The 114,454-nt window shown below is 69.5% G+C and carries 106 protein-coding genes and 5 tRNA genes (2 of these 111 running past the window's edge); 24 read left to right on the forward strand and 87 right to left on the reverse strand.

The features are described 5' to 3' along the window. The 9 genes from ASF96_RS13915 to ASF96_RS13955 all read right to left on the reverse strand — a co-directional run. Positions 1-8 carry the beginning of an HdeD family acid-resistance protein gene (locus ASF96_RS13915; protein WP_055837520.1) on the reverse strand. The gene continues 544 nt to the left of window position 1, outside the view, so only the first 8 of its 552 coding nucleotides appear in the window; its start codon is at positions 6-8; the stop codon falls past the left edge of the window. A 441-nt stretch (positions 9-449) separates the two neighbouring features. Then, positions 450-737 (reverse strand): WXG100 family type VII secretion target, encoded by a 288-nt coding sequence (locus ASF96_RS13920; RefSeq protein WP_055940152.1) that lies wholly within the window; start codon positions 735-737, stop codon positions 450-452. A 12-nt stretch (positions 738-749) separates the two neighbouring features. Continuing rightward, positions 750-1,253: a hypothetical protein gene (locus tag ASF96_RS17030; protein WP_156458873.1), complete on the reverse strand. Its 504-nt coding sequence runs from the start codon at positions 1,251-1,253 to the stop codon at positions 750-752. After that, on the reverse strand, positions 1,250-3,007 hold the full coding sequence (locus ASF96_RS13930) for a putative T7SS-secreted protein (protein WP_055940155.1): 1,758 nt from the start codon (positions 3,005-3,007) through the stop codon (positions 1,250-1,252). Before ASF96_RS13930 ends, ASF96_RS17030 begins: the two co-directional genes overlap by 4 nt. Then, a complete protein-coding gene (locus tag ASF96_RS13935; RefSeq protein ID WP_055940157.1) occupies positions 3,000-3,269 on the reverse strand; it encodes a hypothetical protein in 270 nt (89 codons plus the stop codon). Before ASF96_RS13935 ends, ASF96_RS13930 begins: the two co-directional genes overlap by 8 nt. A 122-nt stretch (positions 3,270-3,391) precedes the next feature. After that, a complete protein-coding gene (locus ASF96_RS13940) occupies positions 3,392-4,309 on the reverse strand; it encodes an AEC family transporter (protein ID WP_055940159.1) in 918 nt (305 codons plus the stop codon). Positions 4,310-4,481: 172 nt separating this feature from the next. Further along, the gene (locus ASF96_RS13945) at positions 4,482-5,129 is read right to left on the reverse strand and encodes a DsbA family protein (protein ID WP_055940160.1); all 648 of its coding nucleotides are present in this window, start codon (positions 5,127-5,129) and stop codon (positions 4,482-4,484) included. A 3-nt stretch (positions 5,130-5,132) separates the two neighbouring features. Beyond that, positions 5,133-5,828 carry a cation diffusion facilitator family transporter gene (locus tag ASF96_RS13950; protein WP_055940443.1) on the reverse strand — a complete coding sequence of 232 codons (696 nt, stop codon included), beginning with the start codon at positions 5,826-5,828 and terminating at the stop codon, positions 5,133-5,135. After that, the gene (locus tag ASF96_RS13955) at positions 5,825-6,169 is read right to left on the reverse strand and encodes an ArsR/SmtB family transcription factor (RefSeq protein ID WP_055837498.1); all 345 of its coding nucleotides are present in this window, start codon (positions 6,167-6,169) and stop codon (positions 5,825-5,827) included. The genes ASF96_RS13950 and ASF96_RS13955 overlap by 4 nt, the downstream gene beginning before the upstream one ends. A gap of 498 nt (positions 6,170-6,667) precedes the next feature. Between ASF96_RS13955 and ASF96_RS13960 the strand changes: the two genes are divergently transcribed. Both ASF96_RS13960 and ASF96_RS13965 read left to right on the forward strand, forming a co-directional pair. Next, positions 6,668-7,429, forward strand: coding sequence for a DUF4839 domain-containing protein (locus tag ASF96_RS13960; protein WP_055940161.1), 762 nt, complete (start codon positions 6,668-6,670; stop codon positions 7,427-7,429). A gap of 165 nt (positions 7,430-7,594) precedes the next feature. Continuing rightward, entirely contained in the window at positions 7,595-8,320 is a 726-nt protein-coding gene (locus ASF96_RS13965) for a hypothetical protein (protein ID WP_156458874.1), read from the forward strand. A gap of 237 nt (positions 8,321-8,557) precedes the next feature. Here ASF96_RS13965 and ASF96_RS17280 read toward each other — a convergent pair whose 3' ends face one another. Next, a complete protein-coding gene (locus tag ASF96_RS17280; protein ID WP_200934107.1) occupies positions 8,558-9,301 on the reverse strand; it encodes a hypothetical protein in 744 nt (247 codons plus the stop codon). Between the two features lie 187 nt (positions 9,302-9,488). Between ASF96_RS17280 and ASF96_RS17555 the strand changes: the two genes are divergently transcribed. Then, positions 9,489-9,821: a recombinase family protein gene (locus ASF96_RS17555; protein ID WP_268768496.1), complete on the forward strand. Its 333-nt coding sequence runs from the start codon at positions 9,489-9,491 to the stop codon at positions 9,819-9,821. A gap of 8 nt (positions 9,822-9,829) precedes the next feature. Beyond that, positions 9,830-10,069, forward strand: a complete 240-nt coding sequence (locus ASF96_RS17560; RefSeq protein ID WP_268768501.1) for a helix-turn-helix domain-containing protein — start codon at positions 9,830-9,832, stop codon at positions 10,067-10,069. Between the two features lie 94 nt (positions 10,070-10,163). Here ASF96_RS17560 and ASF96_RS13975 read toward each other — a convergent pair whose 3' ends face one another. Then, entirely contained in the window at positions 10,164-11,501 is a 1,338-nt protein-coding gene (locus tag ASF96_RS13975) for an SMODS domain-containing nucleotidyltransferase (protein ID WP_162239429.1), read from the reverse strand. Between the two features lie 5 nt (positions 11,502-11,506). After that, on the reverse strand, positions 11,507-12,499 hold the full coding sequence (locus ASF96_RS13980) for a CBASS cGAMP-activated phospholipase (protein WP_055940167.1): 993 nt from the start codon (positions 12,497-12,499) through the stop codon (positions 11,507-11,509). A gap of 146 nt (positions 12,500-12,645) precedes the next feature. On the opposite strand from ASF96_RS13980, the gene ASF96_RS13985 reads away from it, so the two are divergent. Genes ASF96_RS13985 through ASF96_RS14000 form a run of 4 tightly spaced genes read left to right on the forward strand, consistent with a single transcriptional unit; the run spans position 12,646 to position 18,984 of the window. Further along, complete coding sequence (locus ASF96_RS13985; RefSeq protein WP_055940169.1) at positions 12,646-14,478, forward strand: N-6 DNA methylase; 1,833 nt, start codon at positions 12,646-12,648, stop codon at positions 14,476-14,478. Further along, entirely contained in the window at positions 14,475-15,713 is a 1,239-nt protein-coding gene (locus ASF96_RS13990) for a restriction endonuclease subunit S (protein ID WP_055940171.1), read from the forward strand. Before ASF96_RS13985 ends, ASF96_RS13990 begins: the two co-directional genes overlap by 4 nt. Beyond that, positions 15,710-18,655: a type I restriction endonuclease subunit R gene (locus ASF96_RS13995; protein WP_055940173.1), complete on the forward strand. Its 2,946-nt coding sequence runs from the start codon at positions 15,710-15,712 to the stop codon at positions 18,653-18,655. The genes ASF96_RS13990 and ASF96_RS13995 overlap by 4 nt, the downstream gene beginning before the upstream one ends. Beyond that, positions 18,655-18,984 (forward strand): M48 metallopeptidase family protein, encoded by a 330-nt coding sequence (locus tag ASF96_RS14000; protein WP_055940175.1) that lies wholly within the window; start codon positions 18,655-18,657, stop codon positions 18,982-18,984. Before ASF96_RS13995 ends, ASF96_RS14000 begins: the two co-directional genes overlap by 1 nt. A gap of 435 nt (positions 18,985-19,419) precedes the next feature. Here ASF96_RS14000 and ASF96_RS17035 read toward each other — a convergent pair whose 3' ends face one another. Further along, the gene (locus ASF96_RS17035) at positions 19,420-19,791 is read right to left on the reverse strand and encodes a hypothetical protein (RefSeq protein ID WP_162239430.1); all 372 of its coding nucleotides are present in this window, start codon (positions 19,789-19,791) and stop codon (positions 19,420-19,422) included. 45 nt (positions 19,792-19,836) lie between these two features. Between ASF96_RS17035 and ASF96_RS14010 the strand changes: the two genes are divergently transcribed. After that, a complete protein-coding gene (locus ASF96_RS14010; RefSeq protein ID WP_055940179.1) occupies positions 19,837-20,778 on the forward strand; it encodes a linear amide C-N hydrolase in 942 nt (313 codons plus the stop codon). Here ASF96_RS14010 and ASF96_RS17655 read toward each other — a convergent pair. Both ASF96_RS17655 and ASF96_RS14015 read right to left on the reverse strand, forming a co-directional pair. After that, entirely contained in the window at positions 20,723-21,358 is a 636-nt protein-coding gene (locus ASF96_RS17655; protein ID WP_442922515.1) for a DUF6578 domain-containing protein, read from the reverse strand. The genes ASF96_RS14010 and ASF96_RS17655 overlap by 56 nt on opposite strands. Positions 21,359-21,416: 58 nt before the next feature. Beyond that, positions 21,417-22,220: an SDR family NAD(P)-dependent oxidoreductase gene (locus ASF96_RS14015; RefSeq protein ID WP_082509732.1), complete on the reverse strand. Its 804-nt coding sequence runs from the start codon at positions 22,218-22,220 to the stop codon at positions 21,417-21,419. A gap of 74 nt (positions 22,221-22,294) precedes the next feature. Here ASF96_RS14015 and ASF96_RS14020 point away from each other — a divergent pair, with 74 nt between their 5' ends. Beyond that, positions 22,295-23,356 (forward strand): hypothetical protein, encoded by a 1,062-nt coding sequence (locus ASF96_RS14020; RefSeq protein WP_156458876.1) that lies wholly within the window; start codon positions 22,295-22,297, stop codon positions 23,354-23,356. Between the two features lie 27 nt (positions 23,357-23,383). Here the strand turns inward: ASF96_RS14020 and ASF96_RS14025 are convergent, their stop codons facing one another. The 6 genes from ASF96_RS14025 to polA form a co-directional block, all read right to left on the reverse strand. Next, positions 23,384-23,893, reverse strand: a complete 510-nt coding sequence (locus ASF96_RS14025) for a hypothetical protein (RefSeq protein WP_055940184.1) — start codon at positions 23,891-23,893, stop codon at positions 23,384-23,386. A 71-nt stretch (positions 23,894-23,964) separates the two neighbouring features. Further along, positions 23,965-24,729 (reverse strand): SGNH/GDSL hydrolase family protein, encoded by a 765-nt coding sequence (locus ASF96_RS14030; RefSeq protein WP_055940187.1) that lies wholly within the window; start codon positions 24,727-24,729, stop codon positions 23,965-23,967. 167 nt (positions 24,730-24,896) lie between these two features. Continuing rightward, positions 24,897-26,231, reverse strand: a complete 1,335-nt coding sequence (locus ASF96_RS14035; RefSeq protein WP_055837478.1) for an MFS transporter — start codon at positions 26,229-26,231, stop codon at positions 24,897-24,899. After that, a complete protein-coding gene (locus ASF96_RS14040) occupies positions 26,228-27,304 on the reverse strand; it encodes an LLM class flavin-dependent oxidoreductase (RefSeq protein ID WP_055837474.1) in 1,077 nt (358 codons plus the stop codon). The genes ASF96_RS14035 and ASF96_RS14040 overlap by 4 nt, the downstream gene beginning before the upstream one ends. A gap of 96 nt (positions 27,305-27,400) precedes the next feature. Further along, a complete protein-coding gene (locus ASF96_RS14045) occupies positions 27,401-29,077 on the reverse strand; it encodes a DUF885 domain-containing protein (RefSeq protein ID WP_055940189.1) in 1,677 nt (558 codons plus the stop codon). Between the two features lie 210 nt (positions 29,078-29,287). Further along, positions 29,288-31,927, reverse strand: a complete 2,640-nt coding sequence (gene polA, locus ASF96_RS14050) for a DNA polymerase I (protein ID WP_055940191.1) — start codon at positions 31,925-31,927, stop codon at positions 29,288-29,290. Between the two features lie 59 nt (positions 31,928-31,986). Here polA and ASF96_RS14055 point away from each other — a divergent pair, with 59 nt between their 5' ends. Then, the gene (locus ASF96_RS14055; RefSeq protein WP_055837944.1) at positions 31,987-32,418 is read left to right on the forward strand and encodes a hotdog fold thioesterase; all 432 of its coding nucleotides are present in this window, start codon (positions 31,987-31,989) and stop codon (positions 32,416-32,418) included. Positions 32,419-32,539: 121 nt separating this feature from the next. Here the strand turns inward: ASF96_RS14055 and ASF96_RS14060 are convergent, their stop codons facing one another. The 35 genes from ASF96_RS14060 to ASF96_RS14235 all read right to left on the reverse strand — a co-directional run bounded on the left by ASF96_RS14060 (position 32,540) and on the right by ASF96_RS14235 (position 73,614). Continuing rightward, the gene (locus ASF96_RS14060) at positions 32,540-33,160 is read right to left on the reverse strand and encodes an ANTAR domain-containing response regulator (RefSeq protein WP_055940193.1); all 621 of its coding nucleotides are present in this window, start codon (positions 33,158-33,160) and stop codon (positions 32,540-32,542) included. Positions 33,161-33,233: 73 nt separating this feature from the next. Then, positions 33,234-33,314: transfer RNA gene (locus ASF96_RS14065), tRNA-Leu, on the reverse strand. Positions 33,315-33,391: 77 nt separating this feature from the next. Further along, positions 33,392-34,837: a pyruvate kinase gene (pyk, locus tag ASF96_RS14070; RefSeq protein WP_055837460.1), complete on the reverse strand. Its 1,446-nt coding sequence runs from the start codon at positions 34,835-34,837 to the stop codon at positions 33,392-33,394. Positions 34,838-34,891: 54 nt separating this feature from the next. Further along, a complete protein-coding gene (locus ASF96_RS14075; RefSeq protein ID WP_055837457.1) occupies positions 34,892-36,358 on the reverse strand; it encodes a glutamate synthase subunit beta in 1,467 nt (488 codons plus the stop codon). Beyond that, positions 36,351-40,928 (reverse strand): glutamate synthase large subunit, encoded by a 4,578-nt coding sequence (gene gltB / locus ASF96_RS14080; RefSeq protein WP_055940195.1) that lies wholly within the window; start codon positions 40,926-40,928, stop codon positions 36,351-36,353. Before gltB ends, ASF96_RS14075 begins: the two co-directional genes overlap by 8 nt. A gap of 52 nt (positions 40,929-40,980) precedes the next feature. Next, a complete protein-coding gene (lgt, locus tag ASF96_RS14085) occupies positions 40,981-41,985 on the reverse strand; it encodes a prolipoprotein diacylglyceryl transferase (protein WP_055940197.1) in 1,005 nt (334 codons plus the stop codon). Between the two features lie 10 nt (positions 41,986-41,995). Then, positions 41,996-42,787, reverse strand: a complete 792-nt coding sequence (gene trpA / locus ASF96_RS14090) for a tryptophan synthase subunit alpha (protein ID WP_055940199.1) — start codon at positions 42,785-42,787, stop codon at positions 41,996-41,998. Then, positions 42,784-44,127 (reverse strand): tryptophan synthase subunit beta, encoded by a 1,344-nt coding sequence (gene trpB, locus ASF96_RS14095; RefSeq protein WP_055837444.1) that lies wholly within the window; start codon positions 44,125-44,127, stop codon positions 42,784-42,786. Before trpB ends, trpA begins: the two co-directional genes overlap by 4 nt. Then, positions 44,124-44,900 carry an indole-3-glycerol phosphate synthase TrpC gene (gene trpC / locus ASF96_RS14100; RefSeq protein WP_055940201.1) on the reverse strand — a complete coding sequence of 259 codons (777 nt, stop codon included), beginning with the start codon at positions 44,898-44,900 and terminating at the stop codon, positions 44,124-44,126. The genes trpB and trpC overlap by 4 nt, the downstream gene beginning before the upstream one ends. A 2-nt stretch (positions 44,901-44,902) precedes the next feature. Further along, positions 44,903-45,133 (reverse strand): DUF6704 family protein, encoded by a 231-nt coding sequence (locus ASF96_RS14105; RefSeq protein WP_055837438.1) that lies wholly within the window; start codon positions 45,131-45,133, stop codon positions 44,903-44,905. Between the two features lie 129 nt (positions 45,134-45,262). Further along, positions 45,263-45,850, reverse strand: coding sequence for a Trp biosynthesis-associated membrane protein (locus tag ASF96_RS14110; protein ID WP_055940203.1), 588 nt, complete (start codon positions 45,848-45,850; stop codon positions 45,263-45,265). Further along, positions 45,850-46,188, reverse strand: coding sequence for a phosphoribosyl-AMP cyclohydrolase (gene hisI / locus ASF96_RS14115; protein ID WP_055837432.1), 339 nt, complete (start codon positions 46,186-46,188; stop codon positions 45,850-45,852). The genes ASF96_RS14110 and hisI overlap by 1 nt, the downstream gene beginning before the upstream one ends. Next, the gene (gene hisF, locus ASF96_RS14120; RefSeq protein WP_055940204.1) at positions 46,185-46,949 is read right to left on the reverse strand and encodes an imidazole glycerol phosphate synthase subunit HisF; all 765 of its coding nucleotides are present in this window, start codon (positions 46,947-46,949) and stop codon (positions 46,185-46,187) included. Before hisF ends, hisI begins: the two co-directional genes overlap by 4 nt. Further along, positions 46,949-47,791 (reverse strand): ATP phosphoribosyltransferase, encoded by an 843-nt coding sequence (gene hisG, locus ASF96_RS14125; RefSeq protein ID WP_055837425.1) that lies wholly within the window; start codon positions 47,789-47,791, stop codon positions 46,949-46,951. Before hisG ends, hisF begins: the two co-directional genes overlap by 1 nt. A gap of 46 nt (positions 47,792-47,837) precedes the next feature. Further along, on the reverse strand, positions 47,838-48,101 hold the full coding sequence (locus tag ASF96_RS14130) for a phosphoribosyl-ATP diphosphatase (RefSeq protein ID WP_055940206.1): 264 nt from the start codon (positions 48,099-48,101) through the stop codon (positions 47,838-47,840). Positions 48,102-48,492: 391 nt separating this feature from the next. Further along, a complete protein-coding gene (rpe, locus tag ASF96_RS14135) occupies positions 48,493-49,164 on the reverse strand; it encodes a ribulose-phosphate 3-epimerase (protein WP_082509713.1) in 672 nt (223 codons plus the stop codon). Positions 49,165-49,286: 122 nt separating this feature from the next. Further along, complete coding sequence (locus ASF96_RS14140) at positions 49,287-50,657, reverse strand: RsmB/NOP family class I SAM-dependent RNA methyltransferase (protein WP_055940208.1); 1,371 nt, start codon at positions 50,655-50,657, stop codon at positions 49,287-49,289. Beyond that, entirely contained in the window at positions 50,654-51,571 is a 918-nt protein-coding gene (gene fmt, locus ASF96_RS14145; RefSeq protein ID WP_055940210.1) for a methionyl-tRNA formyltransferase, read from the reverse strand. The genes ASF96_RS14140 and fmt overlap by 4 nt, the downstream gene beginning before the upstream one ends. A 61-nt stretch (positions 51,572-51,632) precedes the next feature. Beyond that, complete coding sequence (locus tag ASF96_RS14150) at positions 51,633-53,615, reverse strand: hypothetical protein (protein WP_055940212.1); 1,983 nt, start codon at positions 53,613-53,615, stop codon at positions 51,633-51,635. 244 nt (positions 53,616-53,859) lie between these two features. Further along, positions 53,860-55,053 carry a methionine adenosyltransferase gene (gene metK / locus ASF96_RS14160; RefSeq protein ID WP_055940216.1) on the reverse strand — a complete coding sequence of 398 codons (1,194 nt, stop codon included), beginning with the start codon at positions 55,051-55,053 and terminating at the stop codon, positions 53,860-53,862. Between the two features lie 121 nt (positions 55,054-55,174). Further along, positions 55,175-55,429 (reverse strand): DNA-directed RNA polymerase subunit omega, encoded by a 255-nt coding sequence (gene rpoZ, locus ASF96_RS14165; protein ID WP_055837405.1) that lies wholly within the window; start codon positions 55,427-55,429, stop codon positions 55,175-55,177. 358 nt (positions 55,430-55,787) lie between these two features. Next, positions 55,788-56,693: a guanylate kinase gene (gene gmk, locus ASF96_RS14170; RefSeq protein WP_055940218.1), complete on the reverse strand. Its 906-nt coding sequence runs from the start codon at positions 56,691-56,693 to the stop codon at positions 55,788-55,790. Continuing rightward, a complete protein-coding gene (gene pyrF / locus ASF96_RS14175; RefSeq protein WP_055940220.1) occupies positions 56,686-57,546 on the reverse strand; it encodes an orotidine-5'-phosphate decarboxylase in 861 nt (286 codons plus the stop codon). The genes gmk and pyrF overlap by 8 nt, the downstream gene beginning before the upstream one ends. Next, the gene (gene carB / locus ASF96_RS14180) at positions 57,543-60,830 is read right to left on the reverse strand and encodes a carbamoyl-phosphate synthase large subunit (protein WP_055940221.1); all 3,288 of its coding nucleotides are present in this window, start codon (positions 60,828-60,830) and stop codon (positions 57,543-57,545) included. The genes pyrF and carB overlap by 4 nt, the downstream gene beginning before the upstream one ends. Further along, positions 60,823-61,992 (reverse strand): glutamine-hydrolyzing carbamoyl-phosphate synthase small subunit, encoded by a 1,170-nt coding sequence (gene carA / locus ASF96_RS14185; RefSeq protein ID WP_055837389.1) that lies wholly within the window; start codon positions 61,990-61,992, stop codon positions 60,823-60,825. Before carA ends, carB begins: the two co-directional genes overlap by 8 nt. After that, complete coding sequence (locus ASF96_RS14190) at positions 61,989-62,492, reverse strand: PH-like domain-containing protein (protein WP_055837386.1); 504 nt, start codon at positions 62,490-62,492, stop codon at positions 61,989-61,991. The genes carA and ASF96_RS14190 overlap by 4 nt, the downstream gene beginning before the upstream one ends. After that, a complete protein-coding gene (locus tag ASF96_RS14195; RefSeq protein WP_055940223.1) occupies positions 62,489-63,811 on the reverse strand; it encodes a dihydroorotase in 1,323 nt (440 codons plus the stop codon). The genes ASF96_RS14190 and ASF96_RS14195 overlap by 4 nt, the downstream gene beginning before the upstream one ends. Further along, positions 63,808-64,776 carry an aspartate carbamoyltransferase catalytic subunit gene (locus tag ASF96_RS14200; protein ID WP_055940225.1) on the reverse strand — a complete coding sequence of 323 codons (969 nt, stop codon included), beginning with the start codon at positions 64,774-64,776 and terminating at the stop codon, positions 63,808-63,810. The genes ASF96_RS14195 and ASF96_RS14200 overlap by 4 nt, the downstream gene beginning before the upstream one ends. Continuing rightward, the gene (gene pyrR, locus ASF96_RS14205) at positions 64,773-65,303 is read right to left on the reverse strand and encodes a bifunctional pyr operon transcriptional regulator/uracil phosphoribosyltransferase PyrR (protein ID WP_055837376.1); all 531 of its coding nucleotides are present in this window, start codon (positions 65,301-65,303) and stop codon (positions 64,773-64,775) included. Before pyrR ends, ASF96_RS14200 begins: the two co-directional genes overlap by 4 nt. 143 nt (positions 65,304-65,446) lie before the next feature. Beyond that, positions 65,447-67,009, reverse strand: a complete 1,563-nt coding sequence (locus ASF96_RS14210) for a Rieske 2Fe-2S domain-containing protein (RefSeq protein WP_055940228.1) — start codon at positions 67,007-67,009, stop codon at positions 65,447-65,449. A gap of 120 nt (positions 67,010-67,129) precedes the next feature. Beyond that, a complete protein-coding gene (locus ASF96_RS14215) occupies positions 67,130-70,078 on the reverse strand; it encodes a DEAD/DEAH box helicase (RefSeq protein WP_055940230.1) in 2,949 nt (982 codons plus the stop codon). A gap of 142 nt (positions 70,079-70,220) precedes the next feature. Beyond that, entirely contained in the window at positions 70,221-70,631 is a 411-nt protein-coding gene (gene nusB, locus ASF96_RS14220; RefSeq protein ID WP_055837367.1) for a transcription antitermination factor NusB, read from the reverse strand. A gap of 18 nt (positions 70,632-70,649) precedes the next feature. Then, positions 70,650-71,210 carry an elongation factor P gene (gene efp, locus ASF96_RS14225; protein WP_055837365.1) on the reverse strand — a complete coding sequence of 187 codons (561 nt, stop codon included), beginning with the start codon at positions 71,208-71,210 and terminating at the stop codon, positions 70,650-70,652. A gap of 111 nt (positions 71,211-71,321) precedes the next feature. Beyond that, positions 71,322-71,780: a type II 3-dehydroquinate dehydratase gene (locus ASF96_RS14230; RefSeq protein ID WP_055940449.1), complete on the reverse strand. Its 459-nt coding sequence runs from the start codon at positions 71,778-71,780 to the stop codon at positions 71,322-71,324. Between the two features lie 13 nt (positions 71,781-71,793). Further along, complete coding sequence (locus ASF96_RS14235) at positions 71,794-73,614, reverse strand: bifunctional sugar phosphate isomerase/epimerase/4-hydroxyphenylpyruvate dioxygenase family protein (RefSeq protein WP_055940232.1); 1,821 nt, start codon at positions 73,612-73,614, stop codon at positions 71,794-71,796. A gap of 50 nt (positions 73,615-73,664) precedes the next feature. On the opposite strand from ASF96_RS14235, the gene ASF96_RS14240 reads away from it, so the two are divergent. The 3 genes from ASF96_RS14240 to ASF96_RS14250 all read left to right on the forward strand — a co-directional run bounded on the left by ASF96_RS14240 (position 73,665) and on the right by ASF96_RS14250 (position 76,856). Next, on the forward strand, positions 73,665-74,297 hold the full coding sequence (locus ASF96_RS14240; protein ID WP_055837357.1) for a TetR/AcrR family transcriptional regulator: 633 nt from the start codon (positions 73,665-73,667) through the stop codon (positions 74,295-74,297). Positions 74,298-74,617: 320 nt separating this feature from the next. Beyond that, positions 74,618-75,523, forward strand: coding sequence for a shikimate dehydrogenase (locus tag ASF96_RS14245; RefSeq protein ID WP_055940234.1), 906 nt, complete (start codon positions 74,618-74,620; stop codon positions 75,521-75,523). A 13-nt stretch (positions 75,524-75,536) separates the two neighbouring features. Beyond that, on the forward strand, positions 75,537-76,856 hold the full coding sequence (locus ASF96_RS14250) for an MFS transporter (protein WP_055837349.1): 1,320 nt from the start codon (positions 75,537-75,539) through the stop codon (positions 76,854-76,856). A gap of 106 nt (positions 76,857-76,962) precedes the next feature. On the opposite strand, the gene ASF96_RS14255 is transcribed toward ASF96_RS14250, so the two are convergent. The 11 genes from ASF96_RS14255 to ASF96_RS14305 form a co-directional block, all read right to left on the reverse strand. Beyond that, entirely contained in the window at positions 76,963-77,499 is a 537-nt protein-coding gene (locus tag ASF96_RS14255; protein ID WP_055940236.1) for a GNAT family N-acetyltransferase, read from the reverse strand. After that, on the reverse strand, positions 77,496-78,572 hold the full coding sequence (aroB, locus tag ASF96_RS14260; protein WP_055940238.1) for a 3-dehydroquinate synthase: 1,077 nt from the start codon (positions 78,570-78,572) through the stop codon (positions 77,496-77,498). Before aroB ends, ASF96_RS14255 begins: the two co-directional genes overlap by 4 nt. Further along, positions 78,569-79,057: a shikimate kinase gene (locus tag ASF96_RS14265; protein ID WP_055837939.1), complete on the reverse strand. Its 489-nt coding sequence runs from the start codon at positions 79,055-79,057 to the stop codon at positions 78,569-78,571. Before ASF96_RS14265 ends, aroB begins: the two co-directional genes overlap by 4 nt. A gap of 79 nt (positions 79,058-79,136) precedes the next feature. Then, on the reverse strand, positions 79,137-80,363 hold the full coding sequence (aroC, locus tag ASF96_RS14270; protein ID WP_055837339.1) for a chorismate synthase: 1,227 nt from the start codon (positions 80,361-80,363) through the stop codon (positions 79,137-79,139). A gap of 4 nt (positions 80,364-80,367) precedes the next feature. Beyond that, positions 80,368-81,210 carry a shikimate dehydrogenase family protein gene (locus ASF96_RS14275; protein ID WP_055940453.1) on the reverse strand — a complete coding sequence of 281 codons (843 nt, stop codon included), beginning with the start codon at positions 81,208-81,210 and terminating at the stop codon, positions 80,368-80,370. Beyond that, on the reverse strand, positions 81,204-83,054 hold the full coding sequence (mltG, locus tag ASF96_RS14280) for an endolytic transglycosylase MltG (protein WP_200934108.1): 1,851 nt from the start codon (positions 83,052-83,054) through the stop codon (positions 81,204-81,206). Before mltG ends, ASF96_RS14275 begins: the two co-directional genes overlap by 7 nt. A gap of 1 nt (position 83,055) precedes the next feature. Then, complete coding sequence (ruvX, locus tag ASF96_RS14285; RefSeq protein ID WP_055940239.1) at positions 83,056-83,529, reverse strand: Holliday junction resolvase RuvX; 474 nt, start codon at positions 83,527-83,529, stop codon at positions 83,056-83,058. Next, on the reverse strand, positions 83,526-86,195 hold the full coding sequence (alaS, locus tag ASF96_RS14290) for an alanine--tRNA ligase (RefSeq protein WP_055940241.1): 2,670 nt from the start codon (positions 86,193-86,195) through the stop codon (positions 83,526-83,528). The genes ruvX and alaS overlap by 4 nt, the downstream gene beginning before the upstream one ends. A 62-nt stretch (positions 86,196-86,257) precedes the next feature. Next, on the reverse strand, positions 86,258-86,539 hold the full coding sequence (locus ASF96_RS14295; RefSeq protein WP_055837932.1) for a hypothetical protein: 282 nt from the start codon (positions 86,537-86,539) through the stop codon (positions 86,258-86,260). Between the two features lie 198 nt (positions 86,540-86,737). Continuing rightward, positions 86,738-87,367, reverse strand: a complete 630-nt coding sequence (gene rpsD / locus ASF96_RS14300; protein ID WP_055837326.1) for a 30S ribosomal protein S4 — start codon at positions 87,365-87,367, stop codon at positions 86,738-86,740. Between the two features lie 187 nt (positions 87,368-87,554). After that, positions 87,555-88,991 (reverse strand): replication-associated recombination protein A, encoded by a 1,437-nt coding sequence (locus tag ASF96_RS14305; RefSeq protein ID WP_156458878.1) that lies wholly within the window; start codon positions 88,989-88,991, stop codon positions 87,555-87,557. A gap of 143 nt (positions 88,992-89,134) precedes the next feature. On the opposite strand from ASF96_RS14305, the gene ASF96_RS14310 reads away from it, so the two are divergent. The 3 genes from ASF96_RS14310 to ASF96_RS14320 all read left to right on the forward strand — a co-directional run bounded on the left by ASF96_RS14310 (position 89,135) and on the right by ASF96_RS14320 (position 91,985). Beyond that, a complete protein-coding gene (locus ASF96_RS14310; protein ID WP_055940458.1) occupies positions 89,135-89,416 on the forward strand; it encodes a hypothetical protein in 282 nt (93 codons plus the stop codon). 93 nt (positions 89,417-89,509) lie between these two features. Next, positions 89,510-91,243, forward strand: a complete 1,734-nt coding sequence (locus tag ASF96_RS14315; RefSeq protein WP_442922517.1) for a DUF349 domain-containing protein — start codon at positions 89,510-89,512, stop codon at positions 91,241-91,243. A 64-nt stretch (positions 91,244-91,307) separates the two neighbouring features. Next, positions 91,308-91,985 carry a hypothetical protein gene (locus ASF96_RS14320; RefSeq protein ID WP_055940243.1) on the forward strand — a complete coding sequence of 226 codons (678 nt, stop codon included), beginning with the start codon at positions 91,308-91,310 and terminating at the stop codon, positions 91,983-91,985. Here ASF96_RS14320 and ASF96_RS14325 read toward each other — a convergent pair. From ASF96_RS14325 to pdxS, 10 genes are all read right to left on the reverse strand, one after another. Next, positions 91,964-94,213, reverse strand: coding sequence for a RelA/SpoT family protein (locus ASF96_RS14325; RefSeq protein WP_055837319.1), 2,250 nt, complete (start codon positions 94,211-94,213; stop codon positions 91,964-91,966). The genes ASF96_RS14320 and ASF96_RS14325 overlap by 22 nt on opposite strands. Positions 94,214-94,274: 61 nt before the next feature. Continuing rightward, entirely contained in the window at positions 94,275-95,261 is a 987-nt protein-coding gene (secF, locus tag ASF96_RS14330; protein ID WP_055837316.1) for a protein translocase subunit SecF, read from the reverse strand. Continuing rightward, complete coding sequence (gene secD, locus ASF96_RS14335; RefSeq protein ID WP_055837311.1) at positions 95,261-96,967, reverse strand: protein translocase subunit SecD; 1,707 nt, start codon at positions 96,965-96,967, stop codon at positions 95,261-95,263. The genes secF and secD overlap by 1 nt, the downstream gene beginning before the upstream one ends. Positions 96,968-97,017: 50 nt before the next feature. Beyond that, positions 97,018-97,494, reverse strand: a complete 477-nt coding sequence (locus tag ASF96_RS14340) for a preprotein translocase subunit YajC (RefSeq protein ID WP_055940246.1) — start codon at positions 97,492-97,494, stop codon at positions 97,018-97,020. A gap of 80 nt (positions 97,495-97,574) precedes the next feature. After that, on the reverse strand, positions 97,575-98,621 hold the full coding sequence (gene ruvB, locus ASF96_RS14345; protein WP_055837305.1) for a Holliday junction branch migration DNA helicase RuvB: 1,047 nt from the start codon (positions 98,619-98,621) through the stop codon (positions 97,575-97,577). Then, the gene (gene ruvA / locus ASF96_RS14350) at positions 98,614-99,234 is read right to left on the reverse strand and encodes a Holliday junction branch migration protein RuvA (RefSeq protein WP_055837302.1); all 621 of its coding nucleotides are present in this window, start codon (positions 99,232-99,234) and stop codon (positions 98,614-98,616) included. The genes ruvB and ruvA overlap by 8 nt, the downstream gene beginning before the upstream one ends. Positions 99,235-99,243: 9 nt before the next feature. Next, a complete protein-coding gene (gene ruvC, locus ASF96_RS14355) occupies positions 99,244-99,846 on the reverse strand; it encodes a crossover junction endodeoxyribonuclease RuvC (RefSeq protein WP_055940465.1) in 603 nt (200 codons plus the stop codon). 48 nt (positions 99,847-99,894) lie between these two features. Further along, on the reverse strand, positions 99,895-100,653 hold the full coding sequence (locus ASF96_RS14360) for a YebC/PmpR family DNA-binding transcriptional regulator (RefSeq protein WP_055837296.1): 759 nt from the start codon (positions 100,651-100,653) through the stop codon (positions 99,895-99,897). A 10-nt stretch (positions 100,654-100,663) separates the two neighbouring features. Continuing rightward, positions 100,664-101,281 carry a pyridoxal 5'-phosphate synthase glutaminase subunit PdxT gene (gene pdxT / locus ASF96_RS14365; RefSeq protein ID WP_055940248.1) on the reverse strand — a complete coding sequence of 206 codons (618 nt, stop codon included), beginning with the start codon at positions 101,279-101,281 and terminating at the stop codon, positions 100,664-100,666. Further along, the gene (gene pdxS / locus ASF96_RS14370; RefSeq protein WP_055837293.1) at positions 101,271-102,155 is read right to left on the reverse strand and encodes a pyridoxal 5'-phosphate synthase lyase subunit PdxS; all 885 of its coding nucleotides are present in this window, start codon (positions 102,153-102,155) and stop codon (positions 101,271-101,273) included. The genes pdxT and pdxS overlap by 11 nt, the downstream gene beginning before the upstream one ends. A gap of 96 nt (positions 102,156-102,251) precedes the next feature. Between pdxS and ASF96_RS14375 the strand changes: the two genes are divergently transcribed. Continuing rightward, on the forward strand, positions 102,252-103,607 hold the full coding sequence (locus ASF96_RS14375) for an aminotransferase class I/II-fold pyridoxal phosphate-dependent enzyme (RefSeq protein ID WP_055940249.1): 1,356 nt from the start codon (positions 102,252-102,254) through the stop codon (positions 103,605-103,607). After that, positions 103,604-104,458 (forward strand): pyridoxal kinase PdxY, encoded by an 855-nt coding sequence (gene pdxY / locus ASF96_RS14380; protein ID WP_055837287.1) that lies wholly within the window; start codon positions 103,604-103,606, stop codon positions 104,456-104,458. The genes ASF96_RS14375 and pdxY overlap by 4 nt, the downstream gene beginning before the upstream one ends. 62 nt (positions 104,459-104,520) lie before the next feature. Here the strand turns inward: pdxY and ASF96_RS14385 are convergent, their stop codons facing one another. Genes ASF96_RS14385 through thrS form a run of 3 tightly spaced genes read right to left on the reverse strand, consistent with a single transcriptional unit; the run spans position 104,521 to position 107,737 of the window. After that, the gene (locus ASF96_RS14385; RefSeq protein WP_055940251.1) at positions 104,521-105,132 is read right to left on the reverse strand and encodes a hypothetical protein; all 612 of its coding nucleotides are present in this window, start codon (positions 105,130-105,132) and stop codon (positions 104,521-104,523) included. 56 nt (positions 105,133-105,188) lie between these two features. Beyond that, entirely contained in the window at positions 105,189-105,755 is a 567-nt protein-coding gene (locus ASF96_RS14390) for an HIT family protein (RefSeq protein ID WP_055940253.1), read from the reverse strand. Next, a complete protein-coding gene (gene thrS / locus ASF96_RS14395) occupies positions 105,752-107,737 on the reverse strand; it encodes a threonine--tRNA ligase (protein WP_055940254.1) in 1,986 nt (661 codons plus the stop codon). Before thrS ends, ASF96_RS14390 begins: the two co-directional genes overlap by 4 nt. 82 nt (positions 107,738-107,819) lie before the next feature. On the opposite strand from thrS, the gene ASF96_RS14400 reads away from it, so the two are divergent. Continuing rightward, positions 107,820-108,971: an SLC13 family permease gene (locus ASF96_RS14400; protein ID WP_082509717.1), complete on the forward strand. Its 1,152-nt coding sequence runs from the start codon at positions 107,820-107,822 to the stop codon at positions 108,969-108,971. Between the two features lie 3 nt (positions 108,972-108,974). Here ASF96_RS14400 and ASF96_RS14405 read toward each other — a convergent pair whose 3' ends face one another. The 3 genes from ASF96_RS14405 to ASF96_RS14415 all read right to left on the reverse strand — a co-directional run bounded on the left by ASF96_RS14405 (position 108,975) and on the right by ASF96_RS14415 (position 110,399). Further along, complete coding sequence (locus ASF96_RS14405; RefSeq protein ID WP_055940256.1) at positions 108,975-109,367, reverse strand: TIGR03618 family F420-dependent PPOX class oxidoreductase; 393 nt, start codon at positions 109,365-109,367, stop codon at positions 108,975-108,977. Positions 109,368-109,406: 39 nt separating this feature from the next. Next, positions 109,407-109,790 carry a DUF7882 family protein gene (locus tag ASF96_RS14410; RefSeq protein WP_055940258.1) on the reverse strand — a complete coding sequence of 128 codons (384 nt, stop codon included), beginning with the start codon at positions 109,788-109,790 and terminating at the stop codon, positions 109,407-109,409. A 201-nt stretch (positions 109,791-109,991) separates the two neighbouring features. Continuing rightward, the gene (locus tag ASF96_RS14415) at positions 109,992-110,399 is read right to left on the reverse strand and encodes a PPOX class F420-dependent oxidoreductase (protein WP_055940471.1); all 408 of its coding nucleotides are present in this window, start codon (positions 110,397-110,399) and stop codon (positions 109,992-109,994) included. Positions 110,400-110,549: 150 nt separating this feature from the next. Between ASF96_RS14415 and ASF96_RS17040 the strand changes: the two genes are divergently transcribed. After that, the gene (locus tag ASF96_RS17040; protein WP_156458880.1) at positions 110,550-110,732 is read left to right on the forward strand and encodes a hypothetical protein; all 183 of its coding nucleotides are present in this window, start codon (positions 110,550-110,552) and stop codon (positions 110,730-110,732) included. A 423-nt stretch (positions 110,733-111,155) separates the two neighbouring features. Further along, complete coding sequence (locus tag ASF96_RS14420; protein ID WP_055940262.1) at positions 111,156-111,365, forward strand: hypothetical protein; 210 nt, start codon at positions 111,156-111,158, stop codon at positions 111,363-111,365. Positions 111,366-111,515: 150 nt separating this feature from the next. Here the strand turns inward: ASF96_RS14420 and ASF96_RS14425 are convergent. From ASF96_RS14425 to ASF96_RS14435, 3 genes are all read right to left on the reverse strand, one after another. Further along, a tRNA-Val gene (locus tag ASF96_RS14425) sits at positions 111,516-111,587 on the reverse strand. Between the two features lie 26 nt (positions 111,588-111,613). After that, positions 111,614-111,684, reverse strand: a tRNA-Cys gene (locus tag ASF96_RS14430). 65 nt (positions 111,685-111,749) lie between these two features. Beyond that, a tRNA-Gly gene (locus ASF96_RS14435) sits at positions 111,750-111,821 on the reverse strand. 163 nt (positions 111,822-111,984) lie between these two features. Between ASF96_RS14435 and ASF96_RS14440 the strand changes: the two genes are divergently transcribed. Both ASF96_RS14440 and ASF96_RS14445 read left to right on the forward strand, forming a co-directional pair. Further along, positions 111,985-112,057: transfer RNA gene (locus ASF96_RS14440), tRNA-Val, on the forward strand. Between the two features lie 265 nt (positions 112,058-112,322). Then, positions 112,323-114,404, forward strand: a complete 2,082-nt coding sequence (locus tag ASF96_RS14445) for an acyltransferase family protein (RefSeq protein ID WP_162239431.1) — start codon at positions 112,323-112,325, stop codon at positions 114,402-114,404. Positions 114,405-114,407: 3 nt separating this feature from the next. On the opposite strand, the gene ASF96_RS14450 is transcribed toward ASF96_RS14445, so the two are convergent. Next, positions 114,408-114,454: the 3' portion of a type II toxin-antitoxin system PemK/MazF family toxin gene (locus ASF96_RS14450; protein ID WP_082509720.1), read on the reverse strand. The gene runs 472 nt beyond the window's last position; the window shows 47 of its 519 coding nt (coding positions 473-519); its start codon lies beyond the right edge, outside the window — the gene reads right to left on this strand; the stop codon is at positions 114,408-114,410.

The raw sequence follows: 114,454 nt of genomic DNA on the forward strand, positions 1-114,454 counted from the left end.
GGCGACATTGCGTGCCTTTCTGGATGAACGCTGTGAACAGTGCTCACCTTAGACCGCACGACGAAACCGGCGCGACCTGGGCGTACGCGCCGCGTGGAGCGGAGTCATGAGGGGCCGTTGGGTGGCGGCGCCGGCTGCGCCCGGACTGCCGGTCGTGCGGGGATCGGGGGTTGCGCCCAATCGTTGAGTGTCCCGGACATGCCGCTCCGACCCGGCTACGCGCGGCGTGTCGTGGACACTCAACCGTTCTGCGGTCCTCGCTTCGTCGTGCGCGCGGTTGAGTGTCCCGGACACGCCGCACCCGCACCGCCGTGCGCGGCGTTTCGCGGACGCTGAACCTCTCTGCGGGTCGCGCGCGGGCCGACCCGCGTGTGCACGCCGCCTCGGTCGTGCCGGGACCGCTGCGTTGGTGGGCGGCAGCGCGGAGGGTCGCGAGGTGGCGCGGCCGCTCACCGGCGCCACAGGGCGCGGACCGCGCGCTCGGTCGCGACGAATCGTTCCGCCGTCGCCGAGGCGAAGTCGCGGGCACCCCGCAGCCCGCGCTCCAGCTCATCGAGCAACGCCGCCCCCGCGGTGTGGGTCCGGTCGTAGGCTTCGCGCGCCGAGCCGTGCCAATCCCCGCGAAGGCGAGTGGCCTCCCGGTCGAGCAGGTCGATCTCCATCGCGATGCCGGAGAGGGCCTGGTCGAGGTGCGCGACGAGCTCGCCGTGGCGCGCGCTGTCGAACCGGATGTACACGGTGCGGTCCCGTCAGTAGGTGTCGCGCGGGTGGAGGCCGTCGGCCAGGCGGAAGCAGGGGGAGAAGGAGAGGATCTCGATGCGCGTGCGGTCGACGCTGAGCGCCATGGAGTAGCTCGATCCGTGTGGACCTCGGACCCGCACTCGAGGCACGCCGTCGCGGGTCGTGTCCCGTTCGGTCCAGAAACCTGGCTCCTCGGAGTAGTGAGCGGCGACCTCGTCGACAAGAGGCTCCGTATCGATGTCTGTTACGAGATCCATGTAGAGGTGTCCAGTCCACCGGAAGGAGCGGTCACCTTCGCAGGAGAGCAGGACGCCCGAATCGATCTGTTCCACAGACGACGTTGCCTCCTTGGGCACGAACGCCGACAGTGCTCGTTCCATGCGTTGTGCGATGTCTTTCGCTCCGTAGACGTCCAGACTGTCGTCCGTGATTCTGTGTTCGGGCGCGGAGCAACCCGTCAGCGAACCGGCGACGACAACAAGAATCGCTCCCCACAGCAGTGATCTCTTCATTCGCGGACCCTTCTTCGGATGTCTTCGAGCACGTTGAGGTTGGCAAGTTCGTCGCTCGCGATGAGTTGGTGATTCTCGAGCGCGCGAAACGACACCCGGAAGCTGGGCGTGGGCTGCGGCTCGATTCCGGGTAGGCCGATCGCCGGGGGAGCGGGGAGCGGGATCTCGACGTCTCCGTCTCGCGCGTAGACGTGGCTCTCGAAGGCCGGCTCGTGAGCGGGGACGCGTCCTTCCCAGACGACTCCCGTCTCCTGCGCCATGGTGAGCACGTCGGTGTACGCCCAGTGGGCGTACGTCGTTCGCGGATCGGGTGCCCACCCCACCGGCATCCCGGCCCCCGCAAGCGAGTGAACCTGGTCGTACTGAGCGCCGGCGACCTCCGAGGCGGTGATGGGTGCGAGACCCCAGGAGTGCCCCATCGCCACGCTCTCGCTGTCGGCGACGGCGTCGCTCGCGCCGCGGATCTCGGCGGCGAAGTCGGCGAGACGGTCTCCCATGGCGCGCGCGAGATCCGGATCGTTCGCCTGCGACAGCCCCGTCGCCAGCGGGAGCTCCGCGAGGGCGACGGAAGGCGGGGCCCCGGCCTCATCGCCCGGGAACATCCCGTCTTTCCAGACGAAGCCGAGCACACCGGCATCCTGCTGGTTCATCCACTCCACGACCTCTTGCGGACCCCCTCCGTAGAAGCTCTGCATGCTCGTGAAGGTGCCCGGCACGTAGGTGACGGTCGTCGTCGTGGACGCCGAGGGAGTCCCGATCATCTCGACGATGCGATGCGCGGGGGCGTCGTACAGGTAGAGCTGGACGTCGCCGTCGACCGCGCGCTGCAGGTACTGCTTCTCTGCCGTGATCGCCGCGCGCTCCTCGGGGGCGAGGTGGGGGTCGTCGAGGGAACGTTCGAGTGCTGCCATGCGCTCCGCGGCGTTCTCGCGGTTGGCGGCCACCCGAACGAGCGGGGGCAGCCCACCGAGGGTGCCCAGGACGGCCGGGATCGCGGCGAGCAAGACGGAGCGGGCCGCCGGGTCGTCGATGCCGTCCCACCACGCCCGGACCTCGTCGTCGTCGGGTGGGAACTGCTCGAGAAGCGTCATCCAGTCGGGGTGGAGGGCGAGCAGCTCACCGATGTGCTGCTCCGCGTCGGCCCGAGACAGGCGCTCCAGGATCGAGATCCCCAGGCGGCGGGTCGCCGCCCGCGGGGCGAGCGCGTCGATCGACGGTGCGGGGGCGAAGAGCAGAGCGGCGCTCCATCGCCCGTTCTCGCTCATCCCACGGGCGGCGGCCTCGATCGCCGCCGCGCACTCCTCGCCGCGGTTGCGCACGACCTCGCGGGCCTCGGACAGGAGCTCCTCGGCGCGGACGCGGAGCGCCGCTCCGGTATCGGCGGCGCCCTGGGAAGGGTTTTGAGCGGCCGTCTCGAGCGTGTCGGTGAGACCCCGTCGGTGCAGGTCGACGGCATCTGAGGCGCGGCCCTGCGCCCAGGCGAGGGTCTCGGCGTACCGGTGCAGGCTGGCCGCGCACTCGACCAGCACCTGGGCGACGACCGACCAGTCGTCGGCGGCGGAGGTGCGGCGGAGCGAGAAATCGTCTGCGGCCTCACCCTGCCAGGCGTCGTGCACGGAGACGGCGAACAGCCGGTCGGCGAGCCCCACCGCCGCGTCGGACAGCTGGGTCCAGGCGCGGGCAGCGGAGAAGATCTGGTCGGGGCGACCGGGGATCAGGACGAGGGGGTCGGCGACGGAGGCGAGATCACCCATGCGCTGCTGCCGCCGCCTCGTCGGCCTCGTCATAGGCGTCCGCGGAAGCACGCAGGCGCGCGGCGATCTGCTCCGTCTCGACGAGGTGGCTCCGCCACGCACGCAAAAGAAGCACGGAGAACGATGCGGTCGCCGCGGCCAGCCCGCCGTGACCGAACTCGACGCGGGGGAGTGGGGCGGCGAGCGGCGCTTCGTCGCGTATGCCCTGTACCCGGGCGGCGATCTCGCGCACCGCTTCGGTGTCGATGGAGAACGACGTCATGAGGGCTCCCGCGGTGGGTCGGCGAAGGGGACGCGAGCATCGTAGGCTCACCGCGCCCGGCCGCCGTCAGAACTCTCCACAGGGTGAAGAGGGGGTGATGCCGTCGACGTGTGAGGGTGAGGTCACCCGAGCAGCAGGGCCACCGCGAACAGCACGGGAAGGCACCCGACGGTGGAGAGGAACACCACATCGCGCGACAGGATCTCGCCGACGCCGTACCGCTGCGCGAAGTTGAACACGTTCTGCGCCGTCGGGAGCGCGGCGAGAACGACGACCACGAACACCTGGTCGTCGGGCAGACCGAACCACAGGGCGACGAGCCACGCCAGCGCGGGCATGGCCACGAGCTTCAAGACCGACGCGATGACGACGTCGAGGCGACGGCCGGGTTCGGTCAGCACCCGCTGGCCGTACAGCGACATGCCGTACGACATCAGCAGAACCGGCACGCACGCCCCCGCGATGAGGTGCAGCGGATTGAAGACGATCGGCGGCAGGTCGATACCGAGCACCGCGACGAGCACACCCAGCGCCGAGCCGATGAGCATCGGGTTCTTGGCCGTCTGCGTCACGATTCGCTTGACGGAGCGGGAGCCCGAGGTGACGGCATCCAGGATCGACAGCGCGATCGGCATGAGCACGAGCAGCTGGAACAGGATGACGGGAGCCGAGAACGCCGCGTTGCCGAGCATGTAGAGCGAGATCGGGATGCCGATGTTGTTGCTGTTGACCTGGCCCGCCGACAGCGCGCCGATGACCGTCTCGCCGACCGGGCGACGCAGGATCAGCGCCGAGACGAGGGTGTACAGGCCGATGATCACGGCCGCGGTGATCATCGACACCGGCAGGAGCGCCGAGAACAGCGTCGCCACGTCGGCGCGGGCGAGCACCGTGAACAGAAGGAAGGGTGAGAGCACGTAGAACGTCAGGCGACTCAGAACGTGGCGCGCGTGCGGCCCGAGCAGATCGATGCGGGCGATCACGTAGCCCACCACCACGGCGAGGCCCACGACCGCGAAGCCGGTGAGGACGCCGGTCACGCGAGGACCCGGCGGTGCAGAGGAGCGGGGGTGGGAGGCATCGATTCGAGCGTAACGGGGGCGGAGACGGTCGCGATGCACGGTCGGCTCTTGCAGCGAGGAGGCAGACGAGGCTTGAGGGGGTGGCGCCTCGGAGGGCCTCACCCTCGACGATCGCCGACGGCTGAGCGGATCAGCGCTCGATGGCCGCCTTCACCGCGTTCTCGAGGTCGTTCACGCTCTGGAGGACGAGCGGGGCGCCGTCGACGAAGAACGTGGGAGTGCTGCGCACGCCGAGCGCGCGTGCATCGTCGAAGTCCGATTTCACCCGGGCGGCGGTCGCCGGGTCTGCGACCGCCGCGTCGTACGCCACCATGTCGAGTCCCATCTCGGCGGCGTATCGGCGGAACATGTCGGCCTGAGACTCTTGCGCCTCGCCCCAGCTGCTCTGCGTCTGGAAGAGGCGGTGGTACATGTCCTCGAACCGGCCCTGCTGGGCGGCGGCTTCGGCCGCGACGGCAGCAGTGGTGGAGTTCGCGTGGCCCGGGAGGGGGAAGTAGCGGACGGCGTACGTGATGCGCCCCGCGTACTTCTCACGCAGCTCCTCGACCACGGGGTACGTGGCGCCGCACGCTTCGCATTCGAAATCCAGGAACTCCACGACCGTCACCGCGTCTTCGCCGCCGTCGTCCAAGACGTGGGTGTCGTCTCGAATGATCGCGGGGTTCGCTGACGGGCCGGGGGACTGGGCTCGGTCGACGAGGAAGGCGACCAGCCCGGCGACGATGAGGATCGCGAGCGCCGCGGCGGTCACGGTGAAGGGCGTGAAGAGGGATTTCATGGCTCAGTGATGGTTCTCGTGCGCGTGGTCATGCGCGGTGGTGTCGTGGTCGGCGCGGTCATGGTCGGCCTCGAGGATCATCCCGACGGAGGTGGCGCAGGCGTCGCCGCGCCAGGCTTCCCGCCCCTCGCGTAGGGCGAAAGCGGCGATGACGAGGCCCGCGACGGCGTCGGCCCACCACCAGCCGAACACCCCGTTCAGGACGAGGCCGGCGAGCGCCGCAGCCGACAAGTAGGTGCAGATCAGCGTCTGCCTCGAGTCGGCGAGGGCGGTCGCCGACCCGAGCTCGCGGCCCGCGCGTCGCTCGGCCAGCGAGAGGAAGGGCATGATGACGACGCTGAGCGCCGTGAGGGCGATGCCGACGGGGGAGTGTTCGACCTCGACGCGGCCCACGAGGGCGAGACCGGAACTGACCGTGACGTAGGCGGCGAGGGCGAAGAACGCGACCGCGATGACGCGAAGAGTGCCCTTCTCCCATCGCTCGGGTTCGCGTCGAGTGAACTGCCACGCGACGGCGGCCGCCGAAATCACCTCGATGGTCGAGTCCAGGCCGAAACCGATGAGGGCTGACGATGAGGCGATCGTTCCCGCCGTGAGGGCGATGACGGCCTCGACGACGTTGTAGACGATCGTGGCGGCGACGATCCACCGGATGCGGCGCTGCAGGACGCTCCGCCTATCGGTCGCGGCATCGCTCATGCGCAGGTGCACGTCTCACCCGCGCAGCAGTCGGGCTCGACGTGGAGGACGACGCGCAGCAGCTCATCCAGCGCCGGCGCGAGGTGCGCGTCGGCGAGCCGGTACCAGGTGCGGCGCCCGTCCGGCACGGCCTCGACGAGCCCGCAGCCGCGCAGACACGCCAGCTGATTCGACATCACCTGACGCGACACCCCGAGCGTGTCCGCCAGGTCGGACGGATACGCCGGAGCTTCCCGCAGAGCGAGGAGCACCCCCGCGCGCGTTCCGTCGGACAGAGCGTGCCCCAGGCGTGCCAGTGCGGCGGTGTGGGTCGCGGTGGCGCTCGGTGCGATCGTCGACATGCGGCCAGAATACAGAAAATCGTGAATTAAGCACAACGTGTATCAAGACGTTCTCCGTCGCGAGCGCGTTTCCGGCAACGGCACCTGGCCGCGGGTGAGGCCGTCGACGTGCGAGGCGCCGGCCGTGGGTGCTCGCGCGGTCGGCACGCCGTGCGCGGATGCGGATCTCGTCAGAGCGCACGTGCTCGGCATTTGCTGCGTGCTCTGCAGCACGTCGGGGGTTCTTTCGCTCGATGCAGCCAAACCAGAGCGTACGCCGATAATGCACATTATGTCAGCTTGAAGAGGAACGACCCTTCCCCGGCACCCACACGGCTGCCCGTTGACATCAGACATGTCACTCCTGCCATCAAACATGTCAATCTCCGGACTTGAGCTCGTCGCTTAGCTCTGTGACACGAGACGTGTCAGTCGCCCATACGAGCGATGCCGTGCCTCGCAGCGTCGATAAGATCGCGTGTACGGGTCGATTTGCCGGCACGAGCCTGGGGGTGGCAAATGATGACGACAGACGCCGACGTCGAGTACGAGACGAAGACGGTCCGAGCGGTTCGCGGGACGGAGTCTCGCACCATCAAGAAGTGGGAAGGCGACGGCTGGGAATTCGTCACCCAGACTCCCGGCAAGCTGCAGACTGAGCTCACCTTCCGACGACCGAAACCGAAGTCGCGCCTCTTGCTCTGGATCATCGGTGGCGGGGTGCTCGCGCTCATCCTTGCAACGGTCATCACAATAGATGTCGTCAGCGAGCGGAACGCTGGCACAGCTGAGACCGCCGCTCCCTCACCGAGCGAAACGATAAGCGAGCCCAGCAGCGACCCCTCTCCGGTCCCGACCGAGACCGCCGCGTCGCCCGAGCCCGAGCCTGAAGAAGTGGTGCTCACCCCCGAGACCAGTCCTGAACTCGCTGCGCTCCTGGTGCTGACCGACTACTGCTCCCCCGACGTCGCCGCTTTCGCAGCCGCTCATCGTGGCGACACGATCGCCTTCCCTGGATACGTCGGTGCGATGGCGCCACATAACGGGGCGACTACCAGGTACGACTTCCTGATCGGCGCCGGCGACTTCAGCGAGACCTCTGCGCCTGGTCCCGCGTTCCAGTTCCGTGACGTGAACGCAACGAACGACCTTCGCTGGGTAGGCGCCGCACCGGACTCTATCGGTGTCGGGACGAACCTCACCATCACAGCGTCGGTCGGTGAGTACGAGCAGAGCTCATGCCTTTTCCTCCTCGACCCCGTCGCCACCGCAGCACGTTAATTCTCTGTCTATCCACGCACATGACCGCACGTAAACTCCCTGATTAGATAGCAAAACACCCCAATTCGCAGACAATCGCCGCGAATCTACGGCCACCCCTTGCCCGCCTAGTCCGCGTTCGCCATGCTTCTGCCATTGAACATGTCGCGAAGCGAGGTGATTGGCATGAACTCTCTCAGGAACCTTCTCCCCGAAGCACGTTTTGTGTGCCGGCTCGACGACAGCAAACACGCGCGGAACCTCGACGTGGACCAGTTCACGAAACTTGAGGTGTCTTCGATACGTCCCATCTCGAGCATCCCCGCGTGGGTAGGCAAACGGGCATACGAAGGACGCTGGTGGTTCTCGCGCACGCGGGGCCACGTCGCCTTCGCGTCCGCGCGAGAAAAGGATGTACTGACCTTTCTCGACTTCAGCGGAGACATCGCGCAGATCGCGCGGGATCCCGTGATCGTCATCCCGGCACGTTCGGATGCCACTCCTCTCATCCGCCCATGGCTCCTCATCGAGGACATGACCGGTGCAAGATCACTCCTACTCCCCCACGAAGACGTGCTCAGATCCGCGGAGCTTGCTGCGATCCTCAGAGGCCACACCGTCGGCGTGGCAGAGATCTACTTGCCGGACGCTGGCGAAATGCGACTCGTACGGTGGCTCGCGGGTTACCGCTTCACTCGATTCACGCTGCCGCCGCAAGACGAGCAGCAAGTCAGAGACGTCAGCTCCGATGCCAGCAGTGTCTCGGCGACGGTCACGTCTGCCGCGCGCATGCTCCCCTATAGCGAATCTGCTGTGCGCGCGAACCTCTACTCGCAGATCTGGCGGCGCACGATCACCCTTCTCGATCCGCGAGCAGGTCTGTCGGATCTGTCGAAGGTGGTCGCAGCGTGAAAGCGAAGGACGATTCTCGCGAGCACGAACTCGACATCGCGACCGTAGCCGAACTCGAGCGCTACTCCCCCGAAGTTCGCGCGCAATGCTCGTCGATCGCCGACTCGATCGCGGCCGTCGACGCGGGTGAGCGAGTCGAAGGAGCGACGCGAGCAGAGTCATCGCAGCCGTCTCGCCCGGTGACGACAGCCACTCATCACGGCAGCTTGGCGACTGAGGTCTGGAGATCGGTATAGGTCAACGTGCACGTCGGACGTACGCGGCTTGAGCTGCAGAGAGAGGGTCCCAGGGGGCACCCTTCTGATGTTCCGGAAATCCCGCTCGGAGCAAACGCCGTACCGCTCGGCCGCCATCGGCGAGGCCGAACTCGTGAGTAAGGGCGTCGACAGTTACAACTCCATCGACCATGTGCTCGGCGTCGCCTGAAACGTGTGCGGCGGAGCTACTGGAAACCTTGCGCGGCCCTTGAGCCGAGTGGGCCGGTTCATCGTGAAGATCGGGCCGCTCAAGTCGTGCGGCGACTCGGTTCCAGATGGCATGAGCACCGAGCAACTTGACCACAAGATGCTCGAGCGCAAGCGCCTCGGTTCGCGTTGCACACTCGGCCCATCGCACTTCGACATCGAGCCAGCTGATCGCATCCTTCGCCCACTGAGCAGTGCGCGCGGGCCTGCCAAGACGCGCCGCCGCAAGATGGTCCTCTATGAAAGCGGCATCGGCAAGCGCGCGGTCGAGTGCTGCCTCGCCAAAACCACTCACCGCTCCTTTGCCGCGGCGGTAGATGGAAAGCCGCCCTCGGATGCCCTGGCCTTTGCGCTCCCCCGCCATCCCCACGTAGACGATCGTGCCGTCGCTGCTACGCATCTGATAGACGCCGGGCGTCACGGGAGCGCGCGGAGCCGCATCAATGAACGGCTCCCAGTTCGACCAGGATGCGAGCCGGTCGACAGAGTGATAGGCGTCGTCGCGATCCGCAGTCATCTGGACATCATTCCTGGTGTGGTGGGAGAAGGTCAGCGCGACCCCTGCATCGCCGCCCGGAAGATCACCTCCCCGCGAGGCGTTGCGTTGGGGTATACCCCAACACCACGCGACGTTAGCCGGCGTACGAGCGCGTCGATAGAGTCCTCGTGGCAGCAGTGCAACGGAACTGGGCAGGGGTCTAGAGATGCCGCAACGCACACAGATGGTTGGATACGTCCGCGTCAGCAGCGACGACCAGAACCTCGCCCGCCAGCTCGAAGCGATCGGCGAGGTCGACCGGATCTTCTCCGACAAGGTCAGCGGAGGCAGTCGAGACAGCCGCACTGCCCTGGACGAGTGCATCAAGTACATCCACGACGGCGACACCGTTCGCGTCGCATCGATGGACCGGCTTGCGCGATCGCTCCGCGACATGCGCGACATCGTCGACGAGATCGTCGCAAAGGGCGCGGCGGTGCAATTCGTCAAGAGGGGCAGACCTACTCCCCTGACACCAACGACGCTCTCCCGCAGTTGATGCTGCACATGCTGGCTGCGTTCGCAGAGTTCGAACGCGCGCTTATCCGGGAGCGGCAGGCCGAAGGCATCCGCATTGCCAAAGCGGAAGGCCCATACCGCGGAAGGGCTCGAAAGCTCACCCCCGTTCTACTCGACGAAGCGCGCCAGCTCATCTCTGCTGGTATTCCTAAAGCCGAAGTTGCGCGACGATACGGAGTTGACAGGAGCACGCTACACCGCGCTCTCGTTCGCTCCGCAGCAGAGTAGATCCCGGCCGCCAGCTTGTCGAGCCCACGCACCGAGAGTCTCCGTCGCTACGTACGAGCGGTTCCCAGAACTGTGCGACCAAGGAGAGACGCCGTTACTTGATGCGGACTTCCTGCCTGCTGATGCCTACGCAGACGCCGTCCTTCACGACATACGCCTCTACGTAGTGCCGTCCGCGATATGAGGTCGGCTCGGTCCGAGTCAGCGTACCGTTGTCCCTCACGACCTCCCCGCGGATGCAATCGGCACGGATCGCTTCCTCGCCGGTGTTTCGCACCTTCCAATACACCTCGATTGGTCCTGGCACGTTGTGCTGGACGCGGAACTTGATGACGGACTTGACGGGCACCACGTTGCCGTACTTGCTGAGCTCGTAGTCCCGGAAGCCCCGACGTTTTGCGACGCGACCAGTCAGGTTCACGCGGTAGCGCGTATCGAGGCGGATCGGGATGCCCCACCGATCACCGATCGTCTCATCGGTGTTGCGGACTCCCTCGACGCCGATGTGCGCTTCGGAGGCCTTCTTGACGGTCGTGTCGTAGGTGCCGAACTTGTCGCCAAAGAGCCGACGCCACTTGACCTTGGACTCCTCAGCATCTTCTTCCAGATACGCCTCATCAATCCAGCCGCGGTAGACGTGGATCCTGGTGCGGAAGTTGGCGTACTCGTCCTGATCCCAGCGATGGTTGTAGTTCTCGGTCGGCTCGCTCGGGTCATCGATGCTGGGCATCAGTTCGTTGTCCTGCAGGTAGTCGTCGAGCGCACCGACGATGCTCCTCAGCGCGGTCGGTACATCGGAGTACTGCGAGTCGTCGCCCCACGCAGCCGCATCGCTGACGCTGTTGCCGAGCAGGATGGACAGGATCACGGACTTGCAGCTGAACGTGTCCTTGAAGTCGCGTAGGTACTTGACGAGCCGTATGACCTTCACGAGACGGCCGCTCGCGAGACGGTTCTGCTCGTCGAGCCACTTGTTGTAGCCCTCCGGGTTCGTCAACTCGAACTGGTTCTCGGCCCGGTTGGTGATGTAGCGGGCGCTGTGCCGTTCCATGTAAGGCACCAGGTCGATGTGAAACTCGTTGGCGTAGTCGATCCGGATGCAGCGATCGTGACGGCTGACCATGTCGCGGTACGTCGAGCTGCCACGGAAGACTGTGTACAGCTCCTGGACGTAGTCCTCGGCTTCCCACTCGTCAACCTCGTCCATCTCGAGCAGGAGGTCGGCGTCGAACTCGTCGTTGGCGCGCACCGGGTTGATGATGGTGCGGTGGGCGTAGCTACCCTGCGGGAGGATGTCGATGAAGTTCGTCGCAAAGGCATCGTCCCCCGCCTGGACGAAGTTCGTGATGGCAGTGACGCGCTGGTCGAGCTGCTTGATGCGCCCGTCGCCCAGATTGACCTTGTTGACGAGGAACGCGTCGAAGTGCTTCATCAGCTTCATCGTGCCGCCGCCTCGCTCGTCAGTGCCCGAACCGGGACGAAGGGGGCTGCTGCCGTCGAGAAGAACCGTGGGCGAAGGAGAGGCAATTGTGTGCGTGCCTGATCAGCACCGAGCGCGCGAAGCTCCGGAATTCCTTCTACGCCGTCCAGCTTGTACTGCCGTTCGTCGACGACGGGTGAGACACGCACGACATGGGTGTGACCGAGCAGCAGCATGGTTGATCCGATCGAGGACGATGACTGTCCCGACATGAAGACCTTCACAATGCGCTTTGCCCAGTAATTCGCAAACCCGTGGCGGCGATCGCGACTTGCATGGAAGTCGGCAGGCGCCTCCGTGCAGCCGACACCAAGGAGCTCGACCTCCCCTCTCTCCCACTCGAGGAGTCCAATCGCTTCCACTGCCGCCGTGCCCATGGGGTTGTTGGCCCACGTGCCGCCATCCACGAGCGGGACTCCGTTGGTGAGGCGGTGGGTCGGGAAGTAGGTCGGTGCAGCGGCCGTCGCCATCGCAACGTCGACGGCTCGCAGCTTGTAGTCGCGCTCAAACCTCTCGTGATGGGCAGTCTTGAAGACGTTGACCTCACCTGTCGAAAGGTTGAGGGCCGGGATGACCAACCGAGTCGTGCTCTCGCCGACCCGCCGTTCGCCGAAAACCTCCGTGAGCGCTGCCTTCAGCGGAGCCGGGTCGTACTTGGCTGTGACCAACTGACGAAGCGGCCCGAGCCGCTTGCTGCCCTTGAAGATTTCCGGACCCTTTTCCTCGTAGAAGCGGAGGACGTCCGACGCCGGGATGCCGAGACCTAGCGCCAGCGCGATGATGCCGCCGGTGGAGGTTCCCGCGATCAGGTCGAAGTAGGACGCTAACGGCTGGTCGAGTTCGCTTTCCAGGTCGGCAAGAAATGCCGCGGGGAACACACCCTTGATACCTCCGCCGTCGATGGTGAGAACTCGTCGGGGCTCCCCCGGACTGCCATGATCTGTGCTCATTCGTGCCCCGTCCATCCGACCTAGATTGAAGCCTTGCAAGCGCTACCGCCATAGCGACAATCCCTGAGGTCGTGCCCGAACGCTTCAAAATCGGTGGATTCACGCCTCGGTTGTATTTGTTATATCATTATGCAAGCATAACAGACATGACAGAAACTGCCGGCATACCGCGACTACTCCAGGCGATTCGTGCCGCGCTCGACCTGACCCAGGCCGAGCTGGCCGAGCGTCTCGGCGTCTCGTTCGCCACCGTCAACAGGTGGGAGGGCGGAGCCAACAAGCCGCAGAGGGCCCAACTGACCAAGATCAGTGAATTGGCCGAGGAGGCCGGCGTCGACCTTGGCGAAGCCCCGGGCACGAGCGACGCGGTTGTGACCCGGCGGCGCGGCCGCCAGGTGAAGTCGGCGACGCGGACCACCAAGCCGATGGAGCAGATGCTCTGGGACGCGGCCTGCTCGATCCGAGGCGAGAAGGATGCGCCAAAGTTCAAGGACTACCTGCTGCCTCTGCTCTTCCTGAAGCGGCTCTCAGACGTCTTCGACGACGAAGTCGATCGTCTCGCGGAGGAGTATGGCGACAGGGACGTCGCCTTGGAGATCACCGACAACGATCACGACCTGCTTCGCTTCTACCTCCCGCCAGAGTCTCGGTGGGCAGTCATCAGTGGCCGTGCCGAATACGACTGGCCGGACGACGAGCGCGGTCGCTCGACCCGCCCCCGCGATATCGGCGAGCACCTGACGAAGGCGGTGCGTGGCGTCGTCCGTTACAACCCCACGTTGGCCGGCGTCATCGACATCGTCGACTTCGCGGCCGAGCGCAACGGTGAGCGAGATATCAACCCCGCGAAACTCAACGGTGTCGTCGAGACCTTCTCGGATCCGCGCTACCGGCTCGGCCTTGCCGATGTGCAACCCGACTTCCTAGGTCGTGCCTACGAGTACCTCCTCCGCAAGTTCGCCGAGGGTTCCGGCCAGAGCGCCGGCGAGTTCTTCACGCCGACCGAGGTCGGCTTCCTCATGGCCCGGATCCTGCGCCCGAAACCCGGGCAGACCTGCCACGACTATGCCTGTGGCTCTGCCGGGCTCCTCGTCAAGCTCCAGCTTGTTGCCAACGAGCTCGATCCGACCGCAAGGGTGCCTCTGAAGCTGTACGGACAGGAGCTCCAGGCCGAGAGCTACGCGGTTGCGCGAATGAACGCGATCATCCACGACATGGACGTCGACCTCCGGCGGGGCGACACGATGATCAATCCGAAATTCCGTACGTCATCGGGTTCCCTCGACCAGTTCGATCTCGTTGTCGCCAATCCGATGTGGAACCAGCCCTTTGGTGCCAACATCTTCGAGGACGATCCCTACGACCGGTTCATTAGGAGCGGCGGAGCGACTTCGGGCAAGGGCGATTGGGCTTGGCTCCAGCACACGGTGTCAGTCCTCAAAGATGGAGGTCGTGCTGCGGTGGTTCTCGACACCGGCGCGGTCACTCGCGGATCCGGCTCGAAGAACGAGGACAAGGAACGCAACATTCGCAAGTGGTTCGTCGACCAGGACCTCATCGAAGGCGTCATCCTCATGCCGGACAACCTCTTCTACAACACCACCGCCGCGGGCGTGATCGTGGTGCTCAATAGGCGCAAGCCTGAGCCCAAGCGGGGCAAGATCACGCTCATCGATGCCAGCAAGCGCTTCACGAAGGGGAAGCCCAAGAACCACCTCGCCGACGAGGACGTCACCGACCTCGCGAGGCTCTTCAACGCGCACGAGCCCGTCGAAGGCGAGGTCGCCGTTCTAGACATCTCCCAAGTCGCGGAGGCGGATTACAACCTCAGTCCGAGTAGGTGGGTAGTTCCGGTCGGGTCTGACGACACCGGCGATCTGGGGATGTTGGTGACGGAGTTGGAGAAGTGCCTGGCCGATGAAGCAGTGCTTGAGGTGCAACTCCAAGAAGCGCTTGCCAGCCTGAGGAAACTTGCATGAGCCGTCCGGTAATCCGACTGGGGGACCTTTGCGATCTCGTCAACGTCCAGGTCAAGCCTGCTGACATGCCCGATGCGCCGTACCTTGGTCTCGAACATCTGGAGCCTGGGCGCCTTCGCCCAACTGGATTTGGCGGTGCAGACGAGGTCGCGAGTCAGAAGGCGGTCTTCAGGCCGCGGGACGTGCTCTACGGGAAGCTGCGCCCGTATCTCGACAAGGCGGTCCTGGCGGACCGCGATGGTATCGCCACGACAGAACTGCTGGTGCTGCGTGCAAAGCGTGAGGTCTGTCCCGAGTATCTTGCCTGTGTCGTTCACTCGCCTGCTTTTATCGAATTCGCGATGCAGGGTGTAACGGGTGCACAGCACCCGCGAACCTCTTGGGCCCATGTCCGCAACTTCGAGGTCCCTGATTGGGATGCCCGCGTTCAGGAGTCAGTCGCAGGACTCTTGTGGAGCTTGTACAAGCTACGGATGGCGACTGAAAAGGCAATTGAGTCGGCCGCGGGCTTGAAGCGGTTGGCCCTGCAGCAGCTGTTTTCGAGAGGGCTGCGGAGCGCGGCCCAAAAGGAGACCGAGATCGGCCGCATCCCCGAGGGTTGGGATTTGGCCTCTATAGACAAGCACTTTTCGGTTGTATCTGGCGGGACACCATCGCGTGGCAACGCCTCCTATTGGACCGATGGCACAATCCCCTGGGTAAAGACGACTGAGGTAAATTACCGCGTCATCACCGAGACGGCGGAACACATCACGCAGCTCGGTCTCGACAGATCTGCCGCGAAGATCCTCGGCCCAGGCACGTTGCTGATGGCCATGTATGGGCAAGGCGTAACGCGCGGAAGGGTCGGGATTCTGGGTATCGAGGCATCCTGCAACCAGGCATGCGCGGCGATGACCCCGACGGATGACGATGTCCTTCCGCAGTACCTCTACTACTTCCTAACGTCAAGGTACGAAGGTATCCGCGCCCTCGCCCACGGTGGACAACAGCAGAACCTGAACCTTGACATTGTCCGCAAGATCAACGTGCCGGTGCCGCCCACCACCAACGAGCAGCAGGAGATCGTCGACGTGCTTGAGGCCCTCGACCGCAAGATTAAACTGCAGAGTCGCAAGCGCGAGGTACTCGACTCGCTCTTCAAGTCACTGCTGCACAAGCTGATGACCGGCGAGCTGTCGGTCGACGACCTCGCCCTGAGCGCGCTTCCGAAGCTCGAAGGGAGCCCCGCATGAGTCAGATCAAGATCTCCGAGGCCAAGTCGGTGCAGTTTCCGATGGTGAAGCACGCTTCGGCTGTCGGATGGGAGCAACTGACGCCCGAAGAAGCAGAGGGGATGCGTCGCGGCCGGGCGAACATGCTGTTCCCCGAGGTGCTGGAGGACAAGCTGCGCGATTTTAACTCGTGGCTCACTGAGGATCAGGCGCGTGCGATCGTCGAGAGCATTGAGGCTCTCCCGGCCACGATCGAGGGCAACCGCGAGGTGCTGCGATGGCTGCGCGGGGAGCGACAGTGGAACGACGAGAAAGAGCAGCGGCAGAGACCGGTTCAGGTCGTTGACTTTGCCTTCCCGGACCAGAACGCTCTGCAGGTCACGTGGGAGTGGAAGATCGAGCCGCCGGCGCGGGCCAAAGGCAACCGCGCCGATGTCATGTTCGTCGTCAACGGCATCCCGGTGACCATCGTCGAGCACAAGAACCCGAAAGATCGCGATGCTTTGACAAAGGCTGTTACCCAGCTTCGTCGCTACGAGAAGGAAACACCCGAGCTCCTCACGCAGGTGCAACTGCACAACGAGACTCACCTGATCGACTATTGGTACGGCGTTACGTGGAACGTCAACCGCCGCATGCTCTTCAAGTGGAAGCACACGAGCGATGAGTCCTATCGCGACGCGGTGCAGGCGTTCTTCGAGCCGCATGAGTTCCTGCGCACGCTTCGTGAGTGGGTGCTCTTTTACGTAGAGGACGGCGAGACCCGGAAATCCGTTCTCCGCGAGCATCAGCGGGGGGCCGTCGACGCCGTTGTCGAACGCTGCGCTGACTCGACGAAGAACCGCGGTCTGATCTGGCACACACAGGGCTCGGGCAAGACCTTCACTTTGCTGACCGCGGCTCAGTTGATTCTGAGTCAGAAGGACCGCTTCAAGAACGCGACTGTCATCCTTGTCGTCGACCGCACTGAGCTGGAGGGTCAGCTCAAGGAGTGGGTCGACAGGCTCCTCGGTGAGATGCAGGCCAATGACATCCCAGTTCGACGGGCCAACAGCAGGGACGACCTACAGGACATCTTCGACTCAGACTTCCGTGGCCTCGTCATCTCGATGATCCACAAGTTCGAGGCGATCCGGAAGGACAGCTCTGACCGGGACAACATCTACGTGTTTATCGACGAAGCGCACCGCTCGGTCGCTGCCGACCTTGGCTCCTACTTGATGGCTGCCGTGCCGAACTCCACGCTGATCGGCTTCACTGGAACTCCAGTCACGGGGACGCACGGTGGGGGGTCGGGATCGTTCCAAATCTTCGGCGCTACTGACGAGAAGGGCTATCTGCACAAGTACTCGATTATTGAGTCCATCGAGGACGAGACGACATTGCCCATCAAGTACATGCTTGCGCCGTCAACGATGTCGATGCAGCCCCAGGATCTCGATGAGCAGTTCTACGCACTAGCCGGTGACGAGGACGTCACTGACATCGAGGAGCTCAACAAGGTGCTCCATCGGGCCGTCGGCCTGCGCACGTTCCTCGGGGCAGACAGTCGTGTGAAGCAGGTGGCGGAATTCGTTGCCAACCACTTCAAGGAGAACGTCGAGCCGCTGGGCTACAAGGCGTTCGTCGTTGCCGTCGACCGGGAAACGTGCGCCAAGTACAAGCGTGCGCTCGACGAGCTGCTTCCACCTGAGTGGTCCGAGGTTGTCTACAGCAAGAACCCGAACGACGTGGTCCAGCGTCGTGACGTCTTCGACCTGCAACTCTCTGGCGATCGTGAGAAGGAGGTGCGGCGCCAGTTCAAGAAGGCTGACCAGGAGCCCAAGATCCTGATCGTCACCGACAAGTTGCTCACGGGATACGACGCGCCTGTGCTGTACGCGATGTACCTCGACAAGCCGATGCGCGATCACGTGCTGCTCCAGGCGCTCGCCCGCGTCAACCGCCCCTACGTCGACCGTGACGGTGTGCAGAAGAAGGTCGGACTCGTCGTCGACTTCGTCGGCATCCTCAAGGAACTGCACAAGGCGTTGCGCTTCGACTCGACCGACGTCGAAGGCGCGTTGGAAGACCTCGACGTGCTGATGGCCGACCTGCTGGTCAAGATCGCCACCACCTCGAACGAGTACCTCCAGGTGGACAGCGGTCAAGGTGCAGATGAGCAGTTGGAAAGTCTGGTCTACGGCAAGTTCCTCACGGAGGATGCGCGCAAGAAGTTCTTCGACGTTTACCGCGACATCGAGTCGCTTTGGGAGATTCTGTCCCCGTCAGCAGAGCTGCGCGACCAAATCGCGACGTACAAGCGACTCTCCGTGCTTTACGCGGCCGTGCGCAACGCCTACTCGGACGCCGGTGGATTCACTGCCGACCTGGAGCACAAGACGAAGCGGCTGATCGAGGAGAGCGCCACCCAGGAGGGCCTCGGGCGATTCACCAAGCTCGCCGCCTTCGACGTCGCCACCTTGGAGGCGCTCGGCACGGACGACGGCCCGCCGGAGGAGAAGGTCTACAACCTCCTGCGCGGCCTGCGGAAGGAGATGGAAGACAACCCCGCTGCTGCCGTCGTGCTCCAGAGCATCAGGGAGAAGGCGGAGCGCGTCATTGAGAATCTCGAAGAACGCAAGGTCACCGGCCTCGCCGCCCTCGACGAGCTCAAGGCCGTCGCGGAAGAGAAGGATCGGCTTCGTGAGTTCGCGAAGAACGCTGGCCTATCTGATCGAGCTTTTGGCGTGTATTCGGCTTTAAGCGCAGAACCCGCATTGAACGGGCTCAAGATCGACATCCAGTACGTCGCAACGACCATCGAGATCGCGGTCGACCAGTTCCCGCACTGGAAGCAGAACCCGGATGAGCGCCGCCGACTCCGCAGCGGTCTCTACAAGCCTTTGCTGGACAATAAGGTTCCACCGAAGGCGTGCAACGAGATCATCGAGAACGTCATGAACGTGCTGGAGAAGGTCTGATGGCTCGGCCGAAGATGATCCTTACCGCCGACCAGGTGCTCACGCGAAAAGCAATGGCCTGGGCGACGAAGATCCGCGTGAATCCCACCAGAGTCGTGATCACTGAGCTGGAGACCAAGTGGGGCTCATGCGCGCGAGACGGTGTCATCAGCCTGGCTGGAGACCTCGTCGATATGCCTGAGGAGTTCCAGGACTACGTAATTGTCCATGAGCTTCTTCATCTGCGCTATCGTTCCCACGGCAAGACGTTCGCCGCGATGATGACCGCGCTCGTCCCCACCTGGCGAGAGCTTGAGGCGTCGAGCACAGTCAGAGAGAGGCGACACTAAGCTCACCCGCTTCGGCGGTCAAGTGGCTCGCTTTCTGGCATGAAGCACACCACCGCTGCGAGCTTCCAGCGCCGATCTCGCTTGCGTTCACTCGCCCCGAAAGGAATCTCGAGAGCCGCCCCTCCGCCAGTGATCGCGACGCACGCCAAAGACGACGTCTGCAATCCGCGGTGATTGCAGATGGTTTGCCACGACCTCACGGTCGCTGATCGCGCGGCCCTACTCAGCAGCCAGAAGCTGAACTTGCGGGACCTGCGACTTGATACGCGTGTTTGGAAGTTGCCGCGCGGACGCGTCGCCGGAAGTGACACGTCGGATGACACCGCCTCGGGTGGAGCTCGTGTCATCCGACATGACAAGCCCCAGGTCAGCGACTTTCGCGAATGACATGTCTAATGGCACCGGGCAACGGCCGGCGGCGATCCCTCAACCCGATCAGGTCAAGAACACGTCCGACACGACTCCGGCGGCGATGGCACCCGCCGCGAGCAGCAGAAAAGCTGCGAGCGCGATGCGCGCCCCGACGCCCCGCCCCGCCCGCCGGCGCGATCGCGCGCCGCTCAGGAGCGCGACGCTGCCCGCGACGAGGCTCCCGCAGGCGAAGACACCGAGACCGAGAAGAAGGCCCGCGCCGATCTCGGGCGTGTGCAGGTAGCCGAGCAGCAGCGCCCCCGCGTAGACGATCGCCGCCGTGACGACACCCGCCAGCACTCGTGCGCCGATATCGCGCCAGAACTTCTCTTCGCGTACCCACACTCCGACCCAGCCCCAGGGGCCGGTCGACGGGGTGTCACTTTCCACAGGCACGTGTGCACCCTAGCGTCCCCGCCGCGAAGGGATACGCTGCACCTCGTGTGCACGCGAATCTTCTGGAACACCAACGACGTCGCCAAGACCGTCAGCCGCTGTATGGATTGGGCCGTCAGCGACGAGCCCGAGCTGTGGTTCCTCCCCCGCGGCACGGCCCGCGACGGCCGGGCCGACGACCATTCGCTGACCTGGACGTCTGCCTACGCGAGCGTCGTGACCAGCATGTGGGGCATGGGGACCGTCGATGGCCTCAACGAGAAGGGGCTCGGCGCCCACGCCCTGTACCTCGACCCTACCGACGTCGAGTTCCCCGAGCCCGACGGGCGGCCGTCGGTCGCCAACGCGCTGTGGGTGCAGTACCTGCTCGACAACTTCGCCACGGTGGCCGATGCCGTCGCCCACATCGACCGCGTGCGCATCACCTCGCCGCTGTTCCGCGGCATCCAACTCGGGGTGCACATCGCCCTCGAAGACGCCTCCGGAGACTCCGCGATCATCGAGCCTCTGGGGGGCGAGCTGGTCGTGCACCACGGCTCGGAGTACACGGTGATGGCCAACTCCCCCACGCTCGACAAGCAGCTCGAGAACCTCGCCCGGTATCGGCCCTTCGGCGGCGAGCTCCCCCCGCCCGGTGACATCACGTCGGCTGACCGGTTCGTGCGCTCGGCGTACTTCCTGCACTACCTGCCCGAGCCCGAGAACACCGAGGAGGCCGTGGCGGGAGTGTTCCAGCTCATCGCCAACGTCTCGGTCCCCTACGGCGCGCCGTACTCGACGGGCGACGTGTACCCCACCTGGTGGCGTGCCGGAGCCGACCTCACGAACCGGGTCTACTACTTCGGCTCGACGCGGAGCCCCAACATCTTCAGGGTCACCCTCGACGATCTGGCCGACACCACCGAGGTGCGAAAGATCGACCCGCGGGAGCTCACGCTCGTCGGAGACCAGACCGCCCATCTCGAGCCTGCGGCGCTGCTGTACTGACGGGCGCCGTTATCGGCGGTGTCTGCTCGTCGACGTCGACCAGCCATCCGATCTGCGCGACGACGGTGCGCTCAGCAGGCTCCGATCCGTCGAGCTCATCGCTCCCCACGGCCGGGGCGGAGTCACCACGGCCCTCGGGTACGCGGACGCACGGGGTGAGGGTCACCGCACCCGGCAGGGCCTCGCTCGTCACCATCCACCTCGTGGGACGTGACCCGACGAACAGACCGTTCCCGAGGTCGCGACCGGCGAGAGGCCAAGGCTCCCCCTCGGCAGGCATCTGCGCGCCGGCGGGCGCGCCGTGGCCGGGGCGACGTAGCGTGAAACGCAGCACGTGCTGCTGGGACACTGTGTGGACCTCACGCACCCGCCCGCGCACGATGTCATCGGTCGGCCTCTGCGGATGCCGTTCCTCAAGGGCGTCGATGGTCGCCGCGCACTCGGAGCCGAGCTGCCGGGCAAGAAGCGGGGGCACGTTCCGCGATCCGATGAGGAACTCGACGGTGTCCCCCACCACGAAGGGGTCCCCACAGCACGCCCACTCTGTCGCGCTCAGCCACACCCGCGTCACGAGGCCCACGCTACGCGACGGCGCCGCAGGAGGTCAGAAGCCTGATCGGCGCCGCGAGAGGACGGCCTCAGCGCACCCAGCTCGACGTCACGTCGAGCACGCGTGCTCCTGACAGGTCGCTGATCGATAGACCGGCGAAGCGCACGGCGGCCTCCGACGTCTGCCAGCGGAAGCGCGGGTCATCGGTCAGCGCCGCTTCGATCACGGTCTCAGCGGCCTCGTCGGCGGGCTGCGCGTTCGCGAAAGACGTCGCGGCCCGGTCGAGGTAGGCCTGCTGCTGGGCGGCGTACGGGCCCGGCGCCGCGCGGTGCACCGAGTCGACGAACGACGAGGTGACGGCGGCGGGCTCGACGATCGACACGTCGATGCCGAAGGGGGCGACGACCGGGGCGAGCGACTGCATGAGTCCCTCCACGGCGAACTTCGCCGCGCAGTACGCGTCGGAGAACGGCTGGCCCACCACTCCCCCGACGCTCGTCACCGTGACGATGCGGCCGCTCCCCTGTTCGCGCATACCGGGGAGCACGAGACGCGTCAGTCGCGCAACCGAGAGGTAGTTCGTCTCCAGCTGCTCCTGCAGCTGCGCGTCGGTGAGCTGCTCGAGCGTGCCGACGGCGCCGCGCCCGGCGTTGTTGACGAGGATGTCCACCGGGCCGACCGCGTCGACGAGGGCCTGGGCGGCCGCGGCATCCGTCACATCCAGCGCGCGGATGTCGAGTTCGACACCGGCGTCGGATGCCGCGGCGCGCAGTGCGTCGGCGCGCCCGGTGTCGCGCACGGTGGCGACGACCCGGGCGCCGCGCTGAGCGAGGCCGATGGCCGTGTGCAGGCCGATTCCGCTGGTGGTTCCGGTGACGATCGCGAGAGTCATGAGGACATCGTCGCGCATGAATCCATGGACCGGGTGTGCGGTTAGCGCTCAGTCAAGCCTGCGATGCTCACGCGATGTCGCGCGATATCTGGGACGCACCCGTTCGCCTGCCACGACGAGCTCTGAGCGTGCTCTGCGGGTCGCTTTTCGTCGTTGCCGTCGCGGTCTTCGCCGCGGTGATGGCCGTGAGTGCGCGCGACGACGGGCGCACGCAGGTGCTCATCGCGACGATGGATGCCGAATCGCTCGCCGCGGCAAGTGCCGCGGCATCCGCGGTTCTGTTCTTCTTGCTCGTCTGCGCCATCCCCGCACCGCGCTGGTGGTTGCTGCTCTTCGTCCCGCTGCGGTTGGCGGCGTTCGGGGCGATGCTCGTCGTCGGGCTGATCGGCGTGGTGACGGGCGGGGGCACGGTGGTGCCTCTGGTGGCCCAGGGTTGCGAGACCGGCTACGTCGTGAGCGAGCGTCCGTTTCTCCGATCGGCGCGGATCGAGGTCCTGCGTCCCGAGGGAATTCTCGCAACTTCGGTCGCGAACGTGTCGACCGACGATGGGCACACGCCCTTCTCGCAAGGCTCGTACATGGTCGTCGTCGACGGTGATCTCCTGCGCGTGTGGCACACGTTCGACAGCGCGACCGAGCCGCTGGGCGCTGTCGGCGAGCCTCGGTTCGTGCTCCCCCGCATCGTCGATCCGGGCGACGTGCGGTGCGGCCTGGCGGGAGGGCCCGAGCCGGTCACTTCGCTCCCATCGCCTACGGTCGCCCCCGATCCTGACGGTGGCCCTCGACCAACCGCCGCGGGTGACCCTCGGGTCGAGGTCGTGCGGCTGGCCGCCCTCGTCGTGAACTCCGCGATAGGTCCGGTTACGGATGCCGCGGGCGCACCCGTCGCGATCCCCTCGGCCGCCGAGCTGCCCTGCGATGGAGCGACGGGCATCGATCTCGCCCTTTCCACAGGCGACAATGCTCGCTCCTACTCGGCGATCCTGGCCGCCTTCGACGCAGCCGGATTCGCGACGGACCGCGCGATGCAGGAGGACCTCCGGTATGACGGCGTCGTGCGTGTGTCGGCCCGCGATCGCTCGACGATCGACGGGATGCTGCACTTCGTTCTTGGTGCGGAGTGCCGCACGTCCTGACCCGCCGATCCCCTCCCCCGCAGCCTCTTACCCCCGGGCACTCACCCGGATGAGGAACGCCCCTGGCTCGCGGTCGCTGTCGAGCTCGACGAGCAGACCACGCTCGGGCAGATCGATCTGCACCTGCGTCGATGCCTGGCACGGCAGCACCAGCGGCTCGCCGATGGCCGTCCCCGCCGAGGTCGAGATGCGCCCGGTCACCGCGTCAGGTCCGGCGCAATCGATCGTGACCGCGTAGGCGCCGGGGTCGATCGTCTGGTTGTCGCTGCGGAACGGAGCGACGCCGCCCGGGTCGCCGAACGTGCCCCAGGACTGCCAGAGGAAGTCGCCGGGTGCGGCGGCGGCCACCTCATCGTCGAAGTACCCCGCCCACGGGTCGGGGGTCACGGACGGCGACGCGGAGGGCGACGGCGTCGTCTCGCTCGCGACGGCGCCGGGTGAGGGCGCCGCGTCCTCGTCTCCGGTGCATCCGTTGAGTGCGATGGCCGCTACGGCGACGGTCGCGAGGGAACAGAACGTCCTGGTCGAGGGGGACATCCTGCGATCCTAGGCGCCCGTGGCCGCCCGGGCCAGGGTGTGGACGATTCCGGATGCCGAGCCCCGGCCCGTCATCCGCGCGGCGTCAGCTCCACCCACTGCCCGCCGAACTTCGGCGCGCGGCCGTCGCCCGACGAGGTACCGGCGAGGCGACGACGCACCCAGGGCGCGACGTGCTCGCGGTAGTAGGCCGAGCCTTTCAGCCGCTCGATCTCGGGGATCTCGCGCAGGCGCCACCACTCCTCCGGTGCCGTCAGGCCGACCGACTCCAGCACCCGCGCGGCGACGCGGTGATGTCCACGGGTGTTCATGTGCAGTCGGTCGATCGACCAGAACTCCCCGCCGGCGAGCTCGCGGTCGAACCAGTTGTACGCCGTGATGACGTCGGTGCGAGACGCGAGGCGTTCCTCGACGGCTTTCGACAGCCGGTCGCCGCGCACCTGCAGCACGCGCCCGAGGGGAAGTCCCGCCGAGGGGTTGGCCCCCGAGAGCACGATCAGCTGCACCCCCTCGTCGTCGCACCGGCGCAGCACATGCTCGAACAGGCCGACGATGCGCTCGAGGTCGGCGCGCGGACGCAGCATGTCGTTGCCCCCGCCGTTGAACGACAGGTGCGTCGGCTTCAGCGCCAGCGCCGGTTCGAGCTGCTGTTCGACGATCGGCTCGATGAGCTTGCCGCGGATCGCGAGGTTCGTGTACTCGATCGGTTCGCCGGTGGCATCCGCCCATCCCTGAGCGGCGAGGTCGGCCCACCCCCGCACGGTTCCGTCGGGCAGTTCGTCGCCGACTCCTTCGGTGAACGAGTCGCCGATCGCGACGTAGCGGACGGATGCCATGGGTCGAGCCTACGCGCGAGATCCACCTCGTCGAGTGTCCACGACACGCCGCGTCCGTCGGGGCGAGCACGGCGTGTCCTGGACACTCGACGGTGTGTGGCGACGGGTCACGCCAACGCGCGACCCCGCTGCTCGCGCGAGAACAGCGCGGCGAGCACGGCGACGGGTCACGCCAGCGCGCGTCCCCGCTGCTCGCGCAAGAACAGGGCCGCGACCACGGCGACGGCGAAGAACGCCGCGAAGACGATGAACAGCACCGGGGCGCCGCCCAGGGCGAGCAGCGGCGGCACCGCCAGCGGGGCGAGGATCGAGGCGATCCGTCCCACACCGGCCGCCCACCCGGCACCCGTTGCGCGCAGCGCCGTCGGGTACGTCTCGGGCGTGGCGGCGTACAGGGCGCCCCAGGCGCCCAGGTTGAAGAACGACAGCATCATGCCCGTGGCGATCAGCGACACCTCGCCCGACGCGGTGCCGAACAGCACCGCAGCGACGGCCGAACCCGCGAGGAAGGTGGCGAGCGTCGCGCGCCGGCCCCACGCCTCGATGAGCCACGCGGCGACCGCGTACCCGGGCAGCTGCGCGAGAGTGATGATGAGCGTGAAGCCGAACGAGCGCACGAGGTCGTAGCCCTGGGCGACGAGGATCGTCGGGATCCAGATGAAGGCGCCGTAGTACGAGAAGTTGACGCAGAACCACAGCACCCACAGGCTCGCGGTGCGCGCGCGGAGCGACCGCGACCACAGGGCGCCCACGCGAGCGCGCGGGGCGGGAGCGGATGCCGCGACTCCCTCGGACGAGGGCTCGAGCGAGATGCGCCCGGCGGCGGCCTCGAGATCGCGCACGATCGCGACCGCCTCGCTGTTGCGGCCGCGTGAGGCCAACCAGCGCGGCGACTCGGGGAGCCCCCACCGCACGATCAAGGCGTACACGGCGGGGATCGCGCCGAGCGCGAACGCCCACCGCCACCCGTCGGCCGACGCGGGGACGACGAAGTACCCGATGAGTGCGGCGGCGGTCCACCCGACGGCCCAGAACGCTTCGAGGAACACGATCAGGCGCCCGCGGATACGCGCCGGCGCGAACTCGCTCACGTAGGTCGAGGCCACGGGCAGCTCCGCACCGAGGCCCAGCCCCACCACGAAGCGCAACACCAGCAGGGCGCCGAGGCCCCCGACCAGGGCGCTCGCCCCGGTTGCCACGCCGTAGACCAGCAGCGTCAGGGCGAACACCTGGCGTCGACCGAAACGGTCGGCCAGCAGCCCGCCGAGGCTCGCCCCGATCGCCATCCCGGCGAAGCCCGCCGAGGCGATCCACGACGCCTGCGTGGGCGCGAGCTGCCACTGCACCGCCAGTGCGGCGATGACGAACGAGATGAGCCCGACGTCCATGGCATCCAGAGCCCAGCCCAGACCCGACCCCGTGAGGATCTTGCCGTGACGGCGGGTGAACGGCAGCGCGTCGAGGCGTTCGGACACCCGCACGGTGTCGGTCGTGGTGGTCACCGGATGCCGGGCAGGTCGGCGTCGACGGAGAGATCGGTGTCGGCGAGCATCTCGCGCACCAGCGGGAGCACGCGGGTGCCGTACAGCTCGATGCCCGACATGAGTCGGTCGTGCGAGATGGAACCGCTGGCGAACTTCATCTGGAAGCGCGAGGCGCCGAGCACGCGCACGGTGGCGGCGATCTTGGTGGCCACGGTCTCGGGCGAACCGATGTACATCGAGCCCTCGGGGCCGACGTCCTGCTGGAAGCGCAGGCGGTTGTAGGCGGGCCAACCGCGTTCGCGACCGATCGTCGTGTTCAGCTCGGCGACGCCCTCGTACGCTTCGTCCCACGCCTGCTGGTCGGTCTCGGCGACGTGGCCGGGCGAGTGCACCGAGATCGGCATGGCGGGCTTGCCGAGTTCCTGCAGCGAGCGGCGGTACAGATCGGCGAAGGGGCGGAACCGGGCCGACGATCCGCCGATGATGGCGAGCACGAGGCCGTAGCCGTAGCGTGCGGCGCGCACGACCGACTCCGGCGAACCGCCGACGCCGACCCACGCCTTCAGGCCGTTCTCGGTCTTGGGGTACACGTCGGCATCCTGGAGCCCGGCCCGCGTGCGTCCCGACCAGGTGACGGGCTTCTCGTCGAGCAGCAGCGAGAACAGCTCGAGCTTCTCTTCGAACAGCTGCTCATAGTCGCTGAGGTCGTAGCCGAAGAGCGGGAACGACTCGATGAACGACCCGCGCCCGAGGATGACCTCGGCGCGACCGTTCGAGACGGCGTCGAGCGTGGCGAACCGCTCGTACACGCGCACCGGGTCGTCGGACGACAGCACGGTCACCGCGGTGCCGAGATGGATGTTCGAGGTACGGGCAGCGGCGGCGGCGAGCACGATCTCGGGGCTCGTGACCGCGAAGTCCTTGCGGTGGTGCTCCCCCACGCCGAAGAACGACAGGCCCACCTGATCGGCGAGCACGGCCTGCTCGACGACGTTGCGGATGGTCTGTGCGTCGGACTGGAGCGACCCGTCGGGGCCGCGCGAGATGTCTCCGAAGGTATCGAGGCCGAGCTCGACGGGGGTGGCGTCCATGGGGTCTCCTTGCATTCGGATGAATGAACTTTACGCGAGGACGAAACATTCCCCGCATCGGCGGAGGGGCGCCGCGATCGCGACGCCCCCCCTCGCTCAGCCGGAGGCCAGAGCCGCCCGCAGCGTGTCGAGACCGACGCCGCCGATGTCGAGCGCACGCGTGTGGAACTGCTTCATCGAGAAGTCGGCGCCGCGGCGCTCCTGCTCCTCGTCGCGCACCTGCTCCCAGATGCGCTGGCCGACCTTGTAGGCCGGCGCCTGCCCGGGCCAGCCGAGGTAGCGGTTGACCTCGAAACGCACGAACTCCTCGCTCATGTTGACGTTCTTCAGCATGAACGCCAGGGCGTAGTCGTGGTCCCACGTGCCAGTTCCGTCGAGGCGCGGCTTGCCGAGGTGCACGCCGATGTCGAGCACCACGCGCGCCGCGCGCATGCGCTGACCGTCGAGCATGCCGAGGCGGTCGGCCGGGTCGTCGAGGTAGCCCAGCTGCTCCATCAGACGCTCGGCGTACAGCGCCCAGCCCTCGGCGTGACCGCTCGTGCCGGCCAGCAGTCGCCGCCACGAGTTGAGCTCGGCGCGGTTGTAGACGGCCTGCGCGATCTGCAGGTGGTGCCCCGGAATACCCTCGTGGTAGACCGTGGTCAGCTCGCGCCAGGTGTCGAAGGTGTCGACGCCCTCGGGCACCGACCACCACATGCGCCCCGGGCGCGAGAAGTCGTCGGTCGGACCGGTGTAGTAGATGCCGCCCTCGTTGGTGGGGGCGATCATGCACTCGAGCGTGCGGATGGGCTCCGCGATGTCGAAGTGGGTGCGACCGAGCTCGGCGACGGCGTGGTCGCTCGTGCGCTGCATCCATTCCTGCAGGGCCTTCGTGCCGTGCAGCTTGCGCGACTCGTCCTTCTCGAGGAAGGCCACGGCCTCTTCGACGCTCGCACCGGGGAGGATCTCGTTCGCGATCGCCTCTTGCTCGGCGACCATGCGGGCGAGCTCTTCGACGCCCCAATCGTAGGTCTCGTCGAGGTCGATCTCGGCGCCGAGGAACTGTCGGGAGTGCAGCGCGTACATCTCGCGTCCCACACCGTCGACGTCCCCTGCGACCGGGGCGAGCTCCGAGGACAGGAACGAGGCCAACGCGTCGTACGCCACGCGCGCGGCTCCCGCGTTCTGGTCGAGATCGCGGGCGAGCGAGGCGGGGAGCTGTCCCTCGGCCGGAGCGGCGTTGCCGACGAACTCGGCGAAGAAGCCCGTGTCGGCGGTGTAGCGGCCGATCTGCGTCACCACCTCGGTCACCTGCCGGCGCGCGGGGACGACGCCCTCGGCGATGCCCCGACGCAGGGTCTCGACGTAGCCGTCGATCGCGGCGGGCAGGGCGCGCAGGCGCTGCGAGATCGTCGCCCAGTCGTCGGTGGTGGCGGTGGGCATGAGGTCGAAGGTCGCGCGGATGTCCTGCGCGGGCGAGGCGATGACGTTCAGGTCGCGCAGGTGCGTGCGCGCCGCGTGCTGCTCGATCATCAGATCGAGTTCGCGCACGAGGTCCATCTGCGTGACGGTGTCGATCGCATCGACGGGCTGGGCCGCCTCGAGGGCGGCCTTAGCCGCGCGTGCCTCGGCCACGAGGGCATCGGTGCCCTCGGGGCTGTAGTCGCCGAAGCGGCCGTTGTGCTCGTCGCGTCCGATGTACGTCGCCAGGGTGGGTACGCGCTCGGCCAGGGTGTCGACCCACGCGTCGGCGATCGTGTCGATCGGCGTGGGGGTGCGTTGTGCGTCAGTCATCTTTCGAGCCTAGGCAAGCCGGGGCGCAGATGCACCTCGGCCCCGGATCGCGCCGGATGCCGATACGGCAGATGACGCGGGGTCGAGGGCGCCGGGGTGTGCGAACGCGGCCGGAGCAAGCGGCCCGCGGCGCCGGTGCGGCAGCGTGGTCCGTACGCCGAGGCGTGCGGCCCCCTACCCCGGCGCGGAAGCGCAGCCCGTGCCCCCGCGTCAGTGCCCGGCTTCGTCCCAGTCCGCCCCGCGGCCGATCTGCACGTCGAGCGGCACGGTGAGCTGTGCGGCGTCGGCCATGCGCGCACGCACGATCTGCTCCACGGCATCCCACTCCCCCGTCGCCACCTCGACGACGAGCTCGTCGTGGATCTGCAGCAGCACACGCGAGCGCAGACCCGCGGATGCCAGCTCGTCGCTGATGCGGAACAGCGCGACCTTCATGATGTCGGCGGCGCTGCCCTGGATGGGGGCGTTGAGGGCTGCGCGCTCGGCGTTCTCGCGCAGCACGCGGTTCATGCTGGTGAGGTCGGGGAACGGGCGGCGGCGGCCGAAGATCGTCTCGGTGTAGCCGTCTTGGCGGGCCTGCTCCACCGACCCCCGCAGGTAGTCGCGGACGGCGCCGAAGCGGGCGAAGTACTCGAGCATGAGCTTCTTCGCCTCGGACTGCTCGATGCGCAGCTGCTTCGACAGGCCGAACGCCGACAGGCCGTACACGAGGCCGTACGACATCGCCTTGACCTTGGTGCGCATGGCCGGGGTGACCTCGGCGGGCTCGACGCCGAAGACGCGCGCGCCGACGAAGCGGTGCAGGTCTTCGCCCGAGTTGAACGCCTCGATCAGTCCGGGGTCGCCCGACAGGTGCGCCATGATGCGCATCTCGATCTGCGAGTAGTCAGCGGTGAGCAGGGTCTCGTACCCCTCGCCGACCTCGAAGGCCGCGCGGATGCGGCGGCTCTCTTCGGTGCGGATCGGGATGTTCTGCAGGTTGGGGTCGGTGCTCGACAGGCGCCCCGTCTGGCTGCCGGTCTGCACGTAGGTGGTGTGGATGCGCCCGTCGGCGCCGGTGGCCGCGTCGAGTGCGTCGATGATCTGCTTGAGCTTGGTCGCCTCGCGGTGCTTGAGCAGCAGGTCGAGGAACGGGTGCGGCGCGCTCTCTTGCAGGTCGGCGAGGGCGGCGGCGTCGGTCGTGTAGCCGCTTTTCGTCTTGCGCGTCTTCGGCAGCTGCAGCTCGTCGAACAGCACCTCTTGCAGCTGCTTGGGGGAACCGAGGTTCACCTCGTGGCCGATCGCCGCGTAGGCGTCACGGGCGAGCGCGTCGGCTCGCGCGCCGAGCTCGACCGAGAAGCTCGACAGCTTCTCGTGCGAGACCGCGACACCGGCGAGCTCCATGTCGGCCAGGGCGGTGAGCGAGGGCAGCTCGATGTCGTCGAGCACCTCGGCGACGCGCGCGGGCATGTCGGCGCGCTGCGCCTCGGCCACGCGGCGGATGAACCACGCGAGCTGGCCGGGCGTGGCGCCCTCGGTCTCGGGGACGAGCTGCGTGGGGTCGGCCTCGGGGAGCTTCTCGTCGAGGAAGCGCTCGACGAGGTCGCCCAGCGTCTTGTCGGGGAAGCTGGGGCGCACGAGCCAACCGGCCAGGATGACGTCGGAGGCGATGCCGCGCAAGGTCACGTCTTCGCGGGCGAGCGCCTTGATCTGGGGCTTGGCATCGGCCAGGACCTTGGGCGCTTCGGAGGCCAACCACTCGGCGAGGGAGTCACGGACCGCGGGGGTCCACGCGGCCTCGACCGCGGCGTCGGCGGTCGCCAGACCGAGGTGCGCCGGTCGGCCGCCCTCGAGGGTGAGGGACAGTCCCACGGGTCCCGTGACGCCCGTCGCCCACTCGACGAGAGCCGTGGCGTCGAGGGTGGCGGGAGTCGGCGCGGTCGCCGTGGGCCGAGCCTCGTCGACGGCATCGCCCGGGTCGCCGCCGAGGGCGTCGAACACGCGCGGCAGAAGCGTGCGGAATTCGAGACGCGCGAAGATGTCGCGCACGGCCTGCGCGTCGAGCGGCTGCATCGCGAGGTCGCCGGGGGCCTTGTCGAGCTCGACGTCGCGCAGCAGACGGTTGAGGGTGCGGTTGCGCCGCACGCCGTCGATGTGCTCGCGCAGGTTGCCGCCGACGACGCCGGTGATCTTGTCGGCGTTGTCGAGCAGGGCATCGAGCGAGCCCCACTGGGTCAGCCATTTCACGGCCGTCTTCTCGCCGACCTTGGGCACACCCGGCAGGTTGTCGCTGGTCTCGCCGACCAGGGCGGCGATCTCGGGGTACTGCGCCGGCGGCAGGCCGTACTTCTCGATGACGGCGGCGGTGTCGTAGCGCTTCAGCTGCGACACGCCCTGCACGTTCGGGTACAGCAGCGTGACGTCGTCGGTGACGAGCTGGATGGTGTCGCGGTCGCCCGAGCACACGAGCACGGTGAAACCCTCGGCCTCACCCTGCGTGGCGAGGGTGGCGAGGATGTCGTCGGCCTCGAAGTCCTCTTTCGCGAGCACGGGGACGCCCATCGCCCGCAGGCAGTCCTGCAGCAGCGGGATCTGGCCCTTGAACTCGGCGGGAGACTCGCTGCGGTTCGCCTTGTACTCGGCGTACTCGCGCGTGCGGAACGACTGCCGCGAGGTGTCGAACGCCACGGCCAGGTGCGTCGGCTTCTCGGCCTTCACGAGGTTGACGAACATCGACAGGAAGCCGTAGATGCCGTTGGTGTGCTGTCCGTCCTTCGTGGAGAAGTTGTCGACGGGCAGCGCGTAGAACGCGCGGTAGGCCAACGAGTGGCCGTCGACGACGAGGAGAGTAGGCTTTTCGGCATCCGTCACTCCTCCAGCGTAACGAGTGCCACGGACACTCCCCCGGTCCCGGCCCGACGAAGGCGATGATGACGTCCACACCCTCCGACTCCGTGTCCGGCCTCGACTGGGCGAAGCTGCGCGGAATGGGCGCCCTCGCCGAGAAGATGGGCCTCGAGTGGGTCGAGTTCACCGTCGACCGGTGCGTGGCCACCATGCCCGTCGAGGGCAACACCCAGCCCGTCGGCCTGCTGCACGGGGGCGCCTACGTCGTGCTCGGCGAGTCGCTGGGATCGATGGCCGCCAACCTGCACGCGGGTCCGGGGCGCCTGGCCGTCGGCATCGACATCAACGCCACGCACACGCGCTCCGCCACCTCGGGCCATGTCACCGGCGTCTGCACACCGATCCACCTGGGCCGTTCGCTGACGGTGCACGAGATCGCGATCTCCGACGAGCAGGGCCGCCGTTGCTCGACGGTGCGCATCACGAACATGATCAAGGACGCCCCCGCGCGCTGATCGTGGTCGCGCGCGCGGCCCTTGCCGTCGCGCTGACCGGCTCTGCTCCTGCGCCGACCCCCTCCCCCGGGAACGAAAAATGGATGCCACCGAAGTGGCATCCATTTCGCGAGAGGTCTCGTCAGCCCTTCTTGGGTGCCAGCTGCTCGATGATCGCCTTGGCGACGTCCTGCATGGTCAGGCGGCGGTCCATCGACGCCTTCTGGATCCAGCGGAAGGCCTCGGGCTCGCTGAGGCCCATCTTCTCGTTGAGCAGGCCCTTGGCCCGGTCGACGAGCTTGCGGGTCTCGAAGCGCTCGACCATGTCGGCGACCTCGGCTTCGAGCGTGATGATCTGCTCGTAGCGGGCGAGGGCGATCTCGATCGCGGGAAGCAGGTCGTTCGGAGTGAAGGGCTTCACCACGTACGCCAGGGCGCCGGCCTCGCTGGCACGCTCGACGAGCTCCTTCTGGCTGAAGGCGGTGAGCAGCACCACGGGGGCGATGTGGTTCTTGCTGAGCTTCTCGGCGGCGCTGATGCCGTCGAGCTGCGGCATCTTGACATCCATGATCACGAGATCGGGACGCAGTTCGGTGGCGAGCTGCACGGCGGTCTCGCCGTCGCCCGCTTCGCCCACGACGTCATAGCCGTTGTCGCGCAGGATCTCGACGATGTCGAGGCGGATGAGCGACTCGTCTTCGGCCACGACGACGCGTCGAGGTGCGTTCGGAGCGCTGGCCGGAACGGCTTCTTGATCAGTCACGGAACCATCCTAAGTCTGGGAGGGGACAATCCCCCGGATCGCAGCCCCCGATCGCACGGGATGCTGTCGCGGGTACCGGTGGTGGGACTCGAACCCACACGTCTTTCGACAGAGCATTTTGAGTGCCCCGCGTCTGCCATTCCGCCACACCGGCAGGTGTTGCGTTCCCAATCTACCGGGCGGGAACGAAGGCGACGCGCGCCGGAATGAACCGGCGCGCGTCGTCGGGACTCAGACGTCCTGGTAACCGGGAGCCGCACCGTGCACGGCGTCGCCGACGCGGTGCACGCGCAGGTCGTTGGTCGAGCCCGCGATTCCGGGAGGGGAACCCGAGATGACCACGACCTTGTCGCCGACCTTGGCCAGGTCGTTCGACAGCAGGTAGTCGTCGACCTGCAGGAACATCTTGTCGGTGTGCGACACGTGCTCCACCAGCGTGGAGCGCACGCCCCACGTCAGCGCCAGGCGGCGGCGGATGCCGGGCTCGGGCGTGAACGCGATCATGGGGATGGTCGCACGCAGGCGCGACATGCGACGCGCCGAGTCACCGGACTCGGTGAAGACGCAGAGGTACTTCGCCTCGACGAAGTCGGCGACCTCGACGGCGGCGAGGGTGATCGCGCCGCCCTGGGTGCGCGGCTTGTTGGTCAGCGGCGCGATGCGATCGAGACCGTGCTCCTCGGTGGACTCCACGATGCGCGCCATGGTCTCGACGACCACGACCGGGTAGTCGCCGACGCTGGTCTCGCCCGAGAGCATGACAGCGTCCGCACCGTCGAGGACGGCGTTGGCGACGTCGCTGGTCTCGGCGCGGGTGGGCACCGGGCTGGTGATCATCGATTCGAGCATCTGCGTCGCGACGATGACGGGCTTCGCCATGCGGCGGGCCAGCTCGACGGCGCGCTTCTGCACGATCGGCACGGCCTCGAGCGGCAGCTCGACGCCCAGGTCGCCACGGGCGACCATGATGCCGTCGAACGCGTCGATGATCTCTTCGAGGTTGTCGACCGCCTGCGGCTTCTCGATCTTGGCGATGACGGGGACGTAGCGTCCCTCTTCGGCCATGATCTCGTGCACGCGGGTGATGTCGCTGGCGTCGCGGACGAACGACAGCGCGATCAGATCGGCGCCGGCGTTGAGGCCCCAGCGCAGATCGGCTTCGTCCTTCTCGCTCAGCGCGGGCACGTTGACGGCCACGCCGGGCAGGTTGATGCCCTTGTTGTTCGAGACCGGACCGCCGACGATGACCTTGGTGGTCACGACGGTGCCGTCGGTCTCGACGACCTCGACGCGGACCTTGCCGTCGTCGATGAGCAGGAAGTCGCCGGGGCGGACGTCCTGCGGAAGGCCCTTGAACGTGGTGCCGACGATCTCTTTGGTGCCGAGGATGTCTTCGATGGTGATCTTGAAGATGTCACCGGGCAGCAGGTCGTGGGGGCCGTTCTCGAACTTGCCGAGGCGGATCTTCGGACCCTGGAGGTCGACGAGGGCGGCGACCGGGCGACCGGCGTCTTCTGCCGCCTTGCGCACGTTGGCGAAGTTGGCATCGTGCACGGAGTAATCTCCGTGGCTCAGGTTGAGGCGGGCGACATCCACACCGGCGTCGATGATGGCGCGAACCATCTCATACGACGACGTGGCGGGCCCGAGTGTTGCGACGATCTTGGCGCGTCTCATCCGGTTTCAAGCTCCGTGAAATTTTCGGGAAGTGGCCGATCGGCCCTTGCCAGCTTAGGTGGGCAGAAGGCCGATGGCGACATCGGTCGGGCGCACCGGTGCGGGCAGCACCGTCTCGCCCATGAGGAACGTGTCGACCTCGGCGGCGGCCGCACGGCCCTCGGCGATGGCCCACACGATGAGGGACTGGCCGCGACCCGCATCGCCGGCGACGAACACGCCCGGCGTCGAGGTCGCGTACGTGGCATCGCGTTCGACGTTGCCGCGATCGGTGAACCGCGTGCCCAGCTGGTCGCTGAGGTGCGCGCTCTCGGGGCCGGTGAAGCCCATGGCGATCAGCACGAGGTCGGCGGGGATCTCGCGCTCGGTGCCGCTCTTGGGCACACGGCGGCCGTCGAGGTACTCGGTCTCGGCCACCCGCAGGGCCCGGACCTCGCCCGCGGCGTTGCCGAGGAACTCGACGGTCGACGCGAGGAAGGAGCGCTCCCCGCCCTCTTCGTGGGCCGAGGCCATCTCGAAGAGGTTCGGCATCATCGGCCACGGCTGATTCTCGGGGCGCTCCGACGGCGGCTGCTTGCCGATGGCGAGGTTCGTCACGCTCAGCGCGCCCTGACGGTGCGCGGTGCCGATGCAGTCGGCGCCCGTGTCTCCACCGCCGATGACGACGACGTGCTTGCCCTCCGCCGAGATCTGCTGCGGCACCTGGTCGCCGGCGACGGCCTTGTTGCCCTCGATGAGGTACTCCATGGCGTAGTGCACGCCGTCGAGGTCGCGGCCAGGGATCGCCAGGTCGCGCGGCAGGGTCGAACCGGTGGCCACCACGACGGCGTCGTAGCGCGCCCGCAGGTCGCTCCACGAGATGTCTTTGCCGATCTCGACGCCCGCGCGGAAACGCGTGCCCTCGGCCTGCATCTGGCGCAGTCGCAGCTCGAGGTGGCGCTTCTCCATCTTGAAGTCGGGAATGCCGTAGCGCATGAGGCCGCCGATGCGGTCGTCGCGCTCGAACACGGCGACCGTGTGACCCGCACGCGTCAACTGCTGTGCCGCGGCGAGGCCGGCGGGACCGGAGCCCACGACGGCGACGGTCTTGCCGGTGAGTCGCTCGGGCGGCTCGGGCTCGACCCAGCCGTTCGAGAACGCCTCGTCGATGATCGAGACCTCGACCTGCTTGATCGTCACGGCGGGCTGGTTGATGCCCAGCACGCACGAGCTCTCGCAGGGCGCCGGGCAGAGCCGACCGGTGAACTCGGGGAAGTTGTTCGTCGCGTGCAGGCGCTCGATGGCGGCACGGCCCTCGCCCCGCCACGTGAGGTCGTTCCACTCGGGGATCAGGTTGCCGAGCGGGCAGCCCTTGTGGCAGAACGGGATGCCGCAGTCCATGCAGCGTCCGGCCTGGCGTTTGATGACGGCCGAATCCCCCGGCTCGTACACCTCTTTCCAGTCCATGATGCGCACGGGCACCGGTCGACGCTTGGGGAGCTCGCGCTCCGTCGTCTTGAGAAAGCCCTTCGGGTCAGCCACCCGTCACCTCCAGAATGCGCTTCCAGACGACGTCGCCGTCGGGGTCGAGCCCCTCGGCAACCGCCTCCTGGCGGGTCTGCAGCACGGCGGCGTAGTCGCGTGGCAGCACCCGGACGAAATTGTCCACCTCGGTCTCGAAGTCGTCGAGCAGACGACGGGCGAGGGTGGAATCGGTCTCTGCGACGTGCTTCTCGAGCAGGTCGCGCAGGATCTCGGCATCCCCGGATCCGAGGGCGCCCAGAACGAGCTCGCCGGATGCCAGGGCCTCGCGGTTCACGAGGTCGCTGTCGAGTCGGTAGACGTAGGCCTGGCCGCCCGACATACCCGCGCCGAGGTTGCGGCCCGTGGCGCCGAGGATGACCGCGAGTCCACCGGTCATGTACTCGAGCGCGTGGTCGCCCACGCCCTCGACGACCGCCGTCGCGCCGGAGTTGCGCACGAGGAACCGCTCGCCCACCACGCCGTTGAGGAACATCTGCCCCTGCGTGGCGCCGTAGCCGATGACGTTTCCGGCGATGACGTTCTCGGAGGCCGCGAACGACGAGCCGCGCGGCGGCCGCACGACGATCGTCCCGCCCGACAGACCCTTGCCGACGTAGTCGTTCGAGTCGCCCTCGAGGCGCAGCGTGATGCCGGCGGGCATGAACGCACCGAACGACTGTCCGGCCGAGCCGGTCAGACGCACGTCGATCGAGTTCTCGGGCAGACCGTGCTCGCCGCGCGCCTTGGTGACGTGGTGGCCGAGCATGGTCCCGACCGCGCGGGCCGTGTTGCGGATGGGCAGGTCGATCGTGAGCTGACCGCCGTGCGCGATGACGTCCTGCGCGCGCTCGATGAGCTGCACGTCGAAGTGCTCCTCGAGCTCGTGGTTCTGGTTGCGCGCGTGTCGACGCGGTTCGTCGTCGGCGAAGCGGGGTCCCTCGAGGATCGGCGCGAGGTTGAGCCCGCGCGCCTTCCAGTGCTGGATCGCCTCGTTCACGTCGAGCAGGTCGGTGCGCCCGACGATCTCGTCGATCGAGCGGTAGCCGAGGGCGGCGAGGTACTCCCGCACCTCCTGGGCGATGAACTCCATGAAGGTGACGATGTACTCGGCCTTGCCGGTGAAGCGCGAGCGCAGCACGGGGTTCTGCGTCGCGACACCCACGGGGCACGTGTCGAGGTGGCAGACGCGCATCATGATGCAGCCCGAGACGACGAGGGGGGCGGTCGCGAAACCGAACTCCTCGGCGCCCAGCAGCGCGCCGATCACGACGTCGCGGCCGGTCTTCATCTGCCCGTCGACCTGCACGACCACGCGGTCGCGCATGCCGTTGAGCATGAGCGTCTGCTGCGTCTCGGCCAGGCCGAGCTCCCAGGGCGTACCCGCGTGCTTGAGCGAGTTCATGGGGCTCGCACCCGTGCCGCCGTCTTGGCCCGAGACCAGGATGACGTCGCTGAGCGCCTTGGCGACGCCGGCGGCGACCGCACCGATGCCCGACTGGCTCACGAGCTTGGTGTGGATGCGGGCCGACGGGTTGGCGCGCTTGAGGTCGAAGATCAGCTGCTTGAGGTCTTCGATCGAGTAGATGTCGTGGTGCGGCGGGGGCGAGATGAGGCCCACGCCCGCGGTCGCGTGACGCGTCCGCGCCACCCACGGGTACACCTTGGTCGGAGGCAGCTGACCGCCCTCGCCGGGCTTCGCGCCCTGGGCGAGCTTGATCTGGATGTCCTCGGCCTGGGTGAGGTACAGGCTCGTCACACCGAACCGACCGGATGCTACCTGCTTGATGGCGCTGCGACGCTCGGGGTCGAGCAGGCGGTCGACGTCTTCTCCGCCCTCGCCGGTGTTCGACTTGCCGCCGATCCGGTTCATGGCGACCGCCAGGACCTCGTGCGCCTCTTTCGAGATCGAGCCGTAGCTCATCGCACCGGTCGAGAAGCGTTTCACGATGGCCGAGACCGGTTCGACCTGGTCGATCGGCACGGGCGGACGCACGTCGGTGCGCAACGCAAACAGGCCGCGGAGCGTCTTGAGCTCGTGCGCCTGGTCGTCGATGAGATGCGTGTACTCGCGGAAGATGTCGTAGCGGCGCTCGCGCGTGGCGTGCTGCAGGCGGAACACCGTGTCGGGGTTGAACAGGTGCGGGGCACCGTCGCGACGCCACTGGTACTCGCCGCCGGTCCACAGACGCTCGTGCGCGCGGGCCGCGGCGTCTTGGGGGTAGGCGTACTCGTGGCGCGAGGCGTTCTCGGCGGCGATGACGTCGAGTCCGACACCACCGAGCTTGGACTCGGTGCCGGTGAAGTACGCGTCGACGAAGTCGCGCGACAGGCCCACGGCCTCGAAGACCTGGGCGCCGGCGTACGACGACACCGTCGAGATGCCCATCTTCGACATGATCTTCAGCACACCCTTGCCGAGCGCGTAGATCAGGTTCTTGACGGCCTTCTGCGGCGTGACGCCCGTGATGAAGCCCGCCCGCACGAGGTACTCGACGGTCTCCATCGCCAGGTAGGGGTTCACCGCCGACGCGCCGTACCCGATGAGGGTCGCCACGTGGTGCACCTCGCGCACGTCGCCGGCCTCGACGACCAGCCCGACCTTCATGCGCGTCTCTTTGCGGATGAGGTGGTGGTGCACGGCGGCCAGCATGAGCAGCGACGGGATCGGAGCGAGGTCCTTGTTCGAGTCGCGGTCGCTGAGCACGATGAACTCGGCACCGTCTTCGATCGCCTGGTCGACCTCGCTGCACATCTGCGTCAGACGCTTCTGCAGCCCCTTGTGACCGGCCTCGACGCGGTACAGACCGCGGATCGTCACCGACGACCGTCCGCGCAGGGCGGTGTCGATGTGCTGGATCTTGGCGAGCTCGTCGTTGTCGATCACGGGGAAGTCGAGCGTGACCGTGCGGGTGTGGTCGGGTCCCCAGTCGAGCAGGTTGCGCTCGGGACCGAGACCCAGCGACAGCGAGGTGACGACTTCTTCGCGGATCGAGTCGAGCGGCGGGTTGGTGACCTGCGCGAACTGCTGCGAGAAGTAGTCGAACAGCATGCGCGGACGGTCGCTCAGCACGGCAACGGGCGCGTCGCTGCCCATGGCGCCGAGGGGCTCGGCGCCACCCTGACCCATGGGGGTGAGCAGGATGCGCACCTCTTCTTCGGTGTAGCCGAAGGTGCGCTGGCGGCGGGTGATCGAGGCGATGGGGTGCACGATGTGCTCGCGCTCGGGCAGCTCGCTGAGCTTGACGCGGCCCTTGTCGACCCATTCGCCCCACGGCTGCAGAGCCGCGAGCTCGGCCTTGATCTCTTCGTCTTCGACGATGCGGCGCTGGGCCGTGTCGACGAGGAACATGCGCCCGGGCTGCAGCCGGCCGCGACGCTTGATGCGCTCGGGTGCGAAATCGAGTACGCCGGTTTCGGAGCCGATGACGACGAGGCCGTCGGTGGTCTCGGTCCAGCGCCCGGGGCGCAGGCCGTTGCGGTCGAGCGTGGCGCCGACGACCGTGCCGTCGGTGAAGATGAGGGCGGCGGGGCCGTCCCAGGGCTCCATCTGCATGGAGTGGTAGTCGTAGAAGGCGCGCAGATCGGGGTCGATCGTGGCCTGCTTCTCGTACGCCTCGGGGACCATCATCATGATCGCGTGCGGGAGGCTGCGCCCGGTGAGCGTGAGCAGCTCGAGCACCTCGTCGAACGAGGCCGAGTCGCTGGCACCCTCGGTGCAGATCGGCAGCAGCGGACGCACGTCGCCGATGAGCTCGGACTCGAGCTGCGACTGGCGCGCGCGCATCCAGTTGCGGTTGCCCTTGACCGTGTTGATCTCGCCGTTGTGCGCGAGCATGCGCAGCGGCTGCGCGAGCGGCCACGACGGGAAGGTGTTGGTGGAGTACCGCGAGTGCACGACGGCGAGCTCCGAGACGAAGCGCTCGTCCGACAGGTCGGGGTAGAACGGCTCGAGCTGCAGGGTCGTGACCATGCCCTTGTAGCCGAGCGTCCGGCTCGACAGCGACACGAAGTACGCGTCGATCTCGTGGCGTGCGCGCTTGCGCAGGCGGTACACGCGGCGGTCGAGCTCGATCCCCGAGAGGGCGGGCTGATCGCCGACGGCCGGGCGCGCGATGAACAGCTGCTCGAAGGCGGGTCGGGCCTCGTAGGCGAGCTTGCCGAGGTTCTCGTGCTCGACGGGCACCTCGCGCCAGCCGAGGACCTCGAGGTTCTCGTGGCGGGCGATCTCTTCGATCCCCGCCTTCATCGCCGCGCGCTCGTCGTGGCCGAGCGGCAGGAAGACCATGCCGGCGGCGTACTCCCCCACCGGCGGCAGGTCGAAGTCGACGACAGCGCGCAGGAAGGCGTCGGGCATCTGGGTGAGGATGCCGGCACCGTCGCCCGTGCCCGCGTCGGAGCCGATCGCCCCACGGTGCTCGAGGTTGCGCAGCGCCGTCAGCGCCAGATCGATGATGTCGTGGCCGGCCACGCCGCGGAGAGTGGCGACCATGGCGAGGCCACAGGCGTCTTTCTCGAACGACGGGTCGTACATTCCCTGGCGGACCGGGAACGTTCCTCCGACGGTGTCGGAACGCAGGCTGGAAGCCATATCAACCGTCCTCACGTTGATGCTTCGAATGGGACGACGTCGGCCCGGAGAATTAGTTCGTGGCGGGGCTGCTTGTGGCGCTGGTGCCGACGGTGTCGCTCGTCGCGGGCGGCTCGCTCACGTCGACGAAGTCAGAGGGGTCGCCTGAGTCTACAGCCCCGGGAGCCTTGCTCTCGCGACCGGGGACGTAGGGCGACGGCTCCAGACCGAGGTGACGACGCGACTGCACGGCGAAGATCACGATGCCCAGGACGACGCCGAAGATGGCCGCCCAGACGTTCGTGCGCAGGCCCAGGATGATCTCGCTGGGGTCGATTCGGATGGATTCCCAGACGATGCGGCCCGCGGAGTACCAGACGAGGTAGATCGCGAACTGCTTGCCCCACTGCAGGGTGAAGCGCTTTCCCGCCCACAGGATGACGGCGGCGCCGAGCAGGTTCCAGATGACTTCGTAGAGGAAGGTCGGCTGGAAAAGCGTGCCGGTTGGCAGTCCGACGGGGATGGCCGGGTTGCCCGAGGCGATTTCGAGGCCCCAGGGAAGGTCGGTGGGCTGACCGAAGAGCTCCTGGTTGAACCAGTTGCCGAAGCGTCCCATGGCCTGCGCGATGATGAGCCCGGGAGCAAGTGCGTCGGCGAAGGTCCAGAACCGGATGCCGGTCCACTTGCAGCCGAGGAACGCGCCGATGGCGCCACCGATCAGTGCGCCGTAGATGGCGATGCCACCCTCCCAGATGGCCCACACGGAGCCCGGCTCGGTGATGTTCCACGGGTTGGAGCCCGGGCCGAAGTAGAAGCCCGGGTGCGTGACGACGTGATAGATGCGCGCGACCACGATCGCGAGCGGGACCGCCAGCAGGCAGATGTCGATGACGACCCACTTCTCGGCGCCACGACGCGTCAGGCGCGCGTTCGTGAGGAAGATCGCGACGATGATTCCCGCGACGATGCACAGGGCATAGAAACGGATGGGAATTGGACCGATATTGAACGACGAGATGGTCGGGCTCGGGATGCTGGCGAGCACGCCGGAGGCGGCGCTCGAGAGGGCGAACGTCATGCTGACGAGTCTAAGCGCGCTGCACGGCACCCGCGGACAGCTCGCGAGCAAGGGTGGACAACCCTTCGACGCCGCCGTCGCGGAGCGCCTTGACCAGGGCCGTGCCCACGATCGCGCCATCGGCGTACTCGACCACGCCCGCCACCTGGGCGGCGTTGGAGATGCCGATGCCGACGCACGCGTGCGTGGCGCCGAACGCGCGGAGCCGCGCGACCAGGTCACGGGCCGCGGCGTCGAGCTGGGTGCGCTCGCCCGTGATCCCCATGGTCGAGACGGTGTAGACGAAGCCCGTGGAGGCCTCGACGATCATTCTCAGGCGGTCGTCGGACGACGTCGGGGCGGCGAGGAACACCCGGTCGAGGCCGGTGCGCTCGCTCGCGGCGATCCACTCGGCCGCGGCATCCGGGGTGATGTCGGGGGTGATGAGCCCCGCTCCCCCGGCGGCGACGAGGTCGTCGGCGTAGCGGTCGACGCCGTACTGCTCGACGAGGTTCCAGTACGTCATGACGAGCACCGGCACGTCGGTGCGGGCGGTGACCTCGCGGATGATCGTGAACAGGTCGCGCATGCGGAACCCGTTCGCCAGCGCCGTCTGGGTGGCCTCCTGGATGACGAGGCCGTCCATGACGGGGTCGCTGTAGGGCGGGCCGAGCTCGATGACGTCGGCGCCGGCTTCGGCCAGCGCCACAGCGGCCTCGATGCTCGTGGCGACGTCGGGGAAGCCCGCGGGCAGGTAGCCGACGAAGGCGCCCCGGCCCACGGCGTGGGCGGCCTCGATGGCCGCGGCGACACGAGAGGTCACAGCTCCACTCCCGCACCGCTCGCGGCATCCGGAGCCGGCGTCACCTCGACGGGCGAACCCGGGGCCGCGGCCACCGTCTCTGCGGCGTGCGTCTGCGCGCCACCCTCGGGGCCCTCGGTCGCGTGCTCGGCGTCGTACAGGTCGAAGTAGCGCGCGGCGGTGTCCATGTCTTTGTCGCCGCGCCCCGAGAGGTTGATCGCGATGATGGCGTCGGGGCCCAGCTCGCGCCCCACGCGCAGCGCCCCGGCGAGGGCGTGCGCCGACTCGATGGCGGGGATGATGCCCTCGGTGCGCGACAGCAGACGCAGGGCCTGCATGGCCTCGTCGTCGGTGGCGGGGATGTACTGCGCCCGACCGATGTCGGCGAGCCACGCGTGCTCGGGGCCGACGCCCGGGTAGTCGAGACCCGCCGAGATCGAGTGCGACTCGGTGGTCTGCCCGTCTTCGTCCTGCAGCACGTAGGTGCGCGCGCCGTGCAGCACGCCGGGGCGGCCCCGGCCGATGGATGCCGCGTGCTTGGGCGTGTCGACGCCGTCACCGGCGGCTTCGACGCCGTAGAGCGCGACGCCCTCGTCGTCGAGGAACGCGTCGAACATGCCGATCGCGTTGGAACCGCCGCCGACGCAGGCGAAGACGGCGTCGGGGAGGCGGCCGAGGCGCTCGAGGAACTCCGCTCGCGTCTCTTCACCGATGATTTTCTGGAAGTCGCGCACCATCGCGGGGAACGGGTGCGGGCCCGCGGCGGTGCCGAAGATGTAGTTGGTCGTCTCGACCGAGGCCACCCAGTCGCGGTACGCCTCGTTGATGGCGTCCTTCAGCGTGCGCGATCCGGTCGTGACGGGCACGACCTCGGCGCCGAGCAGTCGCATGCGTGCGACGTTCAAGGCCTGACGCTCGGTGTCGACCTCGCCCATGTACACGACGCACTCGAGGCCGAACAGGGCCGCGGCGGTCGCGGTGGCGACGCCGTGCTGGCCGGCGCCGGTCTCGGCGATCACGCGCGTCTTACCCAGGCGCTTGGTGAGCAGAGCCTGGCCGAGCACGTTGTTGATCTTGTGCGAGCCGGTGTGGTTGAGGTCTTCGCGCTTGAGGAAGATCCGCGCGCCGCCGGCGTGCTCGGCGAAGCGCGGCACCTCGGTGAGAACCGAGGGGCGGCCCGCGTAGTCGTGCAGCAGCGCGGTCAGCTCGGTGTGGAAGGCCGGGTCGGCCATCGCCGACTCGTAGACCGCGGTGAGCTCGTCGATCGCGGCGATGAGCGATTCGGGCATGTAGCGGCCGCCGAAGTCGCCGAAGAACGGCCCCTTCTGATCGCGCAGCTTCTGATCGCGCACGGTGGTCATGAGGTCTCCTGGAGGAACGCGCGGAGCGTGGCGACGGGGTCGCCGGTGACGAGGGCCTCGCCCACGAGCACGACGTCCGCACCCGCGGCGCGGTAGTGGGCCACATCGGCGGGGGTGAGCACGGCCGATTCGGCGATCTTGGTCGCGTCGGCCGGGAAGCGATCGGCGAGGGAGCCGAACAGGTCGCGGTCGAGCTCGAAGGTCGAGAGGTTGCGGGCGTTGACGCCGATGAGCCTGGCTCCGATGTCGGCGGCGCGCTCCAGCTCGTCGGCCGAGTGCGTCTCGACGAGGGCGGTCATCCCGAGCTCGTTCGTCAGCGTGTACAGCTCGCCCAGCGTCTTCTGGTCGAGCGCGGCGACGATCAGCAGCACCAGGTCGGCGCCCGATGCGCGGGCCTCGAGCACCTGGTACGGCGTGGCGATGAAGTCCTTGCGCAGGACCGGCACGTCGACCGCCGCGCGGACGGCTTCGAGGTCGGCGAGGCTTCCCTTGAACTTGCGGCCCTCGGTGAGCACGGAGATCGCCGAGGCGCCGCCCTGCTCGTACAGCCGGGCCTGGAGCGCGGGGTCGGGGATGTCGGCGAGATCGCCGCGCGAGGGGCTCGCGCGCTTGACCTCGGCGATGATCTTCACCCGGTCGGCGGGGGCGAGCAGCGCCAGCGCGTCACGCGCCGGCGACTGCGCGAGCGCGTCGCGCTCGACCGACGCCAGCGAGCGCGTGCTTTCGCGCTTCTGCGCGTCTTCGACTGCCCCGGCCGTGAGATCGGCCAGCACGGTCAGTGCGCCTTCGGGTTGGACTTCGCGCCGTTCGCGCCGTAGCCGGCCTTGGACATGGCCCAGCCCACGATGGCGCCGACGACGAGCAGACCCACCGAGGCCCACACGAGCACGGGCAAGTCGAGCCAGAAGAACAGCGTGCCGAACGCGAAGGCGGCGAGCATGATGATCACGGCCGTCCAGGCGGCGGGCGAGTGTCCGTGGCCGGGATCGCCGATGGGGTTGCTCATGGGGCTCCTTACAGTCGCGCGCGGGCGCGGGGGAAAGCGTGGACCAAGTCTATCGAAGCGCGAGGGTCTCCCCGGTCCCGACGTCTCGATTTCGCGAGGTCGGTCTCGACCCGGCCGCCGCGCGGCGGATCAGGCCGTGGGGTCGTCGCCGCGCGACAGATCGTCCCACGAGTCGATCGCGTCGTGGGGGCGGCCGCTGTCGGCGCCCGCCTCGGTGGCGGTGCGGTACTTGCGGCTCGCGCCCGACGTCCAGCCGCGCGCGGTGACGAGGGTGAAGACGGCGGCCGCGGCCAGCACGACCTGTGCGAGCAGCGTCACCGCGGGCCACGGGGTGAGCGACAGGTTCGACACGAGCGCGGCCACGGCATCCGTTCCCGAGATGCCGGTGGCGTCGGTGACCGTGGCGGCGGTCGCCGAGACGGGCGTGGCCACGAGCATCTGAACGGTGCCGAACCCGACGAGCGCGGCGATCGCGAGACCCAGGGCACCGAAGACATAGCGCAGGACGGGGCCGACGATCGAGAGAGCCGCTCCCAGCGCGAGGGCGGCGAGGCTCAGGGGAGTGAGCACCGGGAGCGCCTCGGCGCCGGGCACCGCGAGCGTCTGCTGAGCGCCGTCGTCGAGGGTGACATCGATCCACGTCTGCGTCGACGAGATGACGCCGATGGCTCCGGCCAGCAGCATCGCGAGCACCGACATCGATCGGGCGCGACGCATCACCGCTCCCCCACGACCGGCTGCAGGTCGTCGGCGTCGAAGCAGGTGTGGTCGCCCGTGTGGCACGCGGCGCCGATCTGGTCCACCTCGATGAGCAGGGTGTCGCCGTCGCAGTCGAGGCGCGCCCCCTTCACGAGCTGGATGTGGCCCGACGTGTCGCCCTTGCGCCAGTACTCCTGACGCGAGCGCGACCAGAAGGTCACCCGGCCCGTGGTCAGCGTGCGGCTCAGGGCCTCGGCATCCATCCACCCGACCATCAGCACCTCGCGCGAGTCGAACTGCTGGATGACAGCGGCGACGAGACCGTCGGCGTCGTACTTCACGCGGTCGACGCTCACCGGCGCACCTCGATCCCCTCGGACGCCATCGCGTCTTTGACCTGACCCACGGTCAGCTGACCGGAGTGGAAGACGGATGCCGCGAGCACGGCGTCTGCACCGGCCTGCACCGCCGGGGCGAAGTGCTCCAGTGCTCCCGCGCCGCCCGAGGCGATGACGGGCACGGCGGCCACCTGACGCATCAGGCGGACGAGTTCGAGGTCGAAGCCCTGTTTCGTGCCGTCGGCGTCGATCGAGTTGACCAACAGCTCGCCGGCCCCGCGTTCGACGGCCTCGCGTGCCCACTCCAGGGCGTCGAGGGTCGTCTCGGTGCGCCCACCGTGGGTGGTCACGACGAAACCCGAGGGGGTGGATGCCGCCCGCTTGACGTCGAGCGAGAGCACGATCACCTGAGCGCCGAAGCGGTCGGCGATCTCGTCGATGAGGGCGGGGCGCGCGATCGCGGCGGAGTTCACGCCGATCTTGTCGGCGCCGACCGACAGCAGCCGGGCGACATCGTCGGCAGAGCGCACTCCCCCGCCGACGGTGAGGGGGATGAACACCTGCTCGGCGGTGCGGCGGACGACGTCGTAGGTCGTCGAGCGCTCGTCGACCGTGGCGGTCACGTCGAGGAACGTGACCTCGTCGGCGCCCTGGTCGAAGTAGAGCTTCGCGAGTTCGACGGGGTCGCCCATGTCGCGCAGGTCGAGGAAGTTGACGCCCTTCACGACGCGGCCGCCCGCGACGTCGAGGCACGGGATGACGCGACGCGCGAGGGTCATCAGAGCCTCGCGGCGAGGATCTCGGTGACGAGGATCGCGCGGGCGCCGATCGCGTACAGCGCGTCCATGACCTGGTTCACGTCGCGGCGCGGGCTCATCACCCGCACGGCCACCCACTCGGGGTCGCGCAACGGCGAGATCGTCGGCGACTCCAGGCCCGGGGCCACGGCGACGGCCTGCTCGACGAGCGCCGCCGGCAGGTCGTAGTCGATCAGCACGTACTTGCGGGCCGCGAGCACGCCGCGCAGGCGCCGCAGCAGCGTCTCGGTGCCGGGGGCCTCTTCGGGGCCGGCGATCAGCACGGCGTCGGACTGCAGCAGTACGGGCCCGAAGATCTCGAGCCCCGCCTGACGGAGCGTCGTGCCGGTGGAGACGACGTCGGCCACGGCATCCGCCACTCCGAGCTGCACGGCGGACTCGACTGCGCCGTCGAGCGGCACGATGTCGACGGCGATGCCGCGCTCGTCGAGGAACGCATCGACGAGGCCCGGGTAGGCGGTCGCCACGCGCAGGCCCTCGAGGTCGGCGATCTCGGTGAAACGTCCGGGGCGGCCGGCGAAGCGGAACGTGGAACCGGCGAAGCCGAGCGACTCGACCTCGCGGGCGCCGGGCATGCGCGCATCGAGCAGCAGGTCGCGGCCGGTGATGCCGACGTCGAGCGCGCCGGAGCCGACGTAGGTCGCGATGTCACGGGGGCGGAGGTAGAAGAACTCGACCTCGTTGACGGGGTCGACGGTGTAGAGGTCTTTGGAATCGCGTCGTCCGGTGTACCCGGCCTCCGAGAGCATCTCGGCGGCGGTTTCGGCGAGCGACCCCTTGTTCGGCACGGCGATTCGCAGCATGACGGGGGCTTTCGTGTGGGGTGAGCTGTGGGAGGAGGAGCGGGGCTCAGAGATGTCGGTAGACGTCCTCGAGCGACAATCCCTTGGCCAGCATGAGCGTCTGCAGGTGGTAGAGGAGCTGCGAGATCTCTTCGGCGGCGGCGTCGTCGGACTCGTACTCGGCGGCCATCCATACCTCGGCGGCCTCTTCGACGATCTTCTTGCCGATGGCGTGCACGCCCGCGTCGAGCTGAGCGACGGTGCCGGACCCCTCGGGTCGCTCGACGGCCTTGGCGCTGAGTTCCGCGAACAGGTCGTCGAAGGTCTTCACGGTTCCAGGGTATCGGGTCGGCGGGGGTGGGGATGCCCGCAGGGGTGCGGTCGGCGGTCGGGGGCGGCGCGGTCGGGTGGGTGGCGCGCGGCGGCGGCAGGTGCGGTGGGGTGGGCGGCGGGCGGCGGCGGTCCCGGCTGCGGGTGCGGCGGGGTGGGTGGCGCCCGCGGCGGGCGGGGCGACGCGCCGCGGAAAGGCCGTCAGCGCTCACGCGGCCCCGATGACGGCATCCGGGTGCCCCCGTCACCTCGCATAAACGCTGATCCTGCGCGCAAACGGTACGGCAGCGCGTTTATGCGCAGGAAGAGCGTTTATGCGTGAGGGCGACACGCGATGGGCCGAGACGCGGCGCCGGGCGGTGGCGCTGTGCCGGGCGTGGCGCGGGCGCGGCTCAGTGGTGGTGGCGGGCGGCGGAGGCGCGGAGGGACTGGATGGCGCGGTCGGGGTCGTCGGCGCCGAAGACGGCGGATCCGGCGACGAAGGTGTCGGCCCCGGCCTCGGCGGCCTGGGCGATCGTCGATTCGCCGATGCCGCCGTCGACCTGCAGCCAGACGGCCGAGCCGCGGCGCTTCGCCTCGTCGGCGAGCGAGCGGAGCTTGGGCATCGTCTCGGGCATGAACGACTGGCCCCCGAAACCCGGTTCGACGGTCATCACGAGGATCTGGTCGAACTCGTTCAGCACGTCGAACAGGTTCTCGACGGGGGTGCCGGGCTTCACCGCCACTCCGGCGCGCGCGCCCATCGCGCGCAACTGCCGGGCCAGGGCCACGGGTGACGCCGCGGCCTCGAGGTGGAAGGTGACCGACGCCGCACCCAGCTCGGCGTAGGCGGGAGCCCAGCGGTCGGGGTCGTCGATCATGAGGTGCACGTCGAGGGGCACCGGGCTCGTCTGCTGGATGCGGCCCACCATCTGCGGCCCGAACGTGAGGTTCGGCACGAAGTGGTTGTCCATCACGTCGACGTGCACGAAGTCGGCGCCCGCGATGCGTGCGAGCTCGGCCTCCATGTTCACGAAGTCGGCGGCGAGGATGCTCGGGTTGATGCGCGGGGCGTCGGTAGGCACTCGACCATTATGGGCGCGCCGGTCGGCGGCCCCCGGTGCAGGGATGCGTGAGGTGCCACGATTTGTCGCCGCAGGCGGCGTGGGAGCGACAAATCGTGGCGACTCACGCGGTGGTGAGCGTGTCAGCGCTTGCGCAGGAGGGCGATCGACATGGCATCCGTGCCGTGGCGGTGGGGCCACAGCTGCGCGCGGAGCGAACCGTCGGCCTGGTCGGGCAGATCGATCGGCTCACCGACGATGTCGCGCACGACGGCGCGGGCATCGAGCTCCTCCACCGCATCGCCCAGGGCGCGCTTGACCTCGGCCACGACGCCCGCGGTCTCGGCCAGGTGCGGCGAGCACGTGACGTAGGCGACGACTCCCCCGGGCTTCAGCGCCTCGAAAGCCGCGAGCACGAGGTCCTGCTGCAGAGCGGTGAGGTCGGGAACGTCGCTCGGAGTCTTGCGCCACCGCGCCTCGGGACGGCGTCGCAACGCCCCGATCCCCGTGCACGGGGCATCGACGAGGATGCGGTCGTACTCCCCCGGCGTGCGGGTCGCGCGTTCGCGGCCGTCTTCTTCGCTCACCTCGATGTCGAGGGGGACGGATGCCACGGCCTGGCGCACGAGCCCCGCGCGCGCCGGGGCGATCTCGTTGGCGTCGAGGTGCGCACCGTGGGCGAGGGCCTCGGCACCGAGCAGGGCGGTCTTGCCGCCGGGACCCGCACACAGGTCGAGCCAGCGCTCTCCCTCGCGCACGGGGAACGCGCGGCTCAGGGCGAGGGCCGCGAGCTGGGATCCCTCGTCTTGCACACGGATGCGGCCACCGGAAGAACGGATGAGCGCCTCGGGGTCTCCGCCGCGCGTGAGGAACGCCGTGGGGGCGTACGGCGTGTGGGTGGCGTCGTCGGGAACCTCGGCGAGGCCGGGGAGGGCGACCATCGCGACCCGCGGGGCGACGTTGTCGGCCGCGAGCAGTGCGTCGAGCTCGTCGGCCCGGCCCTCGGCGGTCAGGGCGCGGCGGAGCGCCCGCACGATCCACACCGGGTGTGAGGTCGTCAGCCCGAGGCGCTCGTCGTCGCTGCGGGCTTCGGCGGCGATGCGGTCCATCCACTGGCCGGGGGTGTCGCGCGAGACTCGGCGCAGCACCGCGTTCGCGAAGCCCGCGGCGCCCTTGCCACCGCCGTGGCGACGCGCCAGCTCGACGGACTCGTTGACCGCGGCGTGCGAGGCCACGCGGGTCGACAGCAACTGGTGCACGCCGAGCCGCAGGGCGTCGAGCACCGCCGGGTCGATTCGGTCGATCGTCCGGTCGGCGGCGGCGGCGATGATCGCGTCGTACGTGCCACGACGGCGCAGGGTGCCGTACGTGAGCTCGGTGGCCAGACCGGCGTCTTTCGCGTCGAGTTTCGCCCGCACGATCGCGTGCGGGAGCAGCAGGTTGGCGTAGGCCTCGTCACCCGAGACCGCACGCAGGACGTCGTACGCGACCGAACGCGCTCCCTGCACGATCATGCGCCCAGCACCGGATCGCTCGTGCGCAGACCACGGAACCAGTCCCCCGCGTCCATGGCGCCCTTACCGGCGGGCTGCACGCTCTCGAGGCGCAGGGGCGTCGTGCCGGTGCCGACGATGACGTCTCTTCCGGATGCCGCGACCCTCCCGGGCGGCAGCGGCGGCGCGTCGGCGGGGGTCGCCCGCAGCACCTTGAACCGGGCGCCGTCGAGCGTGGTGTGGGCGCCGGGCTCGGGCGTGACCCCGGCGATCTGGTGCAGGAGGGCCTCGGCGTCGCGGGTGAGATCGAGCGCACCGTCGGCGAGCACGAGCTTGGGCGCGACGGTCGCTTCGCCCGCCTGCGGGGTGGCGACGGCCGTTCCGGCGGCGATGTCGTCGACCACGCGGGCCAGCAGGGGCGAGCCGAGCTCCGCGAGGGCGTCGAGCACGTCGGACGACGTCGCACCGGAGGGAACGGCGTAGCGCTCCTCGGCGAACACGTCGCCCGCGTCGAGAGCGGCGACCAGCTGGAAGACGCTGGCCCCGGTCACCGCGTCGCCCGCGATGAGCGCCCGCTGCACGGGGGCGGCGCCGCGCCAGCGCGGCAGCAGGGAGAAGTGCAGGTTGATCCACCCGTGCGAGGGCGTCGACAGCAGCGGTTCGCGCACAAGCCCGCCGTAGGCGACGATCACGCCGAGCTGCGGCTCGAGCGCCGCGATGCGGGCGGTGACGTCGGCGTCGAGGCGGTCGGCCTTGATCACCGGCAGGCCCAGCTCGTCGGCGGCCTGCGCCACCGGCGAGGGCGTGAGCACGCGCTTGCGGCCCCATGGTGCATCACTGCGCGTGACGACGGCGGCGATTTCGTGCGGACCGGATGCCAGGGCACGGAGCGAGGGGACGGCGACGGCGGGGGTGCCGGCGAAGACGAGGCGCATGGTTCTCCTCAGACGGTTCGAAGCGGGCTGTGCGGAGCGGGTGGTCGGGATCGCCGCACGCTCACAGGTCGGGCTCGGGGATGTCGAGACGAACTCTGAGCGTACTGCGCGGCTGGGGACCGCGATTCTTCCGCGACTTGCGCGCGCGCAGAGCGTCGGCGATCACTCCGGCCCGCAGGGCCTCGGCCACCGCGCGTCCCTGTGCGTAGTCGAAGCGCACCAGCGCCCGGGAGGTGGCGACGTCGGGGGTCTCGGAGGTGTCGACCGGGCCCAGGACGGCCAGCGGGTCGAGCTCGGGCACCGTCTCGCGCAGTGACGCCAGCAGCGCGTCGACGCTGCGAGTGTGCCCGTCGACGCTGGCCACCCGCACGGCGGGCGGCATGCGCAGCGGTGCACGCTCGATGAGCTCGCCGCGCGCGTAGGCCGGCTGAGTCCAGGTCGCCAGCGCCCGGGCGACGGGACCGGCGACCCCGACCAGATGCACCGGAGCGCCGGGGGCGGCGAGGGCGGCGGCGTTCGACCACCAGCGCAGGCAGCTCTCGGCGATGCGCAGGGCCTCGCTCTGCAGCATGCGGTCACCGTCGAGCAGGATGACGGCACGGTAGCCCTTACGTGCCAGGGGCTCGGCCCCGCGAGTGGCGATGATCAGGGCGGGCTGGTCGTCGACCTCGGCCACCGGATGCGCACCGTCGGCGACGATCACCCGCGTGTTCGGGAACGCACGACCGAGCTCGTCGGCGGTGCGCTCGCTGCCCGACGACGCCATGCGCAGCTTGGCCGACCCGCAGTGCCCGCACGTCCAGGCGTGGGCACTGCGCCCGCACCAGGAGCACACCGGGGTCGCCCCCGGCCGCGCGGCACGCAAGGGCCCCGCGCAGTGCGCGCAGCGGGCCGGGCGACGGCAGTCGGCGCAGACGAGCGACGGCGCGTACCCGGGACGTGCGACCTGCACGAGCACGGGACCGCTCTTCAGCGCCTCACGGGCCGCCGCGAACGCCGACGACGGGACGCGCGACATGCGCTGCTCGCCCTCGCGGGTGGCGCTGAGCACGATGCGCGGGCTGGGGCGACGGGTCTGCACGATCTCACGGACGTACCCCACCTCGACCAGGCGCTGCACGTCGGTCGTCCGGGTGTGCCCGGCGAACATCAGGGCGGAGCCCTCGAGCTCCTGCCGCACCAGGGCGGCGTCGCGCGCGTGCACCCCCGGGGCCAGGGGCTCGGCGAGCAGGGAGTCACCGTCGTCCCAGATGGCCACGAGACCCGTATCGTGCGCCGGGGCGTACACACCCGATCGACGACCCACCACGATGCACGGCACCGGGGCGAGGGCACGCAGATACTGCGCGTAGCGGGCGGGGCCGGACTGATCGGAATCGTCGCGCACGATGGCATCCGGGGTCACCAGCTCGGCCAGAGCCGCCAGCAGCTGCGCCTGATCGCGGTAGTCGGGAACGACGAGCACGGCGCTGCGTCCCCGGGCCAACGTGTGCACGGCGGCGGCGGCCAGAAGATCGGCCCACGCGCCGCGCGGCAGGTCGGCACTCGGATGCGGAGGGGCATCGACGGCGATGCGCTCGCCGCCGTCGATCGCCGCGGCGAGGTCGGCGTAGGGGGCGAGCAGCTCGTGGGCGCGCTCGAGGGCGGCGGGAACGACCTCGGGCGGTTCGGGGGCGGGGGCGGCCGCCCAGGCCTTCTCGGCACGCACCATGCGCTTGGGGACGGCCAGGCGCAGCACGTCGCTCACCGATCCCGCCGCGCGGTCGGCGACCCGCCGCGCGAGCGTGTAGAGCCGCTCGGGCAGCACCGGCATCGGCGAGACGACTGTCTCGATCGACGACAGGGGACGCTCGCTGCCGTCATCGGCCACGACCTCGACGACGAAGGCGTCCATCATGCGGCCGGCCGAGCGCAACGGCACCTTCACCCGCACACCCGGTGCGACGTCGCCGACAAGCGGGTGCGGCACGGCGTAGTCGAACAGGCGATCGAGCTGCGGTACGGGCGACTCGAGCTGCACGCGCGCCACGCGGCGCTCGCTCACGAGCTACTCCCGCGGGCGCGATCATGCGCGCTGCCGAGGCCCGCGGTGCCCAGGCCCGCGGTGCAGAGGTCCGCGGCGCCGACGCGCGTGCTGCCGAGACCTGCAGCGCTGACGCCCGGAACGCCGACCATGCTGGCGCCCGCCTCGCCGGCTCGCGCGCCGCCAAGACCCGCGACACCGATGCCCACAACTCCGAGACGCGCAACGCCGACGGAGCCGCGTGGCCCGCGGCCGTGCTGCACGCTCAGATCCCGGAGGCGGCGCGCAGCTCGTCGACGCGGTCGGTGCGCTCCCAGGTGAAGTCGGGCAGTTCGCGGCCGAAGTGGCCGTAGGTCGCGGTCTGCGCGTAGATCGGGCGCAGCAGATCGAGCTGGTCGACGATGGCCTTGGGCCGCAGGTCGAACACCTCGCGGATCGCGCGCACGATCACGTCGTCGGCCACGTGCGCCGTTCCGAACGACTCCACGTACAACCCGACGGGGTTGGCCTTGCCGATGGCGTAGGCCACCTGCACCTCGAGGCGGTCGGCGAGGCCCGCGGCGACGGCGTTCTTCGCCACCCACCGCATGGCGTAGGCGGCCGAGCGATCGACCTTCGACGGGTCTTTTCCGCTGAAAGCGCCGCCGCCGTGACGGGAGGCCCCGCCGTAGGTGTCGATGATGATCTTGCGACCGGTGAGACCGGCGTCGCCCTTGGGGCCGCCGATGACGAACGGGCCGGCCGGGTTGATGTAGTACTTGACGTCGGGCAGCTCGAGACCCGTCTCGGCCAGCACGGGGTCGATGACAGCGGCCTGTACCTCGGCGCGCAGGTCTTCTTGCGAGATGTCGGGGTGGTGCTGCGTCGAGAGCACGACGGAGTCGACGGTGCGTGGAACGAGGCCCTCGTAGCCGAGGGTGACCTGCGTCTTGCCGTCGGGGCGCAGGAAGGGGAGCGTGCCGTCTTTGCGGACGGATGCCAGGCGCTCGGCGATGCGATGGGCGGTCCAGATCGCCATCGGCATGAGCTGCGGGGTCTCGTTCGTGGCGAAGCCGAACATGATGCCCTGGTCGCCCGCGCCCTGCAGGTCGCGGGGATCGACCGAGCCTCGCTCGCGCTGCTCGAACGCCTTGTTGACGCCCGCGGCGATGTCGGACGACTGTGCGCCGATCGAGATCGAGACGCCGCACGATTCGCCGTCGAAGCCGGTGTCGCTGGAGGTGTAGCCGATGCGGTTGACCACGTCGCGCACGATCGCCGGGATCTCGACGTAGGCGCTGGTCGACACCTCGCCGGCGACGTGTACGAGACCGGTCGTGACGAGGGTCTCGACGGCGACGCGACCGGTGGGGTCGTCGGTGAGGATGGCGTCGAGGATGCTGTCGGAGATCTGGTCGCAGATCTTGTCGGGGTGTCCTTCGGTGACGGACTCGGACGTGAACAGGCGCAGGTCGGTCAAGGCGACTCCGGGAGGGTAGCGAGGTGGGGACGGGCACAAGTATGCCCCGGGCGGCGCACGGCCGTCCGGGGCATCGTCACATCTGTGAACAGTTCACGTGTGAGCGGGTCTCGCCGGGAGATTACTCCGCAGCGCGCAGACGCAGCTTGTCTTCGTGGATCTCGTGCAGCGCGATCGTCAGCGGCTTGTCTTCGACGGTCGAGTCGACGAGCGGCCCGACGTTGTCGAAGAGGTTGCCCTCGTGCAGGTCGGAGTAGTAGTCGTTGATCTGACGCGCACGCTTGGACGCGTAGATGACCAGCTGGTACTTCGAGTCGACCTTGTCGAGCAGTGCGTCGATGGGCGGGTCGATGATGCCCTTGTCACGTCCGGCCATGGGGAACCTCCTGGTTCGGCGGGATGGGGTGGATGCGGCGCCGGAAGCGCCGAAGCATCCTCGTATTCTAGCCGACGCGGGCTCGGACTGTGCCGAGGGCCCGCCGCGGCGTGTGCCGCGGCGCCCGGCGGGGCAGCCACGGCAGTGTCGGCCACGCCGAAGGCGCGACATCGGGGCGTGTTCGGTGCACCGGGGCGCGCCGTGTCCGCCCCGTTGCACCATTCGCGCCCCAAATCGGCCCGCGCCCCGAGCCGGCCCGCGCCCCGAGCCGGCCCGCGCCCCGAGCCAGCCCGCGCGCCGAGCCAACCCGAGCCAACCCGAGCCCGGCCGAACCACGCCGCAACGGGGCGGCGACGCGTCAGTGCTGCGCGGCGGCCAGGGCGACGACGTCGGCGGCGGCCGACGCGACGTCCTCGTTCACGACGCGGTAGTCGAACTCGTTCTGGGCCGCGAGTTCCACGCGGGCGGTGCGCAGGCGTCGGGCGCGCTCCTCGGCGTCTTCGGTTCCGCGTCCGACCAGACGCTGGACGAGTTCGTCCCAGCTGGGCGGGAGCAGGAACACCAGGGTCGCCGAGGGATCGGCCGCCCGCACCTGGCGCGCGCCCTGCAGGTCGATCTCGAGCAGGGCGGTGCCGCCGTCGGCGAGCACCCGCTCGATGGGCTCGCGGGGCGTGCCGTACCGGTTCTTGTTGTGCACGACCGCCCACTCCAGCAGCGCACCGGTGGCGACCAGGCGGTCGAACTCGGCGTCGTCGACGAAGTAGTAGTGCTCGCCCTCGACCTCGCCGGGACGGGGCGCGCGCGTCGTCGCCGAGACCGAGAGGTGGATCTCGGGGTAGTGCTCCTTGATGTGCGCCGCCACCGTCCCCTTGCCGACCGCGGTGGGACCGGCCAGCACGATGAGGCGGCTGCGTCCGTCACGCGGCCCCGGCTCGGGCCACCGGCCGTCGAGGAAGGCGCGCAATGCGTCGCGCTGACGGGTGCCGAGGCCCCCCAGGCGCTTGACCGGCGAAATGCCGAGCGAGGCGAGGATGCGGTCGCGCTTGCTCTCGCCGATCGCGGGGATGGCGGTGAGGAACTCGGTGACGCGCATGGCCCCGGCCGCCGACAGCGGGTCGGCGAGTCCCCGCCGCAGGAGCTCCTGCGGCGAGATCACGCGCGTCGACACGTCGCGCTTGAGCGCGGCGCGCTCGCGACGCGCCTCGACGGCGCGGCGCGAGGCGGCGGCGCGGTCGACCTCGGGCGGGCGACGGGTCTCAGCCATGCAGGGTCTCCCGGTAGAGCGCGGCGCGCTGGTCGATGCGGGCGGCCAGACGATCGGGTCCGACCGCGAGGATGCTCCGGCTCTCGTTGGCCACGACCGCCTTCGCGACGTAGCCGAAGAGGCGGCCCAGGTCGGCGGGCTCGGCACCCTGCGCGCCGAAGCCGGGAGCGAGGATCGGCATGCCCGCGAGCGCCACGTCGCCGAGGCCGAAGGCGGCGCGGTCGACCGTGGCGCCCACCACCACGCCGATCGGGCCCAGGGCTCCGGGCGCTCCGAGGTTGGCCTCGTTGATGTCGTGCGCGACGCGCGCGGCGACGTGCTCGTGGTCGCCGACGGCGAGGGCGTCGTCGACGATCGCGCTCTGCACGGCCCGTGCCTCGGGGTTGCTCGTCGCGGTGAGGACGAAGGCGCCCTTGCGGTGATGCACCGCCAAGGAGAGCGTGGCGCGCAGCGAATCGGCGCCCAGGTACGGCGTCAGGGTCACGGCGTCGGCTTCGAGCGGCGAGCCGGGCTCGAGCCAGGCGTGGGCGTATCCCTCCATCGTCGTGCCGATGTCGCCGCGCTTGGCGTCGGCGATCACCAGCAGACCCGCCGCGCGGGCCTCGGCCATCACGTCTTCGAGCGCGGCGAAGCCCTTCGAGCCGTACCGCTCGAAGAACGCCACCTGCGGCTTGACCACCCCGACCCGGCCGACGGCGGCCTCGACCACCCGCAGACCGAACTCCCGGGCGCCCTGGGCCGTGGCATCCAGCCCCCACGCCGACAGGAGTGCGGCGTGGGGGTCGATGCCGACGCACAGGGCGCCGTGGGTGTCGAGGGCGGCGCTGAGCCGCTGGCCGAACGTTTCGCTCACAGACGCCCCGCGCGATCGATGGCGTACTCCTGCAGGCTCCGCACCTCGAAGCCGTCCTTCATGGCGCCGAGGGCGCTCACGGCGGCACCCAGGACGGCCATCGTGGTGAACAGTGCCTTGTCGGCGGCCACGGCCGCCGCGCGGATCTCGTAGCCGTCGGCGCGGGCCGTGCCGCCGCTGGGCGTGTTGACGATCATGTCGATCTCGCCCGCGTTGATGAGGTCGACGACGTTCTGCTGACCCGACCCCTGCGTCTCGGAGTACTTCTCGACGACCTGCACCTTGATGCCGTTGCGGGCCAGGATCTCGGCCGTGCCCTCGGTGGCCATCAGCTCGAAGCCGAGCTCCTGCAGACGGTGGGCCGGCAGGATGACGGCGCGCTTGTCGGCGTCGGCGACCGAGATGAACACGGTGCCCGAGGTGGGCATGCCGCCGTACGCGGCCTCCTGCGACTTCGCGAACGCCGTCGGGAAGTCGCGGTCGATGCCCATGACCTCACCGGTCGAGCGCATCTCGGGTCCGAGCACCGAGTCGACGGTGTGACCGTCGGCGGTGCGGAACCGCTTGAACGGCAGCACGGCCTCTTTCACGGCGACGGGGGCGTCGAGTGGCACGCGGGAACCGTCGCCCTCGGGCAGCAGCCCCTCGGCGATGAGCTCGGCGATGGTGTCGCCGACCATGATGCGGCTGGCGGCCTTCGCGAGCGGGATGCCGAGGGCCTTCGACACGAACGGCACGGTGCGGCTGGCGCGGGGGTTGGCCTCGATCACGTAGAGCACGCCGGCCGAGATCGCGAACTGCACGTTGAGCAGACCCCGGACGCCGACGCCCTTCGCGATCGCGAGGGTGGCCTCGCGCACGCGGTCGACCTCGGTGCGACCGAGGCTCACCGGCGGAAGGGTGCACGAGGAGTCACCGGAGTGGATGCCGGCTTCTTCGAGGTGCTCCATGACGCCGCCGATGTACAGGTCGGTGCCGTCGTACAGTGCGTCGACGTCGAGCTCGATCGCATCGTCGAGGAAGCGGTCGACCAGCAGCGGCAGGCCGGGTCCGATGATCGCCTGGTCGGCGACGCGCACGAAGTAGTCGCGCAGGGCGTCGGTCGAGTAGACGATCTCCATGCCGCGGCCGCCGAGCACGAAGCTGGGGCGCACGAGCACGGGGTAGCCGATCTCCTCGGCGATCGCCACGGCGCCGTCGACGTCGATCGCGGTGCCGCTGCGGGGGGCCACGAGACCCGCCTCGTCGAGCAGACGCGAGAACAGTTCGCGCTCCTCGGCGAGGTCGATCGCCTCGGGGCTGGTGCCGAGGATCGTGTAGCCGGCGGCCTCGATGCCCTTCGCCAGGCCCAGCGGAGTCTGGCCGCCCAGCTGGCAGACGACACCGAGGATCGTGCCCGACTGCGCCTCGGCGTGCAGCACCTCGAGCACGTCCTCGAGCGTCAGCGGCTCGAAGTACAGGCGGTCACTGGTGTCGTAGTCGGTCGAGACGGTCTCGGGGTTGCAGTTGACCATGACGGTCTCGTACCCGGCATCCGACAGCGCGAACGACGCGTGCACGCACGAGTAGTCGAACTCGACGCCCTGGCCGATGCGGTTGGGGCCCGAGCCGATGATGACGACCTTCGTGCGGTCCGAGGGCGTGACCTCGGTCTCGACGTCGTAGCTGGAGTAGTGGTACGGCGTGAGGGCCGGGAACTCCCCCGCGCAGGTGTCGACCGTCTTGTAGACCGGGCGCACGTCGAGCGCGTACCGGATGCCGCGCACCTCGGCCTCGTCGAGACCGCGGATCTGGGCGATCTGCACGTCGCTGAAGCCGTGGTCCTTCGCGAGACGGAGGGTGTCGGCGTCGAGGGTCTCGGCCTGTGCGATGAAGCCGGCGACCTCGTTGATGAGCACGATCTGGTCGATGAACCACGGGTCGATCGCCGTCGCGTCGAACGCCTGCTGGGCGGTCGCGCCCAGGCGCAGCGCCTGCTGCAGCACGACGATGCGGCCGTCGGTCGGCTTCTTCGACACCTCGAGCAGCTCGTCGACCGAACGCGACTCCTCGCCCCAGTGGAAGCTGGATCCGCGCTTCTCGAGCGAGCGGAGCGCCTTCTGCAGGGCGGTCGTGTAGTTGCGGCCGATGGCCATGGCCTCGCCGACCGACTTCATGGTCGTGGTGAGCGTGGTGTCGGCGGCGGGGAACTTCTCGAAGTTGAACCGCGGCACCTTGACCACGACGTAGTCGAGCGTGGGCTCGAAGCTCGCCGGGGTCACCTTGGTGATGTCGTTGGGGATCTCGTCGAGGCGGTAGCCGATCGCGAGCTTGGCGGCGATCTTGGCGATCGGGAAGCCGGTGGCCTTGGACGCCAGGGCCGAGGAGCGCGAGACGCGCGGGTTCATCTCGATGACGATGATGCGGCCGGTCGCGGGGTCGACCGCGAACTGGATGTTGCAGCCGCCGGTGTCGACGCCCACGGCGCGGATGATGTCGATGCCGATGTCGCGGAGCTTCTGGTACTCGCGGTCGGTGAGCGTCAGCGCCGGGGCCACGGTGATCGAGTCCCCCGTGTGCACGCCGACCGGGTCGACGTTCTCGATCGAGCAGACGACCACCGTGTTGTCGGCGGTGTCGCGCATGAGCTCGAGCTCGTACTCCTTCCACCCGAGGATCGACTCCTCGAGCAGCACCTCGCTGGTGGGCGAGTCGTGCAGGCCCGCGCCGCCGATGCGGCGGAGGTCGTTCTCGTCGTAGGCGAAGCCCGAGCCGAGGCCGCCCATGGTGAAGCTGGGTCGGACCACCAGCGGGTACCCGAGCTTCTCGGCGCCGGCGATCAGTTCGTCCATCGAGTGGCAGATGACGGATGCCGCGACATCGGCGCCCGCCTCGAGCACGAGCTCCTTGAAGATCTGACGGTCCTCGCCCTTGTTGATCGCCTCGAAGTCGGCGCCGATGAGCTCGACGTCGTACTTCTCGAGGATGCCGAGCTTGTGCAGCGCGATCGCCGCGTTCAGCGCCGTCTGTCCACCCAGGGTGGGGAGGATGGCATCCGGCTTCTCTTTGGCGATGATCGTCTCGATCACCTCGGGGGTGATCGGCTCGATGTAGGTCGCGTCGGCGAAGTCGGGGTCGGTCATGATCGTCGCCGGGTTGGAGTTGACGAGGATGACGCGCACCCCCTCTTCGCGGAGCACGCGGCACGCCTGGGTGCCGGAGTAGTCGAACTCGCAGGCCTGACCGATGACGATCGGGCCGGAGCCGATGACGAGGACGGAGTGGATGTCGTCGCGCTTAGGCATTCTTCTTCTCCTGGGTGGCGATAACCATGTCGCGGAAGCGGTCGAACAGGTAGTTGGCGTCGTGCGGGCCGGCAGCGGCCTCGGGGTGGTACTGCACGCTGAACGCGGGGATGTCGAGGGCGCGGAGGCCCTCGACCACGTTGTCGTTGAGACCGATGTGGCTCACCTCGACGCGGCCGAAGCCGGCGGGGCTGTCGACCACGGCGTCCAGCGGAGCGTCGACCGCGAAGCCGTGGTTCTGCGAGGTGATCTCGACGCGCCCGGTGGTCTTGTCGAGCACGGGCTGGTTGATGCCGCGGTGGCCGAAGGGCAGCTTGTAGGTGCCGAAGCCCAGGGCGCGCCCCAGCAGCTGGTTGCCGAAGCAGATGCCGAAGAACGGCAGTCCGTCGCCGAGGACGGCGCGCAGCAGCTCGACGTGCTGGTCGGAGGCCGCGGGGTCGCCGGGGCCGTTGGAGTAGAACGCGGCGACCGGCTCGATCGCGCGGATCTCGTCGATCGTCGCGGACTGCGGGAAGACGTGCACGTCGAAGCCGCGGGCGGCGAGGTTGTCGATCGTCGAGGTCTTCACGCCCAGGTCGAGCACGGCGAGGTTGCCGATGCGCTCCGCGGTGGCGGCGGTCACCTCGACCTCGGTGACGGACACCTCGGCGCTCAGGTTGCGCCCGGCCATGCCGGGAGCCTCGCGGACGCGGCGCAGCTGCTCGTCGGCATCGAGGTTCGCGAGCTCGCCCGAGAAGACGCCGCCGCGCATGCTGCCCGAGGAGCGGATGCGACGGGTGACGGCGCGGGTGTCGATACCCGAGATGCCGACGATGCCGTCTTCGACGAGCGCGTCGTCGAGCGAGCGGTCGGCGCGCCAGTTCGACACCATGCGCGAGGGGTCGCGCACGACGTAGCCGGCGACCCAGATGCGGCGCGATTCGGGGTCCTCGTCGTTCACCCCGGTGTTGCCGATGTGCGGGGCGGTCTGCAGCACGATCTGGCCCGCGTACGAGGGGTCGGTGATCGTCTCCTGGTAGCCGGTCATGCCGGTGGCGAAGACGACCTCGCCGAGGGTCTCGCCGCGCTGGCCGTACGCGCGGCCGGTGTAGCGGGTGCCGTCTTCGAGGACCAGGACGGCGGGGTCTCGCGAGATGAGTGAGGAAAGGGTCACGGCGGTCATGCGTCGCTTCCTGTCGTGAGGATGAGGGGACGGATGGCGTCGGCGAGGGCTTTCGCCGAGGCATCCTGGGGTCGGAGGTAGGTGTCGACGACGGTGTCGTCGTCGATGCGCCAGCTGATGCGCGTCAGGCCGTCGCGCTCGACCACGCGGTCGATGGCGACGGTGGCCTGAGCGGCATCCACCAGGCGGTCGCGGGTGAGCGCGATGCGGGGCTGGCCGGGCAGGTCGAGGGCGACACCGAGGGTCGTGACCGTGATGTCGACGCGGGAGCGGAAACCGAGACCCTTGATGGCGAGGCGCTCGAGCGGCTCGTCGTGACGGGTCGTGGCGACGTAGAGCCCCGGGAACATCGCCGTTTCGACGGCGTTCTCGGGCAGCTCCCCCACCGGGGCCGTGTAGCGCGCATCGCGCCGCGTTCGTCGCACCCAGGCCCAGGCCAGCAGCGCCAGCAGCACGACGGCGACGCCGGCCATGACCAGCAGGGCGCCTTCGCGGCTCACGCGAGCACCCCGGGGGCGTCGAGCAGGGCGCCGTCGACGACCGTGGGGATGCCACGACGCACGGTCCAGCGCACCTCGCCCGGCAGCTCTCGGCCGAGGTACGGCGAGTTCTTGCTGCGGCCGCGCAGGTCGCCCACCCCGAAGGGGCGCGAGGGGCGCGGGTCGTACAGCGTGAACGACGCGGCCTGTCCCGCGGTCAGCGGGGTGCCGTGCCCGTCGAGACGGCCGATGCGCGCGGGGGCGGCCGACATGACCCGGGCGACGTCGGCCCAGTCGAGCAGGCCCGTGTCGACCATGGCCAGCTGCACGACGCGCAGCGCGCTCTCGAGGCCGACCATGCCGTTCGCCGCGGCGGCCCACTCGCAGGCCTTCGCCTCGGCGGGGTGCGGGGCGTGGTCGGTGGCGACGATGTCGATCGTGCCGTCGGCCAGGCCCTCGCGCACGGCCAGGACGTCTTCTTCGCGGCGCAGCGGCGGGTTGACCTTGAACCGCGCGTCGTAGTCGCGCACGAGTTCGTCGGTCAGCAGCAGGTGGTGCGGAGTGACCTCGGCGGTCACGTTCACTCCGCGCTTCTTGGCCCAGCGGATGATGTCGACCGACCCGGCGGTGCTGAGGTGGCAGACGTGCAGGCGCGAGCCCACGTGCTCGGCCAGCAGCACGTCGCGGGCGATGATCGACTCTTCGGCGACGGCAGGCCAGCCGGTCAGGCCCAGTTCGGCCGAGACGGCGCCCTCGTTCATCTGCGCACCCTCGGTGAGCCGCGGGTCTTGCGCGTGCTGGGCGACGACGCCGTCGAACGCCTTCACGTACTCGAGTGCGCGGCGCATGATGAGCGGGTCGAAGACGCAGAAGCCGTCGTCGCTGAACACGCGGACGCGGGCGCGGGAGTCGGCCATCGCCCCGAGCTCGGCGAGCCGCTCGCCCTTCTGGCCGACCGTGACCGCACCGATGGGCTGCACGTGCACGTACCCGGCCGCCTCGCCGAGCGCGAGCTCCTGCTCGACGACTCCGGCGGTGTCGGCGGTGGGCGAGGTGTTCGGCATGGCGAAGACGGTGGTGAATCCGCCGGCCGCGGCGGCCCGCGATCCGGTGAGGACGGTCTCGGATGCCTCGAACCCGGGCTCGCGCAGGTGCACGTGCAGGTCGACGAGGCCCGGGAGGGCGATCAGCCCGTCGGCGTCGACGACGGTGGCACCCGCGTGGGACAGACCCGAGCCGGTCTCGACGATGACCCCGTCACGTACGAGGAGGTCGGTGGCATCCCGTCCCTCGACGCGCGCGCCGCGGACCAGAAGCGTCTGGGAGGGGGCGTGGCTCATCGAAGGTCCTCTTTCTCGGTGTCGGGCCGCTCGCCCGCCAGCAGCAGGTACAGCACGGCCATTCGCACGGAGACGCCGTTCGTGACCTGCTCGAGCACCGTCGAGCGAGGGGAATCGGCGGCTTCGGCGGAGATCTCCAGACCCCGGTTCATGGGGCCGGGGTGCAGAACGATGCTACCGCCCGGCAGGGCCTCCAAACGCCGCGCGTCGAGACCGTAGCGCCGTGAATACTCCCGTTCAGTCGGGAAATACGCGGCGTTCATGCGTTCCAGCTGGATGCGGAGCATCATGAGCGCGTCGGGCTCTTGGGCGATGGCGTGGTCGAGGTCGTAGTCGATCTCGACCGGCCAGCCGCGGACGTCCTGGGGAACGAGCGTGGGGGGTGCGACGAGGGTCACGTGCGCGCCGAGGGTGTGCAGCAGCCAGACGTTCGACCGCGCCACGCGCGAGTGCAGCACGTCGCCGACGATCGTGACCCGGATGCCGGCCAGGTCGCGCCCGCGGCTGTCATCGCCGAACAGACGCTTGCGGATCGTGAACGCGTCGAGCAGCGCCTGGGTGGGGTGCTCGTGCGTGCCGTCGCCGGCGTTCACGACCCCGGCGGTGATCCATCCGCTGGTCGCCAGCGTCCGCGGGGCGCCGGACGCGCCGTGGCGGATCACCACGGCATCCGCCCCCATCGCCTGGAGCGTCTGGGCGGTGTCCTGCAGGGACTCGCCCTTGCTGACGCTGGAGCCCTTCGCCGAGAAGTTGATGACGTCGGCGCTCAGGCGCTTCGCCGCCGCCTCGAACGAGATGCGGGTGCGCGTGGAGTCCTCGAAGAAGAGGTTGACCACGGTCTTGCCCCGCAGCGTGGGGAGCTTCTTGTTCTCGCGGCGCTGGGTGTCGGCCATGTCCTCGGCGACGTCGAGGATCGACAGGGCCGCGGTGCGCGAGAGGTGCTGGGTATCGAGGAGGTGCCTCATGATCCGATCGTCACCTCTTCGATGCCGTCGATCTCGGCGAGGCGCACGTTGACGCGTTCGTCGCGGGCGCTGGGGAGGTTCTTGCCCACGAAGTCGGGGCGGATCGGCAGCTCGCGGTGCCCCCGGTCGATCAGGGTCGCGAGGCGTACGGCCGCGGGGCGGCCGATGTCCTGCAGCGCGTCGAGCGCGGCGCGGATGCTGCGGCCCGAGAACAGCACGTCGTCGATCAGCACGACGACCCGGCCGTCGATGCCGCCGGCGGGGATCTCGGTCTTGCGCGGCGCCCGGGTGGGGTTGCGGTGCAGATCGTCGCGGTACATCGTCACGTCGAGCGAGCCGACCGGGACCGGCGCTCCCCCGAACTCGCTGACGAGCGGCCCGATGCGGTTCGCGAGCGTGACACCGCGGGTCGGGATGCCGAGGAGGACGAGTCCCTCCGGTCCCTTGTTGGACTCCAGGATCTCGTGCGAGATGCGCGTCAAAGCGCGGGCGATGTCGGCATCGTGCATAACGGTGCGCGTACTCATCCGTCGCTCCCTTCTCCGCCTCACGGGACGGGGTTAAAGGTTGCTGTGGTTCGTGGTCGAGTCTAGCGGGTGGATGCCGTGACGGCAGGTCCGGGACGGTGGCGCCGTGACGGCTGCCGCCGCGCTGTCGCGCCTGCGCGGGCTCAGCCCGCGGCGACCTCGGCCGTCTCGGCGGCGCGCGTCGAGCGGATCGGGTGACCGGTCGTCGTCAGGCAGCGGCCCGTCGCCAGGTCCCACTTCCAGTCGTGCAGCGAACAGGTCAGTACGCCGCCCTCGATCTTGCCGGTCTTGGTCAGGTCGGCGCGCAGGTGCGGGCACCGACGCTGCACGGTCCAGCCGTCGATCTCGGCATCCTCGGTCTGATCCGACTGCTCGGCGTACCAGTTCTCGACGTATTCGATGCGGTCGCGCGACAGGCACTTGAGGAACGTGGTGAGGAACTCGTTGAACTTGCCGGAGCGACCGACCTCGAACTGCATCGACAGGAAGATCGAGTTCGACCAGTCGATCTCGTGGTCGCGGATGTTCGTCGACACCAGGTCGGCGGGGATCGTGTACCAGTAGATGCAGTCTTCGCCGGCGTACTCGCGCACCTTCGCCTTGGGGAAGTCCACGACCATGTCGAGCTCGCCGATGCGGAAGCGCACCGCTCCCCCGACGCCGTTGCGGATCGTGCGCGCGCGGCGGAGCAGCGGCTCCCACCATTCCTTGATCGCGGCCAGCATCTCGGCGGGCGGCAGGATCTCGGCGCGCGATGCCACCTCGGCAGCGACCTCGCTCTGGCGCGCATCGCGCTGCTCGGCCAGGTAGTTCCACTTGTCGCCGAAGACCCGGTCGATCTCGGCGTCGGTGTAGAGCGTCTGCGTCACGGTGACGTCGGACCCCCGCACCTCGACCTCGGCGCCGGGGAGGAACAGGTAGCCCTTCTGATCGGGGCGCTGCTGCTTCATGTGCGCGAGGAACTCCCACTGATCCGTGAAGATCGAGTCGTTCTCGAGGCCGGTGCCGTTGTAGCGGAAGAGCTCTTCGCGCAGGAACATCGGCGGGCCCGCCATGGGGAAGACGTGCTCGGCATCCACCTTCTCGATGTAGTACATCGCGCGCTTGTTCTGCGCGTCGCGCTTGAGCTGCGCGAAGTTCTCTTTCGCATCGAGCGGCAGGTCGTAGACCATGGGCCACCAGATGGCGCCCGACACCTGCGTGAAGTAGGCGTCGGGCTTGCCGAAGTCCATGAGCTTCTCGAGGTCGAGGGGATGCGAGTCGTTCTGGTTGAGGATCGACGCGGTTCCGTCGTCGACCGACAGCGACGAGTCGCCGATGGGGCCGTCGGAGGGGGCGCGCAGCGGCGTGATCATGAGCTTCAGATCGCCGTACTGCAGGGGGACGCCCGCTTCGGTGCGCACCAGGTTCGTGTACCCCAGGGCCACCAGGTCGCGCTCGAGGTCGTCGGTGGGGTACTCGGGCAGCAGCACGCGGATGTCCTTCGACACGTACCGCTCGAGCACCGCCGGGTCGAAGTGATCGCGGTGGCGGTGCGAGATGTAGAGGAAGTCCGCGGCGCCGTACCGCTCCCAGTCGAGCTGGCGGTTGTCGGGGAACGGGAACCACGAGCCGAAGAAGCTCGGACCGATGACCGGGTCGCAGAGGATGCTGCCACCCGCGGTCTCGATGAACATGCCCGCGTGGCCGAGGCCGGTGATTCTCATGTCGCTCCTGTGTCGTTGGCGAACCTGACGAGTCTACGCGGGGGTGGCTGAACGGGTTCGGGGAGCCACGGCGGGTCGCTCGCGAGAACGGATGCCGGGGTGCCCGCGCTGCGCCCCGCGTCAGGGCCCCAGCAGCCCGCGGATGTCGTCGGCGTCGAGCGAGGCCGCGAAGGCGTCGTCGTCGTCGATCACGGCGTCGAACAGCGCCGCCTTGCGGTGCTGCAATGCCCGCACCTTCTCTTCGACCGTGCCCGCGGCGATGAGCCGGTAGACGAACACGCTCCGGGTCTGGCCGATGCGGTGGGCGCGGTCGATGGCCTGCGACTCCGCGGCGGGGTTCCACCAGGGGTCGAGCACGAACACGTACTCGGCCTCGGTGAGGGTGAGCCCGAAACCCCCGGCCTTGAGGCTGATGAGGAACACCGGGGCGTCTCCCCCGCGGAAGCCCTCGATCACCTCGCCGCGGCGAGCCGTGCTGCCGTCGAGATGGGCGTAGGCCAGGCCCGCGGCATCCAATCGCGCGGCGGCCAGGTCGAGGAACGAGGTGAACTGGCTGAAGACCAGCGCCCGATGTCCCTCGGCGGCGACCTCGACGAGACGCTCCAGCAGCACGTCGAGCTTGGCCGAGCCCAGGTGCGCGTCGTGCTCGTCGACGAGGCCCGGGGCCAGCGCCAGCATGCGCAGTAGGGTCAGCGAGCGGAAGACGATGAAGCGCTGCCGGTCGAGGTCGTCGAGCAGCCCGAGCACCTTCTGCCGCTCACGCTGCAGCACCCGGTCGTAGAGCTCCTGGTGCGCAGGCCCCAGGGCGACCGCGATCTCCTGCTCCTGCTTGGGCGGGAGATCGGACGCCACGACGTCTTTCGTGCGACGCAGGAGGAAGGGTCGCACGCGGCGGCGGAGACGATCCAGCGTCTTCTCGCGGTGCGCGCCGGCCGCGGCGGCCGACAGCGCGGTGGGCGCGTCGGCGGGCAGTTGCTCGATCGCGCGCGTGTAGTCCTCGCGGAACTGCCGGATCGAGGGGAACAGCCCGGGCGCGGTCAGCGCGAGCAGGGCCCAGAGATCGTCGAGGCCGTTCTCGATGGGGGTGCCGGTCGCCGCGAACACCGCGTCGGTGCGCAGCGCCGCGATCGCGCGGTGGATGCGGGTCGCCGGGTTCTTCACGAACTGCGCCTCGTCGAGCACGACCCCCGCCCAGTGCGGGCCGGCGAACTCGTCGGCATCGGCGCGCACGACCCCGTACGGGGCGACCACGATGTCGACGTCGGCGGCGACCTCGGCGATGGTGCGGTCGCGACGGACGGCGGTGGCTTCGACGACGGCGACCCGCAGGCCGGGAGCGAACCGCGCGGCCTCGTCGCGCCACGTCGGCAGCACCGAGGTCGGGGCGACCACCAGCCACGGCCGCTCGTCGCCGAGGTTTTTCGCGTGGGCGATGAGGGCGAGCAGCTGCAGGGTCTTGCCGAGCCCCATGTCGTCGGCCAGGATTCCCCCCAGTCGATGCCGGTGCAGCAGGGCCAGCCACGACAGGCCCTCGCGCTGGTACGGGCGCAGCTCGGCGCGGAATCCGGGGGGCGTCGGCACCCGCGGCACGTCGGCGACGTCGCGCAGGGCGCGGGCGAGCCGGCGCCACTCGACCGCCGCCTCGGACTGGTCGGCGAGGTCTTCGAACTCCGCCCACAGCGATAGATGGGTGCGCGGCAGGCGCGGCCCGGCCTCCCATTCGTCGAGGGCCGCCGCCTCGTCGAGCAGATCGCGGAGCCGCTGCAGAGCGGGGTGCGCGAGCGAGAACCACGCGCCGTCGGAGAGTTTGATGCGCGTGCGCCCGCGGGAGAGAGCCGAGAACAGGGTGGCGAACGGGATCGTCCGGCCCTCGATCGTCACCACGATCCCCAGGTCGAACCAGTCGCGGTGGACGGACTCCACCGCCGTGATGCGCAGCGAGGGGTCGCCCCGGAGCTCGCGGAACGACGGTGCCGTGCCGGTCGTGCGCACCCGCACCTCGTCGAGCAGGTCGACGGCGGGGAGCACGCGCGAGACGAACACCGCCGCGTCGGCGTCGCGCAGCGTGGCGCGCGCCGTCACCGGCAGGTCGGATGCCGCCAGCCACGCCGTCTCGAATCGTTCGCCGATCTGCGCTTCGGCGCGGGGGTCGCGCTCGGGGTCGTCGGCCGTGGCGTCGTAGGCGACGCGGTGCGTGCCGGGGTACGCCCAGGTGAGGACGAAGGCCACGTCGGCGTCGGCGTACGTCACGGCGACCTCGAGGGTCGGCCGCGGCGGCGGTGGGGCCGGAACCCCCGCCCCCACCGACAGCGGGGCGCGCCGGGCGAGGCGGGGGTACATCTCGGCCAGGAACTCCGCCGCCTCGGCCGATGACACCTCGACGACCCCGCCGCCGAGCAGGGCCGGCAGGGGCGCCGGTAGCTCGACGGCGGCGAGCACGATCGGCACGGGGTCGCGGTCGAGTTCGTAGGCGAACAGGCCCGCGGCGCCGAGGGCGCGCGCGTGGGCGGCGTCGACGCGCCGCTCGTCGATCTCGAGGTCGGCCGAGACGCGCAGCGCTCCCCCGCCCACCGCGTCGAGCGCCACGCGCGCGGTGGCGGTGCGCGCGAGGCGGACGCTCTGCTGCGCATGCATCGGCACGATCGGGATGCCGAGCACCTCGCCGCGGCGCAGGAGCGGCCACAGCAGGGGCGAGTCGGCGGCGTCGAGGGCGACCGTGTCGCCCGACGGCGCGAAGGGGCCGGTGGTGCGCAGCGCCTGGGCCAGCGCGTGCAGTTCGGCGAACCAGCGCACGTGCGCCGGGTCGAAGCGACCCGACGATCGGCGCACGGCATCCCAGGTGGCATCGGCGCGGATCCAGGCGTCGCGGGCTCCGCGCACGAGCGGACGTGCGACCAACTGCAGGTCGTCTTGGCGCTGGGCGAGCGAGCGCGGGGTCACCGGCACGACCGCGCGGGCCTCCCACCGCGCCGGGTCGTACGCCTCGCGCTGGCGCAGCTCGACTCCCAGGGCGAGCGGCTCGAACGCGGTCGTCTCGCCCGCGGGGACGAGGTCGCGCCACGAGGTCACGGGAGCATCCTGCCGGGAGCCTCCGACATCGGGGCGGGTGCGGGCGCCGGACGCGCGGACACCCGGGTCTCGGCATCCGCGAAACGACGCGACGCGACCGCCGACACCGGGTCGGGGCCGCGTCGGAACACGTCGAGAGGGGTCAGGACGAACGCGCGATGCGCGCCAGCACGCCGTGCACGAACGAGCCGGAGTCGTCGGTCGAGAACTCCTTGGCCAGCTCCACGGCCTCGTCGATGGCGACGGCCACGGGAACCTCGTCGTTGTAGAGGATCTCCCACGCGGCCATCCGCAGCAGGGCACGGTCGACGGCCGGCATGCGCTGGAGCGACCAGTCCTTCGAGAACGTGGTGATCTGCTCGTCGATGGCGTCGCGGTTGTCGATCACGCCGTCGACGATGTCGCGGGCGTACAGCCACGAGGCTTCACGCGCGGGCTCGGATGCCGCGCGCTTGGCCTCGGCGGCCAGCATGATCGCGAGCTCTTCGCCGCGCACGTCGGCCTGGAAAAGGATGTCGAGGGCGCGCTTGCGCGCCTTGGTCCTCGCGCTCATTTCGTCAGGACCACGGGGTCAGCTGATGCGACCGAGGTAGTCACCCGTGCGGGTGTCGACCTTGATCTTCGTGCCGGTCTCGAGGAACAGCGGAACCTGCATCTCGTAGCCGGTCTCGACGGTGGCGGGCTTGGTGCCGGCCGACGAGCGGTCGCCCTGCAGGCCCGGCTCGGTGTAGGTGACCTCGAGGATGACCGACGGCGGCATCTCGACGTAGAGCGGGTTGCCGTTGTTCAGCGCGATCTGCACCTGCTGGTTCTCGAGCAGGAAGTTGGCCGCGTCGCCGACGGTGGCGGCTCCCACGGTGATCTGGTCGTAGTCGAGCACGTCCATGAAGACGAAGCCGTCACCGTCGTTGTAGAGGTAGGTGAAGTCGCGGCGGTCGACGTTCTCGGTCTCGATCTTCGCGCCGGCGTTGAACGTCTTGTCGACGACCTTGCCGCTCATGACGTTCTTGAGCTTGGTGCGGACGAACGCGCCGCCCTTGCCGGGCTTGACGTGCTGGAACTCCACGACGCTCCAGAGCTGACCGTCGATGTTCAGGACGACGCCGTTCTTGATGTCTGCGGTGGATGCCATGAGGTCGCTGTTCCGTTTCGTGTGAGGAGGGTCCGCGCTGTGGCGCGCACCCGGCGACCGAGTCTACGCGATGCCCCGACGCCGGTGCGATCCGCGCCCGGGCGCGGCGCGTCAGCCCTCGGCGCGTCCGGCGATGACGGGGATCAGCAGGTCGACCGCGCGCGCATAGCCGGGCACTCCCTCGCCGATGACGTGCACGACGGCGACGTCTTCGATGTACGAGAAGTGCCGGAAGGCCTCGCGCTCCTTGATGTTCGAGATGTGCACCTCGGCGACGGGGAGGGCGACGGATGCCAGGGCGTCGCGCAAGGCGATGGAGGTGTGCGTGAGTCCTCCGGCGTTGATCACGATCCCGGCGCAGTCGAGACGTGCGTCGTGGATCGCGTCGATCAGCATGCCCTCGTGATTGCTCTGCACGGCGCGCACCTCGAGCCCGTGACGCGCGGCGGCCTCGTCGACGACGCGTTCGACGTCGGCGAGCGTGTCGCGACCATAGATCTCGGGCTGCCGCGTGCCGAGCAGATTGAGGTTGGGGCCGTTGACGAGGAGCAGGCGGCGGGGCGTGGTCATGTCGGGCACGCTATCAGCGCCGCCCCTGCGCGGTGAGGCGCACCGGGGCGGTCCCGGCGCCGTAGCCGGCGTAGGCGTCGACGCGCTCCACGAACTCGAAGAAGACCTCGCCGATCGTGCGCGTGTAGAAGTGCAGGTACTCGCCCGCGTCGTCGCGGTCGTAGCCGAGGTGCAGGTCGCGCAGCTCGTCGACGGCGGCCTCCGACAGATCGAAGCGGGCGGCGATGTCGTCGTAGTAGTTGGCCGGCATCTCGAGCGGCGCGAAGCCGCGATCGCGCGCCGCGCGGGCGACGTGGCGCACGTCGTCGCAGACGAAGGCGACGTGCTGCGGGAGTGCGGCTCCCGCGCGTTGCGAGGCGAGGATGGGCGGGGCGACGTTCAGGGGAAGACGCACGGTGCTCCCCGGCGCGACCAGCACGCGGCTGGCCACGAGTCCACGGGGCCCCGGCACGTCGGTGCTGCTGTCGACGCGCAGCGCGAAACCCGCGGTGTAGAACAGCGTCGCCTCTTCGATCGCGTCCCAGGGTTGGCTGAGGCTGACGTGATCGACGCCGGTGATGGCCGTCTCTCGCGCTGCCTCGCCGTGCTCGAACTCGCCCACCCACGCCGGGTCGCCCTCGTCGGCCGCTTGCGCCCAGTACACCTCGGTGCCGTCGGGGGCGATCGCGCCGTCGAGGCGCTCCTCGGTGGCGTAGGTGCGGCGGTAGGCCCGCGGTACCCGCAGCTCGTCCATGCGCAGGTCGACCGCCTCGGCGTCGTCGACCTCGAGCCCGACGGCCGCGAGCCGGGGCTCCCAGCCCCGGGCGTGCTGCTCGTTGAGCACCACCCGCGCGTCGCCGGCGGTCCACAGGGTCACGGGCTTCGTGCGGTGGCGTCCGCGCGAGGTGAAGCCGAGCTGGCCGAGCAGCTCCTCGATCGCGGAGGTGTCCTCGGCCTTGACCTCGACGAAGTCGACGCCCGACGGGGCCGCCGAGTCGGGCAGCATCGACAGATCGCCGCGGTGGGTCGTGGCATCCGGGATCTTGCGAGCCACCGCGTCTTCGAGCCAGCGCAGCGACCGGCGGGCGTGCAGCGCCGTCCGGCGCGGGTCGGTCTGGCGGAACGTGTCGTTGAACACCTCGAGTGACCAGGGTCCGGTGTAGCCGGCCTCGACGATGCGCGCGGTGAACTCGGCGAGGTCGAACTCGCCCTCGCCGGGGAACAGGCGGTGATGGCGGCTCCACGAGAGCACGTCCATGCTCAGGCGCGGGGCGTCGGCGAGCTGGACGAAGAAGATCTTGTCGCCGGGGATCGCGGCGATCCCGGCGGGGTCGTGCCCGCGCGAGAGGATGTGGAACGAGTCGAGGCAGACGCCCACCGCGGGGTGGTCGGCCTGCTCGACGATGCGCCAGGCGCGCCGGTAGTCGTCGACGTAGCGGCCCCAGGCGAGGGCTTCGAACGCGATCCGGATGCCGTATCCCGCGGCCAGGTCGCCGAGGCGTCGCAGCTGGTCGGCGGAGACGGCGTCGTCGTCGATCGTGGCGGTGCCGACGTTGCTGCAGCAGAGCACGAGGTCCATGCCGAGGCGCCGCATGAGCTGGAACTTGGCCTCGGCGCGGCGGAGCACCGCGGCGAAGGCGGCCTCGTCGACGCCCTCCACGTCGCGCATCGGCTGGTAGAGGTCGAGGCTGAGGCCCAGGCGCCCGGCCAGTGCCGCGATCTCTTCGGGGCTCTCGGGGGCGGCGAGCAGGTCGGGCTCGAAGATCTCCACCCCGTCGAAACCGGCGTCGGCGCAGGCGTGCAGTTTGTCGGCGAGCGTTCCGCTGATGCAGACGGTCGCGATGGAGGTCCTCATGGCGGCCGAATGTACCATCTGGTACAAAGCGGGTCCACTAGTCTGAACGAATGGCCGAGGCACGTCGAGACGCCGAGCGCACCCGCGCCGAACTCCTCGCGGTGGCCACCGAGGTCTTCGCCGAAGACGGCTTCTCGGGAGCGCGGGTCGACGAGATCGCCGCACGCACGCGCACCACGAAGCGCATGATCTACTACTACTTCGGCGGCAAAGAGGGCCTGTACCGGGCCGTGCTCGAAGAGGCGTACCGCGGCATCCGCGAGGCGGAGCGGGCGATCGACGTCGATCACGCCGACCCCGTGGATGCCATCCGCTCGCTCGCTGAGCTGACCTTCGACCACCACGTCGGGCACGACGCCTTCATCCGTCTCGTCGCGATCGAGAACATCCACCGCGGCGAGTTCATCCGCCAGATCGAGGGGCTCCGCACCCTGTCGCAGCCGGCGAAGGGCTTGCTCGACGAGATCCTCGAGCGCGGGCGCACCGCGGGGGTCTTCCGCTCCGACGTCGACGCGATCGACGTGCACCTCGTGATCAGCTCGTACTGCGTGTTCCAGGTCGCCAACCGGTACACGTTCGGCCACCTCTTCGACGTCGATCTCACCTCGCCCGACCGGCGCTCGCACCTGCGCGCGGTCATCGGCGACGTGGTCGTCGGTTGGCTGACGGCTCCCGCGCGCTGACCGCGCTCCCGCTCGGCTCCCGCGCGCTGACCGCGCTCCCGCTCGGCTCCCGCGGCTGACCGCGCTCCCGCTCGGCTCCCGCGCGCTGACCGCGCTCGGCCCCCTCCCCGGCCCAGACCCCCGTTGAGTGTCCACGACATGCCGTGTCGGCCCGGCGGCGTGCGGCGTGTCCTGGACGTTCGACGATCGCGATGGTCCGGGACGCCCGGGTCCCGGCCGCGGCGCCATACCGAAGTCGTCGTTGACACGATGCGCCTGGCGTGGTTTCCTCTGAACGTACCGGTTAGTACATAACCGGCTCGCGGAAACGAAGGAGTACCGTGATCGACGCGCACCCGTATCTCGTCGGCCTCATCGGCACGGGGGTCCTCCCCTCGTTGACGCCGCCGATGCACATGGCCGAGGCGCGCGCTCTCGGACTCACTTACGTCTACCGTCCGCTCGACCTCACCGCCCTCGGCATCGATCCCGAACGCATCGGCGATGTGCTGGCGTGGGCCGAACGGCTCGGCTACGACGCCGTCAACGTCACCCACCCGTGCAAGCAGAGCGTTCTCGCGCACCTCGATCGCGTCGACCCGGTCGCCGCCGCCCTCGGCGCGGTCAACACCGTGCTGTTCACCCCCACCGGGCGCGTCGGCTACAACACCGACACGACGGGTTTCGCCGCCGCCTTCACCGACGGACTCCCGGATGCCGCGACCGACCACGTCGTCCAACTCGGCGCGGGAGGTGCGGGGTCGGCCGTCGCCGACGCGCTGCTGCGCCTGGGTACCGCGCGGCTGAGCATCGTCGACCTCGACCCCGCGCGCGCCGCGGCCCTCGCCGACGACCTGGCGTCACGGCATCCACTCGCCGTCGTCGACACCGCCGCCCCCGACCGGCTCGCCGACGTGCTCGCCGGCGCCGACGGCCTCGTGCACTGCACCCCCGTCGGAATGGCCGAGCACCCGGGGCTCCCCCTCGACGCCGCGCTCCTCCGCCCCGAGCTGTGGGTCGCCGACATCGTCTACCGCCCGCTCGACACCGAACTCCTCATCACCGCGCGCGAGCGCGGCTGCCGCACACTCAGCGGCGGACGTATGGCGGTCCACCAGGCCGTCGACGCGTTCGCCCTCATCACGGGGACGCGACCCGACCCCGACCGCATGACCGCCCACTTCCTCGACCTCGTCACCACCGACAGCATCCCCGACACGACCGCCGACCCGGCCGTCGCCCGATAAGGAGCACACTCGCATGACCACCCCCGCAACGACGCGGAAGACTCCCGTGAAGGCGGCCACCGCCAGCTTCATGGGCAGCGCCGTCGAGTACTACGACTTCTTCCTGTTCGGCTCCGCCGCCGCCCTGATCTTCCCGACGGTCTTCTTCCCGTCGGGCGATCAGGCGGCGCTCGTGATGTCGTTCGCGACCTTCGGGTTCGCCTACATCGCGCGCCCCTTCGGCGCCGTCATCCTCGGCCACTTCGGCGACCGCATCGGGCGCCAGAAGGTGCTGATGTTCACCCTGCTGCTGATGGGCCTGTCGACCTTCATCATCGGCTGCCTCCCGGGCTTCGCCCAGATCGGGTGGTTCGCGCCCGCGCTGCTGGTGCTGTGCCGTCTCGCCCAGGGACTGTCGGCCGCCGGCGAGCAGGCGGGGGCTTCGTCGCTCACGCTGGAGCACGCCCCCGACTCGCGCCGGTCGTTCTTCACGTCGTGGACGCTCACCGGCACCCAGGGCGGGCAGATCCTCGCCGCCCTCATCTTCATCCCGGTGGTCGCCCTGCCCGACGACATCAAGTTCTCGTGGGGCTGGCGCATCCCGTTCTGGCTGAGCGCCGTGGTCGTGGTCGTGGCGTTCTTCATCCGCCGGAGCCTGCACGAGACGCCCGAGTTCGAGCAGGCCAAGGCCGACGGGAAGATCGCGCGGATGCCGCTGGTGCCCCTGCTGAAGAACCACTGGCGCGACGTGCTCCGCGTGATCTTCTGCGCCTTCATCGCCGCGGTGTCCACCGTGTTCGGCACGCTCGCGATCGCCTACGGCAAAGAGGTCGGTCTCGCCGCCAGCGTGACGCTGTGGCTCGTCGTCGTCGCCAACGTCGTCGCGCTGTTCACCCAGCCGCTGTTCGGCAAGCTCGCCGACCGCATCGGCCGCAAGCCCGTCTTCATCTACGGCGCGCTGTCGTCGGCGGCGTTCATGCCGTTCTACATGCTGTCGATGGGCGCCGGGAACGACCTGCTCACCTTCGGCCTGGCCATCTTGACGTTCTCGTGCGGGTATGCCGCGGCCAACGCCGTGTGGCCGTCGTTCTACGGCGAGATGTTCAGCACCCGGGTGCGTTTCTCGGGCATGGCGATCGGTACGCAGCTCGGCTTCCTGATGGCCGGCTTCGCGCCGAGCATCGTCGCCGCCCTCGGTGGTGGCGGTGCGGGCGGCTGGGTCGTCATCAGCATCTTCACCGCGGTCATCGCGATCATCGCCTCGGTCAGCGCCCTGACCGCTCGGGAGACGAAGGACGTCCCCACCGACCAGCTGGGTCTGTCGTCGCGCGAGCGCGCGACCGTCTCGGTCTGACGCCCGACCTCGGCCCCGTCTCCCCCGGGAGGCGGGGCCTTCGTCGTTCCCGCGCGCGGTCGAGGGCGCGGGGCCGCGACGGGTGGGCCGGGCGCCGGCAGCCGTGTCAGCGCGTCCGCAGCGAGCGGGTCATGGCGAGCTCGCGGCCGATCGACGTGGTGAACTCCTCGCCCGTGGCGACGAATCCCGCGCGACGATATGCGGCCTGGGCGCGCCCGTTGTCGACGTGCACGTCGAGCGACAGCGTCTCGAATCCTTGCGCGCGGGCCCAGTCCGCGGCAGCGTCGAGCAGGGCGTCGATGGCCCCGGAGCCGCGGTGCGCCGGGTCGACGAAGACGCCGACGATCCCGGCGTGCGCCTCGGTCCGTCGACGGCCTGCGTGGTCGACGTCGCCGGCCCGGCGCACGAGCACCGTCGCCGATCCCGCCCACTCGCCCTCGGTCTCGACCACGAACATCGCGCCCGCGTCGCCGCTCGCGCCGTTCGCCGCGCGGGCGTCCCAGAACGCGGGATCGCGCGCGATCTCCTGCTCGTAGGTGGTCAGGAACGCCAGGGCGGCGTTCGGATCACGGACGGCACGCAGCCGCAGTTCCCGGACGCGCGCGCCCTCGTCCGCGCGCACACGGCGCGCGGCGGGGGTCACGCACCGACCTCCTGGTAGGCCGCGAAGAGCAGTGACTCGTCGGGGGCCTGCAGCACGGTGGGCCGAGCGAGGTCGTCGAGCACGATGAAGCGCAGCATGCCGCCGCGGCTCTTCTTGTCGCGCTGCATCGTCGCCTTGAGCGTCTGGAAGGCCCCGGCACGGTACGACGTGGGAAGACCCAACGACTCCAGCACCGTGCGGTGACGCTGCGCCACCTCGTCGGGAAGACGGCCGGCCAGACGCGACAACTCGGCGGCGAACACCATGCCGACCGAGATCGCGGCACCGTGGCGCCAGCGGTAGCGCTCGGCGTGCTCGATGGCGTGGCCCAGGGTGTGACCGTAGTTCAGGACCTCGCGCAGACCCGCCTCGCGCAGGTCTTCGCCGACGACGCGCGCCTTCATATCGATGGCGAGCTCGATGCAGCGGCGGAACCCGTCGCCCCGCGGATCGACGATGTTCTCGGGGTCGGCTTCGATGAGGTCGAGGATCTCGGGATGCCAGATGAAGCCGGCCTTGACCACCTCGGCGAACCCGGCGGTCGCCTCGTTTCGCGACAGGGTCTCGAGCAGGTCGAGGTCGCAGACGACCGCGACGGGCGGCCAGAAGGCTCCGACGAGGTTCTTGCCCTCGGCGGTGTTGATCCCGGTCTTGCCGCCCACGGCGGCGTCGACCATGCCGAGCACGGTGGTGGGCACCTGCACCAGCGCGACGCCGCGCAGCCAGGTCGCGGCGACGAAGCCCGCGAGGTCGGTCACCGCTCCCCCGCCGAAGCCGATGACCGCGTCCGTGCGGGTGAAGTCCGCCTGCCCCATCACCTGCCAGCAGAACGCGGCCACTTCCACGCGCTTGCCCGCCTCGGCATCCGGGATCTCGGCGAGCAGCACCTCGCGGTCGCTCACGAGCTGCGCGCGCACTGCCTCGGCCTGAGCCGCGAGCGTCGGCGGGTGCACGATGAGCACCTTGCGGGCCGCCGGCGGCAGCTTCTCGCCGAGCGAGGCCAGCAGGCCGCGTCCGACGGTGATGTCGTAGCCGGGGTCGCCGGCGACGCTGATGGTGGTGGTGTCGGTCATGCCGTCTCTCCGGCCGGCACACGGCGTGCCCAGGCCACGATGTCGTCGACGACCCGCGCGAGCGGGCCCGACGAGGTGTCGAACACGATGTCGGCGGCCTCTTCGTACACGGGCCGTCGTTCATCGAAGATGCGCTGCCACCGGGCCACGGGGTCTTCACCGCCCAGCAGGGGTCGCTCGTCGCCGTGGATCCGCGATGCCACGACGTGCATCGCGACGGTGAGGAGCACGACGCGGTGCGCGTGGAGCCGCTCGCGGGTCACGGGGTCGAGCACCGCTCCCCCACCCAGCGCCACGACGCCGCCGCGGGCCAGGGCCTCGGCCACGGCGTCGCGCTCGAGCGCGCGGAAGTGGGCCTCTCCGTGCGCGAGGAACAGATCGCGGATCGGCCCGTGGTCGCGCACGACGATCTTGTCGGTGTCGGCGAAGGGCTCGCCGAGCGCGCGCGCCACGCGACGCCCCACGCTCGTCTTGCCCGCTCCCATGGGGCCGATGAGCACGACGGCGGGGCCGTTCGCGTCGGCGCCGGTCGAGAGGCCGCCCGTCGCGTGCTCGGGCGCGACCTCAGGCGAGGTCATGCGCGAGCAGCGCGGCGTCGGACGCGTCGGTGGTGCGCAGCGTCTCGGGCAGGTGGGCCAGGTACGTCTCGAGGTTGCGTCGCGTCTCGGCGATGTTGTCGCCGCCGAACTTCTCGAGCACCGAGTCCGCGAGGGTGATGGCCACCATCGCCTCGGCCACGACACCCGATGCGGGCACGGCACAGACGTCGGAACGCTGGTGGTGGGCGGCGGCGGTGTCACCGGTGGCCACGTCGACCGTGCGCAGGGCCTTGGGGATGGTCGCGATCGGCTTCATGCCGGCGCGCACGCGGAGCACGGTGCCGGTCGACATGCCGCCCTCGGTGCCGCCCGCGCGGTCCGACGAACGCGTGATGCCCTCGCCGGTGGCGAACAGCTCGTCGTGTGCCTGCGAACCGCGGCGCGTGGTCGTGAGGAAACCGTCGCCGACCTCGACACCCTTGATCGCCTGGATGCTCATGATGGCCTGGGCGAGCTTGGCATCGAGGCGCCGGTCCCACTGCACGTGCGAGCCGAGTCCCGGGGGCAGGCCGTAGGCGAGCACCTCGACGACGCCGCCGAGCGTGTCGCCGTCCTTCTTCGCGGCGTCGACCTCGGCGACCATGGCGGCGCTCGTGTCGGCGTGGAAGCAACGCAGCGGATCGGCGTCGAGCAGGTCGACGTCGTCGGGGGTCGGCAGCGCGGCGTCGTCGGGAACGCGCACGGGGCCGATCGAGAGGGTGTGGCTGACGAGGCGGATGCCGAGCTCGCCGAGGAACGAGCGCGCGATCGCGCCGAGCGCCACGCGGGCGGCGGTCTCACGGGCCGAGGCGCGCTCGAGGATCGGACGGGCCTCGTCGAAGCCGTATTTCTGCATGCCCACCAGGTCGGCGTGGCCCGGGCGCGGGCGCGTGAGGGCGGCTCCGCGTCCGCGCGAGCGGTCCGACAGCTCGACGGGCTCGGGGCTCATCACCTCGGTCCACTTCGGCCACTCGGTGTTGCCGATGCGGAGCGCGATGGGGCTGCCGATGGTGAAACCGTGCACGATGCCCGTCGACAGCGACAGTTCGTCTTCTTCGAACTTCATGCGCGAGCCGCGGCCGTAGCCCAGTCGGCGTCGCGCCAGTTCGGCGCGGATCTGCGCGGACGAGATGGGAACGCCGGCGGGCATCCCCTCCATGAGGGCGATCAGTTCGGGGCCGTGGGATTCGCCGGCCGTGAGAACGCGAAGCATGGACCTAGTCTCCCATGAGCGCGGTGCGCATCGCGGCCAGGACGGCGTCCTCGCGATCCACGGGGCGCGAGGGGTCGCCGCCGACGAAGACGCGCACCTGCAGCAGCGCCTGGTGCAGCAGCATCGTCAGCCCGTCGTGGGCGGGTCGACCGGCGCGTTCCCACGCCCGGGCGAGCGGGGTGGGCCAGCCGCCGTAGACGACGTCGACGAGGGGTCCCGACGTGGATGCCAGGGCCTCGGCGAGGGGTCCGAGATCGGTGCCGCCGGGAAGAGCCGCGATCGTGGCATCCACGGGCTCCCCGTCCGAGGCGGTGTCGGCGAGGGCGCGGACGCGCACGTCGATCCCCAGCTCCGGCCCGAGGGCGCGGAGCGAGGCGGCCGCCTCGACGCGCCGGGCGCGCACCTCGACGACGCCGGCGCCCGCCCGCGCCGCGGCGACGACGGCCGAGGTGGCGGTCGCTCCCGCACCGAGCACGCGGATCACGCCCGGCGCGCGAACCCCGAACTCGTCGAGCGCGCGCGCGAGCCCGCCCACGTCGGTGTTGAAGCCGCGCGGACCATCGGCGTCGAGCAGGTAGGTGTTCACCGCACCGGTCCGTCGGGCGTCGTCGTCGAGCGAGACGGCACTGCGAGCGGCGACGTGCTTCAACGGCATCGTGAGCGAGAGGCCGCGCCAGTCGGCATCCAGCCCGCTCAGCGCAGCCGGGAAGCCCGCCTCGTCCACCCGTTCGCGGCCGTAGTGCCAGTCGAGTCCGAGCACCTCGTAGGCCGCCGCGTGCAGGCGGGGCGACCGCGAATGCGCGATCGGGTCGCCCCACACGGCGAGGCGCGTGCGATCGGTCAGCATCCGCCGTCGGGGTTCGCCGCGCACCACGCCTGCCACTGGGCGACGGCCTTCTCGTGCTCGCTGTAGGTCGAGGTGAAGACCGTCTCACCGGTGTCGAGGTTGACGGTCACGAAGTACAGCCACGGACCGTCGGCGGGCTTCATGGCCGCGTCGATCGCGAGGTCGCCGGGGTTCGCGATCGGACCGACGGGCAGGCCCGGGTACATGTACGTGTTCCACGGGTTGTCGGAGTTGCGCGCCTCGGTCGAGGTGCTCACCGAGCCGCTACCCATCTCGCCCGCGCCGTACTGCACGGTGGAGTCCATCTCGAGCTTGCCGAACGTCTCTTGGTTCGTCGGCTGCAGACGGTTCTCGATCACGCGCGAGACCTTGTAGAAGTCCTCGCTGCTGCGCGCCTCGCGCTCGATGATCGAGGCGACGGTGAGGATGCGCTCCCGATCGGCTTCGGGCACCCCGGCGGCGTCCAGCGACTGGATGGTGCGCTGCACCATGCGCGTGATGACGTCTTTCGCGGTGACGCCCTCGTCGAAGTCGTACGTGGCGGGGAAGATCCACCCCTCGAGGGTGCCGGCGGGCACGCCGTACTGCGAGGGATCGGCGGCCGCGGCGGTGAGCTCCTCACGCGGGATGCCGATCTGCTCCGAGATCAGGTCGAGCGACTGGTTGAGGGTGAGCCCCTCGCGCAGCTGCACGGAGTTGTCGAGACGGTTCGCCGGGTCGCGGAGCGCCGTGAGCACGGCCTCGGACGTCATCTGCTGCTGCAGCTGGTAGATGCCCGGCTGGAACGTGAAGACGACGGAGTTGTCGAGCATGTACTTGTACAGCGAGTTCGAGGCCTTGGTGATCCCCGCGTCGAAGAGCTTCGGCGAGACCGACTCGCCGGTGTCACCCGCGACGATCGTGATGCGGGCTTCGCCCGTCGCCTGACCGGCGTCGAACTCGATCGGCTCGCTCGTGCCGAAGAACGCCTGTACGCGCGTGCCGTAGGTGTTCCACAGCGCGAAACCTCCACCGACGATGCCGGCGAGGAGGAGAAGGACCACGCCGAGGGCGATCCAGCCGCCGATGCGACGGCGCTTCTTCGGCGGACGCGGCGGCGGGGAGCCGATGTCGTGCGTGGTGGTCTCGCCGGTGAAGAGCTCCTCGAGTGATCCGGATGCCACCGGACCCCGCGACGCGGACGCGGCCGACGCACCGACGCCGGCGCCGACCAGAGCGGGCTCGCGGTCGCGCGACGGCTCGGTCGTCCGGGGCGTCTCGGCACGGCGAGCGGCGTCGGGACGCCGGGCGGCGGGGACGTCGGTCGACGCGCGGCGCGACGACTCGGTGGAACGCGGGGTGGCGACGGGGGCGTCGGCGCGTCGCGCGGCGTCGAAGCGCCGTGCGACGGGGGGCTCGGCCGCAGCGGCCGGGCGGGGCGCGTCTGCGGGGGATGCGGAGATGTCATCGCGCGCCGCGACCACGGCCGGGAGGGACGACGGGGCGACGCCGTCGGCCGCACGGGGCGCGTCGTCGCCGACGGCGGATCGCGGGGCGTCCACGGGACGCGGGGCGGCGTCGGGAGCGCCCGCGGCGGGCGCAGGGGACGACGGCGTGTCGGTGTCCCCGACCGTCGGATCGCCCTGCGCGGGGGTCTCCGACGCGTTCGAGTCCGCCGCCGGGGTGGGGGTGGGACCGGTCGCGGCGCGGCGGGCCTCGCGGGCGGCGCGCCGCGGCGAGAGGGTCTCTCCCTCGGCACCGTCCGACGTCGAGGCGGCCGACGGGCGGGCGCCCGTGCGCGGGTCGGGAAGGCGCCCGTACAGATCAGCGAACGGATCGTTCTCGGGGGGCTGGTTCTCGGGCATGTCAGGCGGGCTCCTGTCCCGGTGAGACGGTGGGTCCGGCCGGCTCGCCGGACTGTCGCTCCACGTCGAGCGCCTGCTGCAGCAGCACCACGGCGGCGACTTGATCAACAATGCTACGAGACGCTCGCTGGGAACGGCCTGCCTCTCGCAGGACGCCGTGCGCCGACACGGTGCTCAGGCGCTCGTCGACCAGGCGCACCGGCATCGGCAACGCCTCGGCGAGGGCGCCGGCGAACGCGCGCGCGTCGGTCGTCGACGGGGTGTCGTCGCCGCGGAGATTCAGCGGCAGGCCGACCAGCACCTCGAACGCCTCGTACTCCGCCGCGAGCTCGACGATCCGCCGCACCGGCTCACCCTTTCGCGGCACGGTCTCGACGGGCACGGCGAGCACGCCGTCGGGGTCGGAGCGGGCCACGCCCACCCGGGCGCGCCCGACGTCGATCCCCAGGCGGATACCGCGCCGGAATCCCGTCACGCGGCGGTCGCCCGCACGTCCGTGACGACGCCCTCGAGTGCGGTCGGCAGGGCCGCGGCATCCGTTCCGCCGCCCTGGGCTACGTCGGGGCGTCCCCCACCTCCACCGCCGAGCACGCCCGCGGCGTTCTTGGCGAGGGTACCCGCGGCCAGGCCGCGCTCGCGCGCGCCCTCGTTGGTCACGACGACCACCGTGGCACGCCCGCCGGCGACAGAGGCCAGGGCCACGACGGCGGGGTCGGACCCGAGTCGGTCGCGCACCTGCAGGGCGAGCGAGCGCACATCGTCGGCCGATGCGCCCTCGCCGAGGCTCTGGGCGACGACCCGCACGGTGCCGACCGCGACGGCCGACTCGACGAGCTGGGGCAGACGACCGCTCAGGGCCTGCGCCTCGAAGGCTGCGATCTTCTTCTCGGCGGCCTTGAGGCTGGCCGCGAGATCGGCGATGCGGGTGGTGAGCTGTTCGCGCGGAGTCTTGAGGCTCGTGCTCAGCTGCGACACGATCGCCCGCTCGGCGGCGAGATCGCGGAACGCGTCGAGCCCGACGAGCGCCTCGACGCGGCGGTTGGAGGCACCGACGGACTGCTCCCCCACCAGGTTGACCAGGCCGATCTCGGAACTGCGGGCGACGTGCGTGCCGCCGCAAAGCTCGCGCGACCACGGTCCGCCGACGTCGACCATGCGCACGGTGTCGCCGTACTTCTCGCCGAACAGGGCCATGGCCCCCGCGGCCTTCGCCTCGTCGAGCGACATCACGCGCGTGGTGACCTCGAGGTTGTCGCGGACGGCGTTGTTGGCGATGTCCTCGATCTCGGTGCGGGTCTCGGGAGACAGCGCGGCGCCCCAGCTGAAGTCGAAGCGCATGTAGCCCGCGCGGTTGAGCGAACCGGTCTGGGTGGCGCTCTTGCCGAGCGTGTCGCGGATCGCGGCGTGCACGAGGTGGGTGGCGGTGTGCGCCTGCTGCGCCGAGTGGCGGTTGAGGGCGTCGACGACGGTCGTGGCGCGCGCCCCCACCGACACCTCGCCGGTGCTGACCTCGACGGTGTGGCTGACGAGGCCCGGAACGGGACGCTGCACGTCGAGCACCTCGAGCTCGTACCCGGGGCCGACGATCACGCCCTTGTCGGCGACCTGGCCACCCGACTCGGCGTACAGAGCCGTCTCGGCGGTGATGATCTCGGCGATCTGCCCCTCGGCGGCGCGGTCGGTGCCGCGGCCGTCGATCAGGATGCCGAGCACCGTCGACTCCGTCTGCAGTTCGGTGTAGCCGGTGAACACCGTCTCGCCGAGCGCGCGGAACTCGCGGTAGGCGCTCTGGTCGGCGATCGTTCCCTTGCGGGCGCGGGCATCGGCCTTGGCGCGGGTGCGCTGCTCGAGCATGAGCTCGTCGAAAGCGGCGCGGTCGACGGACAGGCCGGCTTCTTCGGCGATCTCGAGCGTCAGGTCGATCGGGAAGCCGTAGGTGTCGTGCAGCAGGAAGGCCTCCGAGCCCGACAGCGTCGTGCCCCCGTCGTTCTTCGCCTCGACGACGGACTGATCGAGGATCGCCGAGCCGGCGGCCAGCGTGCGCAGGAACGTCTGCTCCTCGGCGATCGCGTAGGCCGAGAGGCGCGCGTAGTCGGTGCCGACCTCGGGGTAGGACTCCTTCATCGCATCGCGCGAGGCGGCGAACAGCTCGGGGAAGGTCGCACCCTCGACGCCCAGCAGGCGCATCGAGCGGATGGCGCGGCGCATGATGCGACGCAGGATGTACCCGCGGCCCTCGTTCGAGGGCGTGACGCCGTCGGCGAGCAGCATGAGCGAGGAACGCACGTGGTCGGCGACGATGCGCAGGCGAACGTCGTCCTCGTGCGACTCGTGGCCGTAGGCCTTGCCGGCCAGCTTGGCTGCCAGGTCGAGCACGGGGCGCACCTGGTCGGTCTCGTACATGTTGTCGACGCCCTGCTTGAGGAACGCGATGCGCTCCAGGCCCATGCCGGTGTCGATGTTCTTGGCGGGGAGCTCGCCGACGATGTCGAAGTCGTACTTCGAGCGCACGTTGGTGATCTCGTACTGCATGAACACGAGGTTCCAGATCTCGACGTAGCGGTCGTCGTCGGTGGCGGGGCCGCCGTCGATGCCGTACGCGGGTCCGCGGTCGAAGAAGATCTCGGAGCAGGGGCCGGCGGGACCGGGAAGACCGGTGGACCAGTAGTTCGTGTCCTTGCCCAGACGCTGGATGCGCTCCTCGGGCAGGTCGGTGAGCGAGCGCCACAGATCGTGCGCCTCGTCGTCTTCCTCGTAGACCGTGACCCACAGGTCTTTCGCGTCGAAGGCGAGGCCGCCCTCGGATTCGGGCGAGGTCAGCAGTTCCCAGGCGAAGCGGATCGCGTCCTCTTTGAAGTAGTCGCCGAAGGACCAGTTGCCGAGCATCTGGAAGAACGTCCCGTGGCGGGGGGTCTTGCCGACCTCTTCGATGTCGTTGGTGCGGATGCACTTCTGCACGTCGGCGGCCCGGGGGTACGGCGGCGGAACGACGCCGCTCAGGTACGGGATGAACGGCACCATGCCCGCCACGGTGAAGAGCAGGGCCGGGTCGTCGGTGACGAGCGAGGCCGACGGGACGATCGTGTGATTCTTCTTCTCGAAGAAGTCGAGGAAGCGCTGGGCGATCTCGGCGGTTTTCATGGCGGGTCTTTCCGTGCGCGTGAGGTATCGGCCCCGACACGCGGAACCCGATGCCGGGGAGGTCAGTCGGAGGGCGAAGCGGCTTTCTTGGCAGCCGCTGCGGCGTCGTCGACGGCGTCCGCTGTCTTGTCGACCGCCGTGGATGCCACGCTCTTGACGTCGTCGATGATCTCCGACAGACGCGTCTCCTGCTGGCGGTACGCGTCGCTCATGTGATCGGTGAACTCGCCGATGCGCGAGTCGAGCTGGGCGAGGACTTCCTGCCCGCGGGGGTCCTTGTTGACCATGTGGGCGGCGACGAATCCGCCGACGATGCCCAGGGCGAACCAGACGAGGCTTCTCACGATCACCACTTCTTCCTCGATACGACGCCGCGGTCGCGGCATCCCTCATCGTAGGCGACCACCCCTGTCCGCCGCGAAAGAGGGATCGATGAATGCCGTGCCCTCCGGCATCCGAGGGCGATCGGGCGGTGAGCGGGGAGCGCGGTCAGAACGAAAGAAGGGCGCCGGGAGAACCCGGCGCCCTTCAGCTCGCTGAGATCAGCGGGCGGCGTAGTACTCGACGACGAGCTGCACGTCACACGTGACGGGCACCTCGGCGCGCTTGGGGCGACGGAGCAGGCGAGCCTGCAGCGTCGCCAGGTCGACCTCGATGTAGCCCGGAACGGGGGGCAGCACTTCGGCGTGCCCACCGGCGGCGGCGACCTGGAAGGGCTCGAGGCCCTCGCTCTTGGTCTTGACGTGGATCATCTGGTTCGGCTTGACGCGGAACGACGGGCGGTCCACGAGCTGGCCATCGACCATGATGTGGCGGTGCACGACGAGCTGGCGAGCCTGCGCGGTGGTGCGGGCGAAGCCCGCGCGCACGACGAGGGCATCCAGACGCATTTCGAGCAGCTCGACCAGGTTCTCACCGGTCAGGCCGTCGGTGCGACGGGCCTCGTTGAACGCGATGCGCAGCTGCTTCTCGCGGATGCCGTACTGCTCGCGCAGACGCTGCTTCTCGCGCAGACGAACGGCGTAGTCGCTGTCGGCCTTGCGCTTGGTGCGACCGTGCTCACCCGGAGCGTAGGGACGCTTCTCGAGGTAGCGGGCGGCCTTGGGGGTGAGCGCGATGCCGAGGGCTCGCGACAGACGCACCTTACGGCGGTCCTGAGACTTCGTGGTCACGAAGTGCTCCTTCCGATGACGCGGCCGCGCCTTTCGCGGCTCGCGGGCGTATCGCCCCCTTCCGCCCGATCCGAAGCGCACGCCGGGGCGCACCGGAAGGTGATCACTGGAAGGAGGGGATGCCCGAAAACCCTGTTTCGAGCCGGTTCATGCTATCAGAGCACTCGGCGAGACCCCTGCGCGGGTGTCACTGCCCGTCGAGGATACGGCGGATCTTCTCGAGCCGTGCCGAGACATCGCGCTCGGTGCCGTGGTTCGTGGGCTCGTAGTAACGCTTGCCCCGCAGCTCGTCGGGCAGGTACTGCTGCGTCACGATGCCGATCTCGCTGTCGTGGGCGTACTTGTATCCCTTGCCGTGGCCCAGGCGCTTGGCGCCCGGGTAGTGGGCGTCGCGCAGGTGCATCGGGACGCGTCCGAAACCGCCGGCGCGCACATCGGCGATCGCCGCATTGATGGCGTTGTACGCGGCGTTCGACTTGGCCGTGGTCGCGAGGTACACGGTCGCCTCGGCGAGCGGGATGCGCCCTTCGGGCATGCCGATGAACGCCACGGCGTCGGCCGCGGCGACGGCGATCTGCAGGGCCTGCGGGTCGGCCATGCCGATGTCTTCGGCGGCCGAGATGACGAGGCGTCGGGCGATGAAGCGCGGGTCCTCCCCCGCTTCGATCATGCGGGCGAGGTAGTGGATCGCGGCGTCGGGGTCGGAGCCGCGCACCGACTTGATGAACGCGCTGATCACGTCGTAGTGCTCGTCGCCCTGACGGTCGTATCTCAGCAGAGCGCGATCGACGGCCTGGGCGATGTGGTCGGCGGTGATGACCGGCAGATCGTCGGGGGGACGCGAGGGGTCGTCTGTCCCGGCATCCGATTCGTCGTCGTCATCGTCGTCGTCATCGTCATCGCCGTCGGCGGCACGGGTGGCCACCGGCGCGGCGACCCCGCCGTCGTCACCGGCGACCGCCGCGGCGGCCTCGAGGGCGGTCAAGGCGCGACGGGCGTCGCCCGATGCCAGGCGCACCAGCGTGGCGCGGGCCTCGTCGTCGAGCACGACGCGCCCCGCGAGTCCGCGCGGGTCGGTCACCGCCCGATCGACGAGGGCGCCGAGGTCGTCGTCGCCCAGGGGGCGCAGCGTCAGCAGCAGGGAGCGCGAGAGCAGCGGGGAGATCACCGAGAACGAGGGGTTCTCGGTCGTCGCGGCGATGAGCACGACCCACCCGTTCTCGACTCCCGGGAGCAGGGCGTCCTGCTGGGCCTTCGTGAACCGGTGGATCTCGTCGAGGAAGAGGATGGTCGACTGCCCGTACAGGTCGCGCTGCGTCAGCGCCTCTTGCATGACCTCGCGAACGTCCTTCACACCCGCGGTGATCGCCGACAGCTCGACGAAACGACGCCCCGACGAGCGCGCGATGGCCTGTGCCAGCGTGGTCTTGCCCGTTCCGGGAGGACCCCAGAGGATGACCGACACCGCCGAGACGGATGCCGAGGAGTCGGTGGTCGCGAGGGTGACCAGCGGAGAGCCGGGGCGCAGCAGGTGACCCTGGCCGGCGACCTCATCGAGGCTGACGGGTCGCATTCGCACCGCGAGCGGGGTTGAGCCCTGGAAGAGGGCAGAGGCACGGGTCACTGCTCCAGGCTAACCGGGGCCTCCGACACCGGAGCGAGCAGCGGTCCCCGCCGCTCTCGTCGGAGGCCGCCGGACGACCGCCGGCACCTCGGTCCGTGGGGCCCGTGCGTAGGATCGAGGCGTCCGAGCGCGAGGAGGTCGATGTGGCGACGCGGGGGAAAGACCGTCAGACACGGGAGCAGCGCGAGCGCGCGCGGGTCTACCAGGCGCGCCTCGAGCTGCACGAACGCCAGGGGCGTCGGCGTCGCCGCGACACCGTGATCGGCGTCGTCGTCGGACTCGCGGTCATCCTCGGTGCCGGGGCCGCGCAGACGTTCTACTTCGTCGCGGGTCCGGGCGCACCCGTGCCCGCCGTCACCGATGCGCCGACCACCCCGGCGCCGACGGCCATTCCCGAGACGCCCGCACCGGTGCCGACGGAGTGAGCCGGGGCGGCATCCTGTTCCGTGGGTGCGGCCCGTACTAGGCTCGGAGAGTCCTACTCCCCCAGGCGGTTCTGCCGCGATGAGGTGCTACCCGTGACTTCCGCTCCCACCCCCGAGACCTCCGACCCGCGCGACGGCGCGAGTGATGCCGAGGTCGAACCCACCGCCGCGCCCGAGGGCGCGACGGCCGCCGAGGCCGATTCCGCGCCCGGTGCCGATTCGCCCGGTGCCGATTCGCCCGGTGTCGACTCGCCCGTCGCCTCCGACGACCACGGCGCCGACTCCGTCCCCGACGTGGACCCGTCCGCGGCATCCGATGACACGGACGACGCAGCCCCCGATGCCGACGAGGTCGACGCTGCTTTCGGCACCCCCGCCGCGACCGACCGCGACGAGCCCAGTGCCGATGAGCCCAGCGCTGACGAACCCAGCGCCGACGAACCCAGCGCCGACGAGCCTGCCGCCGCCGAACAGTCGGAGGAGCCCTCCGCGCCTCGCACGCCGGCGCCGTCGCCGCGTCCCGCCGCCACCCCCATGGCTCGTCCGCGCCCGGGTGCCCCCGTTCCCTCGAAGCCCGCCGGCGCCCCCGCGTCGAGCGCGCCCACCGAGCCGTGGGGCCGCGTCGACGACGACGGCACCGTCTCGGTGCGCGAGGGTGACGACTGGCGCGCCGTGGGCCAGTACCCCGACGGCACGCCCGCCGAAGCACTGGCCTACTTCGAGCGCAAATACTCCGACCTCGCGAGCGAGGTGACCCTGCTCGAGGTGCGCCACCGCCGCGGCGGTGCGTCGGCCGGCGATCTGCGCTCGACGGCCAAGACGGTGCGCGGCAAGCTCGACGGCGCCGCCGCGGTCGGCGACCTCGCCGCCCTGGTCGCGCGCCTCGACGCCCTCACCTCGCAGCTCGCCGAAGCCAGCGAGACCGAAGCGGCCGCCGCGAAGGAAGCCGTCGACGAAGCCGTGCGCGAGCGCACGGCCATCGTCGAGCAGGCCGAGGCACTGGCCGCCCGCGACCCGCAGACCGTGCAGTGGAAGCAGATGACCGCCGATATGGCGGCGCTCTTCGACCGCTGGCAGGCCCACCAGCAGAACGGGCCCCGCCTGTCGAAGTCGACCGCGCAGCAGCTGTGGCGCCGGTTCCGCGACGCCCGCGCCACGGTCGACCGCCACCGCCGCGAGTACTTCTCGCAGCTCGACGACACCCACAAGGTCGCGCGCGACGCCAAGACGCGTCTCGTCGAGCGCGCCGAGGCCCTGGCCCCGCGCGGCGAGGACGGCATCGGCGCCTACCGCGACCTGCTCGACGCGTGGAAGACTTCGGGCCGCGCCGGCCGCAAGGTCGACGACGCTCTGTGGGCGCGGTTCAAAGCCGCCGGTGACGCCCTGTACGGCGCACGCATCGAGCGGGAGTCCGCCGAGACCGAGGCCTCGAAAGAGAAGATCGAGCAGAAGAAGGTGCTCCTCGCCGAGGCGGCTCCGCTCGTCGACGAGAAGAACCTCGCCACCGCGCGACAGAAGCTCACCGCCATCCAGCGCCAGTGGGACGAGATCGGTCGCGTGTTCCCGCGCGACAAGGAACGCGCCCTCGACGACGACCTGCGCAAGATCGAGCAGAGCGTGCGCACCCGCGAAGACGCCGACTGGAAGCGCAACGATCCCGAGCAGAAGGCGCGTGCCAACGACATGACGCGCCAGCTGTCCGACGCGATCGACAAGCTCGAGGCCGAGCTCGCCGACGCCACCGCGCGCGGCGACAAGCGCGCGGCGGCTCAGGCGTCCGAGGCCCTCGAAGCGCGACGGACCTGGCTGCGCGCCCTCGGCGGCTGAGCGGGTTCTCCACAGATCTCTACGGTCAACAGAAAGGGCGACACCCTCGCGTCACACTGACGGGATGGTGTCGCCCTTCCTGTTCTTCGCCGACGAGCGCATGGCCCTGGCCGAGCTCACGGCCGCGTGCCTCGACGGCATCCTGGTCGCCCTGGGCGAGGGGTTCATGCCCGCCGATGCCGTCGAGAGCTCGTGGATGCGTGCGCGAAGCCTCCGTCCGCTCCTCGGAGATCGCTGGGCGGCGGTACGCGCGAGCGCGGCGTGGATCCACGGTGGACAGACCGTCGAGCCGACCCGCCACCACGCGCAACGGGTGAGCGCGATACGCCACATCGTGCGGGGAACCGCCCGCGCGCAGTATCACGAGGTGCGTCTCGGGGCGGCCGACGTCGTCACCGTCGCGGGGGTTCACGTCACCACGCCGGCGCGCACCCTCATCGATCTCGCGCGTTCCGGCGACGCCGCCGAGCGAGCCGTGGCCTGCGCGTGGGCCGCCGAGGAGCCGAGGATCGCCGCCGCGGCGACGCTCTGGCTGCGGGCGCACCCGCGCTTCCCCTACGGTCGGCGAGCCGTCGACGCGCTGCGGTGCGCCCGCGGAGCAGCAGAGCCCGGCTACGCCGCGCAGCACGAGGCACGGAGCAGCGACATGTCCCACGGTCACCCGGGATCACCGGGTACGGCCATCGCCCGTGCCGGCGCGGACGAGGACCGCGTCGCCCCTCAGGAAGACGTGACGCGGTAGACGTCGTAGACCGCGTCGATGCGGCGCACCGCGTTCAGCACCCGATCCAGATGCACGGTGTCGCCCATCTCGAACACGAACTTGCTGAGCGCGAGTCGGTCGTTCGTCGTCGACACGGTGGCCGAGAGGATGTTGACGTGGTGCTCGCTGAGCACCCGCGTGACGTCGCTGAGCAGGCCCGAGCGATCGAGGGCCTCGACCTGGATCTGCACGAGGAACACGCTCTTCGAGGTCGGCGCCCACTCGACCTCGATGAGTCGATCGGGCTCTTCCTTGAGCGACTTCACGTTCGTGCAGTCGCCGCGGTGCACCGAGACGCCGCTGCCGCGCGTCACGAAGCCGACGATCTGATCACCCGGCACGGGGGTGCAGCACTTGGCCAACTTGACCAGGATATCGGGCGCGCCGCGCACGAGCACTCCCGAGTCGCCACCGCGCGGGGCCCGGCTGCGTCCGACGGGGATGTCGATGGGGCCGGTGTTCGACTCCTCGACGTTGACCAGAGCCGTGACCTTCTCGATCACCGACTGGGTCGAGACGTGACCCTCGCCGACCGCGGCGTACAGCGCCGAGACGTCTTCGTAGTGGAAGAGCCGCGCGACCTCGGTGAACGAGTCCTGGCTCATCAGACGCTGCAGGGGAAGGTTCTGCCGGCGCATGGCGCGGGCGATGGAGTCCTTGCCCTGCTCGATGGCCTCTTCGCGACGTTCCTTCGTGAACCACCCGCGGATCTTGTTGCGCGCGCGGGTGCTCTTGACGAAGCCGAGCCAGTCCTGGCTGGGGCCGGCGTCGGGGTTCTTCGACGTGAAGACCTCGACCACATCGCCGCTCTGCAGGGCCGACTCGAGGGGCACCAGGCGACCGTTGACCTTCGCCCCCATGGTGCGGTGGCCGATCTCGGTGTGCACGGCGTACGCGAAGTCGACGGGCGTCGCCCCCGTGGGCAGACCCACGACGCGCCCCTTCGGCGTGAAGACGTAGACCTCTTTCGCGCCGATCTCGAACCGCAGCGAGTCGAGGAACTCCCCCGGGTCGGCGGTCTCTGCCTGCCAGTCCGAGATGTGCGCGATCCAGGCCATGTCGGCGTCGACGGCCTTGGCATCCGTCTTGCCGCCGGCCATGCGCTCTTTGTACTTCCAGTGGGCCGCGACACCGAACTCGGCCTGCTGGTGCATCTCGTGCGTGCGGATCTGGATCTCGACCGTGCGGCCACCCGGTCCGAGCACCGTCGTGTGCAGCGACTGGTACAGGTTGAACTTGGGAGTGGCGATGTAGTCCTTGAAGCGCCCCGGCAGCGGCGTCCACCGCGCGTGGATCGCACCCAGCACGGCGTAGCAGTCGCGCACCGTGCCGACGAGGATGCGGATGCCGATGAGGTCGTAGATGTCGTCGAACTCGCGCCCGCGCACGACCATCTTCTGGTACACCGAGTAGAGCTGTTTGGGTCGCCCCATGACCCGGCCGCGTACCCGCAGTTCGCGCAGGTCGGCGTCGACGGAGTCGATGACGTTCTGCACGTACTGCTCGCGCTGCGGAGTGCGCTGTCTCACCAGGCTCTCGATCTCGGCGTAGAGCTTCGGGTGCATCACCGCGAACGAGAGGTCTTCGAGCTCGCTCTTGATGGCCTGGATGCCGAGACGATGTGCCAGCGGAGCGTAGATCTCGAGCGTCTCAGTCGCCTTCTTCGCGGCCTTGTGCGGGGGGACGAAGCCCCAGGTGCGCGCGTTGTGCAGGCGGTCGGCGAGCTTGATGAGCAGCACGCGGATGTCTTTCGACATCGCGACGATCATCTTGCGCACCGTCTCGGCCTGGGCACTGTCGCCGTACTTGACCTTGTCGAGCTTGGTGACGCCGTCGACGAGCATGGCCACCTCGTCGCCGAAGTCGGCGGCGAGTTCGTCGAGGGGGTAGCCGGTGTCTTCGACGGTGTCGTGCAGAAGCGCCGCCGCGATCGCCTTGGGCCCCAGACCCAGCTCGGCGAGGATCTGCGCCACCGCCAACGGGTGGGTGATGTAGGGCTCGCCGCTCTGGCGCTTCTGTCCGTCGTGCGCCTTGTCGGCGACCGCGTAGGCCCGTTCGACGATCGCGAGATCGCCCTTGGGGTGGTGCGTGCGGACGGTGCGCAGCAGCTTGTCGACGTCGTCGCGGCGGGCGGCGCGCGAGAAGATGCGCGGCACCAGGCGGCGCAGTGACGACGGGGGCGGCGTGGACGACGCGGTCTCGGTCATCGCCACCTCTTCCTCACGGCCAGTCGATCAAGTCTACGCCCCGCGGGGCGGGGCCCCGGCGTCAGGCCGGGACGCCCGCCTTCTCGCGTGCGGCCACGACGCGGGCATCGCGCTCGGCGATCGGCTTCTCCTTCTCACGCAGGAGGGCGTACATCGGAACGGCGACGAACAGCGTCGAGTACGCCGCGACGATCGTGCCGACGAAGATCGACAGCGAGATGTCGCTCAGGGTGCGCGCGCCCAGCGGCACTCCGATGAAGAGGATGGCGCCGACGGGGAGAATGGCGACCACCGTGGTGTTGATCGATCGGATCAACGTCTGGTTCGCGGCGAGGTTGACCGACTCCGCGAACGTGCGGCCGGAGATCTCGCCGTCGTCCCGGGTGTTCTCTCTCACCTTGTCGAAGACGACGGTGGTGTCGTACAGCGCGTACGAGAGGATCGTCAGGAAGCCGATGACGGCGGCCGGCGAGATCTCGAAGCCGAAGAGCGCGTACACGCCGATCGTGATGACGAGCACGTCGACGAGGCCGATGATGGCGGCGACCGACATCTTCCACGTGCGGAAGTACAGCGCGAGGATGAGGAAGGTCAGCGCGAGGAAGATCGACAGACCCCACAGCGACTGGCGCGTGACGTCGTTGCCCCAGGTGGGTCCGATGAACGAGTTCGTGATCTCGGACGCATCGACGCCGTAGGCGGAGGCCAGCGCTGCGGCCACCGCCTGGGTCTCGTCGTTGTCCATCTGGTCGGTCTGCACGCGCACGGCCTGGTCGCTGATGGTGCTGACGCGCGTACTCGCACCGGGCACGACCGAGGTCACGGCGTCGGTGGCGAGCGACTGGTCGAACGAGGCCGGGTTCGACACCGTGAACTGCGAGCCGCCGGTGAACTCGATCGAGAACTGCACCGGGCGGATGAGCGGCACGAGGGCCGCGCCGATCACCAGCACGGCGGCGATGATGAACCAGAGGCGACGGCGCTGAACGAACGGGAACGAGGTCTTCCCGGAGTAGAGGTCGTTGCCGAGCTGCGTCATGGAGCGCATTAGACGTCTCCCTCTTTCGTCGAGCGGCTATCGCTGCGCGCGGCGGCGAGCTCGGCCTGCTTGCGTTCGGCGATCGTCTGGCGGCGCTGGGCCTCACCGCGCGAGCGCTTCGCACGGCCGGCGTCGGCGACGGGAGCACGGAACTCGGCGCGGCCGCGGTAGACGGCTCCCAGCGCGTGCGGGTCCATTCCCGACAGGGGGTGTCCCGACCCGAAGAACCGGGTACGTGCCAACAACTGCATCACGGGGTGGGTGAACAGGATGAAGATCAGGATGTCGATCGCGGTGGTGAGCCCCAGCGTGAACGCGAAGCCCTTCACCGTGGAGTCGGCCAGGATGTACAGCACGACGGCGGCGAGGATGTTGATCGACTTCGAGATGTAGATGGTGCGCTTGGCGCGCGACCATCCGTCTTCGACGGCGGCCGTGATCGACTTTCCGTCGCGCAACTCGTCGCGGATGCGTTCGAAGTAGACGATGAACGAGTCGGCCGTGAAGCCGATCGTCACGATCAGACCGGCCACACCGGCGAGCGACAGGCGGAAGCCGGCCCGCCACGCCAGGATGCACAGGGCGAGATAGGTCAGCACCGCCATCACGCCGAGCGAGGCGATGATCACCGTGCCGAGGGCCCGGTACACGATCAGGGAGTAGATCGCGACGAGGCCCAGACCGATCAGGCCGGCGATGAAGCCCACCTGGAGCTGCTGCGAACCCAGGGTCGCCGACACGGTGTCGGAGCTGACCACCTGGAAGCTCAGCGGCAGGGCGCCGTACTTGAGCTGGTCGGCGAGGGCCTTCGACGACTCCTGCGTGAAGCTTCCCGTGATGCTCGGGCGGCCGTCGACGATGATGCCGTTCATCGACGGCGCCGACAGCACGCTGCCGTCGAGCACGAAGGCGAACTGGTTGAGAGGGGCCTGAGCGCCGTAGAGGCGCTGGCTGATCTCCGCGAAGGTCTGCGTTCCCTGGTCGTTGAAGACGAGGTTGACGGCCCACTGGCCGGTGTTCTGCTCCTGGCCGTTGGTGGCGTTGGAGATGTCGGTGCCGTCGAGCTCGACGGGACCGAGGATGTACTTGGTCGAATCGCCCTGACCGCACGTGATCATGGGCTGATCGGCGGGAGCCTGCGCGGGGTTGCTCGGCGGGTTCGCGCAGTCGTACGAGAGGAACTGCGCCTGCAGCGCCGGGGTGATCCACGCGGGGTCGCTGCCGTTGGTGGGCGACGCGGTCGGGGTCGCGGGCAGCGACGGGTCGGGCGTCGGATACGGCGTGGTGTTGCCGTCCTGGCCGACGAACGTCGTGGCGGGCGACCCGGTGAACAGCACCGGGCGCAGCTGCAGCTGAGCCGAGCTCTGGATCCGTTCGCGGGTGGCCTCGTCGGCCTCGCCCGGGATCTGCACGACGATGTTGCGGCCGCCCTCGGTGGCCACGTCGGCCTCGCTCACGCCCGAGGCGTCGACGCGCTGGCGGATGATCGAGACGGCCTGTTGCAGCTGTTCGCTGTCGGGGTTGGCCCCGTCGGTGGTCTGGGCCTGCAGGATGATCTGCGTGCCGCCCTGGAGGTCGAGCGCGAGCTCGGGGGTCCAGGAACTTGCGGAGAAGGCGTACACGCCCAGCGCGTTGATGCCGAAGAGCACGCCGGTGATGGCGAGCAATCCGGTCAACACGCGCCAGGCATGACGGACAGGAGTCGAGGGCGCCACGGAGTCGGCTTTCTGTGCGGCGGTGAACGAGGAAGGGGCCGGTGAGGGCGTCAGGCCTGCGGGCGGTCCTTGTCGGCACGCTCGGCGTCGGTGAGACCGGCCTCGGTGTGCTCGTCGTGACGCGCGGCGCGGCGGTCGTCGCTGATCGAGGTGATGTCGCCGTCGGCGACACCGGCGACGTACTCGGCCTCGGCCTCTTCGGCGTCGATGAAGTCGTCTTCGGTCACGAAGCCCTCGGCCGGGTTGACGATGCGGAGCACGGCCTGGCTGTGCACCTTGATCACGACGCCGGGAGCGATCTCGACGTGCGCGGGCTTGTCGAGGTCTTCACCGTCGTACTCGACGATGGTGCCGTACAGGCCGCCCTGCAGAAGGACCTCGGCGCCGGGAACGGTCTCGCGCGCCTTCTGCTCGATGTCGGCCTTCTGCTTCTTCATCCGACGGCGCGAGCTGTAGAACATGAAGACCAGCAGGCCGATGAGCAGGATGATGATGCCGTAATCGGCGAAGAACCGGGCGATATCCATCGAGGCGGTGCACCTTTCAATTCAGGCGCGCCGTGCGGCACTGCCTAGCGGGGGTCGGGGAATCCCTCGCCGAGTATAGGTCATGACCCCTGGCTGAACCGGAGGACGCCGTCGGGGTGGGGAGCGCCGAGGTGGTCGTACGCCTCGGGGGTGGCCACGCGTCCGCGGGGCGTACGCCCCATGAAACCGATGCGCACGAGGTACGGCTCGACCACCGACTCGATGGTTTCGGGCTCCTCGCCGACGGCGACGGCGAGGGTGCTCAGCCCCACCGGTCCCCCGCGGAAGCGGCGGACGAGCGCGTCGAGCACCGCGCGGTCCAGGCGGTCGAGTCCGATGGCATCCACGTCGTACAGGTCGAGGGCGGCGCCCACCGTCCGCACGTCGGCGTCTCCCTCGGCGGCGCCGTCGGAGGGGCCGTACACGACGAGGTAGTCCCGCACGCGGCGCAGAAGGCGGTTGGCGATGCGGGGCGTCCCGCGCGAGCGACGGGCGATCTCGGACCGAGAGGTGCCGGGCAGGCCCACGTCGAGCATGGATGCCGATCGGGACACGACCCGCTCGAGCTCCTCGGGTTCGTAGTACTCCAGGTGCGCGGTGAAACCGAAGCGGTCGCGGAGGGGGTTGGGGAGGAGCCCCGCGCGTGTCGTCGCCCCGACGAGGGTGAAGGGGGCGAGATCGAGCGGGATGCTCGTCGCGCCCGCGCCCTTGCCGACCATGATGTCGATGCGGAAGTCCTCCATCGCGAGGTACAGCATCTCTTCGGCCGAGCGCGCCATGCGATGGATCTCGTCGATGAAGAGCACTTCGCCGGGGGTGAGCGACGACAGCAGGGCCGCCAGGTCTCCCGCGTGCTGGATCGCCGGTCCGCTCGACAGACGCAGCGGGCGTCCGCTCTCGTGCGCGACGATCATGGCGAGCGTCGTCTTGCCGAGACCCGGGGGGCCCGACAGCAGGATGTGATCGGGCGAGCGCTGCTGGATGCGGGCGGCGTCGAGCAGCAGTTGCAGCTGCCCGCGCACCTTCTGCTGGCCGACGAACTCGGCGAGCGAGGTGGGGCGCAGGGCGCCCTCGATCGCGAGCTCGATCTCGTCGTCGGGCGTGCCGGCGTCGCGCACGTCAGCCACTCACCGGCTCCTTGCGCGCGGGGCCGAGCAGGGCGAGGGTGAGGCGCAACAGCGCCTGCACCGACGCGCGGTCGGCCTCGGAGGCGTTCTCGGCGACGGATGCCACGGCTTCGGCGGCGGTCCGCTCCGTCCAGCCCAGACCGATGAGCGCCTGCGTCACCTGCGCGGGCACGGCGCCGCGGACCGAGGCGACCGCGGGGGCGGCGGCGGCGACCACGGCGAGCTTGCCGGCGAGCTGCACGACGATGAGCTTCGCGGTCTTCGGGCCGATGCCCGACACGCGACGGAACGGGGCGTCGTCGTCGTCGGCGACCGCCTGCGCGATCTGCGGCACGGTGAGCGACGACAGCACGCCGAGCGCCGACTTGGGACCCACCCCGGTGACGCCGATCAGCTGGGTGAACACCGTCAGCTCCTCGCGGGACTCGAAGCCGAACAGCGAGAGCGCGTCTTCACGCACGATGAGGTTCGTGTGCAGGTGCACGTCGTCGCCGATGTGCACGGTGCGGGCGAGCTGGGAGGTCACGGCCACCGAGAAGCCGACGCCGCCGACCACGATGACCAGGGAATCGTCGGCGACGTGGGCCGCCGAACCGTGCAGCGAGGAGATCATCTTCCGAGCCTAGGGCGCGGTTCGTACATGTGTTCGAGCGACACGCGTGGGGGGCGTGCGTCGCTTCTCGGCGTCGCGCCAGGCGCGCTGCGCGGGGGTGAGTGCCGAGTCGTCCGAGGGGGATGCCGCTCCCCCGCGCCACGCGTGGCAGAGAGCGATCGCCAGGGCATCGGCGGCATCGGCGGGCTGTGGCAGGGCGTCCAGGCGCAGCACGCGGGCGACCATCGTCTGCACCTGCAGCTTGTCGGCGGCACCGTACCCCGTGACCGCGGCCTTCACCTCGCTGGGGGTGTGGGTGGCTGCCGGGATGCCGTGCTCGGCGGCCAGCAGCAGGGCGATGCCGCTGGCCTGGGCGGTGCCCATGACCGAGTGGCGGTTGTTCTGTGCGAAGACGCGCTCGACGGCGACGACGTGAGGATCGTGCGCGTGCAGCACCTCGCGGATCCCCGCGGCGATGGCCGCCAGGCGCTTCTCGATCGGATCGGTCGGCGCGGACCGCACGACGCCCACATGCACGAGCGACGCCGTACGGGTGGGCGAGACGTCGACGACGCCGATGCCGCAGCGGGTCAGGCCGGGGTCGATGCCGAGGACGCGGAGGGAACGGGACACGGCCCCCACGCTAAGCGCAGGAGCCGTGTCGCAAACGAGGGCGCGCCCTTACTCGTCGTTCTCGAGCTCGGCCTGCACCTCGGCGCTGAGGTCGAAGTTCGTGTAGACGTTCTGCACGTCGTCGCTGTCTTCGAGCGCGTCGATGAGGCGGAACACCTTGCGGGCGGTGTCGGCGTCGACCTCGACCTTGAGCGAGGGGACGAACTCGACGTCGGCCGAGTCGTACTCGATCCCGGCGTCCTGCAGGGCGCTTCGTACCGACACGAGGTCGCTCGCCTCGGTGATGACGCCGAAGCCTTCGCCGTGGGGCTCGACCTCTTCGGCGCCGGCCTCGAGCACGGCGAGCATGACGTCGTCTTCGCTGGTGCCCTCGGAGGGAACGACGATGACGCCCTTACGAGCGAAGTTGTAGGCGACGCTGCCCGGGTCGGCGAGGGTGCCGCCGTTACGACTGAGGGCGGTGCGCACCTCGGCCGCGGCGCGGTTCTTGTTGTCGGTCAGACACTCGATCAGGAACGCCACGCCGTTGGGTCCGTAGCCTTCGTACAGGATCGAGGCGTACTCGACGGCCTCGCCGCCGATCCCGGCGCCGCGCTTGATCGCACGGTCGATGTTGTCTTTGGGGACCGAGGTCTTCTTGGCCTTCAGCACCGCGTCGAACAGCGTCGGGTTGCCCTGCATGTCGGCCCCACCGAGCTTCGCCGCGACCTCGATGTTCTTGATGAGCTTGGCCCACGACTTGGCGCGGCGGGAGTCGATGACCGCCTTCTTGTGCTTGGTCGTGGCCCATTTGGAGTGTCCGGACATGCGTTCCAGTCTAGAGCGCGGGCGCGCCCGCACCGCGTCGGGCGCGAACGCGATCCAGGAAGCGACGGTGGAAGCGCAGCTCCCCGGTCGACTCCGGGTGAAAGGCGGTGCCCAGGAGCGCGCCCTGTTCGATCGCGACGACGCGTCCGTCGGGAAGCGCGGCGAGGGGCTCGGCATCCGGACCCCACTCGACGACCGCGGGGGCGCGGATGAAGACGGCGTGCACGGGAGGGGCGCCGAGGGCGGGGACCTCGAGGTCGGTCTCGAACGAGGCGGTCTGGCTGCCGAAGACGTTGCGCGCGACGCGGGCGTCGAGGCCGCCGAAGGTCTGCTGGCCCTCGATCGCGCCGTCGAGGCGATCGGCGAGCAGGATGAGGCCCGCGCACGTGCCGTACATCGGCATGCCGTCGGAGATCGCCGCGCGGATCGGCGCCTGCATCCCGAACGCGCGGGCCAGCTTGTCGATGACGCTGGACTCGCCGCCGGGAAGGACGAGTCCCTCCACCGCGGCGAGCTCCTCGGGCCGACGCACCGGACGGGCGTCGGCGCCGAGGGCCGTCAGCGCGGCGAGGTGCTCCCGCACGTCGCCTTGCAGGGCGAGGACGCCGACGCGGGGACTACCAGCCACGCTCGGAGAGTCGGTGCGGGGCGGCCAGATCCGACACGTTGATGCCGACCATCGCCTCGCCGAGCCCGCGCGACGCCTCGGCGACGATCTTGGGGTCGTCGTGGAAGGTGGTGGCCTTGACGATGGCCGCGGCGCGCTGGGCGGGGTTGCCCGACTTGAAGATGCCGGAGCCCACGAAGACGCCGTCGGCGCCGAGCTGCATCATCATGGCGGCGTCGGCCGGGGTGGCCACTCCCCCGGCGGTGAAGAGCACGACGGGCAGCTTTCCGGTCTCGGCGATCTCGGCGACGAGGTCGTAGGGGGCCTGCAGCTCCTTGGCGGCGACGTACAGCTCGTCCTTGGTCTTGGCGCGCAGGGCGTTGATCTCGCCGCGGATGGTGCGGATGTGCTTGGTCGCCTCCGAGACGTCGCCGGTGCCGGCCTCGCCCTTCGAGCGGATCATCGCGGCACCCTCGGTGATGCGGCGGAGCGCCTCGCCCAGGTTGGTGGCGCCGCAGACGAACGGCACGGTGAAGTCGTACTTGTCGATGTGGTTCACGTAGTCGGCGGGCGAGAGCACCTCGGACTCGTCGATGTAGTCGACCCCGAGCTCCTGCAGGATCTGCGCCTCGACGAAGTGGCCGATGCGGGCCTTGGCCATGACGGGAATCGACACCGACGCGATGATGTCGTCGATCAGGTCGGGATCGCTCATGCGCGCCACGCCGCCCTGGGCCCGGATGTCGGCGGGCACGCGCTCGAGCGCCATGACGGCGACGGCGCCGGCGTCTTCGGCGATGCGGGCCTGGTCGGCCGTGACGACGTCCATGATGACGCCGCCCTTGAGCATCTCGGCGAGACCGCGCTTGACGCGGGAGGTTCCGGTGTCGGTCATGTCCACTCCGTTCCGCGCTTCGGGGCGCGTTCATTGACTTAGGCCAAAACGTAGCATGGCTCAGGACGTAGGCTGGACGCCGACCCAGGGGGGCGTATGACCATCGACATGACCGGCCGGTCGGCATCCGGAATCGCCGCGGACCTGCGCACGCGCATCGAGCGAGGAGAGCTCGCCCCCGGCACCCTGCTGCCGTCGGTGCGGGCCGTGGCCGCCGACCTCGGGGTCAATCGCAACACCGTCGTCGCCGCCTACCGTCAGCTCGCGCAAGCCGGCCTCGTCGAGGCGCGTGGCCGGGGCGGCACGCGGGTCGCCGACCGCGCCGCCGTCGCTCAAGAGGGGTACGCGCCCGACACCGTGCTGCGCGATGTCGGCACGGGAAACCCCGACCCCGGGCGCATCCCCGACCCCACCGCGGCCCTCGCGCGCTCGACCCGACCCGTGCTGTACGGCGAACCGGTCATCGACCCGGGCCTCGAGGCCTGGGCGCGCGAGTGGATGGCCGACCAGCTTCCCCACGACGAACTGCGCATCACCGTCACCAGCGGTGCGAGCGACGCGATCGAACGCCTGCTGGCCCAGTCCCTGCAGCGCGACGACGCCGTCGCCCTCGAAGACCCCTGTTTCCTGTCGGCGTTGCACACCGTGCGCACCGGCGGGTATCGCGCGGTGCCCGTGGCGGTGGATGCCGAGGGCATGACCGTGGAGGGGCTCCGCGTCGCACTCCAGGCGGGGGTGCGCGCGGTCATCTGCACGCCCCGCGCACACAATCCCACGGGGGCCAGCCTCACCGCGGAGCGCGCGGCGGCGCTGCGCGCGGTGCTCGCCGAGCATCCGTACGTGCTCGTCATCGAGGACGACCACTTCTCGCTGCTGTCGCGGGCGGCACTGCATTCGGTGATCGGCCCGGGTCAGCGCCGGTGGGCGCGTATCCGTTCGATGTCGAAGTTCCTCGGACCCGACACGTGCCTGGCGGTCACGGCATCCGACGTCGACACCGCCGACGGCCTCGCCGTGCGCCTGACCCCCGGCACCACCTGGGTCAGCCACCTGCTGCAGCGCATGACCCTCGCGCTCGTCACCGACGAGGCCGTGCGCGCCGGCATCGAACGGGCGGCTGCGCACTATGCGCACCGCAACGCGGCCTTCGCCGAAGCGCTGAGTGCGCGCGGGCTGGCGGTGAGCCCGGGCGACGGCCTGAACCTCTGGGTTCCGCTCCCCGTTCCCGCAGCCGCCGTGCGCGAGGAGCTCATGCGGCGCGGCTGGCTCGTCCGCGAGGGCGACCCGTTCTTCCTCGCGCCCGAGCACGCGGGATCGTTCCTGCGTCTGACCGTGCACGACCTCGACGCGGACTCGGCCGACTCCCTCGCCGACGACATCGCGATCGCCGCGGGCACACTGTCGGCGGGCGTGCCCCCCGCGCGGGCGCGAAGTGGGAGGATCGAGGCATGAAGGTGCTTTCGATCCAGTCGGCCGTCGCGTACGGGCACGTCGGCAACTCCGCAGCCGTCTTCCCGCTGCAGCGCATCGGCGTCGAGGTCCTGCCGGTCTACACGGTCAACTTCTCGAACCACACCGGATACGGCGCGTGGCGCGGACCCCTCATCGCGCCCGACGACGTAGCCGCGGTGATCGCCGGCATCGAGGACCGCGGGGTGTTCCCCGAGATCGACGTGGTGCTCTCGGGTTACCAGGGCGGCGAGGGCATCGCCGACGTCATCATCGACACCGTCGCGCGGGTCAAGCGGGCGAATCCGGATGCCGTGTACGCCTGCGACCCCGTCATGGGCAACGCCAAGTCGGGCTGCTTCGTGGCACCGGCCATCCCCGAGCTGCTGCGCGAGCGCGTGGTGCCCGTCGCCGACATCCTCACCCCCAATCAGTTCGAGCTCGGTTTCCTCACCGGCACCGAGCCCGGCAGCATCGACTCGACGCTGGACTCGGCCGACGCACTGCGCGACCGCGGTCCGCGCACGATCCTCGTCACCAGCGTCGAGCGCCCCGACCGCGAAGCCGACACGATCGAGATGATGGTCGTCGACGACAACGGCGCGTGGATCGTGCAGACCCCGCTCATCCCGATGAAGGCCAACGGCTCGGGCGACGTCACGGCCGCACTCTTCACCGCGCACTACCGCCGCAGCGGTGGCGACGCGGCCGACGCGCTCGCGCGCACGGCGTCGAGCGTCTTCGACCTGCTCACCAACACCTACGAGTCGGGCTCGCGCGAGCTGCGTCTCATCGAGTCGCAGGAGGCGTACGCGCACCCGCGCCTGCAGTTCTCGGTGCGCCAGGTGCGCTGAGCGGCAGTCGCACTGCGATCGCCCGTGCGGCGCGGTTCGATCGGTCGCTCCGGCGGCCGGCGTCAGCCGCCGTAGACCTCGAGATACGCCGCCTGCCACGCGGGGGCGTCGTCGGGGCAGAGGAACGACGTTCCGAAGATCATGACGCTGGCGACGTTGCGCTCGCCCGCGGCCCGCGTCGCGGCGTCGGTGTCTTTCGGCAGGATCGCGGCGAACAGCGGAGACGTGTCGACGTGGGTCTGCAGCGTGGTCGCATCGACCTCGTGCGCGCTGAGGATGGCGGTCTCGCACGCGTCGGCCGCCAGGGCGAGCGTGATGCTCTCGTCTTGCGCCGACCAGGACGCCCCCTGCCCCTCGACGTACGCGCGCTGCTCGGCGATGAACTGCTTCTGTGCGGGCGTCACCGCGACCAGGGGCGTACCGTCCATCGGCAGTTGCTGGGCGCGGAAGAACTCCTCGCGTTCGTCGAACGCGTCGCCCAGCTCGTCGGCGTCGGTGTCGTCGTCGGGTGCCGCGGACGACGACCCCTCGGTCGGCGACTCCTCGGTGGTCGGCCCGGGAGTGGCGACGCTCTCGGCATCTCGCGGGCTCGGGAGCGGGATGCAGGCGGTCGCGCCCAGCAGCACTCCGACGAGCGTCAACCAGAGAACGAGAGGGCGGAGGCGAAGGTCCATCCGCTCACGCTAGTCACTGCGCGACGAGTGCGCGGAGGGGGTGTGGATGAACCCGCTCAGCTGTTCCAGGCCTCGGCCACCGTGCGGCGCACGTCTCCCAGAAGCTGCGGGAGCGCCTTCGTCTTGGCGATGATCGGGAAGAAGTTCGCGTCCGACGCCCAGCGCGGAACGATGTGCTGGTGCAGGTGCCCGTCGACTCCGGCACCGGCGATCGCGCCCTGATTCATGCCCAGGTTGAAGCCGTCGCAGTTCGACACCGCGCGCAGCACGCGCATGCCCCGCTGGGTGAGCGCGCCGATCTCGGCGACCTCTTCGTCGGTCGCCTGGTCGTACGTGGCGATGTGACGGTACGGGCACACCAGCAGGTGGCCCGAGTTGTACGGGAAGAGATTGAGCAGCACGTACGCGGTCGTTCCGCGCGCGACGATCAGCCCGTCCTCGTCGGACTTCTCGGGCGCCGCGCAGAACGGGCAGTTCTTCTCCATGGGCTCGCGGCCCGCCGAGATGTACGCCATGCGGTGCGGCGTCCACAGTCGCTGGAACTCGTCGGGCACCCCCGCGAGATCCGCGGCGTCGACGATCGACGGTTCGCCCGCCGCCCCGGCATCCGGATCGTTCGTCACGCCAGATCCTCGGCGGTGTTCACGAGCGTGCGGCCCGCGATCGCGCCGGTGATGCGGGCGACGGCCTCGGCGACGGGAACACCGTTGAGCTGGGTGCCGTCACGGAAGCGGAACGAGACCGTGCCGGCGGCGCGGTCCTGCTCGCCGGCGATCAGCATGAGCGGCACCTTGTGGGTGGTGTGCGTGCGGATCTTCTTCTGCATGCGGTCGTCGCTGTGGTCGGCCTCGGCGCGGACGCCCTTCGACTTCAGATCGGCGACGATCTCGGCCAGGTAGTCGCCGTACTCGGCCGCGACGGGAACCGCCACGACCTGCACCGGTGCGAGCCACACCGGGAACGCGCCCGCGTAGTGCTCGAGCAGGATCGCGAAGAAGCGCTCGACCGAGCCGAAGAGGGCGCGGTGGATCATCACGGGGCGGTGCTTCTCGCCGTCGGGACCGGTGTACTCGAGCTCGAAGCGCTCGGGCTGGTTGAAGTCGAGCTGGATCGTCGACATCTGCCAGGTGCGACCGATGGCATCGCGCGCCTGCACCGAGATCTTGGGTCCGTAGAACGCCGCCCCGCCCGGGTCGGGCACGAGCTCGAGTCCCGAGGCCTCGGCGACCTCGCGCAGCGTCTCGGTCGCCTCGACCCAGAGCGCGTCGTCACCGATGAATTTCGGGTTGCCGTCTTCTTTCGTCGACAGCTCGAGGTAGAAGTCGTTGAGGCCGTAGTCGCGCAGGGTCTGCAGCACGAAGTCGAGGCTGTGGGTCAGCTCGCCCTTCACCTGCTCGGCGGTGACGTAGATGTGCGTGTCGTCCTGGGTCATGCCGCGCACGCGCGTGAGGCCCGCGAGGGTACCGCTCTTCTCGTAGCGGTAGACCGATCCGAACTCGCTCAGGCGCAGCGGCAGCTCGCGGTAGCTGCGGCCGCGCGAGCGGAAGATGAGGTTGTGGAACGGGCAGTTCATCGGCTTGAGGTAGTACGCCTGACCCTCGCGCGAGACGTGACCGTCGGCATCCACCACCTCGTCGAGCACCATCGGGGGGTACATGCCGTCGGCGTACCACTGCAGGTGACCGCTCGTCATGAACAGGTCGCCCTTGGTGATGTGCGGGGTGTTCACGACGTCGTAGCCGTTGGCGAGCAGGCGCTCGCGCATGTAGCGCTCGATCTCGTAGCGGATGATGCCGCCCTTGGGGTGGAACACCGCCAGCCCCGGGCCGATCTCGTCGGGGAACGAGAACAGGTCGAGCTCCTTGCCGAGCTTGCGGTGGTCGCGCTTGGCGGCCTCTTCGAGGCGGTGCTGGTACGCGCGCAGCTCGTCTTTCGTGGGCCACGCGGTGCCGTAGATGCGCTGCAGCTGCGGGTTCTTCTCGCTGCCGCGCCAGTACGCGCCGGCGATGCGGGTGAGGTCCCAGCCGTTGCCGATCAGGCGGGTACCGGGAACGTGGGGTCCGCGGCACAGGTCTTTCCACGCGGTCTCGCCGTCGCGGGTGACGTTGTCGTAAATCGTCAGCTCGCCCGCGCCGACCTCGACCGAGGCTCCCTCGGCGGCTTCGGCGGAACCGCCCTTGAGTCCGATGAGCTCGAGCTTGAACGGCTCGTCGGCGAGCTCCGCCCGCGCCTCGTCGTCGGTGACGACGCGGCGCACGAACCGCTGGTTCTCGCGGACGATGCGCTCCATCTCCTTCTTGACGACCTTGAGGTCCTCGGGAGTGAAGGGCTCGTCGACCTGGAAGTCGTAATAGAAGCCGTCGGTGACCGGGGGGCCGATACCGAGGTTGGCCTGGGGCTTGACGCGCTGGACCGCCTGCGCGAGCACATGCGCGGTGGAGTGGCGCAGGATCGAGAGTCCGTCGGGGCTGTCGATCGTGACAGGCTCCACCTGGTCGTCGGCCGTCACGGTCGTGGCCAGGTCTTTCAGTTCCCCGTTGACGCGCAGAGCGACGACCGAACGGTCGGGGAAGAGGGCGAAGCCATCGGCGGGGAAATCAGTCACAGAACATCTCCTGAAGGGGTCGTTTCCAGGCTACCCGGCGGGCGTGGTCTCGACCGCACCCGACGTGCCCCATAGTGGAGCGGTGACTCTGGCCATCATCGGCGGCGTGCTGTGGATCCTCGGGATCATCGCACTGCTCACCGGCATCTTCCCCGCCGACGACGCCCTCGCCGTCGCCGATCGCGTGTGGCCGATCCTGCTGTTCGTCGTCGCGGTCACCGTCGTCGCCGAACTGGCGTCCAAGGCCGGCCTGTTCGACGTCGTCGCCGCGCGCCTGGCCCGGATCGCCCGGGGACGCACGGCGCTGCTGTGGGTGCTGGTCGTGGCCCTCGCGACGGTGGCGACGGCCTTCCTGTCGCTGGACACCACCGCGGTGCTGTTGACGCCGGTCGTGGTGTCGATGGCGGTGGCGCGCAAGCTCGATCCGCTGCCCTTCGCGTTCGTGACCGTGGTGCTGGCCAACACCGCCTCGCTGGTGCTGCCGGTGTCGAACCTCACCAACCTGCTGGCATCCGAGGCTCTCGGCGGTGGGCACGACCCGGTCGCGTTCCTCGCTCTGCTCGGACCCTCGGCGTTCATCGCGATCGCGGTGTCGGTCGTGGTGCTGACGCTGGTGTTCCTGCGTCGCCTGCCCCAGACGTACCCGGATGCCGCCTCCCCCACCGTCTCGGATCCCGTGCTGCTGCGCGTGTCGGGGGTGGTGACCCTCGCCCTGCTGCCGCTGCTCGTGGTCGGTCTCGAGCCGTGGATGCCGGCCGTCGGCGCTGCCGTCGTGCTCATCGCGGTGTTCGCGTGGCGGGCGCCCCGGACTCTCGGCATCCGGCTGGTGCCGTGGTCGCTTCTCGTGTTCGCGGGCGGTCTGTTCCTGGCGGTGGGCGCGCTGGAAGCCCTGGGGATCGGGCGGATCACCTCGGTGCTCGCCGGAACGGGCGACGACCTCGTCTCGCTCTGGCAGCTCGCCGGGGTGGGGGCGCTGGCGGCGAACGGCATCAACAACCTGCCGGGCTACCTGGCGCTCGAGTCGGTCGCCGGGTCGCCCGTGCGGTTGGCGGCCCTGCTCGTGGGTGTCAACGCGGGACCGATCGTCACGCCCTGGGCGTCGCTGGCGACCCTTCTCTGGCACGACCGGTTGGTCGCAGCGGGCGTCGAGGTGCGCTGGAGCCGCTTCGTGCTCCTCGGCGCGGTGATCGCGCCGATCATCCTCGTCCTCGGCGTGCTGCCGCTGGCGTTCTGAACGTCAGCTCTCGTACGCGCGCGCCCACGACTTGCGGGGCTCGATGAACCACACCGCCAGTCCCTCGCGCATCTCATACGGTTCGCCCGTGTACAGGGTGGAGATGCGGTCGACGTACGGCAGGGCTGCGTCGCCGTCGATGCGTCCCCCCGCTTCGCCGCGCACGAACGCCATCGCGTAGGCGTTGTCGGCGCCCGTGACCGAGATCGCCACGCGGGGGTCGCGGAGCAGGTTGCGGTCCTTCAGCGTGTCCACCTCGGTGAAGATCATGAGGCGATCGCCGTCGACGCCCACCCACAGCGGGACGGAGTGCGGGGACCCGTCGCGCATGAGGGTTGCGAGGTGCGCGATCGCGTCGGTTTCGAAGTAGGGCTTGGCGTCGGTCCAGTCGCTCATGCCCGTCTCAACCGTCGCCGTCGGGTGGGCTATTCCCGTTCAGGGCTTCGTGAACGCGGGATGCTGGTCGTTCGGCACCTCGCGGAAGACCATCTCATCGCGCGGAGCGCTGTCGCGCGGCGTGAACTCGTCGGGTTCGGGGATGACGTAGAGACCGCGGCCGGAGTTGGCGTTGTGGGTCAGCGCGTGCAGCCAGGCCGAACTCAGCTGCGGAGTGCGGCTGCCGTGATACTTGAACACCAGCGAGACGTTCGGGTGGATGTAGACCGTCGTCCGCCCGCCCCCGGTGCTGATGTCGTCCTTCCAGGTGAAAGGAAAACTCTCCCCGCGACGTACTTTGGCCATGATCACGGCCTGCAAGTGGGCGAGGAGGCGGTCCTCGAAATCGACCTTGATGTTGCTGTCGTAAATGAACTTGCCCATGATGCCCCCCGCAGATCGACGCCGGGACCGCGCTTCCCTCGGCGAGAAATGTCGAACGCGGTGGCCGGCGGTGTCGACCGGTTCTCCGCCTCTAACGTCTCGCGGATGCTCGGTAGTCGAGAACACCCGCGCGTCGTCGTGCGGAATCTGGCCAGGCCGCGGCGCTCCGCGGCCTGGCCGCCGCCGACGGTCGCTCGGTGCTCAGCGCGAGATGCGGATGATGACGCGGTCGCCGGGCTTGCGCTGGACCCGGCGCACGAGGGCTTCGAACCCCAGGATCAGCCGGTACTGCAGGCGGTACTTGCGGCGCAGGGCCGCGTCGGCGTGCGCGTCGTCGGTCGCGGCCCCAGCGATGCGGCCGTGCGCCTCGACCGTGATGGCGTCCGGCTCCACCGCTCCCATCCGAGTGCAGGGGCGCAGGGTCACCCGCTGGTCGTTGCGCAGGCGCTTCACCTTGCCCGTGTTGCGCTCGCTCGTCACGACGAGCTCGTCGCCGTCGCGGGCGACCCACACCGGAACCGCGACGAGGGCGCCGTTCTTGCGATAGGTGCCGAGGGAGACGAACGGGGATGCCGCGATCTCGCGCCAGAGGGTGTCGGGAACGGTCATGTCGCCCACGGTACTGCGCGGTCGCCGCGCACTGACCGGGGTTGCGCTCGTCGAGGAGTGTTCCCGGACCGATCGCGCGCGCCCTGTGCACTTCGCGCACATGTCATGGGAGCGCTTCCATGGCGCAGATGAACGCTCTACGGTGAGGACATGGGGAGCTATGTGGTGCCACGCGTGGGGGCTGTCGTGGTGTCGTTGCACACCCACGAGTTCGGGCTGTCGAACGACTCCGTGACCCTGCTGACGGCGGTGCGGCGCCCCGGCGGCCAGTCGGTCGACACCGTCGCGCACGAACGCGTCGCGCAGTACCTCGAGAGCATCGGGGTGCTCTGATCCCGACGTCGAGCGACCGGGACGTGCAACCTCAAGGTCGGCTGAAGAGAACCTCAAGGTGGGCGCAAGTCTGCCCGCTACCCGTCCCCCACTTGGGGGACATGCCCTAGCGTCAGAACGTTCCCGCCGTCAGGCACTTCACCAGCCCCCCTTACTGGCGGCGGGAACGATTCCCCCCTCACCCAGATCCGCCGTGCGCCCCGCGCGCCGTGTGTCATCGCGCGACACGCAGCGACGGAGCGAGAGGGGTCCGTGTCCCCCATTTGGGGGACAATCGTGTAGCCTCGTCAAGGCTCCCGCCCCGCCCCCTCGGCACCCCCCTGCCTGGGGCGGGAGTCTCCACCTCGGATTCCCGGGTGCGCCGGTGGGATCTCCCCCTCGCGGCGGAGGTCGCCGTCGATGGTCCTGCCTATCGTGGGGCTCATGACGGACAAGAAGGACACTCCCCCGCAGATCGCCGGGTGGCTCTTCCTCGCGGCGATCCTCGCCTTCGCCTCGTCGTCTCTCTTCGACGGGGAGGGGCTGTGGCGGTGGAACGTGGTGGTGCTCGGTTTCGCGTTCATCATCATCGGTTGCGTGCGCCTCGGCGTCGAGCTGGGCGCCCGTCGTCGGCGCAAGCCGCCGGAGGCGTGAAACCGGCTCGAAGCGGGTCGCTCCCCCACGGCACGGTGCCGGCACTCGTCGACGGGATGCCGATCTCCGGCGAATCGCGATCGTCCAGAGCGCGGTGTCGCAACGCAAAAAACCCCCGGGAATCCGGGGGTTTTCAACGATACTGAGCTGTGCGCGATACTGGGATCGAACCAGTGACCTCTTCCGTGTCAGGGAAGCGCGCTACCGCTGCGCCAATCGCGCCTATACAGGCTGTTCTGTTATGAGCGAGGTGGCGACGGGATTCGAACCCGTGTAAACGGCTTTGCAGGCCGGTGCCTAGCCGCTCGGCCACGCCACCGTGTGTGGTTCGACCCACGTGTCGTGATCTTCCGTCGGATTCCCTGACGAAGACCTCTTCACTCGAGCGGATGACGAGATTCGAACTCGCGACCCTCACCTTGGCAAGGTGATGCGCTACCACTGCGCTACATCCGCATTTCGTTCCCGGGGCTTGCCCCGAGCACTCGTAAGACATTACCTGATCTGAGCGCCGGCGCAAAACGGGGCGCGCCCCGCGCGTGTCTCCTTCTGCTGCGCGGCCTATGGTTCGGAGCACTCCTCGGCATCCGGTACGATCGATGAGTCCCGTACGAGATGCGGGCGATTGGCGCAGTTGGTAGCGCGCTTCCTTCACACGGAAGAGGTCGTCGGTTCGAGTCCGGCATCGCCCACCGAAAGCCCCCGGTCCGCCGGGGGCTTCTTCATTTTCGCCGCACATTGTCGTCGACCCGAGAAGTCCGACGTACGGCGAAAGCCCCTGCGATGGGCGAGGCGGTGGGTGAACCGCCGATCTATCCGGAGCATGGCCTCGCCGCCGCCAGCGGGTGACCTGCCGGGCCCACCGGCACAGAGGAGAAACGTCGACGCGTCCCTCATCCGTGCTTCTCGGCTTGTTCGAGAGCCGAGAGCAGCGCTCCCGCTTCTTACGCTGTGCGGGTGTCTTCCGCCATACCGCGCGCCGTCGATCCTTCCGGGCCGGCAACCTCGACGTTCCTCCCCCACGTGCAGGGCCTTCGCGCCATTGCCGTGCTGGCCGTGGTGGTGTTCCACATGTGGCCGACGGCCCTCCCGGGCGGCTTCGCAGGAGTCGACGTTTTCTTTGTCATCTCGGGCTTCCTCATCACCGCGCACCTGGCTCGGGAGATCGCGGGCACCGGAACCGTGCGCCTCGCGCGGTTCTGGGCGCGACGCGCACGAAGACTCCTGCCCGCCGCCCTGACCGTCCTGGTGTTCTGCGCCGTCGTCGTCTCGTCGCCCTGGTTCGTCCCGGTCGCAGCGATGCCTTCCCGGCTGAAGGAGATCCTCGCCTCGACGTTCTACGTCGAGAACTGGTATCTCGTCGCCACCTCGGCCAACTACCTCGGACACTCGGGGGATCCGACCCTCGCGCAGCATTACTGGTCGCTGTCGGTCGAGGAACAGTTCTATTTCGTCTGGCCGCTGCTGCTGGTGGGAGCGGCGCTGCTCACTCGGCGGGCTGGCCGTGCGGGGCGCGGGGTCCTCCTCGCAACTGTCGGGACTGTCACGGTCGTCGGGTTCATCGCGTGCGTGTGGTTCACCGCCGTCGATCCGGCGGCGGCGTACTTCGCGACCTTCACCCGGGTATGGGAGTTCGGAGTCGGCGGTCTCCTGGCCCTGTTCCCGGGCCTGCGCGCCGTACATCCCGTCGTCCGCTTCACGATCGGTTGGGGCGGGGTGGCCGCTCTCGTGGCCTCGTTCACACTCTTGAACGGTCAGATGGATTTCCCCGGATATCTGGCGCTCGTACCGGTCGTCGGGGCCGCGCTGGTCATCGCCGCCTCCCCCGCGGGGCGGCCGTGGTTCGCGACCCGCGTGATCGCGCTCCCGCCCTTCTCGTTCCTGGGCGCCATTTCCTACAGCCTGTACCTCTGGCACTGGCCCCTCATCCTCGTCGCTCCCGCTCTGCCCTTCTGGACGGGCGACCTCGTCCAGCGTCTGGGGCTGTTGATCGTCACAGGGAGTGTGGCCTGGGTGACGCAGCGCTTCGTAGAGGAGCCGATCCGCGCCCTCCCCGCCCTCGTCTCCGCCCGTCCGCGCCGGACGCTCTGGATGACCGCCGGTGCGATGGCGGGCGTCGCGGTCCTTACCGTGGGGCTGGCTGCGGTGGCGATGCCGCGCTACGACGCCGCACGCCAGGAAATCAGGGCCGCCCGCGCCGCCCCCACGGACTGCTTCGGCGCAGCCGCCGTGCTCGACTCATCGTGCGCGTCGGCCGGATTCGAGACCTACACGCCCTCCGCCTCGGCCATGGGTATGGACGCTCCCTCAGCCGGCGAATGTCTCGTGCAGTTCGACGGCGACGACGCCCGCACCTGCACGCGGGGATCCGAAGCGCCCGGCGCCCCGGAGGTGTTCCTGATCGGCGACAGCCACGCGTTCCAGTACGTCGACGCGCTGGCGGACATCGCGGAGCGCGAGGGATGGCGGCTGACCACACTCTTGAAGGGTGGTTGCCCGTGGAGCACGACCCCGCTCGCCGACGACGGCCCGTTCGGCTCCGCCTGTGACACGTGGCGAGCACAGGTCGCCGACACGCTGATGCGCCGCGAACCGGCAATGATTGTCACCACGGCCTTCTCGGGCACCTCCTATGCCACGGCGGGGTTCTCTGAGGCACAGGATGCCGCCGTGCGCGGCTTCCGAGCGGTCTGGGCGCCGGCAGCGACCCGAGGCATCCCGATCGTCGCCCTCGTAGACAACCCCGCTCTCGAGACGAATCCCGCCGTATGCCTCCTCAACCGTGCGCCGAGCGACTGCTCGACCGAACGGCGCACCGCGCTCCCCGAAGACGAGCCGTTCGCGCGCGCGGCGAGGGGATTGCCATCCGTCCGCGTGCTCGATTTCACCGACGTCTACTGCGATGCGACGACGTGTTCGCCCGTGATCGGTGGCGCCGGGGCCTATCGCGACGCCGACCACCTCACGGCGAGTTTCGTCGACTCGCTCGCCCCGTGGCTGGGCGCCTCCCTGGTCTCGACGCTCGACCGTCGGGAATGACGTTCACTCCCGACGCCACCCGTGTCGGGCGGCCAGGGCGGAAGCGATGG

This window comes from Microbacterium sp. Leaf179 (genome assembly GCF_001423785.1).
Lineage (GTDB): Bacteria > Actinomycetota > Actinomycetes > Actinomycetales > Microbacteriaceae > Microbacterium.

Excerpts from the sequence above, each read along its gene's own strand:
- ASF96_RS17030 (WP_156458873.1), bottom strand. The coding sequence starts at position 1,253 with ATGAAGAGATCACTGCTGTGGGGAGCGATTCTTGTTGTCGTCGCCGGT.
- ASF96_RS13930 (WP_055940155.1), bottom strand. The coding sequence starts at position 3,007 with ATGGGTGATCTCGCCTCCGTCGCCGACCCCCTCGTCCTGATCCCCGGT.
- ASF96_RS13935 (WP_055940157.1), bottom strand. The coding sequence starts at position 3,269 with ATGACGTCGTTCTCCATCGACACCGAAGCGGTGCGCGAGATCGCCGCC.
- ASF96_RS13945 (WP_055940160.1), bottom strand. The coding sequence starts at position 5,129 with ATGAAATCCCTCTTCACGCCCTTCACCGTGACCGCCGCGGCGCTCGCG.
- ASF96_RS13950 (WP_055940443.1), bottom strand. The coding sequence starts at position 5,828 with ATGAGCGATGCCGCGACCGATAGGCGGAGCGTCCTGCAGCGCCGCATC.
- ASF96_RS13955 (WP_055837498.1), bottom strand. The coding sequence starts at position 6,169 with ATGTCGACGATCGCACCGAGCGCCACCGCGACCCACACCGCCGCACTG.
- ASF96_RS13960 (WP_055940161.1), top strand. The coding sequence starts at position 6,668 with ATGATGACGACAGACGCCGACGTCGAGTACGAGACGAAGACGGTCCGA.
- ASF96_RS13965 (WP_156458874.1), top strand. The coding sequence starts at position 7,595 with ATGAACTCTCTCAGGAACCTTCTCCCCGAAGCACGTTTTGTGTGCCGG.
- ASF96_RS17280 (WP_200934107.1), bottom strand. The coding sequence starts at position 9,301 with ATGACTGCGGATCGCGACGACGCCTATCACTCTGTCGACCGGCTCGCA.
- ASF96_RS17555 (WP_268768496.1), top strand. The coding sequence starts at position 9,489 with ATGCCGCAACGCACACAGATGGTTGGATACGTCCGCGTCAGCAGCGAC.
- ASF96_RS17560 (WP_268768501.1), top strand. The coding sequence starts at position 9,830 with ATGCTGGCTGCGTTCGCAGAGTTCGAACGCGCGCTTATCCGGGAGCGG.
- ASF96_RS13975 (WP_162239429.1), bottom strand. The coding sequence starts at position 11,501 with ATGAAGCACTTCGACGCGTTCCTCGTCAACAAGGTCAATCTGGGCGAC.
- ASF96_RS13980 (WP_055940167.1), bottom strand. The coding sequence starts at position 12,499 with ATGAGCACAGATCATGGCAGTCCGGGGGAGCCCCGACGAGTTCTCACC.
- ASF96_RS13985 (WP_055940169.1), top strand. The coding sequence starts at position 12,646 with ATGACAGAAACTGCCGGCATACCGCGACTACTCCAGGCGATTCGTGCC.
- ASF96_RS13990 (WP_055940171.1), top strand. The coding sequence starts at position 14,475 with ATGAGCCGTCCGGTAATCCGACTGGGGGACCTTTGCGATCTCGTCAAC.
- ASF96_RS13995 (WP_055940173.1), top strand. The coding sequence starts at position 15,710 with ATGAGTCAGATCAAGATCTCCGAGGCCAAGTCGGTGCAGTTTCCGATG.
- ASF96_RS14000 (WP_055940175.1), top strand. The coding sequence starts at position 18,655 with ATGGCTCGGCCGAAGATGATCCTTACCGCCGACCAGGTGCTCACGCGA.
- ASF96_RS14015 (WP_082509732.1), bottom strand. The coding sequence starts at position 22,220 with ATGACTCTCGCGATCGTCACCGGAACCACCAGCGGAATCGGCCTGCAC.
- ASF96_RS14020 (WP_156458876.1), top strand. The coding sequence starts at position 22,295 with ATGTCGCGCGATATCTGGGACGCACCCGTTCGCCTGCCACGACGAGCT.
- ASF96_RS14025 (WP_055940184.1), bottom strand. The coding sequence starts at position 23,893 with ATGTCCCCCTCGACCAGGACGTTCTGTTCCCTCGCGACCGTCGCCGTA.
- ASF96_RS14030 (WP_055940187.1), bottom strand. The coding sequence starts at position 24,729 with ATGGCATCCGTCCGCTACGTCGCGATCGGCGACTCGTTCACCGAAGGA.
- ASF96_RS14040 (WP_055837474.1), bottom strand. The coding sequence starts at position 27,304 with ATGGACGCCACCCCCGTCGAGCTCGGCCTCGATACCTTCGGAGACATC.
- ASF96_RS14045 (WP_055940189.1), bottom strand. The coding sequence starts at position 29,077 with ATGACTGACGCACAACGCACCCCCACGCCGATCGACACGATCGCCGAC.
- ASF96_RS14055 (WP_055837944.1), top strand. The coding sequence starts at position 31,987 with ATGACGTCCACACCCTCCGACTCCGTGTCCGGCCTCGACTGGGCGAAG.
- pyk (WP_055837460.1), bottom strand. The coding sequence starts at position 34,837 with ATGAGACGCGCCAAGATCGTCGCAACACTCGGGCCCGCCACGTCGTCG.
- gltB (WP_055940195.1), bottom strand. The coding sequence starts at position 40,928 with ATGGCTTCCAGCCTGCGTTCCGACACCGTCGGAGGAACGTTCCCGGTC.
- lgt (WP_055940197.1), bottom strand. The coding sequence starts at position 41,985 with ATGACGTTCGCCCTCTCGAGCGCCGCCTCCGGCGTGCTCGCCAGCATC.
- trpB (WP_055837444.1), bottom strand. The coding sequence starts at position 44,127 with ATGACCACCGTGCGCGATCAGAAGCTGCGCGATCAGAAGGGGCCGTTC.
- ASF96_RS14105 (WP_055837438.1), bottom strand. The coding sequence starts at position 45,133 with ATGAGCAACCCCATCGGCGATCCCGGCCACGGACACTCGCCCGCCGCC.
- ASF96_RS14110 (WP_055940203.1), bottom strand. The coding sequence starts at position 45,850 with ATGCGTCGCGCCCGATCGATGTCGGTGCTCGCGATGCTGCTGGCCGGA.
- hisF (WP_055940204.1), bottom strand. The coding sequence starts at position 46,949 with ATGACCCTCGCGCGTCGCGTCATCCCGTGCCTCGACGTCGCGGGCGGC.
- hisG (WP_055837425.1), bottom strand. The coding sequence starts at position 47,791 with ATGCTGCGAATCGCCGTGCCGAACAAGGGGTCGCTCGCCGAAACCGCC.
- ASF96_RS14140 (WP_055940208.1), bottom strand. The coding sequence starts at position 50,657 with ATGATCGTGCAGGGAGCGCGTTCGGTCGCGTACGACGTCCTGCGTGCG.
- fmt (WP_055940210.1), bottom strand. The coding sequence starts at position 51,571 with ATGCGCCTCGTCTTCGCCGGCACCCCCGCCGTCGCCGTCCCCTCGCTC.
- rpoZ (WP_055837405.1), bottom strand. The coding sequence starts at position 55,429 with ATGGCCGGACGTGACAAGGGCATCATCGACCCGCCCATCGACGCACTG.
- gmk (WP_055940218.1), bottom strand. The coding sequence starts at position 56,693 with ATGGCTGAGACCCGTCGCCCGCCCGAGGTCGACCGCGCCGCCGCCTCG.
- carB (WP_055940221.1), bottom strand. The coding sequence starts at position 60,830 with ATGCCTAAGCGCGACGACATCCACTCCGTCCTCGTCATCGGCTCCGGC.
- carA (WP_055837389.1), bottom strand. The coding sequence starts at position 61,992 with ATGACCGCCGTGACCCTTTCCTCACTCATCTCGCGAGACCCCGCCGTC.
- ASF96_RS14195 (WP_055940223.1), bottom strand. The coding sequence starts at position 63,811 with ATGAGCCACGCCCCCTCCCAGACGCTTCTGGTCCGCGGCGCGCGCGTC.
- ASF96_RS14200 (WP_055940225.1), bottom strand. The coding sequence starts at position 64,776 with ATGAGGCACCTCCTCGATACCCAGCACCTCTCGCGCACCGCGGCCCTG.
- pyrR (WP_055837376.1), bottom strand. The coding sequence starts at position 65,303 with ATGAGTACGCGCACCGTTATGCACGATGCCGACATCGCCCGCGCTTTG.
- ASF96_RS14210 (WP_055940228.1), bottom strand. The coding sequence starts at position 67,009 with ATGAGAATCACCGGCCTCGGCCACGCGGGCATGTTCATCGAGACCGCG.
- nusB (WP_055837367.1), bottom strand. The coding sequence starts at position 70,631 with ATGAGCGCGAGGACCAAGGCGCGCAAGCGCGCCCTCGACATCCTTTTC.
- efp (WP_055837365.1), bottom strand. The coding sequence starts at position 71,210 with ATGGCATCCACCGCAGACATCAAGAACGGCGTCGTCCTGAACATCGAC.
- ASF96_RS14230 (WP_055940449.1), bottom strand. The coding sequence starts at position 71,780 with ATGACCACGCCCCGCCGCCTGCTCCTCGTCAACGGCCCCAACCTCAAT.
- ASF96_RS14235 (WP_055940232.1), bottom strand. The coding sequence starts at position 73,614 with ATGAGGACCTCCATCGCGACCGTCTGCATCAGCGGAACGCTCGCCGAC.
- ASF96_RS14240 (WP_055837357.1), top strand. The coding sequence starts at position 73,665 with ATGGCCGAGGCACGTCGAGACGCCGAGCGCACCCGCGCCGAACTCCTC.
- ASF96_RS14250 (WP_055837349.1), top strand. The coding sequence starts at position 75,537 with ATGACCACCCCCGCAACGACGCGGAAGACTCCCGTGAAGGCGGCCACC.
- aroB (WP_055940238.1), bottom strand. The coding sequence starts at position 78,572 with ATGACCGACACCACCACCATCAGCGTCGCCGGCGACCCCGGCTACGAC.
- ASF96_RS14265 (WP_055837939.1), bottom strand. The coding sequence starts at position 79,057 with ATGGGAGCGGGCAAGACGAGCGTGGGGCGTCGCGTGGCGCGCGCGCTC.
- aroC (WP_055837339.1), bottom strand. The coding sequence starts at position 80,363 with ATGCTTCGCGTTCTCACGGCCGGCGAATCCCACGGCCCCGAACTGATC.
- ASF96_RS14275 (WP_055940453.1), bottom strand. The coding sequence starts at position 81,210 with ATGCTGACCGATCGCACGCGCCTCGCCGTGTGGGGCGACCCGATCGCG.
- mltG (WP_200934108.1), bottom strand. The coding sequence starts at position 83,054 with ATGCCCGAGAACCAGCCCCCCGAGAACGATCCGTTCGCTGATCTGTAC.
- alaS (WP_055940241.1), bottom strand. The coding sequence starts at position 86,195 with ATGAAAACCGCCGAGATCGCCCAGCGCTTCCTCGACTTCTTCGAGAAG.
- ASF96_RS14320 (WP_055940243.1), top strand. The coding sequence starts at position 91,308 with ATGGTGTCGCCCTTCCTGTTCTTCGCCGACGAGCGCATGGCCCTGGCC.
- ASF96_RS14325 (WP_055837319.1), bottom strand. The coding sequence starts at position 94,213 with ATGACCGAGACCGCGTCGTCCACGCCGCCCCCGTCGTCACTGCGCCGC.
- secF (WP_055837316.1), bottom strand. The coding sequence starts at position 95,261 with ATGCGCTCCATGACGCAGCTCGGCAACGACCTCTACTCCGGGAAGACC.
- ASF96_RS14340 (WP_055940246.1), bottom strand. The coding sequence starts at position 97,494 with ATGGATATCGCCCGGTTCTTCGCCGATTACGGCATCATCATCCTGCTC.
- ruvA (WP_055837302.1), bottom strand. The coding sequence starts at position 99,234 with ATGATCTCCTCGCTGCACGGTTCGGCGGCCCACGTCGCCGACGATTCC.
- ASF96_RS14360 (WP_055837296.1), bottom strand. The coding sequence starts at position 100,653 with ATGTCCGGACACTCCAAATGGGCCACGACCAAGCACAAGAAGGCGGTC.
- pdxS (WP_055837293.1), bottom strand. The coding sequence starts at position 102,155 with ATGACCGACACCGGAACCTCCCGCGTCAAGCGCGGTCTCGCCGAGATG.
- ASF96_RS14375 (WP_055940249.1), top strand. The coding sequence starts at position 102,252 with ATGACCATCGACATGACCGGCCGGTCGGCATCCGGAATCGCCGCGGAC.
- pdxY (WP_055837287.1), top strand. The coding sequence starts at position 103,604 with ATGAAGGTGCTTTCGATCCAGTCGGCCGTCGCGTACGGGCACGTCGGC.
- ASF96_RS14385 (WP_055940251.1), bottom strand. The coding sequence starts at position 105,132 with ATGGACCTTCGCCTCCGCCCTCTCGTTCTCTGGTTGACGCTCGTCGGA.
- ASF96_RS14405 (WP_055940256.1), bottom strand. The coding sequence starts at position 109,367 with ATGAGCGACTGGACCGACGCCAAGCCCTACTTCGAAACCGACGCGATC.
- ASF96_RS14410 (WP_055940258.1), bottom strand. The coding sequence starts at position 109,790 with ATGGGCAAGTTCATTTACGACAGCAACATCAAGGTCGATTTCGAGGAC.
- ASF96_RS14415 (WP_055940471.1), bottom strand. The coding sequence starts at position 110,399 with ATGACCGTTCCCGACACCCTCTGGCGCGAGATCGCGGCATCCCCGTTC.
- ASF96_RS17040 (WP_156458880.1), top strand. The coding sequence starts at position 110,550 with ATGGGGAGCTATGTGGTGCCACGCGTGGGGGCTGTCGTGGTGTCGTTG.
- ASF96_RS14420 (WP_055940262.1), top strand. The coding sequence starts at position 111,156 with ATGACGGACAAGAAGGACACTCCCCCGCAGATCGCCGGGTGGCTCTTC.